The sequence below is a fragment of the Tetragenococcus halophilus subsp. halophilus DSM 20339 genome (assembly GCF_003841405.1).
In the GTDB taxonomy this organism is placed as follows: Bacteria; Bacillota; Bacilli; order Lactobacillales; family Enterococcaceae; genus Tetragenococcus; species Tetragenococcus halophilus.
This window is the reverse complement of sequence record NZ_PXYA01000001.1, coordinates 230,687-346,029: the sequence shown is the minus strand read 5'-3', so window position 1 is coordinate 346,029 and position 115,343 is coordinate 230,687. Positions and strand designations below refer to the sequence as shown.

The 115,343-nt window shown below is 35.4% G+C and carries 105 protein-coding genes, 1 tRNA gene and 2 pseudogenes (2 of these 108 running past the window's edge); 28 read left to right on the top strand and 80 right to left on the bottom strand.

Features of this window, described 5'->3' with window-relative positions; translation table 11 throughout:
* On the top strand, positions 1-2,082 hold the 3' portion of the coding sequence (locus C7K42_RS01665; RefSeq protein ID WP_103083934.1) for an amino acid ABC transporter substrate-binding protein/permease. 84 nt of this gene lie to the left of the window's left edge; 2,082 of the gene's 2,166 nt are visible here — the last part of the coding sequence; its start codon lies off the left edge, out of view; it ends in the stop codon at positions 2,080-2,082.
* A gap of 1 nt (position 2,083) precedes the next feature.
* A complete protein-coding gene (locus tag C7K42_RS01660) occupies positions 2,084-2,821 on the top strand; it encodes an amino acid ABC transporter ATP-binding protein (RefSeq protein ID WP_061841331.1) in 738 nt (245 codons plus the stop codon).
* A 527-nt stretch (positions 2,822-3,348) separates the two neighbouring features.
* On the opposite strand, the gene dnaJ is transcribed toward C7K42_RS01660, so the two are convergent.
* The 4 genes from dnaJ to hrcA form a co-directional block, all read right to left on the bottom strand.
* Positions 3,349-4,503 carry a molecular chaperone DnaJ gene (gene dnaJ / locus C7K42_RS01655; RefSeq protein WP_061841332.1) on the bottom strand — a complete coding sequence of 385 codons (1,155 nt, stop codon included), beginning with the start codon at positions 4,501-4,503 and terminating at the stop codon, positions 3,349-3,351.
* 183 nt (positions 4,504-4,686) lie between these two features.
* A complete protein-coding gene (gene dnaK, locus C7K42_RS01650) occupies positions 4,687-6,543 on the bottom strand; it encodes a molecular chaperone DnaK (RefSeq protein WP_094243588.1) in 1,857 nt (618 codons plus the stop codon).
* A 53-nt stretch (positions 6,544-6,596) separates the two neighbouring features.
* A complete protein-coding gene (gene grpE, locus C7K42_RS01645; RefSeq protein WP_014124679.1) occupies positions 6,597-7,172 on the bottom strand; it encodes a nucleotide exchange factor GrpE in 576 nt (191 codons plus the stop codon).
* A 45-nt stretch (positions 7,173-7,217) separates the two neighbouring features.
* Positions 7,218-8,258 (bottom strand): heat-inducible transcriptional repressor HrcA, encoded by a 1,041-nt coding sequence (gene hrcA, locus C7K42_RS01640; protein WP_103099713.1) that lies wholly within the window; start codon positions 8,256-8,258, stop codon positions 7,218-7,220.
* Positions 8,259-8,476: 218 nt separating this feature from the next.
* On the opposite strand from hrcA, the gene hemW reads away from it, so the two are divergent.
* A complete protein-coding gene (hemW, locus tag C7K42_RS01635; RefSeq protein WP_014124677.1) occupies positions 8,477-9,628 on the top strand; it encodes a radical SAM family heme chaperone HemW in 1,152 nt (383 codons plus the stop codon).
* A gap of 152 nt (positions 9,629-9,780) precedes the next feature.
* Here hemW and C7K42_RS01630 read toward each other — a convergent pair whose 3' ends face one another.
* Together C7K42_RS01630 and C7K42_RS01625 are read right to left on the bottom strand one after the other, a co-directional pair.
* On the bottom strand, positions 9,781-11,103 hold the full coding sequence (locus C7K42_RS01630) for a TPM domain-containing protein (RefSeq protein ID WP_103083935.1): 1,323 nt from the start codon (positions 11,101-11,103) through the stop codon (positions 9,781-9,783).
* Between the two features lie 15 nt (positions 11,104-11,118).
* Complete coding sequence (locus tag C7K42_RS01625) at positions 11,119-11,709, bottom strand: LemA family protein (protein WP_014124675.1); 591 nt, start codon at positions 11,707-11,709, stop codon at positions 11,119-11,121.
* Positions 11,710-11,860: 151 nt separating this feature from the next.
* Here C7K42_RS01625 and C7K42_RS01620 point away from each other — a divergent pair, with 151 nt between their 5' ends.
* Positions 11,861-12,100, top strand: a complete 240-nt coding sequence (locus tag C7K42_RS01620) for a hypothetical protein (RefSeq protein WP_041591811.1) — start codon at positions 11,861-11,863, stop codon at positions 12,098-12,100.
* Positions 12,101-12,181: 81 nt separating this feature from the next.
* Here the strand turns inward: C7K42_RS01620 and ribF are convergent, their stop codons facing one another.
* The 11 genes from ribF to C7K42_RS01560 form a co-directional block, all read right to left on the bottom strand.
* Entirely contained in the window at positions 12,182-13,138 is a 957-nt protein-coding gene (gene ribF, locus C7K42_RS01615; RefSeq protein WP_014124673.1) for a riboflavin biosynthesis protein RibF, read from the bottom strand.
* Positions 13,139-13,161: 23 nt separating this feature from the next.
* Complete coding sequence (gene truB / locus C7K42_RS01610) at positions 13,162-14,079, bottom strand: tRNA pseudouridine(55) synthase TruB (protein ID WP_014124672.1); 918 nt, start codon at positions 14,077-14,079, stop codon at positions 13,162-13,164.
* A gap of 457 nt (positions 14,080-14,536) precedes the next feature.
* Positions 14,537-14,893: a 30S ribosome-binding factor RbfA gene (gene rbfA, locus C7K42_RS01605; protein ID WP_014124671.1), complete on the bottom strand. Its 357-nt coding sequence runs from the start codon at positions 14,891-14,893 to the stop codon at positions 14,537-14,539.
* A gap of 39 nt (positions 14,894-14,932) precedes the next feature.
* Complete coding sequence (gene infB, locus C7K42_RS01600; RefSeq protein ID WP_103099702.1) at positions 14,933-17,485, bottom strand: translation initiation factor IF-2; 2,553 nt, start codon at positions 17,483-17,485, stop codon at positions 14,933-14,935.
* Between the two features lie 12 nt (positions 17,486-17,497).
* Positions 17,498-17,800 carry a YlxQ-related RNA-binding protein gene (locus C7K42_RS01595; protein ID WP_014124669.1) on the bottom strand — a complete coding sequence of 101 codons (303 nt, stop codon included), beginning with the start codon at positions 17,798-17,800 and terminating at the stop codon, positions 17,498-17,500.
* The gene (gene rnpM, locus C7K42_RS01590; protein ID WP_014124668.1) at positions 17,793-18,089 is read right to left on the bottom strand and encodes an RNase P modulator RnpM; all 297 of its coding nucleotides are present in this window, start codon (positions 18,087-18,089) and stop codon (positions 17,793-17,795) included. The genes C7K42_RS01595 and rnpM overlap by 8 nt, the downstream gene beginning before the upstream one ends.
* A gap of 12 nt (positions 18,090-18,101) precedes the next feature.
* Complete coding sequence (gene nusA / locus C7K42_RS01585; RefSeq protein ID WP_014124667.1) at positions 18,102-19,286, bottom strand: transcription termination factor NusA; 1,185 nt, start codon at positions 19,284-19,286, stop codon at positions 18,102-18,104.
* A 20-nt stretch (positions 19,287-19,306) separates the two neighbouring features.
* Positions 19,307-19,780, bottom strand: a complete 474-nt coding sequence (rimP, locus tag C7K42_RS01580) for a ribosome maturation factor RimP (protein WP_014124666.1) — start codon at positions 19,778-19,780, stop codon at positions 19,307-19,309.
* Between the two features lie 254 nt (positions 19,781-20,034).
* On the bottom strand, positions 20,035-21,972 hold the full coding sequence (gene thrS, locus C7K42_RS01575) for a threonine--tRNA ligase (protein ID WP_014124665.1): 1,938 nt from the start codon (positions 21,970-21,972) through the stop codon (positions 20,035-20,037).
* A 363-nt stretch (positions 21,973-22,335) separates the two neighbouring features.
* Positions 22,336-22,749: a GNAT family N-acetyltransferase gene (locus tag C7K42_RS01565; RefSeq protein ID WP_014124663.1), complete on the bottom strand. Its 414-nt coding sequence runs from the start codon at positions 22,747-22,749 to the stop codon at positions 22,336-22,338.
* Entirely contained in the window at positions 22,749-23,117 is a 369-nt protein-coding gene (locus C7K42_RS01560; RefSeq protein ID WP_014124662.1) for a DUF488 domain-containing protein, read from the bottom strand. Before C7K42_RS01560 ends, C7K42_RS01565 begins: the two co-directional genes overlap by 1 nt.
* A gap of 361 nt (positions 23,118-23,478) precedes the next feature.
* Here C7K42_RS01560 and C7K42_RS01555 point away from each other — a divergent pair, with 361 nt between their 5' ends.
* Positions 23,479-24,087 carry an NUDIX hydrolase N-terminal domain-containing protein gene (locus C7K42_RS01555; protein WP_014124661.1) on the top strand — a complete coding sequence of 203 codons (609 nt, stop codon included), beginning with the start codon at positions 23,479-23,481 and terminating at the stop codon, positions 24,085-24,087.
* 19 nt (positions 24,088-24,106) lie between these two features.
* Positions 24,107-25,132, top strand: coding sequence for a GNAT family N-acetyltransferase (locus C7K42_RS01550; protein ID WP_014124660.1), 1,026 nt, complete (start codon positions 24,107-24,109; stop codon positions 25,130-25,132).
* A gap of 42 nt (positions 25,133-25,174) precedes the next feature.
* Here the strand turns inward: C7K42_RS01550 and C7K42_RS01545 are convergent, their stop codons facing one another.
* Together C7K42_RS01545 and C7K42_RS01540 are read right to left on the bottom strand one after the other, a co-directional pair.
* On the bottom strand, positions 25,175-25,894 hold the full coding sequence (locus C7K42_RS01545; RefSeq protein ID WP_014124659.1) for an aspartate/glutamate racemase family protein: 720 nt from the start codon (positions 25,892-25,894) through the stop codon (positions 25,175-25,177).
* 6 nt (positions 25,895-25,900) lie between these two features.
* Positions 25,901-27,172 carry a carboxylate--amine ligase gene (locus tag C7K42_RS01540; RefSeq protein ID WP_050989762.1) on the bottom strand — a complete coding sequence of 424 codons (1,272 nt, stop codon included), beginning with the start codon at positions 27,170-27,172 and terminating at the stop codon, positions 25,901-25,903.
* Between the two features lie 448 nt (positions 27,173-27,620).
* On the opposite strand from C7K42_RS01540, the gene helD reads away from it, so the two are divergent.
* Positions 27,621-29,909 (top strand): RNA polymerase recycling motor HelD, encoded by a 2,289-nt coding sequence (helD, locus tag C7K42_RS01535; RefSeq protein ID WP_014124656.1) that lies wholly within the window; start codon positions 27,621-27,623, stop codon positions 29,907-29,909.
* Between the two features lie 71 nt (positions 29,910-29,980).
* Here the strand turns inward: helD and C7K42_RS01530 are convergent, their stop codons facing one another.
* Entirely contained in the window at positions 29,981-30,622 is a 642-nt protein-coding gene (locus C7K42_RS01530) for a hypothetical protein (protein ID WP_014124655.1), read from the bottom strand.
* A gap of 210 nt (positions 30,623-30,832) precedes the next feature.
* The gene (locus C7K42_RS01525; RefSeq protein WP_014124654.1) at positions 30,833-32,692 is read right to left on the bottom strand and encodes a monovalent cation:proton antiporter family protein; all 1,860 of its coding nucleotides are present in this window, start codon (positions 32,690-32,692) and stop codon (positions 30,833-30,835) included.
* Positions 32,693-33,035: 343 nt separating this feature from the next.
* Here C7K42_RS01525 and C7K42_RS01520 point away from each other — a divergent pair, with 343 nt between their 5' ends.
* A complete protein-coding gene (locus tag C7K42_RS01520; protein WP_014124653.1) occupies positions 33,036-33,503 on the top strand; it encodes a hypothetical protein in 468 nt (155 codons plus the stop codon).
* A gap of 83 nt (positions 33,504-33,586) precedes the next feature.
* Here the strand turns inward: C7K42_RS01520 and C7K42_RS01515 are convergent, their stop codons facing one another.
* The 11 genes from C7K42_RS01515 to C7K42_RS01465 all read right to left on the bottom strand — a co-directional run bounded on the left by C7K42_RS01515 (position 33,587) and on the right by C7K42_RS01465 (position 41,130).
* On the bottom strand, positions 33,587-34,303 hold the full coding sequence (locus C7K42_RS01515; RefSeq protein WP_014124652.1) for a YebC/PmpR family DNA-binding transcriptional regulator: 717 nt from the start codon (positions 34,301-34,303) through the stop codon (positions 33,587-33,589).
* 60 nt (positions 34,304-34,363) lie between these two features.
* Entirely contained in the window at positions 34,364-35,521 is a 1,158-nt protein-coding gene (locus tag C7K42_RS01510) for a nucleotidyltransferase (RefSeq protein WP_014124651.1), read from the bottom strand.
* 74 nt (positions 35,522-35,595) lie between these two features.
* Positions 35,596-36,327, bottom strand: coding sequence for a class I SAM-dependent DNA methyltransferase (locus C7K42_RS01505; RefSeq protein WP_014124650.1), 732 nt, complete (start codon positions 36,325-36,327; stop codon positions 35,596-35,598).
* The gene (gene rsfS, locus C7K42_RS01500; RefSeq protein WP_050989760.1) at positions 36,327-36,668 is read right to left on the bottom strand and encodes a ribosome silencing factor; all 342 of its coding nucleotides are present in this window, start codon (positions 36,666-36,668) and stop codon (positions 36,327-36,329) included. The genes C7K42_RS01505 and rsfS overlap by 1 nt, the downstream gene beginning before the upstream one ends.
* 37 nt (positions 36,669-36,705) lie before the next feature.
* Complete coding sequence (gene yqeK / locus C7K42_RS01495; RefSeq protein ID WP_014124648.1) at positions 36,706-37,284, bottom strand: bis(5'-nucleosyl)-tetraphosphatase (symmetrical) YqeK; 579 nt, start codon at positions 37,282-37,284, stop codon at positions 36,706-36,708.
* Entirely contained in the window at positions 37,274-37,900 is a 627-nt protein-coding gene (locus C7K42_RS01490) for a nicotinate-nucleotide adenylyltransferase (RefSeq protein ID WP_103083390.1), read from the bottom strand. Before C7K42_RS01490 ends, yqeK begins: the two co-directional genes overlap by 11 nt.
* A 36-nt stretch (positions 37,901-37,936) precedes the next feature.
* Positions 37,937-38,248: a ribosome assembly RNA-binding protein YhbY gene (gene yhbY / locus C7K42_RS01485; RefSeq protein ID WP_014124646.1), complete on the bottom strand. Its 312-nt coding sequence runs from the start codon at positions 38,246-38,248 to the stop codon at positions 37,937-37,939.
* A 9-nt stretch (positions 38,249-38,257) separates the two neighbouring features.
* Positions 38,258-39,367: a ribosome biogenesis GTPase YqeH gene (gene yqeH, locus C7K42_RS01480; protein ID WP_014124645.1), complete on the bottom strand. Its 1,110-nt coding sequence runs from the start codon at positions 39,365-39,367 to the stop codon at positions 38,258-38,260.
* Complete coding sequence (locus tag C7K42_RS01475) at positions 39,364-39,891, bottom strand: YqeG family HAD IIIA-type phosphatase (RefSeq protein WP_014124644.1); 528 nt, start codon at positions 39,889-39,891, stop codon at positions 39,364-39,366. Before C7K42_RS01475 ends, yqeH begins: the two co-directional genes overlap by 4 nt.
* Before the next feature lie 239 nt (positions 39,892-40,130).
* A complete protein-coding gene (locus C7K42_RS01470) occupies positions 40,131-40,805 on the bottom strand; it encodes a DUF1129 family protein (protein ID WP_014124643.1) in 675 nt (224 codons plus the stop codon).
* Position 40,806: 1 nt separating this feature from the next.
* The gene (locus tag C7K42_RS01465; RefSeq protein ID WP_014124642.1) at positions 40,807-41,130 is read right to left on the bottom strand and encodes a PadR family transcriptional regulator; all 324 of its coding nucleotides are present in this window, start codon (positions 41,128-41,130) and stop codon (positions 40,807-40,809) included.
* 233 nt (positions 41,131-41,363) lie between these two features.
* Here C7K42_RS01465 and C7K42_RS01460 point away from each other — a divergent pair, with 233 nt between their 5' ends.
* Together C7K42_RS01460 and C7K42_RS01455 are read left to right on the top strand one after the other, a co-directional pair.
* On the top strand, positions 41,364-42,560 hold the full coding sequence (locus tag C7K42_RS01460; protein ID WP_014124641.1) for an ATP-grasp domain-containing protein: 1,197 nt from the start codon (positions 41,364-41,366) through the stop codon (positions 42,558-42,560).
* A 17-nt stretch (positions 42,561-42,577) separates the two neighbouring features.
* Positions 42,578-43,288 (top strand): esterase family protein, encoded by a 711-nt coding sequence (locus tag C7K42_RS01455; RefSeq protein ID WP_317915968.1) that lies wholly within the window; start codon positions 42,578-42,580, stop codon positions 43,286-43,288.
* Here the strand turns inward: C7K42_RS01455 and C7K42_RS01450 are convergent.
* On the bottom strand, positions 43,272-44,633 hold the full coding sequence (locus C7K42_RS01450) for an IS4-like element ISTeha4 family transposase (protein ID WP_124175381.1): 1,362 nt from the start codon (positions 44,631-44,633) through the stop codon (positions 43,272-43,274). The two genes, C7K42_RS01455 and C7K42_RS01450, sit on opposite strands and share 17 nt — an antisense overlap.
* A gap of 116 nt (positions 44,634-44,749) precedes the next feature.
* Here C7K42_RS01450 and C7K42_RS01445 point away from each other — a divergent pair, with 116 nt between their 5' ends.
* Entirely contained in the window at positions 44,750-44,899 is a 150-nt protein-coding gene (locus C7K42_RS01445) for a hypothetical protein (RefSeq protein ID WP_200811705.1), read from the top strand.
* Between the two features lie 63 nt (positions 44,900-44,962).
* On the opposite strand, the gene C7K42_RS01440 is transcribed toward C7K42_RS01445, so the two are convergent.
* A complete protein-coding gene (locus C7K42_RS01440) occupies positions 44,963-45,781 on the bottom strand; it encodes an alpha/beta hydrolase (protein ID WP_103083769.1) in 819 nt (272 codons plus the stop codon).
* 63 nt (positions 45,782-45,844) lie between these two features.
* Positions 45,845-47,302 carry an amidase gene (locus C7K42_RS01435; protein ID WP_178891506.1) on the bottom strand — a complete coding sequence of 486 codons (1,458 nt, stop codon included), beginning with the start codon at positions 47,300-47,302 and terminating at the stop codon, positions 45,845-45,847.
* 185 nt (positions 47,303-47,487) lie between these two features.
* Between C7K42_RS01435 and C7K42_RS01430 the strand changes: the two genes are divergently transcribed.
* Together C7K42_RS01430 and C7K42_RS01425 are read left to right on the top strand one after the other, a co-directional pair.
* Entirely contained in the window at positions 47,488-50,076 is a 2,589-nt protein-coding gene (locus C7K42_RS01430; protein WP_103083770.1) for a vitamin B12-dependent ribonucleotide reductase, read from the top strand.
* Between the two features lie 17 nt (positions 50,077-50,093).
* Complete coding sequence (locus C7K42_RS01425; RefSeq protein ID WP_014124635.1) at positions 50,094-50,723, top strand: cob(I)yrinic acid a,c-diamide adenosyltransferase; 630 nt, start codon at positions 50,094-50,096, stop codon at positions 50,721-50,723.
* A 249-nt stretch (positions 50,724-50,972) separates the two neighbouring features.
* Here the strand turns inward: C7K42_RS01425 and C7K42_RS01420 are convergent, their stop codons facing one another.
* Positions 50,973-51,662, bottom strand: a complete 690-nt coding sequence (locus C7K42_RS01420; RefSeq protein WP_014124634.1) for a fructose-6-phosphate aldolase — start codon at positions 51,660-51,662, stop codon at positions 50,973-50,975.
* A gap of 308 nt (positions 51,663-51,970) precedes the next feature.
* Here C7K42_RS01420 and C7K42_RS01415 point away from each other — a divergent pair, with 308 nt between their 5' ends.
* Together C7K42_RS01415 and argH are read left to right on the top strand one after the other, a co-directional pair.
* Positions 51,971-53,185 carry an argininosuccinate synthase gene (locus C7K42_RS01415; protein WP_014124633.1) on the top strand — a complete coding sequence of 405 codons (1,215 nt, stop codon included), beginning with the start codon at positions 51,971-51,973 and terminating at the stop codon, positions 53,183-53,185.
* Positions 53,182-54,558, top strand: coding sequence for an argininosuccinate lyase (argH, locus tag C7K42_RS01410; protein ID WP_103099752.1), 1,377 nt, complete (start codon positions 53,182-53,184; stop codon positions 54,556-54,558). Before C7K42_RS01415 ends, argH begins: the two co-directional genes overlap by 4 nt.
* A gap of 215 nt (positions 54,559-54,773) precedes the next feature.
* Here argH and C7K42_RS01405 read toward each other — a convergent pair whose 3' ends face one another.
* The 4 genes from C7K42_RS01405 to C7K42_RS01390 form a co-directional block, all read right to left on the bottom strand.
* Entirely contained in the window at positions 54,774-55,436 is a 663-nt protein-coding gene (locus C7K42_RS01405) for a Crp/Fnr family transcriptional regulator (protein ID WP_094243609.1), read from the bottom strand.
* Between the two features lie 13 nt (positions 55,437-55,449).
* Positions 55,450-55,911, bottom strand: coding sequence for a ferritin-like domain-containing protein (locus tag C7K42_RS01400; protein WP_180991178.1), 462 nt, complete (start codon positions 55,909-55,911; stop codon positions 55,450-55,452).
* 74 nt (positions 55,912-55,985) lie between these two features.
* Complete coding sequence (locus tag C7K42_RS01395) at positions 55,986-56,216, bottom strand: heavy-metal-associated domain-containing protein (protein ID WP_014124629.1); 231 nt, start codon at positions 56,214-56,216, stop codon at positions 55,986-55,988.
* Positions 56,217-56,286: 70 nt separating this feature from the next.
* Complete coding sequence (locus tag C7K42_RS01390) at positions 56,287-58,152, bottom strand: heavy metal translocating P-type ATPase (RefSeq protein WP_094243610.1); 1,866 nt, start codon at positions 58,150-58,152, stop codon at positions 56,287-56,289.
* A 177-nt stretch (positions 58,153-58,329) separates the two neighbouring features.
* Between C7K42_RS01390 and C7K42_RS01385 the strand changes: the two genes are divergently transcribed.
* Positions 58,330-58,414 (top strand) — tRNA-Leu (locus tag C7K42_RS01385).
* Between the two features lie 82 nt (positions 58,415-58,496).
* On the opposite strand, the gene C7K42_RS01380 is transcribed toward C7K42_RS01385, so the two are convergent.
* From C7K42_RS01380 to C7K42_RS01355, 6 genes are all read right to left on the bottom strand, one after another.
* Positions 58,497-59,258, bottom strand: coding sequence for a MurR/RpiR family transcriptional regulator (locus C7K42_RS01380; protein WP_103083771.1), 762 nt, complete (start codon positions 59,256-59,258; stop codon positions 58,497-58,499).
* A gap of 141 nt (positions 59,259-59,399) precedes the next feature.
* The gene (locus C7K42_RS01375) at positions 59,400-60,737 is read right to left on the bottom strand and encodes a 6-phospho-alpha-glucosidase (RefSeq protein WP_103083772.1); all 1,338 of its coding nucleotides are present in this window, start codon (positions 60,735-60,737) and stop codon (positions 59,400-59,402) included.
* Positions 60,738-60,741: 4 nt separating this feature from the next.
* Positions 60,742-62,349, bottom strand: coding sequence for an alpha-glucoside-specific PTS transporter subunit IIBC (locus C7K42_RS01370; RefSeq protein WP_103099751.1), 1,608 nt, complete (start codon positions 62,347-62,349; stop codon positions 60,742-60,744).
* A 271-nt stretch (positions 62,350-62,620) separates the two neighbouring features.
* Entirely contained in the window at positions 62,621-63,838 is a 1,218-nt protein-coding gene (locus tag C7K42_RS01365) for an ArgE/DapE family deacylase (RefSeq protein WP_103083773.1), read from the bottom strand.
* Between the two features lie 150 nt (positions 63,839-63,988).
* Positions 63,989-65,281 (bottom strand): PTS sugar transporter subunit IIC, encoded by a 1,293-nt coding sequence (locus C7K42_RS01360; protein WP_103099750.1) that lies wholly within the window; start codon positions 65,279-65,281, stop codon positions 63,989-63,991.
* Between the two features lie 11 nt (positions 65,282-65,292).
* Positions 65,293-66,669 carry a glycoside hydrolase family 1 protein gene (locus C7K42_RS01355; RefSeq protein WP_041591805.1) on the bottom strand — a complete coding sequence of 459 codons (1,377 nt, stop codon included), beginning with the start codon at positions 66,667-66,669 and terminating at the stop codon, positions 65,293-65,295.
* Positions 66,670-66,821: 152 nt separating this feature from the next.
* On the opposite strand from C7K42_RS01355, the gene C7K42_RS01350 reads away from it, so the two are divergent.
* From C7K42_RS01350 to C7K42_RS01340, 3 genes and pseudogenes are all read left to right on the top strand, one after another.
* Positions 66,822-67,604, top strand: coding sequence for a MurR/RpiR family transcriptional regulator (locus C7K42_RS01350; protein WP_103083775.1), 783 nt, complete (start codon positions 66,822-66,824; stop codon positions 67,602-67,604).
* Between the two features lie 307 nt (positions 67,605-67,911).
* Entirely contained in the window at positions 67,912-68,241 is a 330-nt protein-coding gene (locus C7K42_RS01345; RefSeq protein ID WP_014124619.1) for a cupin domain-containing protein, read from the top strand.
* Positions 68,238-69,868, top strand: a pseudogene (locus C7K42_RS01340) (peptide ABC transporter substrate-binding protein). Before C7K42_RS01345 ends, C7K42_RS01340 begins: the two are co-directional and overlap by 4 nt.
* A gap of 76 nt (positions 69,869-69,944) precedes the next feature.
* On the opposite strand, the pseudogene C7K42_RS01335 reads toward C7K42_RS01340, so the two are convergent.
* The 4 genes and pseudogenes from C7K42_RS01335 to C7K42_RS01320 all read right to left on the bottom strand — a co-directional run.
* Positions 69,945-70,124 (bottom strand): annotated as a pseudogene (locus C7K42_RS01335) (V-type ATP synthase subunit D); the annotation flags it as partial.
* A gap of 633 nt (positions 70,125-70,757) precedes the next feature.
* A complete protein-coding gene (locus tag C7K42_RS01330) occupies positions 70,758-71,189 on the bottom strand; it encodes a PTS sugar transporter subunit IIA (RefSeq protein WP_014124614.1) in 432 nt (143 codons plus the stop codon).
* A gap of 60 nt (positions 71,190-71,249) precedes the next feature.
* Positions 71,250-72,725, bottom strand: a complete 1,476-nt coding sequence (locus C7K42_RS01325) for a PTS transporter subunit EIIC (RefSeq protein WP_103099749.1) — start codon at positions 72,723-72,725, stop codon at positions 71,250-71,252.
* A 385-nt stretch (positions 72,726-73,110) separates the two neighbouring features.
* On the bottom strand, positions 73,111-73,215 hold the full coding sequence (locus C7K42_RS01320) for a putative holin-like toxin (protein WP_371873736.1): 105 nt from the start codon (positions 73,213-73,215) through the stop codon (positions 73,111-73,113).
* A gap of 374 nt (positions 73,216-73,589) precedes the next feature.
* On the opposite strand from C7K42_RS01320, the gene C7K42_RS01315 reads away from it, so the two are divergent.
* Positions 73,590-75,128 carry an IS1182 family transposase gene (locus C7K42_RS01315; protein WP_124175380.1) on the top strand — a complete coding sequence of 513 codons (1,539 nt, stop codon included), beginning with the start codon at positions 73,590-73,592 and terminating at the stop codon, positions 75,126-75,128.
* A gap of 108 nt (positions 75,129-75,236) precedes the next feature.
* Here the strand turns inward: C7K42_RS01315 and C7K42_RS01310 are convergent, their stop codons facing one another.
* The 5 genes from C7K42_RS01310 to C7K42_RS01290 all read right to left on the bottom strand — a co-directional run bounded on the left by C7K42_RS01310 (position 75,237) and on the right by C7K42_RS01290 (position 80,082).
* Positions 75,237-76,268 carry a Gfo/Idh/MocA family oxidoreductase gene (locus C7K42_RS01310; protein WP_103099676.1) on the bottom strand — a complete coding sequence of 344 codons (1,032 nt, stop codon included), beginning with the start codon at positions 76,266-76,268 and terminating at the stop codon, positions 75,237-75,239.
* A gap of 12 nt (positions 76,269-76,280) precedes the next feature.
* Positions 76,281-77,249, bottom strand: a complete 969-nt coding sequence (locus C7K42_RS01305; RefSeq protein WP_103099677.1) for a sugar phosphate isomerase/epimerase family protein — start codon at positions 77,247-77,249, stop codon at positions 76,281-76,283.
* Positions 77,246-77,956: a ThuA domain-containing protein gene (locus tag C7K42_RS01300; protein WP_103099678.1), complete on the bottom strand. Its 711-nt coding sequence runs from the start codon at positions 77,954-77,956 to the stop codon at positions 77,246-77,248. The genes C7K42_RS01305 and C7K42_RS01300 overlap by 4 nt, the downstream gene beginning before the upstream one ends.
* 14 nt (positions 77,957-77,970) lie before the next feature.
* Positions 77,971-79,044: a Gfo/Idh/MocA family protein gene (locus tag C7K42_RS01295; RefSeq protein WP_103099679.1), complete on the bottom strand. Its 1,074-nt coding sequence runs from the start codon at positions 79,042-79,044 to the stop codon at positions 77,971-77,973.
* Positions 79,045-79,206: 162 nt separating this feature from the next.
* Complete coding sequence (locus C7K42_RS01290) at positions 79,207-80,082, bottom strand: AraC family transcriptional regulator (RefSeq protein ID WP_014124605.1); 876 nt, start codon at positions 80,080-80,082, stop codon at positions 79,207-79,209.
* A 205-nt stretch (positions 80,083-80,287) separates the two neighbouring features.
* Between C7K42_RS01290 and C7K42_RS01285 the strand changes: the two genes are divergently transcribed.
* The gene (locus C7K42_RS01285) at positions 80,288-81,172 is read left to right on the top strand and encodes a DUF368 domain-containing protein (RefSeq protein WP_014124604.1); all 885 of its coding nucleotides are present in this window, start codon (positions 80,288-80,290) and stop codon (positions 81,170-81,172) included.
* A gap of 55 nt (positions 81,173-81,227) precedes the next feature.
* Here C7K42_RS01285 and C7K42_RS01280 read toward each other — a convergent pair whose 3' ends face one another.
* The 16 genes from C7K42_RS01280 to C7K42_RS01210 form a co-directional block, all read right to left on the bottom strand.
* Positions 81,228-82,181 carry a PTS sugar transporter subunit IIC gene (locus tag C7K42_RS01280; RefSeq protein ID WP_231834369.1) on the bottom strand — a complete coding sequence of 318 codons (954 nt, stop codon included), beginning with the start codon at positions 82,179-82,181 and terminating at the stop codon, positions 81,228-81,230.
* Between the two features lie 63 nt (positions 82,182-82,244).
* Positions 82,245-82,649 (bottom strand): PTS transporter subunit EIIB, encoded by a 405-nt coding sequence (locus tag C7K42_RS13010; RefSeq protein WP_014124602.1) that lies wholly within the window; start codon positions 82,647-82,649, stop codon positions 82,245-82,247.
* Positions 82,650-82,855: 206 nt separating this feature from the next.
* A complete protein-coding gene (locus C7K42_RS01275; protein WP_014124601.1) occupies positions 82,856-84,490 on the bottom strand; it encodes a glycoside hydrolase family 13 protein in 1,635 nt (544 codons plus the stop codon).
* 38 nt (positions 84,491-84,528) lie between these two features.
* The gene (locus tag C7K42_RS01270; protein ID WP_103099680.1) at positions 84,529-86,181 is read right to left on the bottom strand and encodes a glycoside hydrolase family 13 protein; all 1,653 of its coding nucleotides are present in this window, start codon (positions 86,179-86,181) and stop codon (positions 84,529-84,531) included.
* A gap of 70 nt (positions 86,182-86,251) precedes the next feature.
* Positions 86,252-87,250, bottom strand: a complete 999-nt coding sequence (locus C7K42_RS01265; RefSeq protein WP_103099681.1) for a LacI family DNA-binding transcriptional regulator — start codon at positions 87,248-87,250, stop codon at positions 86,252-86,254.
* 203 nt (positions 87,251-87,453) lie between these two features.
* Complete coding sequence (locus C7K42_RS01260) at positions 87,454-89,982, bottom strand: sigma 54-interacting transcriptional regulator (protein WP_103099682.1); 2,529 nt, start codon at positions 89,980-89,982, stop codon at positions 87,454-87,456.
* A gap of 112 nt (positions 89,983-90,094) precedes the next feature.
* Positions 90,095-90,805, bottom strand: a complete 711-nt coding sequence (locus C7K42_RS01255) for an HAD family hydrolase (RefSeq protein ID WP_061840443.1) — start codon at positions 90,803-90,805, stop codon at positions 90,095-90,097.
* Position 90,806: 1 nt separating this feature from the next.
* Positions 90,807-91,634: a PTS system mannose/fructose/sorbose family transporter subunit IID gene (locus C7K42_RS01250; protein WP_061840444.1), complete on the bottom strand. Its 828-nt coding sequence runs from the start codon at positions 91,632-91,634 to the stop codon at positions 90,807-90,809.
* Positions 91,631-92,446, bottom strand: coding sequence for a PTS mannose/fructose/sorbose/N-acetylgalactosamine transporter subunit IIC (locus tag C7K42_RS01245; protein ID WP_103083780.1), 816 nt, complete (start codon positions 92,444-92,446; stop codon positions 91,631-91,633). Before C7K42_RS01245 ends, C7K42_RS01250 begins: the two co-directional genes overlap by 4 nt.
* Positions 92,447-92,464: 18 nt before the next feature.
* Positions 92,465-92,962, bottom strand: coding sequence for a PTS sugar transporter subunit IIB (locus tag C7K42_RS01240; RefSeq protein ID WP_014124594.1), 498 nt, complete (start codon positions 92,960-92,962; stop codon positions 92,465-92,467).
* A gap of 12 nt (positions 92,963-92,974) precedes the next feature.
* The gene (locus C7K42_RS01235) at positions 92,975-93,394 is read right to left on the bottom strand and encodes a PTS sugar transporter subunit IIA (RefSeq protein ID WP_014124593.1); all 420 of its coding nucleotides are present in this window, start codon (positions 93,392-93,394) and stop codon (positions 92,975-92,977) included.
* Positions 93,395-93,602: 208 nt separating this feature from the next.
* A complete protein-coding gene (locus tag C7K42_RS01230) occupies positions 93,603-94,754 on the bottom strand; it encodes an ArgE/DapE family deacylase (RefSeq protein ID WP_103091675.1) in 1,152 nt (383 codons plus the stop codon).
* A 359-nt stretch (positions 94,755-95,113) separates the two neighbouring features.
* A complete protein-coding gene (locus C7K42_RS01225) occupies positions 95,114-96,406 on the bottom strand; it encodes a glycoside hydrolase family 125 protein (RefSeq protein WP_103083782.1) in 1,293 nt (430 codons plus the stop codon).
* Positions 96,407-96,420: 14 nt separating this feature from the next.
* On the bottom strand, positions 96,421-99,042 hold the full coding sequence (locus tag C7K42_RS01220) for a glycoside hydrolase family 38 N-terminal domain-containing protein (RefSeq protein ID WP_103083783.1): 2,622 nt from the start codon (positions 99,040-99,042) through the stop codon (positions 96,421-96,423).
* Positions 99,043-99,156: 114 nt separating this feature from the next.
* Complete coding sequence (locus C7K42_RS01215) at positions 99,157-101,130, bottom strand: glycoside hydrolase family 84 protein (RefSeq protein ID WP_103083784.1); 1,974 nt, start codon at positions 101,128-101,130, stop codon at positions 99,157-99,159.
* Positions 101,131-101,148: 18 nt separating this feature from the next.
* Positions 101,149-102,486 (bottom strand): PTS sugar transporter subunit IIC, encoded by a 1,338-nt coding sequence (locus C7K42_RS01210; protein ID WP_103083785.1) that lies wholly within the window; start codon positions 102,484-102,486, stop codon positions 101,149-101,151.
* Between the two features lie 159 nt (positions 102,487-102,645).
* Between C7K42_RS01210 and C7K42_RS01205 the strand changes: the two genes are divergently transcribed.
* The 3 genes from C7K42_RS01205 to C7K42_RS01195 all read left to right on the top strand — a co-directional run bounded on the left by C7K42_RS01205 (position 102,646) and on the right by C7K42_RS01195 (position 104,397).
* A complete protein-coding gene (locus tag C7K42_RS01205; protein WP_103083786.1) occupies positions 102,646-103,374 on the top strand; it encodes a GntR family transcriptional regulator in 729 nt (242 codons plus the stop codon).
* Positions 103,375-103,446: 72 nt separating this feature from the next.
* Positions 103,447-103,704 (top strand): hypothetical protein, encoded by a 258-nt coding sequence (locus C7K42_RS01200; protein WP_103083787.1) that lies wholly within the window; start codon positions 103,447-103,449, stop codon positions 103,702-103,704.
* A 462-nt stretch (positions 103,705-104,166) separates the two neighbouring features.
* The gene (locus C7K42_RS01195; RefSeq protein WP_014124589.1) at positions 104,167-104,397 is read left to right on the top strand and encodes a helix-turn-helix domain-containing protein; all 231 of its coding nucleotides are present in this window, start codon (positions 104,167-104,169) and stop codon (positions 104,395-104,397) included.
* Positions 104,398-104,404: 7 nt separating this feature from the next.
* Here the strand turns inward: C7K42_RS01195 and C7K42_RS01190 are convergent, their stop codons facing one another.
* Complete coding sequence (locus C7K42_RS01190) at positions 104,405-104,587, bottom strand: CAT RNA binding domain-containing protein (protein WP_014124588.1); 183 nt, start codon at positions 104,585-104,587, stop codon at positions 104,405-104,407.
* Between the two features lie 127 nt (positions 104,588-104,714).
* Here C7K42_RS01190 and C7K42_RS12825 point away from each other — a divergent pair, with 127 nt between their 5' ends.
* Positions 104,715-104,954 (top strand): helix-turn-helix domain-containing protein, encoded by a 240-nt coding sequence (locus C7K42_RS12825; protein WP_014124587.1) that lies wholly within the window; start codon positions 104,715-104,717, stop codon positions 104,952-104,954.
* A gap of 174 nt (positions 104,955-105,128) precedes the next feature.
* Here the strand turns inward: C7K42_RS12825 and C7K42_RS01180 are convergent, their stop codons facing one another.
* The 8 genes from C7K42_RS01180 to C7K42_RS01150 all read right to left on the bottom strand — a co-directional run bounded on the left by C7K42_RS01180 (position 105,129) and on the right by C7K42_RS01150 (position 112,074).
* Positions 105,129-105,485 (bottom strand): GH32 C-terminal domain-containing protein, encoded by a 357-nt coding sequence (locus C7K42_RS01180; protein WP_227869153.1) that lies wholly within the window; start codon positions 105,483-105,485, stop codon positions 105,129-105,131.
* Between the two features lie 60 nt (positions 105,486-105,545).
* Positions 105,546-106,583 (bottom strand): glycoside hydrolase family 32 protein, encoded by a 1,038-nt coding sequence (locus tag C7K42_RS01175; RefSeq protein WP_014124585.1) that lies wholly within the window; start codon positions 106,581-106,583, stop codon positions 105,546-105,548.
* Between the two features lie 64 nt (positions 106,584-106,647).
* Positions 106,648-108,084 (bottom strand): PTS transporter subunit EIIC, encoded by a 1,437-nt coding sequence (locus tag C7K42_RS01170; protein ID WP_307718627.1) that lies wholly within the window; start codon positions 108,082-108,084, stop codon positions 106,648-106,650.
* Positions 108,085-108,102: 18 nt separating this feature from the next.
* A complete protein-coding gene (locus C7K42_RS13340) occupies positions 108,103-108,234 on the bottom strand; it encodes a hypothetical protein (RefSeq protein WP_014124583.1) in 132 nt (43 codons plus the stop codon).
* 115 nt (positions 108,235-108,349) lie between these two features.
* Positions 108,350-109,192, bottom strand: a complete 843-nt coding sequence (locus tag C7K42_RS01165; protein ID WP_014124582.1) for an endonuclease/exonuclease/phosphatase family protein — start codon at positions 109,190-109,192, stop codon at positions 108,350-108,352.
* 47 nt (positions 109,193-109,239) lie between these two features.
* The gene (locus C7K42_RS01160) at positions 109,240-110,901 is read right to left on the bottom strand and encodes a glycoside hydrolase family 13 protein (RefSeq protein ID WP_014124581.1); all 1,662 of its coding nucleotides are present in this window, start codon (positions 110,899-110,901) and stop codon (positions 109,240-109,242) included.
* 193 nt (positions 110,902-111,094) lie between these two features.
* The gene (locus C7K42_RS01155) at positions 111,095-111,364 is read right to left on the bottom strand and encodes a substrate-binding domain-containing protein (RefSeq protein ID WP_256729363.1); all 270 of its coding nucleotides are present in this window, start codon (positions 111,362-111,364) and stop codon (positions 111,095-111,097) included.
* 38 nt (positions 111,365-111,402) lie between these two features.
* Complete coding sequence (locus C7K42_RS01150; RefSeq protein WP_014124579.1) at positions 111,403-112,074, bottom strand: LacI family DNA-binding transcriptional regulator; 672 nt, start codon at positions 112,072-112,074, stop codon at positions 111,403-111,405.
* Positions 112,075-112,407: 333 nt separating this feature from the next.
* On the opposite strand from C7K42_RS01150, the gene C7K42_RS01145 reads away from it, so the two are divergent.
* The 3 genes from C7K42_RS01145 to C7K42_RS01135 all read left to right on the top strand — a co-directional run.
* A complete protein-coding gene (locus C7K42_RS01145) occupies positions 112,408-113,457 on the top strand; it encodes a PTS sugar transporter subunit IIC (RefSeq protein ID WP_014124578.1) in 1,050 nt (349 codons plus the stop codon).
* A gap of 99 nt (positions 113,458-113,556) precedes the next feature.
* Positions 113,557-115,131, top strand: coding sequence for an Nramp family divalent metal transporter (locus C7K42_RS01140; protein ID WP_014124577.1), 1,575 nt, complete (start codon positions 113,557-113,559; stop codon positions 115,129-115,131).
* Positions 115,124-115,343: the 5' portion of a universal stress protein gene (locus C7K42_RS01135; RefSeq protein ID WP_014124576.1), read on the top strand. 212 nt of this gene lie beyond the right edge of the window; the window shows 220 of its 432 coding nt (coding positions 1-220); the start codon lies at positions 115,124-115,126; the stop codon falls past the right edge of the window. The genes C7K42_RS01140 and C7K42_RS01135 overlap by 8 nt, the downstream gene beginning before the upstream one ends.

Genomic DNA, 115,343 nt, shown 5'->3' with positions numbered 1-115,343 from the left:
GAAAAAACCTATGATATTGGAACAGATGTGACATTTGCTCCTTTCGAATTTCAAAATGATGATAACGAATACGAAGGTATCGATATTGATATATTAAATGCGATCGCCGAAGATCAAGGATTTAAAATAAATTTACGTCCTTTAGGATTCGATAGTTCGGTGCAAGGCGTACAATCTAATCAACTTGATGGCATGATCGCAGGAATGTCGATCACTGAAGAAAGGGAGCAAAGTTTTGACTTTTCCGACCCCTACTACGACAGCGGTATACAAATGGCAGTTGCCCAGGGGAATGATGAGATAAAATCTTACAAGGACTTAGAGGGTAAAACGGTAGGCGCTAAAGTGGGTACCGAAAGTGCAGATTTTTTAGAAGATAATAAAGATAAATATAACTTTGATGTTAAAAACTACGATGATGCGTCTGGACTTTATGGAGCTGTTGACAATAACACCGTCGAAGCTATTTTTGATGATTTTCCAGTCCTTGGTTATGCAATTAAACAAGGAGAAGAATTATCCTTAGTTGGTGAACCAGAGGCGGGAAATCCCTATGGTTTTGCAGTTAAAAAAGGGCAGAATGAAGAACTGCTAGAAAAATTCAATGCTGGATTAAAGAAATTGAAAGACTCTGGAGAATATGATGAAATCGTCGATAAATATGTAGAAACAGAGGGTAACAGCGAAGAATCTGGCGAGATGAAAAATGTAGAAGCCAAAAAAGACGAATATGTAATTGCTAGTGACACTGCTTTTGCGCCTTTTGAATTTCAAAACGATGAAAATGAATATATTGGTATCGATGTTGATTTAATGAAGCGTGCTGCCGAATTACAAGATTTCAACATTACTTTCAACCATATAGGCTTTTCCGGTGCAGTGCAAGCTGTTGAAGGCAATCAAGCAGATGGTATGATTGCTGGAATGTCTATCACAGATGAACGAGAAGAAAGTTTTGATTTTTCGGATTCTTATTTTGAAAGTGGTATTCAATTAGCCGTACAAGAAGGTAACGATGATGATATCAGCTCTTATGAAGATTTAGACGGAAAAACTGTGGGAGCTAAGGTTGGAACCGAAAGTGCTGACTTTTTAGATGAGCATGAGGACGAATACGGTTATAATGTAAAATTATATGACGATGCTGATCAGCTATATGAGGCTGTAAGCGTTGATGCAATCGATGCTTTAATGGATGATTACCCGGTTATAGGTTATTCCGTTGCTCAAGGACAGGCACTTGAGACACCTATTGAACGCGAATCTGGTGGTGAATACGGCTTTGCAGTTAAAAAGGGAGAAAATCCTGAACTATTAGAAATGTTCAATGAAGGTTTAAAAGAGATGCAACGAACTGGTGAATACGACCAAATTATTGCAAATTATATCGATGATAGCGGAGATGCTACGGCCAGCGAATCTTCTGCCGATGAATCTTCTCTTATCGGCTTAATTAAAAATAACTATAAAGTATTATTGAACGGTTTATGGAAAACGATGGCTTTAGCTTTGATTTCTTTTGCTTTAGCTTTGATCGTTGGTGTTATCATAGGTCTCTTTAGTGTAGCACCTATTAAAACATTACGAATGATCGCTTCAATTTATGTTGATGTGATTCGTGGTATACCGATGATGGTTTTGGCCTTCTTTATTTTCTTTGGTTTATCTGATGCAATTGGCATAACCATTCCTGACTTTACAGCAGGTGTTATCACATTGACATTAAACGCTAGTGCTTATATTGCAGAAATTGTCAGAGGTGGAATAAATGCCGTGCCAACAGGACAAATGGAGGCCTCGCGAAGTCTAGGATTAACCTATAACAAAACGATGCAAAAAATCATTTTACCACAAGCAATCAAAATTATGATTCCATCTTTTGTCAATCAATTCGTTATCTCTTTAAAAGATACCACAATCATTTCTGTTATCGGGGTTGTCGAATTATTACAAACAGGAAAAATCATTGTTGCACGAACAATGCAAAGTACTTATGTATATTTGATTATTGCAATTATGTACTTGATTGTAATTACTGCTTTAACAAAACTTGCAAAAGTACTTGAAAAGAAGGTGAAATAATATGAAGGAAAAAATTGCAATTGAAAATCTAGTGAAAAAATTCGGAGATAATACTGTATTAAACGACATTACAACAAGCATTAAAGAAGGTGAAGTTATCTGTGTTATCGGTCCTTCCGGCTCCGGTAAATCCACCTTTTTAAGATGTCTGAATCGTTTAGAAGAAGCTACTAGCGGACAAATTATCATTGATGGTGAGCATTTGACCGATAAAAAAACTGACATTAATCAAATACGTCAACATATTGGCATGGTTTTTCAACATTTTAATTTGTTCCCTCACTTATCTGTTTTAGAAAATATTACTTTAGCACCTCTAGATGTAAAAGGTAAAAACAAAAAAGAGACAGAAGAGCGAGCAGATGAATTATTACAAACAGTTGGACTATCAGATAAAAAGAATGTCTATCCTGAAAGTCTTTCTGGCGGACAAAAGCAACGTGTAGCCATCGCCCGTGCTTTAGCTATGAATCCAGATATCATGTTATTTGATGAGCCTACTTCTGCATTAGACCCCGAAATGGTCGGAGACGTTTTGAAAGTCATGAAAAAATTAGCAGATCAAGGAATGACAATGGTCATTGTTACCCATGAAATGGGATTTGCCAAAGAGGTTGCAAATCGTATAATGTTCATTGATGACGGTTATTTCTTAGAAGATGGCAAACCCGATGAAGTTTTCAATCATCCTAAAAACGAGCGAACGAAAGATTTCCTAGACAAAGTATTAAATATCTAAATAGTAAAAAGGAGTTCTCGTTTGTAGCGAGAACTTTTCTTTGTGCTATCTCTTCCCATACAACATAGCTTTCCTGTTTCTTTATGCTATCTCTTCCTCATACAACATAGCTTTCTTGTTTCTTTGTGCTATTTAACAGTATTTAATTTTATTTGAGAAAATTTACTCTTCATCTACAATCTCTGCTTCTTCTTCGACGGGTTATGACAAATCAATTCCGCATTTTTTAATTTTAATCTTTTTTTTATTTATTCAACAGCTGAATAAATAATTTTTTCAATTTACCCACCTTTTACTCGAATATAGTAATTAAAAATTACAACAATAGGATAAAGGACACTACGCCTCGCTTTCTCTCGCCCTAGTACTGTTCATCTCTTCGCTTACGCTTCGATCTCATCAAGGCCTAAGCCGACAAGTCGCTAAGGCTTTGAAGGATCTACTCTCAGCTCCCTATGGTCGCTGAATCGTAGTGATTCACAGCAAAAAAGTGGAGATCAACTATTATATGATCTCCACTTTCTCTTTTATTTTTTAAAAGCATCTTTCATCTTGTCGAAAAAACCTTCTGATTGTTGTTCTTCTGTACTTTGTCCCGTTAATTCAGCAAAATTCCGCAATGCTTCTCTTTGTTCTTCATTCAAGTTCTTCGGAGTGATAATCTTCACCGTTACTTGTTGATCTCCCGTACTATTTCCTCTTAAACGAGGTGCGCCTTTACCGCGCAGACGGAATTTCGTACTTGTTTGTGTACCAGCTGGAATCTTCAATTTTACATTTCCATGAACAGTTGGTACATCGACTTCATCACCTAAAGCTGCTTGTACAAAGTTGATTGGCAATTCGTAATAAATTTCCGATCCATCACGATCAAAAATATCACTTTCTGCTACATAAAAGACAACATATAGATCGCCATAAGGTCCACCGTTAGTGCCAGCTTCCCCTTGGTTAGCTAGCCTCATTTGTTGTCCATCTTCTACACCAGCTGGAACAGAAACATTAACACTATGTGTTTTCTTTTCATGTCCTGTACCATGACATGTTTCGCAAACTTCTTTGATTTCTTTACCAGTTCCGTGACAAACATCGCAAGTTTGTCTTGTCATTACTCGACCAAGTGGCGTTTGACGTTCAGCATTGATCGTCCCAGATCCCTTACATTTGTGACAAGTTTCTGGTTGCGTACCTGGTTTGGCTCCATTTCCACCGCAAGTATGACAAACTTCATTACGTTTATACGAAACTTCTGTATCTTTTCCAAATACCGCTTCTTCAAAAGTCAGATTGATTGAATATTGTAAATCATCACCTTGTCGTGGCGCATTTGGATCTGCAGAACGGCCACCACCGAAGAAAGATTCAAAAATATCTTCAAAGCCACCGAAACCACCAGCGTCTGAGAAGCCTCCACCGAAGCCGCCAAATCCACCAGCACCACCGCCGCCGAAATTGGCGTCTGCACCTGCATGACCATATTGATCATAAGCTGCACGTTTTTGTGGGTCGCTTAGTGTTTCATAGGCTTCTGAAATTTCTTTAAACTTCTCTTCTGCATCAGCTTCTTGGTTGACGTCTGGATGATATTTTTTGGAAAGCTTACGATATGCCTTTTTGATTTCATCATCTGAAGCCCCTTTGTCTACACCTAGGACTTCATAATAATCTCGTTTTGTTGCCATTGGCTTTCCCTCCATCTAATACTTTAACAGTCTTTCGTATTTTATCATAAATTATGCAGAAGAAACATTATTTTATAAAAATACTTAAATTAAAAAGAAAAGACCGATTCATCACTATAATAGACAATATTTCAAAAGAAAAAGCCAAAGTGGATGTCTTTGGCTTTTTCCCAAATAACGAAATTATTGATTATCGTTATCATCGTCATCTACTTCTTCAAAATCTGCATCCACTACATCATCGTCACCAGAAGCGTTAGAAGCATCATCTGAACCTTGGGCTGCTTGATCGCCTTGTTGTTCTTGTGACGCTTGTTCGTACATCTTAACACTCAAGTTTTGTACGATTTCATTCAATGCATCGCGTTTAGTTTTCATGTCTTCGATGTCGTCAGCTTCTACTGCAGCTTTTAATTCATCACGTGCATTTTCAGCTTTTTTGACTTCTTCTTCGTCCACTTTACCATCAAGGTCACTCAATGTCTTATCTACCGTAAATAACAGTGTATCTACTTCGTTACGTAGATCAACTTCTTCTTTACGTTTTTCATCGGCTTCAGCGTTTGCTTCAGCATCTTTAACCATTTTATCAATTTCGTCATCTGATAAACCGGAAGAAGATTGAATGGTAATTTTTTGTTCTTTTTGTGTACCCAAATCTTTAGCTGAAACATTTACAATACCGTTTTTGTCGATATCAAAGCTAACTTCAATTTGTGGTACACCACGTGGAGCTGCTGGGATATCTGTTAATTGGAAACGACCTAATGTCTTGTTATCAGCTGCCATTGGACGTTCACCTTGCAATACGTGAATATCTACGGCTGGTTGATTATCAGCTGCTGTAGAGAATACTTGAGATTTACTTGTTGGAATCGTAGTATTACGATCGATCAACTTCGTAAATACACCACCCATAGTTTCAATTCCTAGAGATAGAGGTGTTACATCAAGTAATACAACGTCTTTAACATCACCACTAATAACACCAGCTTGGATAGCAGCACCCATAGCAACTACTTCGTCCGGGTTCACTGATTTATTTGGTTCTTTACCTGTTTCTTTACGTACTGATTCAACAACAGATGGAATACGAGTCGAACCACCAACCAAGATGACTTGATCAATATCAGATTGAGATAAATCAGCATCTTTCAAAGCTTGGCGTACAGGTTCTTTTGTACGATCAACTAAACTACTTGTTAATTCATCGAATTTTGCACGAGTCATATTCATTTCTAGATGAAGAGGGCCATCTTCACCAGCTGTAATAAATGGTAAACTGATTTGTGTACTTGAAACGCCTGATAAGTCTTTCTTCGCTTTTTCAGCAGCGTCCTTTAGACGTTGTAAAGCCATTTTGTCTTTACTTAAATCAATGCCATTTTCTTTTTTGAATTCACTCACCATGTAATCAATGATTTTTTCGTCAAAGTCATCTCCACCTAGCTTGTTGTCACCGGCAGTAGATAACACATCAAATACACCGTCACCTAATTCTAAGATGGAAACGTCAAAAGTACCGCCACCAAGGTCAAATACTAAGATTTTTTCATCTTGTTCAGTTTTATCTAAACCGTAAGCTAAAGCAGCTGCAGTTGGTTCATTTACAATACGTTCAACTTCTAATCCAGCGATCTTACCAGCATCTTTAGTTGCTTGACGTTGTGAGTCATTGAAATAAGCAGGAACTGTAATAACAGCTTTTTCAACTTCTTCGCCTAGATAATCTTCTGAAAAGCTTTTAATGTGTTGCAAAATCATTGCTGAAATTTCTTGTGGTGTATAAGATTTATTGTTCGCTTCTACCTTATAACCATCTTCACCAATATGACGCTTAATAGAAGTAACAGTATCTGAGTTTGTAACTGCTTGTCTTTTTGCTACTTCACCTACTTGAATTTCGCCATTTTTAAATGCTACAGCAGAAGGTGTTGTACGATTTCCTTCTGGATTTGTAATAATTTGCGATTCGCCGCCTTCTAAAACTGAAACGGCTGAATTTGTTGTACCTAAGTCAATACCAATTATCTTACTCATACTATGATCTCCTTTGTCATTTTATCATTCATTTAATATTGAAATAAACTAATTTATTGTGCGACAACTACCATGCTGGCGCGAAGTACACGGTCATAAATTTTATAACCTTTTTGCAATACTTCAACGACTGTTTCTGCCGGATGGTCCTCTGTCGCAGGAACTGTTTGAACAGCTTGATGTAATGTAGGGTCAAACGTTTCACCTTGGGCAGAAATTTCTTCAATTCCTTCTTCCTGCATGGCAGAACGTAAGCTTTCTAAAGTCATCTCTACCCCTTTTTTCAAGCTTTCGTTTTGTTCTCCTTCAACTTCAATTGCTACAGCACGTTCTAAATTATCAATTGCAGGAAGTAATTTCTTTCCTAAATCTTGTGAACGATACCTTTGCAATGTTTGTCTTTCGTTACGAAAACGATTATTCATATTCGAAAGCTCAGCTGAAGCACGAAGATATTTGTCTTCCATTTCATCAAGTTGTGCTTTTAAGTCATCAACTTCTGAAATAGCTTGAACATCTTCATTCTCATTTTCTTCAACTGTTTCATTTTCTACAGTTGATTCATCTTCACTGGTTTTGTCAGAAAATGTTTCTTCAAACTCTTCTGCATTCTTTTTTTTATCAGACAATCATCTAACATCCTTTCTATATAAATAATTGACAATTCACGCAGATCAGCCGAATGAATCGATCGAACGATAATAATCATCCAGTGTTTCTGCTAGTTCTTGACGAAACACATCAAGTAAACTAAGCATTTTCGAATACGGCATACTAGCCGAACCTAATAATGCGATCGTACCATTGCCATGATCTTTAATCTCATAATTAGCTTGGATCAAACTCATGTCGCTTAGTAAGTCATTACCCAATTCTGACCCAATCCGAATTTGAATCGGTTGATCTTTAGTGCTCAACAATTCATTCAATTGCTTCGAGTTCTCCATAAACAAATACATGGATTTAAACTGATCAATGTTTTGGATTTGATCGGAATTCAGTAAATTCATCTGACCGCCAACAAAAATCTTTTCTTCAAAAGCTTCACTCAACATATTATTGAATAAATCAAGAATTCCTTCAGTTGTTTGAAAATACTTATGAAGAATCATCGGGATTTCAGTTCGCAAGCGTTGATAAACTATTAATAAAGGTTCACCAATTAGTTTATCATTGATGATTCGCACCATTTTTTCAAGATCTTCACTATCTACGCTTTTAGGAATTGAAAATACTTGATTTTCAACATTTCCCTTGTCAGTTACAATGATTGCGATCACTTGCCGATTATTAAGTGGCACCATTTTAAAACCTGTAAGTTTTCTATTACTTACATCAGGTCCAATCGATAGCGCCGTATAGCTAGTCAATTTAGAAAGAATTTTAGCTGATTGTTCAATGATATCATTGATCTCATGAAAATCTTTTCCTAAGGACTGCTGCATGACGTCTACTTCGCTCTTTTTTAACTTTTCTGGTTCTAGCAGATAATCGACATAGTAGCGATAACCCTTTAGCGAAGGGATACGACCTGAAGAAGAATGTGGTTTTACCAAAAGCCCATATTCCTCGAGAGTTTTCATCTCATTTCTAATCGTGGCTGAACTAGCTGCGATCCCTTCTTCCATCAGCGTTTTAGATCCAATTGGCTTTCCTAAATTTGTATAATTATGAATAATTTGATGCAAAATATTATCTTGTCTTTGCGTCAACAAATTTATCACCCTTTAATTAGCACTCCTTATATCTAAGTGCTAACACGATTATTAATATACCACAAATCACAAGAATGTCAAGAGGAAATGCTCAAAAAATTAGCACTCTTTATGTTAGAGTGCTAATTCTGGAGAAATAGCTAGAAATTCGTCTAAGTTTATAAATAACTATGGTAAACTAATGACAAAACATGCTTTGCTAAAGGAGCAATTAATTAATGGAAAAAGTTCTACAAAATACCTCTTCATATATTCATATTCCTTTTTGTGAACATATTTGCTTTTACTGTAATTTTAATAAAGTATTTTTAAAAGGGCAGCCTGTCGATGAGTATATCCAAGGGTTATTAAAAGAAATACAATTAACACTTGATCTTCATCCTACAGATGCCAGTCAAACGATTTATATCGGAGGAGGTACGCCCACTTGTCTATCTGCTAAGCAATTAGATGATTTACTCAGTGGCATCACTCAATTGCTGCCCGTTGAAACTACCAAAGAATTTACAATTGAAGCAAATCCTGGTGATTTGACGCAAGAAAAACTAAATGTCATTAAAAATTATGGAATTAATCGCCTTTCAATGGGGGTGCAAACATTCGATAATCGTCTTCTAAGAAGAATTGGCCGTAAACATACTGCTGAAGATGTATACCAAACATTAAAATTAATAGAAAAAAATCAGATAGACAACCTTTCAATCGATTTAATTTATGCTCTGCCTGCACAAAGCATTGCAGATTTTCTTATTACTTTAGAAAAAGCGATCGCTCTTGATTTACCTCACTATGCGATTTATTCCTTAATTTTAGAAAATAAAACAATGTTTATGAATTGGGTAAGAAGAGGAAAAATTGAATTGCCCGAACAAGAAGAAGAAGCAAAAATGTTCGAGCTAGCGATAAATGAGATGGAAAAAGCCGGATTTTCTCACTATGAAGTTAGTAATTTCGCTAAAAAAGGATGGGAATCAAAGCATAATCTAGTTTATTGGAATAATGAGCATTATTATGGTTTTGGCGCTGGTGCTAGCAGCTACCTAAACCAACAACGTTATAAAAATTTCGGTCCTATTCAACATTACTTAAACCTGTTACGTAATAATCAGTTACCTATCATTGAAACAGAAAACCTTTCTTTTAAGAACCAAATTGAAGAGGAATTATTTTTAGGATTAAGGAAAAAAGAAGGCGTATCCTTGCATCGTTTTAAAGAAAAATTCAACTTAGAACTTACCGATTTATACCAGGAAGTTCTTCCTGAACTATTCGATGCGCAATTATTAACTTTTAAAAACGATCATCTCAAGTTGACTCGTAAAGGTTTATTTCTAGGAAACGAAGTATTTGAAAAATTCTTGCTCTCATAAAAATTTTTAGATAAGCTATTTTTTCTATTAAAGCAAATGCAATTATTGATTTTTATTTTCTTTGTTATATCGATATAAAATAAGGTCTTTAAGCGAGAATACTCACTTAAAGACCTGATAAATCATTAATAATTCTTAACGACTCCTTCCCATTACCACCCCCCTGAAGCGCCTCCGCCTCCAGAGGATCCACCGCCAAATGAGCCCCCACCAAATCCACCGAACCCACCACCACGGCCTCGGCCTTTGGATGATCTTGGATTATAAGCAGAAGAAGCGTAATGAGCAGTTAAAATTAATCCACGGTAATCATATAAAGTATCGCCCACTAATACGCGACGTCCTATTTTACGACCAGATGGATATTTGTTCAACAGGCGTCCGATGTCTCTATTTTTTAATACATGACGATAAGTTTGCCAGTAAACCATACCATAAAAAATGAGTGCATATAAGTTTAATTTTTTAATTTGTTTAGCAGACTGTTCCGTTATTCTATTGTCATTGCCAACAATACCAGAAAATTCTTTGTAGTCTTTTCTTACCAACCTTCTAGTTCTCATTATTCCGATAAAATATAAAAGAACCACAATAAATAAGAGGGTCATAAAAACAATTGGAATAAGCAAAACAAAGCCTAGGCTATCTCGACGACTTTCATAAGTGTTTATTTGGCTATCTTCATAAGGTGTTTTAGAATTAATATAATTTGCAACTAAATCAGTCGTCGCACTCACACCTTCTGAATAATCTTCATCTTGATAGTTTTCTACTACTTCATCGTCGTCAAGGATCCCTTGACTATCAGCATCTGTCAGCACACCTTCTAGTCCATATCCTACTTCTAATCTAGTTTCCTGTTCAGAAACCGACATCAAATACAGTACGCCATTGTCTTCCTCATTATTTCCTATACCTAAGTTATTGAAGATATCTGTTGCATAAGACTCAATATCTTTTCCATTAGGTAATTGATTAAGCGTGACAACCATAAACTGAGCACCATTAGCATTCTCATCTAACTGTCGATTAAACTGATAAACTTTTTCCTTTACATCATCAGATAAAATTCCTGCATTATCTGAAACAAAAATATTATTACGATCAATTGCAATCGTGCTATTTCCTATATCCGCTTCGTAATAATCAGCTTGAGCTGTATATTCATTTGCGTATTGTACTTTTTGAGATTGTAAAGTTGTTTCAAACGAAGGAGTAATTTGCGCATCAATTTCTTCTTCTTTTTGCTCTTTTTGCGCTTGCAACTGGTTAATTTGTGTATTGTAATATTGTTCCATTACATTTTTTTGATGATTTAATAAGGGCACGCCGATAATAAAAAATAGTAATCCCAATAAAATAAAAAATCCACATATCCAAACATAAATAGTATTCAGACGTTTAAAACGTCGATAATAATTATGAATATTTTTTATTGTATTTTTACTTAAATGTGACTCGTTAACTTCTTTCATAGACAAAAGCCCCCTTTATTCACTCGTATCAATATCAAAATCGACCTCGGGAACTTCCTGCGCGCCTTCTTCAGCTTCAAAGTTATCCTTTCTATCAAAGTTGAATATATTAGCAACTAAATTATTAGGAAAACGTACTAGCAATTGATTATATTGATTAACCGATTGTATATAACGTCTACGCTCTGTTGAAATTCGATTTTCTGTTCCTTCTAGTTGAGACATTAATGTCCTAACATTATTATTTGAACTTAGTTCTGGGTAATCCTCTCTGATAACATTAACCATTGTTGAAAGCTGTCCAGACAATTCGTCATTTGCTTCAACTGTTTCTTCAGGTGTATTGGCTTCATTATAAGCTTGTCTGGCTTCGGCAATATTACCAAATATTTCTTGTTCTTGTTGCATACTTCCTTGGACCGATTCTACTAAATTAGGCACAAGATCAGCTCTTCTTTGCATCACATTTTCAACTTGTGACCAGCTTGCGTCCACATCATTTTCAGCAGAAGCTAAGCGGTTATAAGTAAAAATGGTAGGAGCAGCAATAACAAAAATCACTGCCGCAATAATTAATAATAAAAGGTTCCGATTTCTTTTATCCAATTTTAAATCACCTTCCTTGTGAGTATTTCACATTTTATTTTACCATAAAATAACATATACCACAAAAGTATACTAGCTATATCCTTTGACAAGTCAGTCTCTATGTCTTAAGCTGAAGTCAACATCAAAATAATAAAAAGGGATGATCATCATGGAAGAAACTATATTTTTTAACCGTGGAAATGCTTTAACATCTGATGTCGATCAAGAAGAATTGATGAAAAAAGTGCAAATCGAAAAAGATAAACGCGGGCTCAATAATAAATTAGTTGTCGTTCAAGATAATAGAGGCGAGTACCTACTATTTGACTTTTCTGATGCTGACTCTGAAAATGATCGATCCAGCGAATTTCAAGTGAAACAAATTATCGAAGATGACAAAGTAGAGTAGTTAAAAATATATATTCTCTAGTAAAGAAAAATCGCTAGAAAATGAACAAAAATTTCATTTTCTAGCGATTTAATTTTTATATTACTCACTAATTTTTTTCATTGCTGCAAAATAGCGTCGTGTATCTTCTTCATCATCTTTTAGCTGTTGAATTAACTCCTCTGCTCCATTAAAAGCTACTTGATCTCGTAAAAGATGATTCCAGCGCACTCTGACTTGTTCACCATAAATATCTTGGGTAAAATCTAAAATATATACTTCGATCGTTAACTGCCGACCTTTTTCAAAAGTATCATTATGACCGATCGACCCCATAGCTGGATACCACTTCTCACCTATCTTTATTTCAGAAGCATAAACGCCTTCTTTAGGTAGACGACTGGTGATTTCAGTCTTGATATTAGCTGTTGGAAAGCCTAAAGTACGTCCTCTAGCGTCGCCGTGGACCACGGTTCCGTCAATTTCATAAATATATCCCAATAGACTTGCCGCCAGCTCCATATTTCCTTGATCTAAGCTTTCTCTAATTCGTGTTGAACTAACTTTACTGTTATCTTGTGTTTTTTTAAGAACTGATACAACTTCAAAACGGCCTTGGGCATATTGCGGTAAATGATCCATATCTGCTATATTTTCAGGTCCGTAAGTATAATCAAAACCAGCAACTGCATACTTTGCATGTAAGTCAACAATATACTGGTCAACAAAATCCTGTGGACTCAAACTTGCAAATAAAGATGTAAATTCTACGATATATAAATAATCCACCCCTAAATCAGCCATTAACTGCTTCTTTTGTTCCGGATTGGTTAAATATTTCATTTCATCTGGTTTAACTTTTTGAAAAACAATGGAAGGATGTTGGTTAAAGGTCATCACTGCCAACTTCAGTCCTTTTTTATCTGCAATTTTTCTCCCCGTTTCGATCACCTTTTGATGTCCTTTATGTACACCATCAAAAAATCCCAGCACTAAAACAACATCCTCATCAGGAATAATATTTTTTGAATAGGGATGTCTAAACTCAATGACTTTCATAAAAAGCTAATCTCCTAACTAACTCAGTTCTTTAATACTTTTAAGGGCTTTAAGCCGTTCTTTTCGTTTTTATTGGCTTCATACAAACTAACAACCTGATTTTGGTAGAAAATCGCAACGGCTTCTTTTGGCATATCAACTAAACCAAAAGCCGAATAAGGTAAGCGTGCCCCATTTCTGACCTTCTGCCACAGTTGCTCAGAAATATCTACTCTTTGAAAAGCTTGAACGCCATACTCTATCGGCAGTAATATTTCACTCACTTGATCTTTTTCTGCTGCTGCTTGTACTTTTTCTAAAGTTATCGCTTGTCCTTTTGTAAAACCAGCGCTTTTAACGCGCGTTAAATCTGACATATGCGCACTCACGCCGAGTTCTTTACCAAGATCAACAGCTAAAGTTCTAACATAAACGCCTTTACCACAAACTACTTTGAAGCGCCAAGATTGTGTCTGTTGTTTTTCTTGGTGAACTGGCCTACTCGTACGCGTAAAGGATTCAATTTGTACTTTACGCTGTGGTCTTTCTACTGATTGTCCACTTCTTGCATACTCATAAAGACGCTTACCATTTACTTTCACAGCAGAATATAAAGGAGGAACTTGAGTCATCTCTCCGACAAATTTTTGCATCGCATCATCAATTTCCTTAACTGAAAAAGGCTCATTAATCGGATCTTGTTGAACAACTTCTCCACTAGCATCTTCAGTAGTTGTTGCATAACCGAGTGTAATTTCGCCTTCATACTCTTTTCCAGAATCGACTAAAAATTCGACTACTTTAGTTCCTTTTCCAATACAAATAGGTAGTACGCCATCGACATCAGGATCTAGTGTCCCGCTATGCCCGATTTTTTTAGTATGTAAGATTTTTCTTAATTTAGACACGCAATCATGACTTGTCATGCCACGATCTTTCCATAAAGGTAAAATACCGTCCATAAGTTTCTCCTGTTCTAGTTTTTAGCTTTAATAGTATAACATAGCCTGTTAAAAAAAGCATGAAACAGATTAATCACCACACACAAAAGTGAAAACTAGCTCTCTGTGTTTAAAAATAATAGATCAGCCCAACTATCAGTGTTATTGGTGGCAACTTTTCTGATCTACCTCCAATCGATGAGTTATTGGCGGCAACTCCTTCGATGTGCCCCCAATCCATGAATTATTGGCGGCAACTCCTTCGATGTGCCTCCAATAATTGTAAATAATGGTAGAATGTCTGAATGAAAGCAAATAATTTTCTAGTTAAGAAAACTATTACTGCTATTATAAAGTCTCAATAAACTTTACATTTAGTTTTTCAAAATAAAAAACAGGTATCCACCTGTAGCGACCTCTAAACGACAAAAGAAAAACTTGACTTCTAGAGGTCGGTTCATCAGATACCTGTTTATTTTTAATCTTCTTCATTTTCATGCAGCTCACGAATAACTTCATCGATTCTTTCACCGTATTCAACTGATTCGTCCAATTCAAAGAAGATCTCAGGCGTTTTATATATACTTAGTACATGACCTACTTCACGCCGGATAAGTCCTTTAGCTTTTTCTAAGCCCATTTGAGCTTCTTGTTTTGCTGAAGCGTCATCAGACAAAATACTATAAAAAACTGTCGCTTGTTGCAGGTCACCAGTGACACTTACATCTGTAATAGTTATATCTTGTACGCGTGGATCACGAATTTTTGTTTGCAATAAGTGAGTTACTTCTTTTAGTATTTCTTGAGCTACTCTACGATCACGATAATTAGCCATGATACGTCCTCCTATACCAACAAATTACTTGCCAAAAATTTAGTTTACTTTAACTTCTTGCATGACAAAACCTTCAATAATGTCGTCTACTTTAATATCATTATATTTTTCGATAGTAGCACCACATTCATAGCCATATTTTACTTCTTTAACATCATCTTTGAAACGTTTCAAGCTAGCAAGTTTTCCTTCAAAAACAACGATACCATCGCGAATAACACGCACACCACTATCTCTATGAATTGAACCTTCCATAACATAACAACCAGCGATTGTACCGACTTTAGAAACTTTATAAGTTTCACGTACTACCATTTGTCCTGTGATTTTTTCTTCGTATTCTGGATCAAGCATTCCTTTCATCGCTGTTTCGATTTCATCAATCGCTTGATAAATCACGCGATGCAAACGAATATCGACTTCTTCTGTCTCAGCTTGTCTTCTAGCTGGTACAGTAGGTCGTACATTAAAGCCAATAATAATCGCGTCACTAGCAGAAGCTAAAGTAATATCACTTTCATTGATCGCTCCAACCGCTGCATGGACGATATTGATTTTCACGCCTTCTACTTCAATTTTTTGTAAAGAGGCAGAAAGTGCTTCAGCTGAACCTTGAACATCAGCTTTAATGATAACATTTACTTCCTTGAGTTCGCCTTCTTTTAGGCTTTCAAATAAATTATCCAAAGTGACATTTGAACCAGTAGCTCGATGTTCCATCAAAGCTCTTTTTGCTCTTTCTTCTCCAGCCTGACGAGCTGTTTTTTCATCTTCAAAAACAGCAAAACGATCACCCGCTTGTGGTACATCGTTTAACCCGGTAATTTCAACCGGAGTCGCTGGCTTAGCTGATTTATCACGACGGCCTAAATCATTAGTCATTACACGTACGCGTCCATAAGTATTACCCACTACAATTGGATCGCCCACCTTTAGTGTTCCTTGTTGCACCAATAAAGTAGCTACTGGACCTTTTCCTTTATCTAAACGTGCTTCAACAACTGAACCGATTGCCCGTCTTGTAGGATCAGCTTGCAGGTCTTCAACTTCAGCCACTAATAAGATCATTTCCAAAAGTTCTTCAATATTTTGATTGAACTTCGCTGAGATTTCAACAAAAATTGTGTCGCCACCCCAAGCTTCTGGAATCAGTTCATATTCACTTAATTCTTGCATAACACGTTGTGTGTTAGCACCAGGCTTATCGACTTTATTAACAGCTACGATAATTGGAATTTCCGCTGCTTTAGCGTGGTTAATTGCCTCAACTGTTTGCGGCATTACTCCGTCATCAGCAGCTACAACTAAAATCGTAATATCGGTGATACTTGCCCCTCTTGCACGCATACTAGTAAAAGCCGCGTGTCCCGGAGTATCTAAAAAGGTAATTGGTTTTTCATCAATATCAAGTTGATACGCACCGATGTGTTGGGTGATACCGCCTGCTTCGCCACTTGTCACACGAGAATGACGCAAATTATCCAATAAAGTCGTTTTACCATGGTCAACGTGTCCCATAATCGTAACTACAGGTGGACGTGATTCTAGATTTTCTTCATTAATTTCTTCGTTATCAAAGAATTTATCAATATCAGCAATATCAACTTCCACTTTTTCTTCTGCTTTTATACCATAATCAGCAGCTAACAGTTCAATACTATCTTTATCTAAAGGTTGATTTTGGTTAACCATAATGCCAACCATAAATAATTTTTTGATAATTTCAGCTGGTTCACGACGAATCTTTTTGGCAATATCAGCCACATTCATTCCTTCTGTATATTCTAATACTTCAGGTAATTCATGGTACTTACGTTGGGTAGCTGGTTTCTTACTTTGTTGCTGTTGTTGTTTACCTTTTTTGCCCTTTTTATTGAATTTATTACGGTTTTTATTATTAAAGTTATTATTCTTATTATAGTTATCGTTGCGATTTTGCTTTTTACGCTGTTCGTTTGTGTTTCCTTGTTTTCTTTTATCTTCTTGCACTTTTTGTCCTTGCTTGTTTGTATTTTTTTGTGTCTGTTGTCTTTCCGCTTTTTGTGGTTGTTTCTTTTCAGCAAATTTATTCGCAGTGTCACCTTTTTGCGTACGGTTTTGTGAATTATTTTCACTTGCTTTACGCTGCTGTTGATTTACAGGGCGATTTTGCGATACATTTTGACGTTGTCTTTTATCTTTATCATTTGTTTGTGCCTTTTGTTTATTTGGCTGATTTGTTGCTTGTGCCTGGGACTTTGCTTGCTGCGGATTCCTATCTTGCGGGCCTTGTTTAGTCGCCGCTTGATTTTGTTGCGCCGGTTTTCCTGAACGCATTGTTTGTTTTTGTCGATTTTGAAATTTCGGATTATTTCGTTGTGATTGAAATTTCTTTTCTTTTGGTGCCTGTTTATTGTCCGCTGGTTTTTTATTTGATGATTGACTATTATCTGGCTGACCACTTAAATTTTGACGAAGCTTTTGTTGTTCTGACTCAGAAAGTGAGCTCATATGGTTATTAACAGCAAAACCTAATGATTGTGCCGTTTCAACAATTTCTTTACTCGATTTGTTTATTTCTTTTGCAAGTTCATATATTCTTTTTTTGCTCATGCAGTCACCTTCCTAACTTGAGATTAGTTCCCTTATTTTCTTTGCAAATCCGCTATCCAACACACCGACTACCAAACGTTGTCGGCCAATCGCTTGACTTAGTTCAGATGAATGAAAACAGTCTACAAAAGGAACTTGGTAAAAAGCACTTTTATCTTTTACCTTTTTTCGGGTATTCTTACCAGCATTTTCTGCTACTAAAGCTAATTTCACTTCTTGTGTGCGTATTTTTTGAACAGTCATTTCCTCACCTGTTACAAGTTTACCAGCACGCATTGCTAAGCCTAGCAGATTCAACGCTTTTTGTTTATTCATCGCCAAACAGCTCACGACGAGCTTTTTGATGCGAAACATAATCGTACAACTCTTGATAAAATTCGTCGCTTAATTTCGTTTCTAATACACGATCTAAAATATGTTTATCCCACGCCATTTGTGCCTCTTCAGGCTCTATGGCAATGTAAGCACCCCGACCAGGTTTCTTTCCAGTAGGATCGATTGAAACATCGCCTTCCTTAGAACGTGTGATGCGTAACAATTGTTTTTTAGGTATCATTTCGCCAGATACAACAGATTTTCGTAAAGGAATTTTTCTTTTTTTCATACAAAAGCCTCCTTAAGATTCTGTTTCAGATTCATCTGATTCATTAGAAACATTTTCTTCATCAAAAGCTTCATTATTATCTTCTAACACAGTATCTTCAACTTCTTCTGCGTCTATAATTTCTGAAGCATCCTCTTCTTCATCCAACTGAGCATAAAAATCTTCCATGTCCGATTCAGATTTAATGTCGATTTTATAAGCTGTCAATTTGGCAGCTAAACGAGCATTTTGTCCTCTTTTGCCAATAGCAAGTGACAGTTGATTATCAGGAACCACGACAGTACACACTTTAGGATTTTCCATATCGAAAATAACATCACTAACTTCTGAAGGATTCAAAGAATTTGCGATATAAATTGCAGGGTCTTCATTCCATTCAACAATGTCCATATTTTCACCCTTCAATTCGTTCACTAAAGCTTGTACTCGTTGACCTTGAGGTCCCACACAAGTACCGACTGGGTCGATATCTGGATCAATAGAACGTACTGCAATTTTAGCACGATCACCTGCTTCACGCGCAATGCTTAAAATTTCAACAGTACCATCATAAATCTCTGGCACTTCTTGTTCAAATAAACGGCGTAACAAATCTGGATGCGTACGGCTAACAAAAACTTGTGGGCCTTTTGAAGTATTTTCCACACGAGTAACATACACTTTGATCTTATCATGTGCTTGGTAATGTTCATTAGGCATTTGATCTTGTTTAGATAAAACAGCTTCGATTTTGCCTAAATTAACGTAAATATAACGCCGATCTTGACGTTCAACAACACCTTGCATAATATCATTTTCATAAGCAGAAAACTCATCATAAATTATAGAACGTTCTGCTTCACGCACACGTTGTAGAATGACTTGTTTAGCCGTTTGCGCTGCGATCCGACCAAAGTCTTTAGGTGTTACTTCAAACCGAATCCTGTCTCCAACTTCATAAGCTGGGTTGATCGCAATAGCATCTTTTAATGAGATTTCTAGTTGTGAATCCATTACTTCATCTGTTACTTCTTTTACTGCATAGACATTAATGTCACCTTCGTTTTCATCAAAATCCACTTCTACATTTTGTGATTGTCCATAGTGACGTTTATAAGCCGAAATCAAAGCAGCTTCTAGCGCTTCAATTACGATCGTTTTAGAAACTCCTTTTTCTGCTTCCAATGTGTCTAACGCGTTCAACATTTCTTTGCTCATTATCTTTGATTCCTCCGTATTTATATTTGAACAGCTAAACGGGCTTTCGCAATTTTTTTTCGATCAATCGTTATCTCTTTTTCGCGGGTTTTAATGCGAATCTTTAAAACAAGTTGTTCTTTGTCAAAGGATTGCAAGAAACCGTCGTATTGTTTTTGGTTATCAATAGGTTCATACAAGGAAACATGGATATACTCTCCAAGTGCTTTTTGATAGTCTTCTTCTTTTTTTAAAGGACGTTCAGCTCCAGGAGAAGAAACTTCTAAGAAATATGCTTGCGGAATTGGATCCGGATCTGCCTTATCCAATTTCTCACTTAAATATTCACTTACATAAGCACATTCTTCAATATCAATGCCGCCTTCTTTATCAATAAAGACACGAAGATACCAATTTTTTCCTTCTTTTACAAATTCTAGATCAACCAATTCGAAGTTATTTTCTTCGAGTACGGGCATCACCAAATCTTTTACAGTGTCAACGACTGCACTCAACAGTTATCCCCTCCTTTAGTAATTGAAAAATTCTTTCCATAAAAAGAGTGAGGGAATTTTCAGCCCTCACTCAACTCTAGTATCAATACTTTTATAATATAGCATAAAATTTGCATAAACTCAAGCTTCATGCATTTTTTGTATGTAAAGAAGAAGAATTTAAAAAGTAGTAAAATCCATTTGTTCTTATAATTCAATAAGACCTATCTTAAAAAAATGAGATTTCAGCAAATTTATCTGAAATCTCACCTTTTTTATACTCTACTATAATTATTCACATCAGCTACAATCGCATCGATAAACATATTAGCTGATTGAACTTCTGTTTCTTTACTACCATAACGACGTACATTAACTGTAGCTTCTGCCACTTCATTGTCGCCTACTACAATTTGATAAGGAATCTTTTGTGTTTGTGACGCACGGATCTTATAGCCCATCTTCTCATTACGATCGTCAACTTCTACTCGAATCCCTTTTTCTTGCAAACGACCTTTAATTTCATAAGCATAATCAGCATGTAAATCGACAGAAACTGGAATAATCGTTGCTTGAATTGGTGCTAACCAAGTTGGAAAAGCACCTTTATATACTTCCGTCAAGTGAGCAACGAAACGTTCCATAGTCGAAACGATCCCTCGATGAATAACAACCGGACGGTGCGTATTTTCTCCATCTTCCCCTACATAAGTTAAGTCAAAACGTTCTGGCATCAAAAAGTCTAACTGGATAGTAGACAGCGTTTCTTCCATCCCTAAAGCAGTTTTTACCTGAACATCTAATTTAGGACCGTAAAACGCTGCTTCGCCTTCAGCTTCATAGTATTGCACACCTAGTTCATCTAAAGCTTCTTTTAAAACAATTTGCGCATGTTCCCACATCTGGTCATCGTCAAAATATTTTTCTTTATCATTAGGATCACGATAACTTAAGCGGAAACGATAATCATTGATATTAAAATCCTTATATACAGCTGTCATCAATTCTAGTGTTCTTTTGAACTCATCCTTGATTTGATCAGGACGTACGAAAGTATGCCCATCGTTTAAGGTCATTTCACGCACTCGCTGTAAACCAGATAATGCGCCAGATTTTTCATAACGATGCATTTGTCCCAATTCTGCGATACGTATAGGCAATTCACGGTAAGAATGAACATCGTTTTTATAAACCATCATATGATGGGGACAATTCATCGGACGTAAAACCAGCATTTCGCCATCGCCCATGTCCATCGGTGGAAACATATCTTCATGGTAGTGGTCCCAGTGCCCCGATTGTTTATAAAAATCGACATTAGCCATGATCGGTGTATAAACATGTTGATAGCCTAAACTTACTTCTTTATCAACAATATAACGTTCGATAATGCGACGAATGGTCGCTCCCTTTGGCAACCAAAAAGGCAAACCAGAGCCTACTTCTGAAGATAACATAAACAAACCAAGTTCTTTACCCAATTTACGATGGTCACGTTCTTTGGCTTCTTCTCTTTGTTTAATATAAGCTTTCAAATCCTTTTTATCAAAGAAAGCAGTACCATAAACTCTTTGCATCATTTGATTATCTGAATTACCACGCCAATAAGCTCCCGCTACTGAAAGTAATTTAAACACTTGAATACGGCCTGTTGAAGGAACATGAGGTCCACGACATAAATCGATAAAATCTCCTTGTTCATAAGCTGTAATTTGTTCATCTTCTGGCATGTCATGAATCAGTTCTACTTTATAAGGATCATCTGCAAAAAGATCAAGCGCTTCTTCTTTAGATAACACCTTACGATTGATTGGATTATTTTCTTTTACAATTTTCATCATCTTTGCTTCAATTGCTGGTAAATCTTCTGAGGTTACAGGATTCTCACCATTATCAGTATCATAATAAAAACCTGATTCAATCGCAGGTCCTACACCAAAATGAATATTGGGATATAAACGACGCATTGCATTTGCCATTAAATGAGCTGTCGAATGACGTAAAATGCCCAAAGCATCTTCATGGTCGGGCGTAACAATTTCAATTGCCCCATCTTCATAAATAGGACGGTCTAAATCGATTAATTGTCCATTAAACTTAGCAGCTAAAGCTTTTTTAGCTAAGCTTTTACTAATATCTTCAGCAATCGCTTTAGGCGTGATTCCATCTTCCAATTCTTTTACAGAATTATCTGGAAAAGTGATTTTCAACATATTTATTTCCTCCTGATATTTATTTTAATTGATGAAAAAGCGCGTTTTACTGCAAATTCCTGTTTATTTTGCAATAAAAAAAGCCCTAGTATTATCCTAATACTAGGGCGACTAATTTCGCGGTTCCACCTATTTTTGGATACAAAACTTGTATCCCTCATTAGCTATAACGGCGCGGCCGCCTTTGTTTCAACAAAGGTTTCAAAAGTGGTCCTTGCTTGGGTTGCTTTTGGAAAAGTTTCAGCCTGGCTTTTCCTCTCTTATAAAAGTCGCACAAGTTTGGTTGGCTTTTTCATCAATCATTTATGGCTTTATTTAACCACTTCTGAAAATATTTTGCAAGTGCTAAGCGTTAATTTTTCTTTAATCAAATCGATAAAAAGCTACGCCTACACCTTTATCAGCTGAATAAAAACCACATTTTTCATAAAAGTAACGTACATCAGCAGCTTCTTCAGTCATTAATACTTTTTGGCGAACTTGCGGATAGCTGGCTAACAATTGCTTCATTAGTGTAAAAGCTATACCTTGATTTTGATACTCAGGTAAAACCAAAAGATCTTGAATATACAAAATGGTAAAATCATCGCCAACTGCACGAATTAAACCTAAAAGTTGTTCACCCGCCCAAGCAGTGATCACTTTTAATGAACATTCTACTCCTTTTTTAAGTTTTTCAGGTGCGCTAGTATAATTGTCCCAACCCACACTTTGATATAAGTGTAATAATTGTTCCAAAGCGATATCTTTAGTTTCTTTTAATTCGTATTCTTTCATTAACTAGCTACCTTTTCTTGCAGATAATTTTTTAAAACGACCGCTTGATTATACTTTTTGTCCTTTGCACCATAAATAAGTGTCACATTATCTGCTTGCAGCCAGTCTGCGATTTGTTCAACAAATTCTTGTGTTTTATCGTTATTATCCAATTCTTTTTTGTACTCTTTTTCAAACCAAGGAAATTTTTCTGGGTCATGACCAAATTCTTTTCGTAAATCATTTGTAGGAGCAATGCTTTTTTCCCATAAAGCTAACGCTAGTTTTTCCTTTTTGATCCCTCGTGGCCACATACGATCAACTAAAACTCGTTTGCCATCAGAAGGCTCTATATCTTCATAAGCACGCTTTATTTGTAAATTTCCCATAAAAAATCGGCTCCTTTTCTTATTTCCTTTATTATAACTTGATGCTACAATAAAAAACAAATATTTAGAAAGAATGGTATAAAGTCTTCAAGGGAAAATACTAAGCAATTCAAGGCTATTCGGGGCAAAGATAGAGAATAAAACGTTGAGAAACGACCGTTTTAGTAAAATAAAAGTTATATCCTTACTTTTCAGATAAAACTTTTCTATTTCTCTCTCCGTGATTGGCATTTCGGATAGGATTTTTCTAAACTGTTGTCCGTGATTTCGTTTTCAGATAATAGACTGTCGAACTTTTGTCCGTTATTCACTATTTATTTGTCCACTAGAAAACCTCAATAAATTTTACACTTAGGAAAGGATGACAGCAATGGACTATCTAGCAAGCTATAAAGAATTACTTTCTATCGCACAAGCTGGCTTACATTATGGCAACGATCAATTTGACCTTGTTCGTTATCAAGAACTAAACGATTTAGCCCTACAGTTAATTCAAAGCCTTGGTAATGAACCCCAAGAAGTGATTCATGATTTATTTTCTCATGAGTCTGGTTATCAGACGCCTAAAGTAGATGTTCGAGCATTCATTACTCAAGATAGTAAAGTATTGCTTGTACAAGATAGCAAAACACTCGAATGGTCTTTACCTGGCGGTTATGCAGATGTCGGTTTTTCTCCTAAGGAAAACACACGTAAAGAAGTCTACGAAGAAACCGGCCTTAATGTAGAAGTTAAACAATTAAAAGCCATTTTTGATACCAATTTACGTAAAGATATCCCCCAAGCTTTTCAATATTACAAATTAGTGTTTGACTGTGAAATCCTCTCCGGCTCTTTTATGGAAAATCTAGAAACTAACCAAATGCATTACTTTGCTCTGGATAATTTACCGGTACTTTCCAAAAAAAGGACGACTCAAGAACAACTAGTTCAATTAATGCAAGAAAATAATATTAGCTATTTCGAATAAGAAAAAAAGGAGGAAGAAAGTGGAAAATATCGGCACTATTCGATTAGAAACTAAGCGATTAAATTTACGGCTTCTAACACCTGAAGATGCACAACAAATGTTTGATCATTGGGCTAATGATGGTAAGGTGACAAAGTACCTTAACTGGAAGCCCTATCAAACAGTCAAAGATGTCAGGAATAATTTAAGTGAATATCAAAAAAATTATATCGATGTTGATTATTTTTTCTGGGGAATTGAAGAAAAAGTAAGTCAACAGCTTATCGGTACAATTTCAGCAAGTGTTGCTGATAAAACGGCCAAAGTTGCGGAAGTTGGTTATTGTATTGGACAAAATTGGTGGTGTAAAGGTTACACTAGTGAAGCATTAGAAGAAGTGATTGCTTATTTATTAGAAAAAAATGATTTTAAACGAATCGAAGCTATTCACGATACAGATAATACTCCTTCAGGAAAAGTCATGGAAAAAGCTGGTATGAGCTATGAAGGAACGCTCCGACAACGATTGGTCAATAATCGCGGTCTTGTTGATGGTGTATACTACGCCATATTAAAAAAAGACTACATCAGTCAAAAAGCTCAACATCAAATTTATAGTTTTTTGAATGAAGCCAATATTTCCTATCAATTGCTAGAACACAAAGCAGTTTATACTATAAACGAAATTGACTTTGATATACCAGGTATCAGCGTGAAAAATCTATTTTTACAAGGAAAAGACGACTTTTATCTATTGATCCTAACAGAAGATAAACGAGCTATTTTAAAAACAATCGCACAAGAAGTCGGTGAAAGACACTTGTCCTTTGCTTCTGAGCAAAAATTAAGTCAACTTTTACATACTACTCAAGGAGCTGTCTCACCTTTAGGTTTATTATTTGATAAAGAGCAAAAGGTACAATTGATCATAGACGAGCAGATCCCTGTAAGAGGAAAAATCAGCTTCCACCCAAATAGAAATGATAAAACATTGATTTTTGACTTTAAAGATTTTCTTACTTTTCTTACAAAAGTCAATCACCCACCTAAATATATCAATAATTAAAAACAGCAAGGATTATCGCATTCCTTGCTGTTTTTAAGCTGTTTATTTCCGATTTTTTAAAGCAAGCCGAAGCGTTTCATTGGCTAGTTCTGACTGTGCATCCACTACCGGATATTTTTCATTTTGCGTGGCTTCTTGTACCAATGACAACTCCGTACATCCTAAAACCATGACATCACAATCGTATTCTTCCGTCATTTTTTGCAATATTTGATAATACAATTCTTCATTACAAAAATGACTTTCCTTCACATCTCGATAAATCAGATTTGTAACCTCTTGTTGTAAGTTAGTATCAGGCAAAACAACGTCTAAATGATCGAATTTATTCAATTCGTTTTCATAAACTTTGGTCTTAATCGTTCCTTCAGTCGCTAACAAACCTACACGCGTTTTCCCTGTTTTTTTGCCAAATTTTTGACTCGTTACTTCTGCAGCCAGACGCGGCATATGCAAAATTGGAATATTGGTCACTTCTTGTAATTCATCAAAAAAATGGTGCGCGGTATTACATGTTAATACAAAAAAATCAGGTTGAAGTTTAGTATACTGTCTTAAATCTTTTTTTAGTTCACTGGAAGGATTTTCTGTCGATTTTCCCAAAATAAAATCTGTTCGATCAGGCACTGTTGCGTGATTTACTAAAAGGTAATTTAAATAATCTTGATCAGAACGGATAGGCGTTCGCTCATTGAGTACATGTACAAAGCTTTCAGTAGCTAGTGTTCCCATCCCACCTAAAATTGTAAAAAAGTTTTCCATTATTATCTATTTCTTTCTAAAGTATTTTTTATATCTATCATGATATAAATAAAAAATCCGTTTGACAAGCAAATAGCGTTTCAAATTCATGTCTTTTTTATAGTATAAAGTATTGCCGTATTTATTTTCTGCCAAATATTGCATCGCTTGCTCTTTATCGGGGCCTTCTGCAATGTATTGTTTTAAGATTTTTTCTGGCACACCTAACCAAAGTTTATCACCTTGAGCATAGGTCGTTTCTGTAAACGGTGTTTCTAATACATAGTCTTCTACTAAATATTTCGCTAAATTATAGCCGCCTAACGTTACACAGAAACTGCTTCTACCTTGCCGCAAATTAATTTCAAATAATTTATATTCGCCATCTCTTTCATCATATTTCATATCAAAATTGGCAAATCCAACATATTCTATTTTTTCTAAAAAGCTTTTCATTTGATCAAAAACTTTTTCATTATAATCAGGCATAATTGCCACATAATTTCCCACTGCTTCTGGTGTAGGGTCTTCTAATAGCGGATGACCTAAATACATCATTCTTACATTATGATTGTGATCCACATAAGCATTTAATACACGCATCCGTGAATCATCACCAGGTATAAAATTTTGACAAATCATTTCAGAAGTATAACCTGCTTGGTAAACTTTAGCCAAAATATCATCCACTTCTTCTTGTGAATACAAAATAAAGGCTTTTTTTCGTCCTTCGAAATCAACATCCAAGTACTCAACGCTATCTGAGGGTTTCAAAGCTACTGGGAAACCAAAAGGTAGTTCAACAGAGGAATTTTTTTCCACCATATCTTTTGTGATAATAAGAGTATCTGGATAAGGTAGACCGTATTTTTCACAAGTTTTATAAAATGCCGCTTTATCTTCTAATGTTTCTTGCGTTTTTGCATCTACAGTTGGACAAATAAAACGTTGACTCAATTCTTCTTTGTTATGTGTAATCAATTCGGTATATCCATCGCCGCAAGGAACTAAAATAATCTTACGAGGATCATCCTTGTATTGTGCCATCAATTCACGCATGACTTTCATAAAGCCTTCTGGTTCAGAAAAACCAGGATGAGAATGAACATTGACGATTTTGCTGTATTTTGTCGGAGAAAGTTGTCCAGCACCATGCGCTTCTGAAATTGTCCCATATGCTTCATGAAATGAACGCGCCATTCCATAAACATTTATATCACTACCTAATAGAAGAGGTAAAAATTGTTCATTTACTTTTGTATTCACAGCTAAAACCACTTTCTTTCTCAAAATTTTCATACATAATATTTAATTGAAAGTATACCATAAGTAAAAGAACAATTGCATCCATTAACTTATAAATCTTAAGATAGCTAAGATAGTTGAGAATTTTTTTAGGATATTTCTGTCCCATACTCAACCTGACTTAGGGCCAAAACTAGTATCATTGGTCTTTTCTATGCGAAACGTTAGACCAATCACTCTATTTACGGCCCATTCTCTGCCTAACTTAGGGCCAAAAATTGAATTTGCGGTCTTTACTTTGCTAGACTTTGGGCCAAAAGACAAAGCTTTGGCCCTTTCTTTGTCATACTTAGGTCCGGAAGTTGGTTTTGCTGATCCTGCTTCTTTTCAAATAAAGTTCAGTGCTAGCGTATTTTTTCGCGTATAAGCTTAAATTATGCTATAATTTCATGATGGAAATTTCTATATTAGATAGAAAAACTTATCAACTGGAGGTAAGTTCATGAGCGAACGTCAATATGAAGAAAAGCATTTAGCGCAAACGATTTCGTTGATTGAAAACGAAGAAGAGTTGTTGAAAAATCAGCAAAAAGAACTAGAAAAGTCTATGAACAATCAGTTAAAAGAAGTAAGTAAAAATACGATTAATACTGCTACTGAAGAATCCTTTTATGAATCTGTAGTTGAATATCGTCAGCACGAACATGAACTAGCTTTACGTTATCAAAGTGCTGAAGCAAAAGAAAAACGAATGAATACACTAGAAACGATGGCACAGTCTCCCTATTTTGCAAGAATCGATTTTAAAGAAGAAGCAGAGCCAAAAGAAACATTATATCTCGGGATTGCTTCGTTAAGAGATAAAAAAGATGACACGATCGTCATTGACTGGCGCGCGCCGATCGCCAATCTATATTATGAAGGAGAGCTTGGAAAAGCTTCCTATTCAGCAAATAAAGAAACTTTTTATGTTGATTTGTTGTTAAAACGTCAATTCAAAATTCAAAACGGGGAACTTCTTTCGATGGTTGATACTTCTGAAATGATCAATGACGAGTTCTTGTTGGATATCCTTGATGATACGTCTTCTCCACAAATGAAAAATATTGTTTCAACGATTCAAAAAGCGCAAAATCAAATTATTCGGGATACAAGCAGTAAGTATATGATCATTGAAGGGATCGCAGGTAGTGGGAAAACTTCTGCTTTATTACAACGCATTGCCTTTTTGTTATATCACCATAGAAACTGGTTAAAAGTTGATCAAGTATTATTATTTTCTCCGAACCATTTATTTTCCGATTATATTTCAATGGTATTGCCTTCTTTAGGCGAAAGTGAAGTACCTACTCAAACTTTTACCAACTTTTTACAAAAGCTTATTCCTAATTATACGATTCAAAATGTAGCACAAGAAGAAGAACAATTTTTAAATGGTGAAAATAATCCGATCCAAACAATCAAAAATGGCTTAAGCGTACTTGATGAAATTCAACCTTATGTGACGTCTATTACCAATTTTGGGCCTATTTTTCGCGACTTAAAAATCAATGGAGAAAGCTATATCAAAAAAGAACAAATGCGCCAGTGGTATAAAGAAACCAACACAAAGCTTCCGCTCTATCAAAGAATACAACTTTTACAAACTAAACTATTAAAGAAAGTGAGTGGCTTACAAAAAGATGAAGCGAAAAAAAATTGGGTAAAAGAACAGGGAGCTGAAAAACTCGAAGAAATTTACGAAAACAACCCTAATCTTGATGACTCTGAAGAAAAAGAAAAGCAGTTAAGGAAACAAATAAAACAAGAAATTGTTAAAAAGAAATTTCGTTCGATGACACAAAAAGTCAATAATTTTCGCTTTATCAACTTTGCCAAACAATATATCCACTTTTTAAAACAATTTCCTGAAAATATTTTACAAGAACATGGTATTTCTGCTAGAGCTTGGGGGGATAGTATTCAAGGGGTACGCCAACAAATGAAAAATAAAGAGATGTTACAAGAAGATGCGCTACTTTACTTTTCACTTTTAAGAAATATCTACCCAATGACTAATGAGCAGAAGGTTCGCTTTATCTTTATTGACGAAATGCAGGATTTTCCTCCTGCACAAGCAGCACTATTAAAAGACCTATTTCCAAAAGCCTCAATGACCCTATGTGGTGATTTAAATCAAAAAGTTTTTGGCAATGAAACAATTGTTAATTCAGTAGATAAACTATTTGAAAATGATGAAGTTACACGTTATCAACTAACAACAAGTTATCGCTCAACTGAGGAAATTACAGCCTTTGCTAATCAGTTTCTATCGCAAAAAGATCGCGTACAAACTACAGCAAGAAACGGTGCAAAACCATTAATTTTAAATGCCACAAATCAAATGCAAGCAATTAACTGGCTTGAAAATAACTTGTGCGATGAAACTGCGCAGAAAAAACAATGGCGTACTGCAATCATTGCCAAAACCACCCAAGAGTGTAAAGAACTACACAGTCAGCTTTCTGTATCTGCGCAAAAAAATATTCAATTAATTACTTCTGAAGATGAATTTATGAAGCGTTCAATAGTGATTATTCCTGCTTACTTAGCTAAAGGTTTAGAATTTGATCGAGTATATGCTTGGCATGTTGCCGAGAACTTCTCAGCTAGTGATCAACTCATTTTTTACACTATAGCTACTCGTGCCATGCATGAATTAAATATTATTAGCTTTGGACAAAACAGTCCTTTACTAGAAAATGTTAAAGCAGATAGTTACCAACAAAAAGACTTACTTCCAGGAGAATAAAAACTAAAAAAGCAGCAACTCCACCGGTCAATAATACTGAACTGACTGCTTGGTTGCTGCTTTTTAAACGCTCAAATAAAAAAAGTTGTTTCTGGATATTTTAATTGTACCACCTGTAAAATCATTTTTAACTCAGAAACATTGATAGGATTATCTTCATCAAAAATTCGACTATGACGACCAATTTGTCCATTTTCAATCAAATGGTAAATACGGTTCCATACAATAAATTCTTCCAAGTTTTCAAATCTGCTGATTGGAAACCCTCCTACATCAAGGATCTCAGACAAACGAAAAGCGACATAAGCACTATCTACATACATTTTTTCTGAATGAAATTCGTCAGGTGCCCTATAATTAATAATTGCCTTTTCTGGACGATTTTCTATCAACCAATCTAATAAAACGAAAAATCCTGGCATACGACTAGGCTCAGTAAACAATCGTTGTGATTCTTTCGCACCACGAAAAACCATCGGAATGAAAATATTTCTCTTATAAACAAGCATTGGTGCACTTTTAATAGAACATTCCAAGTAACGGTTTAAATAACTAGGGCCACTATAATCACCAATACGATAACCATCAACGCCAAATTGCTTATACTTATCAGCAAGCTCAGAGCAATCTTGGATCGTTAACGCTGTTTTGGATAATACTTCATACCCACTTAAAACACGACGAAAGGGCTTTAAAGTTATTTCTTCTTCCACCGTTCAACCCCCTATTCAAAACTTCTTCTTAAAAATAATAATAACATAAATTTCAAAGATTAGCTTATAACAAATGAAATATTATTTAGTTTCTAGCTAAAATATTTTAAAATCGCTTATATAATTTATTTATCATTTACTTATTATCTACAAAAAAATACTCCAAGAACCTGTTTGTTCAGATTCTTAGAGTAAATAAAAGGTTCGTTTTTATTCATTATTTGCTTCTAATAAGTTTCTTAGGTGTTCAACTGCCTCATTACTACCTGACATAATTAAATGATCACCTAATTCTAAACGAGTCGTTCCATGGGGAATGATTGGCTCATGATCCCGAAAAATGCGACTAATGATTACCTCTTTAACCTCTGGCAATTGCGAGATCATCTTTTCCTCATACTTAGCGTTTGTCACAGTAACTTCATTTAAGCGAAATTGTGTAGAAGTTAGTACGTTAAAGAAAGCAGGTGCTTCAATCGCACTACGCAACATCCCGACATTAACGTCAAACATACTGAAAAATTCTACCTTAGCTTGCTCTAAATCTTCCTCCATTCGCAGCCGCTCTTTTGGATCACGCACATCCAAACGTACAATGACGCGAGGAACGCCATATTTTTTAGCTTTCAATGCAAGATCAAAATTTATATTTGCCTCTTGGTGGGCCAAAACGAGAATATCAGTATCAAATACTTGATTAAATATTAAGTGTTGGCTATCTAAAGACTCAAGTAAAGACAATGCTGCTTTATTATGATAAGTATCATATTGGTATTGATCATTAGTATAGATAGCTTTACTATAATGGGTAGAAGACAATTCCTGCATTGCAGAGATTGCCATTAATCCAACCCCTATAAAATGCACCTCTATCTTCTTCTGCGCTTCTTCGTGAGGCTTATAAAAGTATTTAAATAAAAGAGGGCCTATTAAACAAGTCAAAATCCCCGATAAAAGGAAAGCACCTGATTGTTGTTGATCAATAACATTCAAATTTTCCGCTACATTAAGTGCTGGTAAAATAAGCGTGATAGTCGTTTGCGACAAAAATACCCCACTTAAAGCATTAGAAGTTGTAAATAGCCGACGAAAGATAAAATAAGCTGGTAGTTTAGCAAGCAGAAAAGCGATTAAGAATAAAGGAATCAATACTAGTGTTTCCGCCGAACTAAACATTGCCGGTAAATCTAATTTTACCCCTGTCAGAATAAAGAAAAACGGAATAAAATAACCATAACCAATAGCATCTAGTTTTTCCTCAGTCTCTTTTTCTGGTTCCAATAATTTAATGACAATTCCAGCCAGAAACGCACCTAGAACGTTTTCCGCTCCCACTGTTTCTGCTAAAACCACTAGCGTAATAATCACCACAAAAGCAAGACGAATATCTAGTTGGGTTGTTGGCTTTGTATATTTCTTAAAAACAGTAAAGAAATTACGAAAGCGCAAAAGTAATAATACAGCTACCAGAAAAATTAAGGAAGTCAGCCAAAGCGTACTACTGTCTCCACTTTTTAAGGAGGAATAAATCGTTAAACCAAGAAGTGGAACAACTTCTCCTAATACTGCAAAGAGCAAAAGGGTTTGTCCATAGGTCCGTCCTAATAGCTCATTTTCCTTTAACACCGAAATAACTATTCCTAAAGCGACCGTACTAAATAAAATACTAGCTAACTGTACATCTGAGAAAAAGCCAGAAACACGGAACAAAACAGCAAGTAGTACAGAACCAACTACTGTTAGCCCATAAGCTAAGCTAGCCACTTTGAGCGGTGTTTCTTGGCTAGTATTTTCAGCTTGTCTAGCAGCTAAGGGAGTAGAGGTATCAGGCTTTTTAAATAATGAAAAATCAATTTCCATCCCACTTAAAAAAAGCAATAAAACTACGCCTAAAGTCGAAATGGTGGACAATACAGCATTGGTTTCAACAATGTTAAATCCACTCTTACCTAATAAAATTCCCACAAAAATTTCCGCAACAGTCGTAGGAATAAATGATATACGAAACCTAGCTAACAGCATAGGCGTTAAAAACGCTGCAAAAGTTACAATTACGAGAGAAAAATTCATACACTTGCCTCCCTACTCAAATTCTTTAATATATTTGAAATAAGTTATAGGATAAATTCTTATTTTATTATTTTACAATAGCTTTTATCAATTTTTCCCCATTTAACCTATTCCAATTTTTTCCGAAAGCAATTCTAACAGCTTTCACTATATTTTGAAAATATTATAAACTATAAAAATAACGTTTCTGCAGTTCGGCTTTTGAATAATTAATCCATTAGTAAATAATAATGGACTCAAGTATGTTAAAATAAGTCTGGAAAAGCTTTTTTAGAAATTATATGTTAAAATTTAGTTAGCAACTACGAAAACGCTATTATTTTTAAGTTAGGAGGTGCAAATTATGAATAAAAAACAAGCGGCTCTGTTTTTATATCTTTTGGAAGATTTGGTTTTTGATAGACAGTTTCACTTACAACAAAGTGTAGTGTTTGAAGCTAAGGAAAATTTAATGACTGGACTTTTCTATCCTGGTGACGCCTTTTTTGCTCCTTTTACAAGCCCAGAAGATGCCTATACATTCAAAGAAACCTTTGTCAAAAGAACCATGAAGAGTGCTATTGCTGATTATAATAAGGCACAGATACAGCAAGATTTACAAAAAGATATGCCCGCAACTTTTGAAAAAATTGAATATTTTGTCTTACATTATGAAGAGTTCGAAGAAACAAAAGATGTGAAAACAATGATTACTAATGATACAGTTATTAAAAATGTAGATTTTATGAATATCCCAAACAAAATTTTCCCATTTTTTATTTTCCCTAAAGATGTCACATTTACCCCCGTGTCACTACTATTTGAAAGTTAGTAAATAATTACATGTTTAGAAAAAGCACTTAACTGGCATTACAGTTAAGTGCTTTTTCTACGTAATTCAATATAAAAATCATTCTATTCTAACGCTACGTTATGGTAAATGTTTTGCACATCCTCCAAATCATCTAATACATCAATAATTTTCTCAAAAATAGCTTTGTCTTCATCCTTTAATGTTACTTCACTTTGCGGAAGCATCTGCATTTCTGCAATGTCGTACTTTTCAACGCCATAACTATTTAATGCTTCTTGAATAAGATGGAAATCTTCTGGCTCACCGTAAACGACGATTTGACCCTCATCATTTTCAACATCTCGTATATCAATTTCTTTATCTAGCAAAAATTCAAAAATTTCATCAGCGTTATCTCCGGCAAAACTAAACAAAGCCGTATTATCAAACATATAAGACACCGCACCATTTACACCCATATTTCCACCATTTTTACTAAAAGCAGCACGTACTTCACCAGCTGTTCGATTTACATTATTTGTCAAAGCATCTACAATAAGCATCGAACCCGCAGGACCGAATCCTTCATAACGCAGTTCGGAGTAAATTTCGTCACTAGCGCCTTTTGCTTTTTCCAACGCACGATCAATTACATGCTTGGGTACATCATAAGTCTTTGCCCGGTCAATGACAAACTTTAACTTTTGATTTGTATGCGGATCAGGCTCTCCTGATTTTGCGGCAGCATAAATTTCTATCCCAAATTTTGCATAAACTTTGCTATTATTTTTATCCTTTGCAGTCTTTTTGGCGACGATATTTGCCCATTTGCGTCCCATCTCTTCACTTCTCTTTCAATTATTTTAAAGTTTATTTCTATATTTTAAAAATACTATACATTAAATACGAATCGGAAACTGGCCAAAGTTTTGTTCTTTTATCTTGGTATTTACCATCTGATAAATGTTATCACTTTGGATGCCCAGTGTCATCTTTTCTTCCTCAGTTTGACCAACCTTAGAAATAATAGGCCATGAGATTGTTTTTTTCTCCTGCTGTAAGTATTGTTGTCCTTTCTGTGTAAATCCTAAAATGTGTAAATAGTTATTATGCCAAGCTTTTTTTACATCTTTATCTTTTAAATTCAATAAACAATAGCAAAACAGTCGTTGAATCCTTGCACGTGTGTATCTTTTTGATTTAACAAGCTGTACATATTCCTCAAAATTACTTGCTTGTCTAATTTTACTTTTTAAACGATACTCTAAACCTTCAACCATTTGATAGATTTCACGTAATTCAGCTAAGGAACTCGCTAATATTTTATATCGTAAAAATGGCCAATAATCCTCCCAACTCACTTGATAATTAGTGAGATCTTTTGCTGTTTTTACCGGAACTACATTTTTCACACTATTTTTTTCAAAAACTGCTTGACGGATTGCCGTAGCGCTTGCGATTTTTCCTGTTAATTCGGCGGAATGATGGTTTACTTTTTTTCGTTCAATGGGATAAATGCCCATAGCTTGTTCAAAACGAGCATTTTCTTTAGCATAAGTCAATCCTAATACATGATTTGGTTGTTCTTTTAGTCGTGCAAAAGCAGGATCATCGTCAGCTAACACAGTCGCCATTTTTTGCGCGTAAGTTAAAGTAGGATCATCATATTTCTGGTAAGCTTCATCAATCGCTTTTTGGTGAGTTGTAGTAAAATGTCCAAAAAAAGAATAATCAAAATCTGCACTATGATCTGTACCAAATGAAAGGCTTTTGCAGTGCAGTGCATGTAAAAGTTGCACGCCACCTTTAGCAAAGTAATCCGCCGACTGTAAGGACCATTGAATAGGTAATTCAACGATCAAATCTGCACCTTGTGATAGTGCTTCTTCGGCTCTTTGCCATTTATCAATGATAGCCGGCTCTCCACGTTGTAAGAAATTGCCGCTCATTACAACCACCATCACATCTGCTTGAGTCCGTTCTCTCGCCTCTTGCAATTGATATCTATGACCATTATGAAATGGATTATATTCAGCAATGATTCCGCAAGTATTCATCCTTATCTCCTTATATGTAAAAACTCAATTCCTACTAAAATCCCACGAAATCAAAAGATTTCATGGGATTACATTTATTTATAACAAACAAAAAACCAACGTTCGCTATTGTTTGTTGGTTCACTATCCTTAAAATCAGCACATACTTTAATCTGCTCAAAACCCGCTTGTTTCAACAAATCTTTATAAGTTTCTATGGGATAAGTACGTTCCAAATGCAATTCATCTTCACGGTTAAAAGTTTCATCCTGATTTTTAATAAAAAACGTCAGAAAGTGTTCGATACTATGAGGAAATTCTCCGGGATAACTTTCCCATAAAAAGGCGAAATCTTCTGTTTGATAATGATAAGTATAATCAGGAAAAACTTCATCTATCTGATAAAGCGAGTGGACATCAAACAAAAAAACACCATCTTTTTTAAGCACTTGGTAAACCTGATTAAAAGCCGTTTGTACTTCTAGTTCATCAGCTAAATAACAAATAGAATCAGAATAGCAAGTGACTACTTCATAAGTTCCCATATCTTTTAAATCAAGCATGTCTGCTTGTACAAACTGTACATCTGCTTGTTCATATTCTGCTCGTTGATTGGCTACTGTTAACATCTCTTCTGACAAGTCTAAAGCTGTAACAGCATATCCTTTTTGAGCAAACTGAATGGCTAATTCACCCGTGCCACAAGCCAATTCTAAAAGTTGCTTTTCTTTCTGTAAATGACGCAAGGTAAAAGCTAACCAATCCTCATATAACTGTTCATCCATAACTTGATCATAAATAAAAGCAAAAGTTTCAAATGCACTCATTATTCTGTGACCCAAGCCGAAGTATCAACAAAAGGGGCATCCGCCCATAGTTTTTCCAATTGATAAAATTCACGTTCATCTTCATTAAACACATGGACAATCACGTCGCCTAAATCAATTAAGATCCATTTCGCGCTATCTCTTCCTTCGACACTTTTTACTTCAACTTGTGCTTTTTGCTCACTTTCAATAATATCGTTCACAATAGCTTGAATTTGGCGATTGTTTCTTCCAGAGCAGATCATAAAGTAATCAGCCAGTAAAGACACCTCACGAACATCTAGAACGACAATATCTTGCGCACTTTTTGCGTTTGCTGTTTGTACAGCTGTTTGTAAAATTTGTTGACTATCTATTTTCGTTCACCTCTTATTTATCTTAGTTCTTTTTTGCCACCCAGCGGTTATAAGTTTCAATCGTTTTAGGGTAAATCGGCGCATTAATATCTATTAAATGAGCCAGTGTATGTTTAGTTTCATAAGCTACTGCTTCATCCAAATCTTTTTTAGCAATAGCACGTGCTTTTTCTACACCAGGGATATCTCTTCCAGCTTCAATATAATCTGCTACATAAATGATTTTATCTAGCAAGCTCATTTGAGAAGCCCCAGTTGTATGTAAACGGATCGCTTGCAAAATGGACTCATCAGTAATTCCAAGTTCTTTTTCGACGAATTGTGCACCTACAAGACCATGCCAAATCGCATTATTCCAATTCAATAAATCTAAGTCGTAGTCATAGTCACGAATGACTTGTTTAAATTCACTGTCCGAACGTTCCTTGGCATAATCATGAGTCAATGCAGCAATACTTGCTTTTTCCTTAGACTCTCCATATCTTTCAGCCAAAGATAGGGCAGCTGCTTCTACTCCTAATACATGGTTAAAACGTTTTTCGCTCATCGCTGCTTTAATTTTTTCCAATAAGGTTGCTCGAGTATTCTCATTATATTTCATCAAGATACAACCCCTTTTCTTGAATATAGTGTAACACATTTTCTGGCAGGAGATAGTTCACCGAACAACCTTGTGCAATTTTTTTCCGTAAATCTGTAGAACTGATATTCATATCAGGTACATCAATCCAAATAATTGGATAAGAAGTTTCAGTTGGATAATTAGGTCGTTTAACTCCTACAAATTGAACCAATTGCATTAGCTCATCAACTTTATACCACTTGGGTAAATACTCCACCATATCTCCACCGAGAATAAAATAAAAATCAGTATCGGGATATTTCTCTGTTAAGATTTTCATGGTTTCATAAGTATAGCTTTTACCTTGACGATTGATTTCACTTTTTTCAATATCAAGTAAAGGATTATCAGCAATTGCTAACTCTAACATCTTTAATCGATCTGAAACATCAATTGTTTCTTTAGGGTCCACATGGGGCGGTTCATTAGACGGCATCAAATAAACCTTTTCTAAACCTAATGATCTGCCGACTTGATCTGCCATGATCAAATGCGCTATATGAACAGGATTAAAGTTTCCTCCTAAAATTCCTACTTGTTTTTTCTTTGAATTTCTTTGTTCTTTAACTTCTACAAATGTCTGTACATTGCTCATTACTTGCTGTTTCAACTTCTCATGCGCCTCCAATAACTACACTTTCTTTACAGCAGCAGAAATCTTTTGATTTTTTTCTTGATTTGAAATTTTAAAAATCACTAGCACACGACCGATGATTTGAACTACTTGGCAGTCCAATTTTTCTTCTAAAATCGACGCTACCTCACTAGCTTCTTCATCGGTATTTTGTAGTAAACTTACTTTAATCAATTCTCGTTTTTCTAAAGCTTCGCCGATTTGTACGATCAGTTGATCATTTAATCCACCTTTACCAATCTGAAAAATCGGTTGTAAATGGTGAGCTTGACTCTTCAAAAAACTTTTTTGCTTTCCTCTTAATTTCATTACGTCCTCCTAAACCAACGCTTGACGTGTAATAACATCGACGCCCTTGGGTGCCCAACCACTGACCACAACTGGATCTTTCACTGTAACCCAGCCTAAGCCAGCAAAAACAATATCCGTTTTTTCTTTAATGGAAAATTCAAAACGTTCCAATTCAGGAAAGTGTTCTTTTTCATCATTACGTGGTGGTTGTAATAGTTCACCTAAATGTTTTTCATAAAATTTATCCGCATTTTCTAATTTGGTTCGATGAATCATTAAATCATTTGAAACAAAAACAGTAAAAGAGCTTTTTTCTCCTTTAACAAAATCAAAACGCGCTAAGCCTCCTAAAAACAATGTTTGTCCAGCATTTAATTGATAGATCTTAGGCTTAATTTCTTTTTGGGGCGCGATAATCTTAAGATCTTTTTCCCCTAGAAAATGCGCCATTTGATGACGATGGATAATCCCTGGTGTATCTATTAAAAATTGACCATCTTCTAAAGGAATTTCAATTTTATCTAATGTTGTTCCCGGAAATTTTGAAGTAGTGATTAGCTCCTTAACATCCGCTGTCTTTTGAACAATCTGATTAATCAATGTAGATTTACCTACATTTGTTACACCTACAATATAAACATCACGACCTTCACGATACTTTTCTATCATATCAAGTAAAGCATCCAACTCGTCATTTCTTTTCGCACTAGTCAATAATACATCAACTGGACGTAAGCCTTTATCGTGGGCTTGTTCTTTCATCCATTGTTTCAATTTAGTCTTTTTCAAAGACTTAGGTAACACATCTACTTTATTACCTACTAATAATACAGGATTGTCTCCCACAAAGCGATGTAAGCCAGGTATTATTGAACCATTAAAATCAAAAATATCTACCACATTGACAATCAGTGCGTCCTTTTGCCCTATTTCATTTAATAGCCGTAAAAAATCATCGTCGGTCAACGAGACATCTTGAATCTCATTATAATGGCGCAGACGAAAACAACGTTGACAATAAACTTCGCCGGATTCCATTCCTTTTTCCAAAACTGATTTTGGTGTATAACCTATTTCATTTTTATCTTCTGTTTGAATAACAGCTCCACAACCAATACATTGAAGGGCTTCTGTCATTTTATTTCACCTTGCCATTTCATATCAGAATATTTTTTTTGCAAATACTTCATGATTTTACGTTCAAAAAAACGATTAAACCGCGTTTTCCAACCATCAGTGTTTACTACTGGTTGAACCAAAACGCTCCATACACCAGCACTATTTGCTGCTTTAATATCAGTCATAAGCTGGTCTCCTAGCATAACTACTTCCTCTTTATTCACATTTAGCCGTCTACATGCCCTATTGATCCCAACAGGAAGAGGTTTGAGTGCCCGTGCAACATAAGACAATCCTAGTTTATCTGTTACCCTACTAACGCGTTGTGCGCTGTTATTTGATACAACCACAACAGAAATGCCAGCGCCTTTCATTTCTTCCAACCATTTTCTTAACTCATCTGTACCATCTGGATGATCCCAGGCAATCAAAGTATTATCAAGATCAGTCAAAACAACCCTTATACCAACGTTTTTTAATTGCTCGGGTGTAATTTTATAAATTGACTCGATCATCCAACTTGGTTTATAACTTGAAAACATCAATCATTTTTCTCCTCAAATGAACAAGCTCATGCTAACGGTCATAAGCGTTCTTATCTAACTTTTAAAAATAAATTTCTTTTTTACTCTTCACAAATGTTGATTATACAATAAATTTTCGTAAAGGAAAAGTTTTGACCTTTTTGTTGTTTTTATCCAATCGCTTGGCAAATATTTTTTCTACACTATCCAAATGCTTTCCAATTTTTAGCGATTTTTATTAAAATAATCACTTGGCTTTAGATAGCCTTGCTTACTTTTCTTCCTATCAAATATAAAGCAGAGCCAAATAATATAATGATATAAAATGGTAATTCAACTTTTGGTCCTAGATCAGGTATAATCAAAGCGACCAAAACAAATAATCCTACTGCCAAAATACCAAAAAGACCAGATAAAAAAAGAAATCTTTTATTGTTGATCTCTTTGAAACAAGTCCAGCGAATATACTGAAGGGCTAAAAACATGATTAAAAACGCAAACGGAATATCTAGCAAAGCTTTAAGCACAAAAGTCCCCAAGTAATAAGTGTTACTCCATGAATCTACACTAAAAATATAAGGACCTAACCAGTTAAAAATACCAGAAGTTATGCTAGCTGCCGCCAAGAAGTAACATACAAGCATAACAAAATATTGTATATGTTTTTTAGTTACTCCTTTGGGAAGCTCTCCAAGGATTTCATTGGCATATTTCTTTGGTTGCTTTCCAAAAACATCTTTTGCTGTCTTCCCTTCCGCTTGTGCCTCTATTAAGTGATCGAGCAGCTCAACTAAAATTTCTTCCATTTCTTGATCAGATGTATTATAAGACGTTCGTATGTAAATCAACATATCCTCATAGTACTTTTTATTTTCTTGAGACAGCTGTTTGCGCTTTTCATTATTCAATTGCACTAACTCTTCTGCATCCATCTTATTCCTCCTTATCCAATAACCGGTCAACCGGTGACTTGATCGTTTCCCAATTTGCTTTAAAATCAACTAGCGCTTTTGCGCCCTCTTTTGTCAGATAATAGTATTTTCTATTCGGTCCTGCCGGTGATTTTTTCATCTCGCCTGTAATTAATTGTTCTTTTTGTAATCGCAATAAAATTGGATATATCGAACCTTCACTGACAAAAAGGCCGTAACTTTGAAGTTTCACTGATAATTCATATCCATATACAACTTGACGATCGAGTAGTGCAAGAATGCATCCTTCCAATATTCCCTTTAATAATTGACTTCGTATCGACAATTATCCCACCTACTTTGTATTTAAAGTTATGAATGATTTTTATTTATTTGGCTAAGACTAACTTGTATTACCATATAGTTTAGTAAAAATGTAACTATCTTGCAATACAACTTAGTTGATTTTTTATTTAATTATTGAAAGCGAAATAATCGTTAGAATAATCAGATTTTTCGGACAATTGCTCGCTTTACCTGCAAAGATATGTTAATATACTCAAAAAGGAAGTCGATCATATGAAACAGCCCAAAAATTTCATTATTATTTCGCCGCATTTTCCCGAGAATTTTTCCACATTTGCTGTTTGTTTACGAGAAAGAGGCTTTAATACCTTAGGAATTGCTGATATCGCTTATGATCAATTAAGCGATACTTTAAAAAACGCCCTAACTGAATACTACCGTGTAGATGATATGAATGATTACGATCAAATGTATCGTGCGGTGGCTTTTTTCGCCCATAAATATGGCAGAATCGATAGAATTGAATCCCATAATGAACATTGGTTGGAGTTAGACGCGCAATTGCGAACAGATTTCAATGTAGTTGGCTACAACCTTACAGATCTTGAACCAATCAAAAAGAAATCTAGTATGAAAAAACAATTCCGAATGTTAGATCTTCCTGTGGCGGAAGGTCGTGTATTTTCTGATGAAGAAGATGCTTTTTTTCTAGCAGAAGAACTAGGCTATCCAGTGATCGTAAAGCCTGATAGCGGAGTGGGTGCAGGCGATACTTACAAAATCAAGAGTCCAGATGAGTTAACTAAACTTTTTAATGAAAATGACATGACAAATGATTTTATTATGGAAGAGTTTATTCCTGGGGATGTCGTTACCTTTGATGGATTATGTGATCAAGAAGGTCAGATTGTCTTTTACTCTAGCTTAGATTATAACATCGCAGTTTTAGAGACAGTGGAAAATGATAGCGATATGTATTTTTACTTACCACGTGAAATTCCAGAAGACTTGATCGAGATGGGCTCAAAAATTGTGGAAGGATTTCAGGTAAAGGAACGTTTCTTTCATTTTGAATTTTTCCGTACCTATCCAAACAGTGAGTTATTGCCGCTTGAAGTGAATATGCGCCCGCCTGGCGGACCAACAATTGATATGTTTAATTACGTTAATGAGTTCAACATCTTTGCTGAATATGCCAATATCGTTAAAGAAAATCAATTTAAAGCGCCTATTAATCGTCTTTACAACTGTGCCTATATTTCTCGAAAAGCCAATAAAATTTTTAACTATACGCATGATAATGAAGCAATTCGCCAAAAATTAGGGGAATCACTCGTAGGTATTCAGTCGATACCTGATATTTTTTCAACAATTTTAGGAACAGAAGGCTATATTGTTCGTTGCCCGGAATTGGAGGAATTATTTGATCATATAAACTATATCAGTCAAAGACAAGAAGCAGTAAGCTAAAAAAAGGAGGAAGTTCAATGCATTTTGAACAACGCAGTTTTTACAGTAACCAACTAGAAAAAGAAATGCCTTTTAATGTTTATGGACACGCCGGTAAAGCTGTTCTTGTCTTTCCTTCATCTGGCGGAAGCCAAAATGAATACGCTGATTTTGGGATGATCGCTTCTTGTAGTTCATTTATTGAAAAAGGTCTTTTACGATTTTATACAGCTGCTTCTTATGATAATGAGTCTTGGTTGGCCAACAATAAATCGCCTCATGAAATGGCCGAAGCACATAGATGTTACGAAAATTACATTATACAAGAACTTATTCCCTTAATTACTTATGAAACAAATTCACCTCAGGTAATTGCAACTGGTTGTAGTATGGGCGGATTTCATACGTTGAATTTTGCTTTAAAACATCCAGATATTTTTACAACAGCTATTGCTTTAAGCGGTGTTTATGATATTCGTTTTTTTACTGGAGATTACTATAATGACTTAGCTGTTTATTTTAACTCCCCTATTGATTATCTGCCTAGTCTAAAAGACCCTTGGTTTATTGACCATTATCGGCAAAATACTTATATTACTTGTGTCGGCCAAGGAGATTGGGAACTTCCTCATCTTTTACAAACGAAAAATCTGCAAAAGATACTAAAACTTGAAACCTATTTTTCGATACGTATCCCTTGGTATACTAAGCATCTTATGCACAAAATTAACTTCAACCTGCTTGCTTGAGCTGTTTTTGTATAGAGGAAGGTAGTTTTTCAAGGAACTGTTCGATAATGTTATTTAATACGGCTTCATCCAAAACATATTCATCCGCAAAAGCTTCTTGGAATAAAACGAGTAATTGCAGAATGGCTTCCGATACAGAAAGCTCGGAAAGCTCATCAATGAGAAGATAAAATAACTCGCCAAGCGTTCGGTCGTCTTTACTTTCACGTTCTTGCACCGCTAGGATCATATAACCGATAGCTACCAGTGTCGTATGCGCAAAGATCCCGTCATAAGAAATCCCTTGGTACTTGGCTAATTTTAAGTATTGTTTGCACATCTTGAAGTAGACTTCCACCGACCAGCGTCTAGCATAGAGCTGAATGATCTCGTCTTCGGTCAGATCGATATCGGTCGAAGCTAAGACCAAATAGTCGTTTCGTTTATTGCGATTGCGAATATATACCAACTTAATGGGAAGGATTTTCCCTTCTACGACAGCTTCTACTTGGACACTCAAAAGATAGCGAGAACGACCGCGGCGTTTCTTGTTTCGTTTGAAGATTTCTTTGACATCCATCTTTTGGCCTTGATAACGGTAGTAGATCTTTTGACTACGTTTAACCATCGCTACGCAGTGGCATTTCAGGTCACGGATCTGTTGGAACATTTTGGGACTGGAAAACCAAGTATCGAATAAGACATAATCCGCATGGATCCCTTGGTTCAAAGCCGATCGAAGCAGTTCCAGTGTCACTTCCGTACCTTTACGAAGCGCTTGAGCTTTACGTTTCCCCCTATTCGTGCGTTGATCCCCGATATCAAGATCAGATTGGAGCTTTCTTTTCCCGGAGAGCAAGGAAAAAGCGACGGGGACAAAGCTGTTGCCATCACTCCAGCCTAATTGTAAATAACGAAATCCTTTGAAATATTTTTTCTTGGCATGGTCGTATTGTAAAGCGGCACACTCCACTTTTTTCGCATTCAAGCGAGAATACATGGAGTCATCCACGATAAACGTGGTCTTTCGGGCATCATCCGTCAATGGACGTAGGAAAGTAATGACGGATTTAGCCACTAAGATCAGTAATTTTTGCCAATGAATGTGCGGATCATTCAAAACGTTGCGAAATGTTTTATCTGAAAATGATAGCTGTTCCTTTTGCTTTTGGTAAAACCGATAGGTAGAACCGTTGGTAAAGATCGAGGCCAATAAAAAAGAAAAAATAACAGGAACCGAAAAACCCCTTTTATGGACTGCGTTTGATTTTTTCAACGCAGAAGCTACATGGAACCGATGAAAAAAATCAGACACAGAGGTAGAAATTTTTTCTGAGTTTGGCGTTGTTTGTGTTATAATTGACATGGCATGAACACTCCTTGGTTAGTGGTTTTTCGTTGATTCTATTATACCAGGATTTGAGTGGTTCATGCTATTTTTGTATAAAAAAACGTTTATTTATCAAGGGATGAACTGTATTTTTGAACTTTCAAGTTTTAGTACTTGAAGCAAAAGAGCTGCCTGCTTGGTTTGACTATTGGGGTGAAGACAGTGCTCATGACTGGCAGTGGTGGTCTAAACAGATCGCTTATTTTATGAATGAATTGAATAAACAAAAAACGCTAATTTAAAAGAAGAACCTTCCCAACAAGCTTTTGCCTGTTAGGAAGGTTTTTAAATGAACAACAAACAACTTAGTCTACATTAAAAGCAAAAGCTAAAAACTCACCAAAATGGTCTGCCCAATATTTTTCAAAATGGTATTCTCCAGAAAAAATCCGCAAGCTAAGATTATCAAGGTCATGGCCATTTCCTAGTAAAGTATTATAGTAACGAATAGAACTATCGATATAAGCTTGATCCGTATCTTTAGTTGTTAACATCTGATCTTCTTCATTTCCCTCATTTGTTCCTGATTGAATATAAACCTTGCTTTTAGAATTTATGGGATTTGTGGACAAATAATTGATAAAAGCTTCTTCACATAGCCAAGAAGCAAGAGAAAAAATACCTAAACCACCAAAAGTATCGGGATAAGCAGCGCTCGTATAAGCAGTGATCACTGCTCCTAGCGAACTGCCGGCTAAAATTGTATCTTTACGCTCTTTTTTTGTGCGGTAATGCTTATCAATAAATGGTTTAACGGTTTCAACCAGCCATTTTGCATAATCTTTTCCCATACCGCCAGCTGAAATTTTTTGCTCCTCATCTTCAACGCTTATTTCCCAAGGCATATATTCATCAAAACGTTTTTCTTCACTATTATCAATACCGACAATAATTACTGGAGGTAAATTTTCCGACTTTTTTAATAAAGGAATCAATTTCCAAGAATAGCCCGAATATGATTCTCGACTGAAAAAAATATTCTGACCATCATGCATGTATACCACAGGATAATGTGTCGTCTCTGACTCATAATTGCTGGGTAATAAAACACGTACCCTGCGTTTTTCTTGCATATAAGGAACTTCCAAAGAGTGCTCATGAAGCGCTAAATAATCTGAATTCATCTTTTACCCTTTCCTTGTTGGCTATGATAACTACAACAAAATTTTTAATGAAGCAATTAAAAGCTATTGATAATAAGCAGGTAAGTGAAATTGTTGATTGTTTTCAAATAGCTCTCCAACTTCAAAAAGTAAATCCTCACGACCTTTAGCTGCCATAAACTGAATCCCCAAAGGAAGGTCTTCATTGGTTAAATGAGTAGGTAAACTGATTGCAGGTTGTCCAGTTAAATTTGCTAATTGAGTGAATGGCGAAAATCGTAAGCTTTTATCAAACATTTCATAAACCAAATCTCCTGCTTGTTTTAAGGAATAATTTTGTATTTGTGCTAATTGTGCACGAATAGTATTACTTTGTAAATCATCAGTGATTTTAGGAGCTGAATAAGCTGTGGTAGGCGTTAACAACAAATCATAGTTTTCAAATAACTCTTCCATCTGCGCTGCTGCTTGATCCCAAGTATTAAGATTATGGATATAACTAGCTGCTGACTGTTTCAAACCATATTGGTACAGACCCCAAGACATCAATTCCATATCTTCTTTTTCGATCGGACGCGCTAAATTATAGGAAAGTTCTTCTATCATAGCGGCTGTTTCTGCGCCATTCATATGATAATAAGATTGCATTAGCTTTTTACCTTCGATCGGTAAAGAAATTTCTTCTATCCTATGCCCTTCTTTTGTTAGAAAAGAAACTGCATTTTTTACTGCCGTCATCGCCTCTTTTGATACTTCACTTTCCACTGGCGAAGTTGTAACAAAAGCAATTTTGAGTTCTTTTTTATTCGCACTTCTCGTATGCTCCCATTCAACTTTTGGCGCTTGATAAGGCGCTGCTTTTTCCGTACCTCTTATCGCATAAAAAAGCGTCTTTGTATCTCGCATTGAAACGTTTAAAGCAAAAGAAATTGAAGCTCCCTGCCAAGCACGAAATCCTGCAGGACCAACGGGCACCGTTCCGCGAGTAGGTTTTAATCCAATTAAACCACTAAAAGATGCCGGAATGCGAATTGAGCCACCACCATCACTGGCCGCAGCAAGTGGAAACATACCAGAAGCCACGCTAGCTGCTGCACCTCCGCTTGAACCCCCCGGAGAATAATCAAGATTCCAAGGATTACGTGTATTACCATAAAGTGTCGGGTCTGTAACATTTTTAAAACCGAATTCTGGAGCATTTGTTTGCCCTAAAGGAATCAATCCTGCTGTTTCCAAAGCCTGCACAAAATGATTACTGGCTGGTGCACGATTTGTTTTTAATAAGTGACTGCCAGCAGTAGATAGCCACCCCTTTTTATCCTGACCTAGCATTTTTAAAGGCAAGGGCAAACCAGCAAAAGGCGTTTTTTCTATATTTTTACTAGCTTCATACTGTTTTTTAGCATCTTCTTTAGCAAAAGTTAGCAATGCATTTATTTGTGGATTATCTTTTTCTACCCTATTTTCAATTAACGTCAATAATTCTTCAAAAGAAATTTTTTGTTTTTTTAGTTGCTCTGCCCAATACAAAGCATCATGTATCATCACACTCACCTCTTCTTTTATTTTACTATAGAAATTTAAAAGTGTCGCATGTAATTTTTTGTTTAGCTATTGCTAAAAATAGTTATGACCATTATACTAAGTTATACAATATATCGGATGGAAACACAACAAAAACACAATATATAGTATTTCCAAATGGTTGTCTTAAAGGAGTTTTTAAAATGAGCGTACAAATAAAAGAACCCGAACTTGATATTGAAAAGTTAAATCAAGATATTGAACAATTCCCACAAGTTTACCCTATTACAGATGATATGTATACAACAAGAAAAGGCGTTTCGCGTTTAGTTATGCTTGATCGTTACGCTTATAAAGATGTGGAGCAGCGTACACTTGCAGTAGGCGATTTAATTGTTTTAACAGTTAAAAGTGATCCCAATTACCCAGCACGTGGTGTAGGGATCGTTCAAAAAATCGATGATCAACAGCAAGAAGCAGATATTCTAGTAGAAGAAGCTTACCGCTTTTCAATTGAAGATCCCGATGAACAAGCTTTAGGTATCGTTACTCGTAATTTAAACGAAATCGATAAACCCCTAGAAGTTTTTTATGAACAAATCACAAAACGTGTTGCTCACGCCCTAGCAGATGTAGACCAAACTATTGGTAGCAAGACGATGATTGAAGAAGGATTTTATCAACAATTAAAAGAAATGAACTTTGTCCCTGCTGGCCGAGTTCTTTATGGTGCTGGATCCGGGGCTAATGTTACCTATTTTAATTGTTATGTTATGCCTTTTGTCCCAGATTCAAGAAGTGGAATTGCCGAACATCGCAAAAAAGTAATGGAAATTATGAGTCGCGGAGGCGGTGTTGGCAGTAATGGTTCTGCTTTACGTCCTAGAAATGCAATCGTACGAGGCGTTAATGGTAAATCTTCTGGTTCTGTTTCATGGCTAGATGATATCGCCAAACTAACCCATCTAGTTGAACAAGGCGGCAGTCGACGTGGCGCACAAATGATCATGTTAGCTGACTGGCATCCAGATATTATTGAGTTTATTGTATCAAAAATGCAAAATGCGCGTATTTTACGCTATTTACTGGAAAATACCAATGATAGCCAAATCAAACAAGCTGTTCATGAAAAGTTGAATTTCACGCCTCTTTTACAAAGCGAACGTGAAATGTATCAATTTATCGTTAATCAAGAAAACAAAACAGAAGCAGTTTCATCTGCGACAATTAAAGAAGCGCAAACAAAATTAAATGACGGTGGTACTTACAGTGTAAATAATCCTGAGTTTTTATCAGGCGCTAACATTTCTTTAACACTAACGGATGATTTCATGCAAGCTGTTAAAAATAATGAAGAATGGCCACTTCGTTTCCCTGACTTATTCAATTATAGTCAAGAAGAAATGGATGATTATGATAACAAATGGCCGGAAATTGGCGATGTGCGTCAGTGGGAAGACTTAGGCTATCAAGTGGCAACTTATCGAACAATTAAGGCGCGTGAATTATGGAAGTTGATTAATATCTGTGCAACTTATTCCGCAGAACCAGGCATCTTTTTTATCGATAATGCAAATAATAAGACAAACGCTATCGCTTACGGTCAAAAAGTTGTTGCAACCAATCCATGTGGAGAACAGCCTTTAGCTCCTAACTCAGTTTGTAATTTAGGTGCTATCAATTTAGCGAATATGGCAAATAAAGACACTGCCGAAGTGGACTATGATAAATTAATGGAAACAGTCAAGATTGCTGTACAAATGCAAGATGATGTCATTGACTCAACCCCTTATTTCTTAGAAGAAAATAAAAAACAAGCTTTAGGTGAACGTCGTGTCGGACTTGGCGTCATGGGACTTGCCGATTTACTTATTTATACCCATCATCGATATGGTTCTAAAGAAGGAAACCATGTTGTTGACAAGATTTTCGAAACAATCGCAACTACAGCTTATCGAGAGTCCATTCGTTTAGCAAAATTAAAGGGCAGCTTTCCATTTTTAATTGGAGGAACCGAAGAAGAAACACAAAAACTAAGACAACGTTTCATTCAAACTGGCTACATGAAGGATATGCCGCAAGATATTCGAGAAGATGTTTTAGCACACGGTATCCGTAATTCTCACCTATTAACTGTGGCTCCTACCGGCAGTACTGGTACTATGGTGGGTGTTGCTACTGGCTTAGAGCCTTATTTTGCCTTTAAATATTATCGTAGTGGACGCTTAGGTAAATTTATGGAAGTAAATGCTGAAATTGTACAAGAATACTTAAATGAACATCCAGAATCTGATACTAGTCACTTGCCTGAATTTTTCGTTTCTTCTATGGAATTAGCCCCTGAAGAACATGTTGATGTGCAAACAACCATTCAACGGTGGGTCGACAGTTCGATCTCTAAAACTGTAAATGCACCTAAAGGTTATACTGTTGAACAAGTAGCAACTATTTACGAACGTCTATATGATGGCAATGCTAAAGGTGGTACGGTTTATGTAGACGGCTCACGTGATTCTCAAGTATTAACACTACAATCAGAAAAAGAAACAGAAAAACAAACCTCCTTGTTTGAAACAGAAGATATCCGTATTGTAGATGATTCTGACGAATTAGAACAACTAGTAGAACAAGCAGAAAATGATCATATTCAACAAGAAGGACATACAGATGATGTGATCTATGGTTCTGACGTTGGTAATACTTGTCCAATTTGTCGACAAGGCATTGTTAAGGATATAGGTGGTTGTAACACTTGCACAAATTGTCAAGCACAATTACGCTGCGGTTTGTAAGCTAAGGAGGAAAAATAATGCAAATTTATACTCGTACTGGTGATCAAGGAACAACCAAACTTATCGGTGGCTTTGAAGTAGCAAAAGATGATCCTCGTATTCAAGCTTATGGAACGATCGATGAATTAAATAGTTTGGTTGGATATATTGCTAGTTTGCCCGAATTGGCAGCTAACTTCAAAGAAGAACTCGTTTACATCCAACATTATTTATTTGATTGTGGCAACGATCTTGCTACACCCACATTTAAAGAAATAGGAAAAATTTCACCTAGGACTAGAAATGCAAGTGACCCACTCTATCCATACGTGGTCAAAAAAGAAGACATAGAGTGGTTGGAAGCACGAATCGATTTTTATGCAGACATTCCAGCTGAAATTGATTATTTCATCCTCCCAGGGGGCACGCCGGAAAGCGCGCAACTGCATATGGCTCGTACCGTCGCACGACGAGCGGAACGAGAAATAGTTAGCTTCCAAAAACAAGGTCAGGTAAATCCCTTTGCTTTAAAATTTGTCAATCGGTTATCAGATTATTTCTTTGCTTTAGCCCGTGTCGTTAATAGCCAAGCTGGAAAAGAAGATATCCGTTATGAGCGTAGCAAAAAAGTTTTCCATACAGATCTCACAAAAGATGATATTCAATAAAAAAGCACGACAGGAGTCAGTAAGCGGCTCTTGTCGTACTTTTTTATTCATCTTTGCGATTTCAGAGAACATTTTAGTATTTCTTTATTCATCTTTCATTCTTGGAGAACGTTTGTATTATTCGTTATATGACCTTAATGTCTATTACCACCAGAATCAATAGATCTTGGAGGCACGTACTTTGATATAATGGCAATGAACTCCTAAGCTTGCGTTAAGTACCTTCCTCCTACTTTAAGCTAGGCGAAATCAAGACTCATTTAAGTCAGCAATTGTACTGTTTTCACCAAAAATACTCTCCCAATCTCCAGTGAAATCATCCACCGCTTGAGCAATTGACGGCATTGCTAAAGCTTGACCAATAATATCTGGTGCAACCGTTACCGCTTGGGCCCCTTGTTCTAAGGCAGTAGTCACTTGACCTACGTTTTTAAAACTAGCAGCTACGATTTTAGTTTGACTATTACTCGCTTGTATTTCATTTGCCATAGCTTTCAAAGCTTTTCTAGCATCGATATTTAAATTTTCCATACGGTTAAAATAAGGCGCAATATAATCTGCACCCGCTGCAATTGCTAAATAAGCCTGGAATTTAGTATAAATAGCTGTAGCCGTTACATTTAATCCTTCTTTTTTTAAGGCCTTAATTACTTTTAAACCTTCACTACTTACAGGAACTTTGAAATAAATCTCTCTTCCCAATTGCTCTGATATAGCTTCTACATCTTTTAACATCCCTACTTTATCCTTTGCCACCACTTGTATATGCAGCGAACGTTTTTCACCAATCACTTCCCTAATTGCTTTCATATGCGCAAAAAAATCAATTTTCCCTTCTTTTTTTATAATCGAAGGATTAGTTGTTACGCCTGCTAATGGAAGAATAGCCTCATACTTTTTGATTGTCTCAATATTTGCAGTATCTAATAAAATTTCCATTATAATTTGCTCCTTTGTTTAAAAATAAGTGAAACCGCTTGCTTTAAAATTTAAAAAGCCAACTTTCGTTCAAAATTTTTTTATTATCTTACGAAATAAACATAGCACAAGTATCAGAAAACCGTCAATAAGTATTGTACAAATCATCACAAATTTATTTTTAAGTCAACAGCTAAAGATTTATACACTATGATTGCATAAATACAACCTGTATTAAAAAATAATGAATATTTATTCGCTGATCTATTGATTAAATAAAAGTAATTTGCTAACATATAGTTTAAATTCAATTTAGGGGATGCATAATTATGAAAGAAAAAGTTGTTTTAGCTTATTCAGGAGGTTTAGATACTTCTGTTTCAGTTCGATGGTTGACCGATCAAGGATATGATGTTATTGCATGTTGCCTAGATATTGGTGAAGGAAAAGATATCCAAGCAATTCGAGATAAAGCATTAATGGTCGGAGCAAGCCAGTCTTATGCCATTGATGCAAAAGAAGAATTTTTACAAGACTTTGCTCTAATCGCTTTACAAGGAAATACTTTTTATGAAAATTCCTATCCGCTGGTTTCCGCACTGTCACGTCCACTTATTGCAAAAAAATTAGTTGAATTAGCACATAAAACTAACGCAACAACAATCGCTCATGGTTGTACCGGCAAAGGAAACGATCAAGTTCGCTTTGAAGTTGCTATTGCATCACTAGATCCTAGTTTAAAAGTGATTGCACCAGTGCGCCAGTGGCAGTGGTCACGTGAGGAAGAAATCGCTTATGCACAGGCTAACAATGTCCCTATTCCTGCTGATTTGGATAATCCTTATTCGATTGATCAAAACTTGTGGGGCCGAGCTTGTGAGTGCGGCGCCCTTGAAGATCCCTGGTCTACTCCACCAGAAGGCGCCTATGGAATAACAAATGAATTGTCTAATACACCTGATAAACCAGATAGCTTGGAATTAGCTTTTGAAAAAGGAGTCCCTATTGCTATCAATGATAAAAAAATGAGTCTGACCTCTATTACTTCTACACTTAATACTCTAGCAGGTAAACATGGTATCGGACGAATCGATCATGTAGAAAATCGTTTAGTAGGTATTAAATCTCGAGAAGTTTATGAATGCCCAGGTGCTTTAACTATGATGCATGCTCACAAAGAATTAGAAGATTTAGTTTTTGCCCGTGAACTGGCTCATACCAAACCGATGATCGAAAATCAATTAGCTCAAACCATTTACGACGGACTTTGGTTCAATCCACTTACAAAAGCGCTTGTCGCTTTTATTAAAAGTTCACAAGAAAACGTTAATGGCGTGGTTCGTTTGAAATTGTTTAAGGGAAACATCATTTGCGAAGGTAAAAAATCTAAGAATAGTTTATACAACGAAAATCTAGCAACTTATACTTCCGCTGACACTTTTGACCAAGAAGCCGCGGTTGGATTTATTAAACTATGGGGGTTACCTTCAAAAGTTCACGCTGAAGTACAAGCACAACAAGCAGCTGAGGAGGAAAGCAAATGAAAAAGCTCTGGGGCGGTCGTTTTACTGGTGAAAACAAAGACTGGGTAGATACATTTGGGGCCTCTATTTCTTTTGACTATCAACCGGCTAAAGAAGATATCTTGGGCAGCTTAGCTCATGTTAAAATGCTAGGCGCTTGCGCTATTATTACAAAAGACGAGATGCAACAAATTCAAACAGGGTTAGAAAACTTGCAAGAAAAATTAGCTAATGACGAATTAACTTTCACAATTCAAAACGAAGATATACATCTAAATATTGAATCCCTTTTGACTGAGGAAATTGGCCCAGTTGCTGGTAAACTTCATACAGCACGTAGTCGTAATGATCAAGTAGCAACGGATATGCATCTATACCTCAAAGAAACTGTGATCCTTGTCATCAAAAAATTGCACCAATTACGTAGTGTGTTGCTAGGTAAAGCCGAAGAAAATGTCGAAACCATTATGCCTGGTTACACGCATATGCAGCACGCTCAACCTATCTCTTTCGGTCATCATTTATTAGCTTATTATCAAATGCTGACACGCGATCAAGAACGTATGCAAGAAAGTTTATCACGTATCGATATCTCCCCCTTAGGCGCAGCAGCTTTAGCTGGCACTACTTTTCCTATTGATCGTCAAATGACAGCGGATGAATTAGGATTTTCTGATATTTATGATAACAGCTTGGATGCAGTTAGTGATCGAGATTTTATTTTAGAGTTTTTAAGTAATGCTTCCTTGTTGATGATGCATCTTTCTCGTTTTTGCGAAGAGCTTATTCTATGGTGTACTTACGAGTTTCAGTTTGTTGAACTAACAGATACTTTTTCTACCGGAAGTTCAATCATGCCTCAGAAGAAAAACCCGGACATGGCGGAACTAATCCGTGGTAAAACAGGACGTGTCTACGGGAATTTAACTCAGTTATTAACCGTTATGAAAGGTTTACCTCTAGCTTATAATAAAGACTTTCAAGAAGATAAAGAAGGCATGTTTGACGCTTCAGAAACGGTTATCACTAGTTTAGAAATTATGAGTGACATGATTAAGACAATGAAAGTAAATCCAACAAATATGCAGCAGGCAACGGAAAAGGATTTTTCTAATGCAACAGAATTAGCTGACTATTTAGCCAATAAAGGCATACCCTTTCGACAAGCACACGAAATTGTGGGTAAATTAGTTTTAGAATGTATTCAACAAGGAAGCTATCTGCAAGATATCCCCTTAAAAAAATACCAGGAAGTCTCTCCTGTTATTGAAGCAGACATTTACGATAAATTAAGTGCCGCAACTGCCGTGAAAAGTCGTAATTCAACAGGCGGCACTGGTTTTGATCAAGTAAAAGCCCAAATTGAAAAAGCTCGAAAAGAACTACAAAACTAGAGTTAGACTGATAAAGTAACCTTAGAATTTACTAAATCTAGAGCTAGTCTAGCAAACTAGCCCTAGATTTTTTTAAATTTAAAGTCGGACTAGCAAAGAAGCTCTAGAATTTTTAAATCTAGAGCTAACCTGACAAAGTAACCCTGGTTTTTTAAATCCAGGGTAATTCTGCTTATTTTTTCTAGTTTTGCGAAAAAAGTTTAGTATGCTTCTTTTTATATTTCTTCTAAACTTTCTGAATCGAGAATTTGAATCGTTTGTTTATCTCTTTTAATCAGTTGATCCTTTTCCAAAGATTTCAATTTACGCGACAATGTTTCTGGTGTCGTACCTAGAAAACCAGCTAGTTCTTTCATTTTCATAGGAATTTTTATTTGGGAACTTTCCGTAGCTTTTGCTAAATTTAACAAATAAGTTGACAATCGTTCTTCAATTCTCTCCATAGTTAGAAATTGCGTCTGTTCCTCAACTTTAGCGTTTTTTTCAGCATTAATTGTTAAAAGTTTTATACTTAATTGCGGATAGTCTTTTAAAAGTTTTTGAAAATCACTTTGTTTTAGTACACAGATCTCGATATTTTGTAAAGCTTCGCCAAACAAGTTGTTATTTTTTACACCAAACAACACATCTTCACCTTCATAGCCGCCAGGTTCCACCACGCGTAGTAATTGTTCTTTTCCATTTGGCGAAAGTTGATAAACTTTTAAAAGACCTTTTGCCAGAATGACCAATTGAGGGTCATCATAAGGAGAAAATACTGTTTCTCCTTTTTTATAAACGGTATGTCTAACTAATTGGTGAATTCTTTTTTGATCTTGCAAGTCCAAATGGTTAAATAAGGGAACTAACGTGACACATAAATGCTCTTTATGCTCCATAATCATCCTCTTTTTATTCTTCTTCGTCTTCTTCTAAACCTTCAGAAACTTCGTGTCCTAAATAACTTTGTATACTATAAATTTGATGTTTTATCCAAGCGTATAACTGTTTTAAAAATTTCGCAAGACCAAACTTACTTTCATCTTCTGACAACCTTACTCCTCGAGTAATAAACATTAATTGAGTACTAAAATCTTTAACAACCTCCATCAACAGATCGTTTCCTGTTTCGTACTTTAAACGTCCATTTTCTTCTAACATACTATATTGGGTAAATTCTTCTGTAGTTGTAGGAATAACCTCGTCTTCATCTAGCATCAAATAATTCAATTCATCAAATAAATGGCTTTCTTTAACAATCAATTCAGGAAACACTTCTTGAACAAAGCTTCGCTCTACTCCCTTTATATAACAAACAACTTGTCTTAATTTATTCTGGTGGATATACAAATTGGCCAGAACATGTCCAATCATTGCTCCAGCTGTCGGCGTATGATGGTCTTTTTCACTTTGAATTAATTCTTATTGGTATTTTTCTTCTGGGGTCATTAAGATAACTCCTTTGTCTTGGTATTTTCTACGGTATAGCCTAACTTTTTAATCGTTTGTTGGATGATTACCGCATCTGTCACACTCGAATCAAGTTCAACTTTTACTTTACTTGCATTAAATAATACTTTCACTTTAGCTACGCCATCTTCCTTTTTGATTGCTTGTTCGATTTTTTGCATACATGAAGGGCAAGTAAGCGTCCCTAATTGAATGATTACTTTTTCCATAATAAAATTCCTCCTCTTTTATTTTCATAGCTATCTTAAATTATTTTATAAAAGAAAAAATTGATACTTATCAAGTTTTGTGTTTTTTCTTATAACTTAGTAATAAACGCATGCCATTAAAGATGACAATTAAGATACTTAATTCATGGATAAACATACCACTAGCCATATAGATATAGCCAAAAACCAAACCTAATAACAACAGCAATATGGTTGTTAGTGCAATTAAGATATTTTCCTGCATATTCCGCAATGTTTTTTTCGTTAAACGATAAGCTTCTGCTAATTTTTCAAAATTTGATTTCATTAAAACAACATCTGACGTTTCAATAGCGACTTCTGTACCGCCTCCCATAGCAATTCCAATATCACTTAAAGTAAGAGATGGGCTATCGTTAACACCATCACCGACAAAAGCTGTTTGATGACCTTCATTTTGTAATTTGCGGATATAATCGGCTTTATTTTCTGGCATTAAATTTCCATAAACCTTAGTTATTCCAAGTTCTTCTGCAGTACTTTCTGCTGTTTCTTGATTGTCACCGGTTAGCATGATTAGCTCTTTTATACCCATTTCTTTTAGATAGGATAATGTCTCTTTTACTCCTGGACGAATCTGATCTTTAATACCAATCAATAAAGACAATTGCCCATCAATTGCCACCATCACTAAAGAATGTCCGCTAATTTGTAATTGATGAGTATCATCTTTTATTTTTTTCGTAAGTTTAATATTATTTGCGTTCATCAAGGATTTATTACCAACAAGTACCTTTTTATCATCCAATATTGCTTTAATTCCTTGACCTTTAACTACGTTTGTTTGAGTAACTGGCAGATAACTGGACATCTTTGCATAGTCTAAAATCGCTTGTCCCAATGGATGATCAGATTCTCTTTCAACACTAGCGACTACTTTTAAACTGTCGCTTAAATCCTCTGTGTAACTTTTGATATCAGCAACACTTGGCTTACCTAATGTCAAAGTGCCCGTTTTGTCAAATACAAAAGTGTCAACTTTACTAAAACTGTCAATAACCTCGCCACCTTTAATCAATATGCCATCTTTAGCACCACTTCCAATACCGGCAACATTTGAAACTGGGACACCAATAACCAAAGCTCCAGGACACCCTAGAACTAAAATAGTAATGGCTAAGCGAACATCTTGTGTCAAAATACCGACAATTAAAGATAAAATAAGGACGAGTGGTGTATAATACTTGGCAAACTTATCGATAAAACGCTCAGCACTAGACTTACTATCTTGTGCTTCTTCCACTAACTCAATAATTTTACCAAAAGTAGTATCTTCCCCAACTTTTTTAGTTTTTATTTTTAGCGTGCCATTATCTAAAAAAGTTCCCGCAAAGACGTCGTCACCTTTTCCCTTTTTTCTTTGTTTCGATTCACCAGTTACACTGGCTTCATCTAAGTAACCTTCTCCTTCATCAATCACTCCATCTACCGGTACTTGACCACCCGTTTTTACTAATAAACGATCATCTTTAGCAATAGCCTCAATTTCAACCGTTTCGCTTGTTCCATCATCTAATATTTTTAGAGCACTTTTAGGAGCCATTTTGGTCAAAGACTGAATAGCTGTACGTGTTTTTTCTAAGGTTTTTCGTTCTAAAAAACTACCAAATAAAAACAAAAAGGTAACAATCGCTGACTCATTATATTCTCCTATCAAAAAAGCACCAAAAACTGCGATAGTTACTAACAAATCAATACTGAGTACTCGTACTTTTAACGCTTGATATGCTTGTAAAAAAATTGGTAACACCCCAATGATCGAAGCAATAATTAGAAAACTTTGATAAAAAAGCCTCTCCATAAAGACAAACTGCGCGATCCCAGCAAAAATGATGAATATTCCAGTAATAAACGTTAACTGATTTTTATGTTGCATAATATACTGTTGTATTTTCATTTGTCTCCTCCTTTTCACAATTATAGTGTAGTGAAAAAACCAGAGAAAAAAATTGATTATCATCAAGAAATACAGTTTTCTGTTAACAAAGTAATAATGATAATAAAATGACAAAACAGCATTTTTGAAGCTTATTGACAAAGCTATAAACATTGATATAATAAACTTTGTTGTAAAGCGGATGTGTTGGAATTGGTAGACAAGCATGATTCAGGTTCATGTGAGCATAACGCTCGTGTGGGTTCGACTCCCACTATCCGCATGTAAAGCAAATAAGATGATATAACAAAAAAGAAGGAAAAGATGACTTGTATCAACATCTTTTCCTTCTTTTTATTAACACCTCATAACTGCTCTAAATCAATCTGCTTATAATCTACATAAGCGCGATAAAACAAATCCATAATTTGAAATAAGGGCATCATACTGAAAATCTCATCGCTGGATTGACCTATTTCCGTCGACTGATAGTATAAATTATAAGTTGCTTTGGAGGCTAAACGATTCCTGCTCATATTAGTGATCGATAATATAGGAATATTTTTTAATTTCATTCGATTTAAAATACTTTCTTGTGGTTTATTTTCTCCGCTTAATGATAAAATAATCATTAAATCTTTTTCAGTAATAGAACCGTTTAAAACAAGACTCAACTCTTTTTGTGATTGTAAATGTATAGGAAAACGTTGCAATGGAATAACGCTACGCATAAAGTTTTGTAAAACATCTCTTTGTCCCCAACCAGTGCCATAGCAATAAATTGATTTCGCTTGATCGAAAGTTTGCAAAGCGGGGGTAATATTTTGCTGATTAAAAAGTTTGGCTGTTTGTAAAAGGTCCTCTTGTTGCATAGCGACAAAGGAACTTTCTTCTTTACGATATGTATTTTGTTGCTTTAATGTATACTTGAATTCACTATAGCCTGAAAAGCCTAATTTTTGTGTAAAACGTAAAATTGAAGATTTTGAAGTCATTGTAGCTTCTGCTAGTTGAGTGATTGACAAACGTTTACATTCTTCTTCATGGTTTATAATATATTGAGAAATATATTGGTCGTTTTCATTTAAATGATCATAATGTTCATTAATTAAAGCTTCTATACTCAAAATAATTCATCCTCCATCTTTTTGTGTTTTAATTGTAACACAAGGTGGATATGCTGCTAAAAATTATTATTATCTTGTTTTTTTATCTTATTAAAGAAGGTCCCCAGACACTGTTTAAGCATCTGAGAACCATTTTTTCCATTATTTTAGTTCTGGCCAATATTCTTTGTTGGCTTCAATCAAATCATCCAAAATTTGTTTTGCTACACGTGCATTTGGCACAATACGTGATAATGTAAGAGCTTGCCATAGTTTTTGATAAGATTTAGTAATCCAGGCATCAACCACTAATTTTTCTACGGCCACTTGTTGTTCCATCAAACCTTTTTGGAAACGGGAGATTGATCCTTGAGTCATTGGTTCAGCGCCTTGTGATCCTACAATACAAGGAACCTCTACCATTCCTTCTGAGTCAAAGTTCTCCACTGCGCCATGATTAGGTACAATCAAAAGCATACGTTCTTTCGTGTTATAAGCAATCGCCCGAGCCAAATCAACAATATAACTCGCATGGTCATCTGCAACTAATTTTGCATCTTCTGCTGTTTTGATATTAGAAATTCGGTTACATTCACTAAATACGTGTTTTTCTCGATTATCCATCACTTCATTGGCACGAGTATAGTTGATATCGCTGTGTTCTGCTTCATCTTGCGGATAGAAGTAATACTTCAAATAGGTATTAGGTAAGGTATCTGGATCCAACCATTGTACTTCTTTCGCTTTACCAAAAGTGTATTCCCAACTTGGCTCTTCATCTGTACCCGCTTCTAATTCTTTCGGCGTAATATATCCGTGTTCTTTCACCCAATCAATAAGTTGTGGCATAAGGTCATTGCCCTTTTTATCGCGAATATCGGTCCACCAACCAAAGTGGTTCAAGCCATAATAACGTACTTCCATATCTTTACGGGAGGCTAGACCCAATACTTCAGCCATACGAATTTCAATTCCTACTGGCATATCACAAATATTGATAATCTTGCTATTAGGACGTAATCTTCTTGTTGCTTCAGCCACAATCGCTGCAGGATTGGAATAATTTAGCATCCATGCGTTCGGAGAATATTTTTCCATATAATCTAAAATTTCTAAGACGCCAGGAATAGAACGCATGCCATAAGCAATCCCACCAGGACCACAAGTTTCTTGTCCGATAACACCATATTTCATTGGAATCTTTTCATCTTTTTCCCGCATGGCGTATTTTCCGACACGGATATGTGCCATGACAAAATCAACATCTGTAAAAGCTTCTTCTGGGTCAGTCGTTGCTTTAAACTCAATTTCTGGTGCCCGTTCTTTTATAATCACTTCTGTGGCATCCGCAATTTGTTTTTGCCTTTCTTTATCATTATCATAAAATTTCAAAGAACGGATGGGAAACTTATCCAAGTTTTCTAATAACATCATCACAATTCCTGGTGTAAATGTACTGCCGCCGCCTGCTACTACAATTGATTGTTTTTTCAAAGTCATAAAACTATTCGTCTCCTTCATAATTTTTATTTTCGTCTTCTACAATTTCCTCAAAAAACTCTCTTACTTTTGGCACATCCAAACCAACAATGACTTGGAAAGCTTTTCCGTTTCTTACGACTCCGTGTGCACCGCCTCCTTTAAAGAAATCATCTTCTAGTACTTGTCCTTCATCTGCGACAGAAACCCGCAGTCTTGTCGCACAATTGGTCACATCGGTGATGTTTTGTGCACCCCCTAGACCTTCTATGAACTGTGCGGCCTTCTGTGCATTTGGATTATCACTTTCTCTCACGCTAGACATGGCTACACCGCCTGCCGCTTGTTTTTCTTTAAAATCTTTTTTGCTATACATTTTGACTTCGCCGCTATCTTCACGTCCAGGGGTTTTGATATTGAATCGAACAATTGCCCAGCGGAAAAGGAAATAATAAATCACCGAAAAGGCTAATCCAACACCTAAAAATATAAATATAGCATCTTTATGGTTGGCCCACATTGGTAAAATAAATTGCGAAAAGTTTGCAATAAAGCCGCCACCAATAGAAGCGGATACACCTAATGTATACATAATCATACTCATTGATGCAGCCAACAATGCATGAACAGCAAATAGCTGTGGCGCTAAAAACAAGAAAGTAAATTCAAATGGTTCTGTAATTCCTGATAAAATTGCAGTAAGTGCTGTTGGAATGACTAAAGCCATTGTCTTTTGCCGATTTTCTGGTTTAGAAGTCGCTATAAAGGCGCCGCCAATACCAATCGGCGCGAATACTTTGGAAACATTTTGAAGACCGAATCCTCCCCCCGGAAAAAGTTCTCTTAAAGATTCCGTGGAGTTGGCAAATTCAGATAAGTGTTCGAACCAATAGCTTATTGTTCCACCTTGAACGACTGCTGGACCTAAATCGAATGGTTGGTAAATAAAATGGTGTAACCCAGTTGGTATCAAAATTCGTTCTAAGAACACATAGATACCTACACCGATTGTTCCACTTGAAGCCATAAAACCTTGCAGTTGAGCAATCCCATCTTGAATAGGTGGCCAAACCCAAGCAGCTAAGAAAGCTAATGGCAAAGCTGCGATAAAACCTAAGATCACAACAAACGAAGAACCAGAAAAAACACCTAGCCATTCAGGTAGCGCTGTATCATAAAATCGATTATGTAAATAAATCGCTACCCCTGCTATTAAAATCGCTCCGATAATACTAGTATCAAGAGTTGTCACACCACCAATGGATTTAATTCCTATCGCTTCTGGATCACTTAAATCAACACCAAAATTCCAAGTCTCTAAAATAGCGTTCATAAAAGTATTCCATGTCATATAAATAACAAATGATTCCAATACTGCACGTCCGCTAGCTTTTTTAGCCAAGCTGATCGGAAGGCCAATAACAAAGAGTAACTCCATATTATTAAAAACAGTCCAACCGCCTTCTTCAATGACGCCCCAAATGTTACTCCAAAAGGTTCCTTCTGTAGCAATGGAACCAACAATATCTGGATTTTGAAAAACAGTGGATAAAGCTAAGATAATCCCATTAAATGCAAGCAATAATACAGGAACAATCATTGCTCCGCCAAAGCGTTGAATCTTTTGCATCATACTCCATTCACTTCCTCATAAATTTAATTTGCAATCGTTTTACTGATTTAAGTCTAGCAAATTCAAATCAAAATGATAGGGGTTTCAAAGTAAATGGGACTGTACTTCTAATTTCCATATTTTTCCTATATCGCGGGAAAATTCCCAGCTTCAAATACACTGAAATCTAAAACAGTGTGACTATGTATAATTAATAACAATAAAAAAAAGCAAGTAAATGACCTATTGCTAGGCTACATTCACTTGCTTTTTTCAGCAATACTTAAGCTACTTATTTTAAATATTGGCTAAATAGTTGTTTATACATTTCAATATAATCAAAATACATTGGTTTAGATAGACTTTCATTATCTTTATGCATCGTATCATTACCTGGACCAAACATCGTATAATCAAATCCGTTGGGTTGATTGATCAAGAATTTCGAACCGTCTGTTCCGCCAGAAACACCCATCGTTAAAATTTCATCGGCGGAAAATTTCATTCCCGTTAACTCCGCTGATTTTTTAGCTTGTTTGATTTCTTCTTCTGACATTCCTTGATTTTGCAGATACGGTGTTCCAATTTTTTGAATTAAACGAATCAAAGAAGAGTCTTTATTTCCAGTAATAGCTATCGTATTCATCGTTACTGTGTAATCAATTTGCGCATCGGTATCTTGATTATAATCAGCAATTGTTTCTTTAAAGATTGATTCTAGTTGATCATTAGTAAATTCAGGGATCGTTCGCATATTAATTTGAGCCTGAGCTGAAGCTGGGATTGCATTAATTTGATTTCCGCCATGAATGACATCAATATTAAATACCGTATCTCCTAGTACTTCATTTTCAATACCATCGGTTGCTTGTTTAACTTTATTTTCAATTGTATTTAATACATGTAGTAGATGTTCAACCGCATTTACGCCAGCTTTTGGCATGGAGCTGTGTGCTGCTTGTCCTTTAGAATCGATGGTGATATTTAATTCACCTTTATTTGCGTAAACACAACGATAGCCACTTGGTTCGGCAATTAATAAAGCATCAACATCTTTCATGTAGCCTTGCTCTGTCAGTTTTTCTGCACCTGGTTGACCCACTTCTTCGCCACCAGTTGCTAGTAACTTAATTGTTCCATTCAGTTGAGTACCTGCTTCTTTTAATTCTATCATAGCAATAACTAAAGCCGCTAAACCAGCTTTCATGTCCGTCACACCACGGCCGTAAAACATATCGTCCTTTTCGACCAATTCAAATGGATCAGTATCCCAATTCTCTTTATCAGCTTCAACCACATCCATATGGCCAGAAACAGCTAATACAGGATGACCATGACCAAGTGTTGCAACTAAGTTTGCTCGGTTATTGCCAAAAGGTAAAATTTCATTAGCAATCCCCGCGTCATCTAACTCTCTTTTTAAAATTTCAGCTACGTCTTTTTCGTCCCCATTGACTGACTTTACTTGAATCAGCTCAGAAAGTAAATCGATCTTTTTCTTCTTATCCATTAATAATCGCCTCTTTATAAATTGTAAACAATTAAATTATAACGCTTTTTATCAATAATTAACAAAAAATAAGTCCCCATTAAATAGATGAATAAATAAAACAGTAAGAATGACAAAAGTTTATCGTCGCATTCTTACTGTTTTATTTATTTAACTATTCATCTCAGCTTGACGTTTCAATACACGTTCACTAACTTTTAAAAATGGTAAATAAATCATTACACCTATCGCAATTAATAAAATTTGTAAAATAGGTGCACGCCAATCACCGGCAGTTGCTAGATAACCACTGATGACAGGCGGTGTGACCCAAGGAATAAAGACCACAGTCTTACTAACCAAACCTATTGCGGTCACAGCGTAAGCAACTAAGGCTTGTACAATAGGAACAATAACAAATGGAATAATCATCGGAATATTAAAAACTATAGGTAAACCAAAAATCATCGGCTCATTAATTTCAAATAAGCCTGGTGCTAAACTTAGCTTAGCGACCTCCCGATATGGCTTCATCCGTGAAGATATAAGAATTGCAATTAACAGGCAAAAGGTCGCACCGGTTCCTCCCATCTGTGCAAAAGACGTTTGGAAGCTAATCGTTAAAATATTGGGAGGTTCTGTTCCTTGAGAATAAGCAATCATATTTTCATTAATATTTTGCGTTAGAAAAGGCTCAGTAAAAGGACCATTAATCACAGATTGATGAATCCCAAAAGTAAACAATAGATTTCCAAAACTATATAAGAATAGCCAACCAATCAAACTTGTTCCCACGCTCCGTAATGGCTGTTGAATTAGCGTCACAATTAAAGTGATTAGATCCATATTAACTGTAATCTGTAAAAGTAAAGAAAGTGCCACAAATAGGGAAACAGTAATAATAGCGGGCAACATCGTACTAAAAGATTTTGAGACAGCTGGAGGAACTTGTTCACCTAAGTTAATTTGTAAAGCTTTACTTTTATTTAAGGATAGTAATAGTTCTGTTGCTAAAAGTCCTATAATAATGCCCACAAACATTGCTTCTGTACCCAAATTGGCATAAGTTAAAGCCCCAGTCGTTTCGATGGTATCTTCATTAAATGGCACCTCTACTGCTAAAGGCATAATAGTAATATAAGTTGCCAGTGAAACCACAGCCGCTGAAATCGGGTTAGCAAATCCTTTATTTGATGACAAAAAATAAGCAATGGTTGGACACAACAATAATCCAGCGATATTGAGTGTCCCATTATTAATACTATTGCCGAAATCCTGAGCTACCGCTAAAGTTTCTCCAGAAAAAATAAAAGGAAACAAAACATTATTAATTAACACAGCCAAACCTGCCAAAATAAACATAGGAATGATTGTGGCAAAGGCATCGCGTAAGGATCGCAAATGAACTTGATTCCCAATTTTCGAAGCCATTTCTACAAATTTATCCATAAATTTACTATTCATTTTTTATCTCCTCATTTCAAAAGATAGTCACCATTCGTTTGAATGACCTTTTTAAACCAATCGTAACTTTTCTTTGGCACACGTTTTAAATCTTTTAAATCGTGATTTTCTCGATTAACATAGACCACACCATAACGTTTGCGCATATCACCCTGTGAGCTTAAAATGTCAATTAAACCCCAGCCAAGATAGCCTAGCACCTCGACCCCGTCTTCATTAACTGCTCTTAATAAAGCGAGTAGGTGTTCTTTGTGATAATCAATACGGTAGTCATCTTCGATTGGATCCTTGCCATTCCACTCTTCTATCACACCAATACCATTTTCAATTGGAAAGACAGGTAAATTGTAGCGCTGGTATATTTTATTTAAAATATCACGAAAACCATTAGGATCGATCTGCCAATTCCATTCTGTGGTATCAATATAAGGATTATCCTTTTTACCAAATTGTATATATTCATTAGGAGCTGCACTTTGGGGAACCAGCTTATGATCAATTGTTGTACTAGAATAATAGCTAAAGGTTAAATAGTCACTTCTTAGCTTACTAATTTCAGCCAATTCATTTTCAGTAATAGCTAAATCAAATTGGCGATTTTTAATAAACTGCAAATAAGAGTCTGAACGTTTGCCATAAGTGTACATTTCCAAATAATGATGATTCATAAATTCATCAAGTTCACGTGCTAAACGGACATCTTCAGGATGACTAGTCGCAGGATAAACTTCTTGATACGCAAGCATCCCGCTGATCTGAGCATCTGTTATTTCGTGAATATAGTTAGCAATACTAGCATGACAAACCATAGTATTATGTTGAATTTGATATAATTTCTCCAAGGTTTTTTCGCCTGTCAAATAGCCCGAAACGATAAAGCTTTCCTCCGGCATGCTAAAAATATTTTGTTCATTAAACGTTAACCAGTGCTTCACTTTATGACCAAATCGATCGACCATCTCTTTGCCATAACGAACAAAAGCATCGACTACTTCCTTGCAAATAAAACCATTATAAGTCTCAGCCAGATGTAAAGGCATGTCAAAATGATACAGACAAATCATCGGTTCGATACCACGGCTGATTAGCTCATCAATAAATTGATCGTAAAAAGCGATCCCTTCTTCATTCCATTCTCCATTGCCCGTTGGGTCTACCCGGCTCCAAGAAATTTGAAAGCGATACATATTCATGCCTAAATCTTGCATATAATCAAAATCCTCTAGATAACGATGATAAGAATCAGTTGCTACTTTCCAATCAGAAGCATTCTCGCTAGCTTCTCTAGTATCGTAGACAGACTTCCCCTTTCCTCCTTCATTCCAAGCACCTTCTGTCTGCATACTGGATACAGAATTTCCCCAATAAAAATTTTCACGTAATTTCATTTGAATTCTCCCTTTCATCAGTTGTTAATTTAATCATAGCACGATAAATAGCGCTTTCATTTTCGGATTTGTTATTGCACTTTCATATATTAGTTCTAACTTTCAATTTGTGAAAATTAAAGATACAATTCAGACAAGGGGGTGTGCATATTATGAGTGGAGGATTAATTCTTTCTTTACAAGATATTTTAAATCATTATCAAACTAAAGATACAGAATATCTTATTGCCCAATATCTTTTGAAAAACCTTTATCAGAAGACCATTACTATTACTGATATTGCTAAATCCTGTCATCTTTCTGAAGCAAGTGTTACACGTTTTGCTAAAAAATTAGGTTATACAGGATTTACTGAGTTTAAAAAAGATTATTTTTTAATTCAACTTGAAGAAAACGAACTAGAACTTGACCTTTTAGCTAGAAATGAAAAACAAAGCACGAGTCAGTTATTATTAAATGAGTTACAAACAGTAGGACAAGAATTTCACGCTTTTATTGATAACTTTGACTCAAAACAAGTCGAAAAAGTAAGTAATAAAATACATGAATGCCGGCGAGTTTATCTATTCTCCACCTTGATACCCGGAAATATCACTATGGTTTTACAAACCATTCTTTTAAACTGTGGTAAAGAAGCCATATACCCGGTAGACAATAGGAAACAACATGAAATCATTCCGCAATTAGAAAAAAATGACCTAGCAATTGTTGTCTCTTTGGAGGGATCGCTAGTCATGCAAAAAGATTTAACATTATCGATCATTAATTCAAAGGCCTCAAATATTTTAATTACTCAAAATTCACATATGAAACTATCTTCTTTGTTCGATACAGTTGTGACCCTTGGTGATCATGACTTAGAACGGACAGGTAAATATAAATTGCTAGCTTTTGTAGAATTATTAGGGAATTATTATATACTAAAAAATAAATAAACATTTCAATTTATTTATTTCAAAAGGCCAAAATGTTTTTCAGTATGTGAAACATTTCGGGCCTTATAAAATAATCGTATTTACTCATCTTTCCAGTAAAAACTTATTATCGCAGATAAAAAAGAAAAATTAACAAAGAAGTTTTCCACAATTCTCCTTTTAGATGTTTTGTTAGTTTAACTATTTCTATCAAACTAAGATAAGTACATCATTATTTTTCAGAAAATTAAACCTATTCAGATTATTATGTTGACAATCGCCTAGTTTCCGGTATGATAGGCTTAAATATACTTTTTAGTAGGCTTTCATGCATTTAAAACCAACACTTAAAAGTAAGATGAATCACTTTTTCGATTCAACAAATCAGCCGAATCCAGATATCACAATGGGTTTGATTACATTACAACCAGGAGAAAAACATCCAAAACAAGGATACTCTTACCATAAGCAAGATGAATTCTCTTATATTATTTCGGGACTAGCACACACAGTTTTAGAAAACGGAGAAGACATTGTAGGAAAAGCTGGAGATGCCCAATTGATTGAAAAAAACGAAGGACATATAAATTATAATGACAGCAACGAGCCCGCTGTTGTTGTTTGGTTTTTATTGAAAGAAAGGAGGAAAAGTAAATGAAAAAAGCCATGTTAACTAAAAGTTGCCTATTTATAACGTTACTTATTCTTTCTGGCTGTTCAACTGGGAAAACGAATGAAGCAGAACAAGAAAATCAACCGATTCGTCTTATGTCTGAATCCGAACTAACAACGCTTGATACTTCGAATATGCTTGATTTTCCTGACGCTATTGTGCAAACTGCGGCTTTTGAAGGACTGTATGCACTCGATGAAGAAGATGAAGTGATTCCCGCAGTCGCAGAAGCAATGCCAGAGATTTCTGAAGACGGGAAAACATATACCATCCAATTAAGGGAAGATGCTAGCTGGTCAAATGATGACCCGGTCACTGCAGATGACTTTGAAGCTGCCTGGAAAAAAATGATTGATCCAGAAAATGCCTTGGAATACAGCTTCTTGTTAATAGATACGATGGAAAATGCCGAAGCGATTTCAGAAGGAGAAAAAGAAGTGGATGAACTTGGCGTTGAAGCACTTGACGATCACACACTGGAAATTCATTTGAATGAAGCAACGCCCTATTTTACTTCTTTATTAGCATTTCCTACTTTCTTTCCCCAAAACCAAAATGCTATTGAAGAGTTCGGAGAAGATTATGGCAGCAGTAGCGAAACCGTGGTTTACAATGGACCGTTTGTCGTAGAAAACTGGGACCAATCTCAAACGGATTGGGAACTAGCGAAAAATGATAAATATTGGGATCAAGAAAATGTGAAAGCTGATAAAATTCATTATGATGTAGTAAAAGAATCCTCAACGGCTTTAAATTTATATAACGACGGTCAATTAGATGTCGCAACACTGACTGGAGAAATGGCTAGACAGAATTTGAATCACGAGGACTTTGAAGATTACCCTACTGCTACAATGAATTATATTCGTTTAAACCAAGAGCGAGCGGGTAAAGATACACCACTAAAAAACGAAGATCTGCGTAAGGCATTAGCCCTGGGAGTTGATAAGGAAAACTTAGTAAATAATGTTATTGCCGATGGATCTGAACCCTTACATGGCGCAATAACAAAAGATTTTATCTCCCATCCAGAAACGGGCGAGGATTTCCGAGAAGATGCAGCGGATTTAATGAATTATGATAAAGATCAAGCCCTCTCCTATTGGGAAAAAGCACAAGAAGAACTAGGAGACGAAATAACATTAGAGCTGCTTGTAACTGATGAAGGAAACTATAAAAAATGGGAGAAAGCATTCAATATCAATGGCAGGACCTTTTTGACGGGCTAACAGTCAATGTGAAATCAATGCCCACTGAATCTGCGTTAAATTTAGCTCGCGATAGTGATTACGACATGTTTTTAATCTACTGGACACCTGATTATAAAGATCCAATTTCAACTTTAAATACCTTATATTCGGGTAATGATCGAAATTATTCCAACGAAACTTATGATCAACTTTTAGATGATGCATCTGGAAAATACGCCAACGATCCAGTAAAACGCTGGGAGACATTAATTGCGGCCGAAAAAGAAGTAATGGAAGATACAGCCGGTATGATTTCGATTAGTCAAAATCAGCAATCCGTCCTACAAAATAGTGATATCTCAGGAATGAATTACCATACCTTTGCTGCTCCTGTTACATTGAAAGATGTTCATAGAGAATAATTACGTTCTTCTTAAAAATTTAAAATAAAAAATTGCGGATAGACATTTTTCGTCGCTCCGCAATTTTTTATATTGTTTAATCATTTCGCATATTTTTTACCTTAATCATTCTTGTAACACCCGCACGTTCGTCTTCTTCTAACTTCATTCGAATGTAATAAATTGTTTCTTCCAACTCAGGAATTGTCATATATTCCAAAGCGTTCACACGTCTTCGTGTTTTTTCGATTTCGTCAGACAGAAGTTGACAAGATTTTCTTTGGCTTTTGCCCGCTGAATTTTAATCAGTAAAATTTTTTCATTTAGTTGCAAACAAAAAACTTGCTGTCGCAATTTACCAATTTGTTTGGTCATCTCTTTTTGTTTTTTTCCACAAACGGTACTGCTTATCTTTTGCATCTGTTAGCATCTTTTTAGGAGACTTTCATAAGGATTTTGTTCAAATAAAACGCCCAGTTCATTTAATTGTTTTCTTATCGCCGCTTCTTCTGTTTTAAAAATAGCCCACTAAAAAACAGCTCGTTCTTGCGCGTATCATTTATTTCATACTAGATCTTGGAGGTTTTCAAATAAGATTGAATGTCTTCCCATTGCTCAGCTGTCTGTTTCCACCCACTGCTTCTGTAAAGCTTTGATATCAGATAAAAATTGATGCAACTTTGCGTTATCGTAGGAATTTTCTAAACTTGAAATATCCATCTCTTTTCTTTTTAGTATTCGTATCCTCTGCTTAGCAGCGCTATGATTTCTGATAAAACTAATTGCTTCTTTTACTTGCGTTAAGATTCACTACTATATAAAAAACTACGGACAATCGCTAAAAAAACGAATTAATCCATAGTTTTTTTGCAGACTTCATTGCTCGAGATGCGGGAAAACTAACTACTATTTATTTCACCGCCGTCAACAAATAATCTCCTGGTGTAACTTGTGTTTCTTCGGTTACGTCGATCGTTTGAAACTCAGCAGAATTTGTAATTACGACGGGTGTAATAGTGTCATAGTTTTCACTTTCTACACCCTCTTTATCAAATTTGATTAATAAATCCCCTGCTTTTACTTGTTGACCTTGTTCTGCACTAATTTCATAGTATTTTCCTTCTAATTCAACAGTGTCTAAGCCAATATGAATGAGAATTTCTGTCCCTTCATCAGTTGTCATACCAACCGCATGGCCAGTCGGAAATAGCGTTGAGATAATACCATTAGCTGGTGCTCTTACCTCACCAATTTCAGGTTTAATTGCAACGCCTTTTCCTAGAGCTTCACTTGAAAAGACTTCATCACTCACTTCGCTCATTGGAACAAGTTGTCCTTGCATGGGACTCGCAATGATATCTTCTTTGGCGCTTTCTTGTAACTCTTCTTTGCTTGCTAGACCTTATTCATCGCTTTTGATATTTTCACTTTGTCCTTCATCGCCATTGCCGTCTATAGATGGTACTGGGAACATCATTTGAAGTACAAAACCAACGACAGTACACAAAGTAAAACCGATAATGACATTCCAAAAATTCATATCTAAGCTACCACTAGGGTTAATTGTATTAAAGATTGAAAATACACCTAAACCGCCTGTCCGATAACCTACTACACTCATAGCCCCGATATAAGCACCACCAACTGCATTACCAATTAATGCGTACAAGAAAGAACGTTTCATTGGTAACATTAAGCCATAAATTGTAGGTTCTGATACACCAAATACCAGTGAAATCGCACCTGGTAAAGCAATATCTCGAACTTTTTTAGCTTTAGATTTGATAAGCAGAGCAATTACAACACCTAATACACCAAATGTTGATGAAACCATGGCAGGGCCAATCGATTCATAACCTTGTTCAGCTAGTAAGATAAACATAATCGGTACAATACCCCAATGCAGGCCAAAGATAACCAATAATTGCCAAGCAACAGCTAGTAAAGCACCAAATAGCAATGGACTGAATCCTTGAACAACAAGGAAGAATTGTCCGACTAATGCTGAGGCCCAATTAGCAATGGGTCCAATCACGATCAAGGAAATCACAAAAACGATCATCACTGTGAAAAATGGCGTTAAGAAAGAACGAACAACACCTGGGATAATATTTTTTATCCCCTTTTCTACCACAGAACCTAACCATACAGAAACTAATATAGGGATAATTGCGGAATAATAACCGTTAGGCGGCATAATAATCGGAATTCCTAAGAAAGTGGAGTAAATTGGCGACTCAAATGCTGTACCGGAAAACAAGGTATACATGACATCTCCAGTCATCAAATTATTGATTTCTGGGTGTAAAAAAGCCACCGCAATTGCTAAAGCTGTAAATTCATTCATATTTAATTTACGAGCTGCAGTTATCGCCACCATCACTGGCAAGAATTGGAAAAATCCATCGCCGGCGAAATTTAGCACTTGATATACGCCACTTTCTGGATCAACACCTACTGTACCTAATAACGCTACAAGACCTTTGATCATCCCAGTTGCAGCTAAAGCCATCAAAAATGGTTGAAAGACACCTGAAATAAAATCAATAAACTTATCTAGTACATTACGATTATCATTTTCATTGCCACCATCACTGGTTTCACTAGCAGAAGTGTCGCCACCTATGCTTGTTTGGTTTACGATTGCTTCATAAACCTCTGCTACCTGTTCTCCGATAACAACTTGGTATTGCCCAGCACTTTTCATGACCGTTACAACACCATCTCTATTTTTCAAATAATCTGTATCCGCTTTATTTTCGTCTTTTAAATTAAAGCGCAAACGGGTAACACAGTGACGCAATCCAGCTACATTTTCTTCGCCGCCAACATGGTCGACGATATCACGAGCTAGTTCATCATAATTATCTTTACTCATAATCGAACCTTCTCCCTTATTTTTTTAACAAAATAAAAAACCTAAATAAACACACAATACAAAAATAGCGTAAACTTTTTTGTCTTATGTTAATTTATTTAGGTTATGCCTGGTCCATCCCAGTAACAGTCCTTTAAATGTCTATTAACAAATTATCATGAACCGCTTTCTATTGCAAGTATTATTTTTAGTATTTATTCAAAAAAATCGTCGATATAGTCAATACTAAAAAAGTTATAGAGTAACTCAATTGAGTTGAGTTTTTTGAGATCCTTTGTTACACTATAAGTGAAAAGAGGACGTAGTAATTACGCCCTCCAACAGCACCGTTTAAGCCGGTGGCAAAGGTTTATTAAAATAACCGTCCCTTCGCTAAAGTTGACGGTTATTTTTTATTGCCATTTTTCACTATGGATAGAATGCCAAAGATCACAGTTGCGATTAACAAACCGAAACTGATCATTAGCTCTATCGCTTCAGCGACAGACAACGGGCATCTCCTTTCTATAGATTTCAGTGCTATTTTCATAAGCACCATCACCTTTCAAAAAGATAGCCACCGCCATAAACTTTACTGTTACAAATATAATAACATATAAAATGTTTTGATCCTACTAAAATTTGAGCATACCATTTTAAAAAAATTTTTCTCAAACTGTTTCAGCGCTACATTTAAAAACTATATAGGTCACTTTATAATAAAATGAGGCTGGGACAAAAATCATCCCTTCTTAAATAGAAAGTTCCGAGAAGTAACGATAAAGATTACTTTTCGGAACTTTTCTTCTATCATATGTACACAAAAGAAACGCCTTTTCTGCTATACTAAAGTCACCATAACCAAAAACAGAAAGGACGTTTCTTATGTATACCCACTATACCATGAACCAAACCGTCTTGCCATTAGAAATATCAAGTTTCTTGCCAGAAAATCACCTAGTTTATTCCATTCATCAAGTTGTGGAAGACTTGGATACACGATCTTATGAGTTGATCAAAAATGACTTGGGTCGACCTGCTTTTCATCCTAAGATCCTTCTTAAAGCGTTACTTTTTGCGTACAGTGAAGGCATTTTTTCCGGACGTAAAATTGAAAAAATGATGCAAGAAAACTTAGCTATGCAATGGCTTACGGCACAAACGATCGTTTCTTATCGCACGCTTAATCGATTTAGAGTTTCGGAAGAAACGAAAAAAGTGCTTCAAGATTTATACTGTACGTTTTCGACTCGTTTAAAGCAAGAGAAACTCATTGAAGGGCAGGCCGTATACATCGACGGAACAAAAGTGGAAGCGAACGCGAATAAGTATACTTTTGTTTGGAAGAAAGCGGTCGATCGCTTCTATCCTAAATTAAAAGAAAAAGAAATGAAAATTTATGAGGAAGAAATCGCGCCTTTGATCGAACAGGAAATGATACGAGAAAATAACGACGCATTTACAAAAGAAGAAATTTTCACGTTAAATGATCTTTTACAAGAAGAAATTGAAAAAGTAAACGAAGAATTACAAACGATTACAAAGAAAGAACAAAGCAGCTCTTTAAAGAAAAAACGTCGTCAGTTAAAAAAGTACCGAAACCAATGTCATAATGATTTTATTCCCAGAGAGCAGAAATACGAAAGGTATTATAAAACGTTTAAAGGACGAAATAGTTTTTCTAAAACCGATCCCGACGCAACTTTTATGCGTATGAAAGATGACGCTATGATGAATGGGCAATTGAAAGCTGGTTATAATGTGCAAATTGCGACAGAAAACCAGTTCGTTTTGCATACCCAAATTTATCCCAATCCAACGGATACCCAAACATTGATTCCTTTTATGAATACTTTTCCAGAGAGCGTAAAACCTTCGACCTATGTGGTCGCAGATGCTGGCTATGGCAGCCAAGAGAATCTTGAATTCCTAGAAAGTTCACCTTGGACGGGAATCGTAAAATATGGCATGTATGAAAAAGAGCAAAAATGGAAATATCTTCAATCAGAAAAAAATTTAGCCAACTGGACCTACATACAAGAAGAAAATGCTTATGTCCATCCCGATGGGACGTATTACGCCTTTAATTATATTCGACGGCAGAAAACGAACACCGGATATGTAAGGTTTTCTCATGTTTATCGCTCAACGGACCCTTTTTATCAAAACGGGAAAAAGTCTTTATGGATAAACTACGACTATGAAGCCCACAAATTAAAAATCAAAGAAAAGCTTTCATCAAAAGAAGGCGCGAAACGTTACGGACAGCGTAAAATCGATGTGGAACCCGCCTTTGGACAAGTGAAGGCGAATTTAGGTTTCACTCGATTTTCTGTCCGTGGGCAATCTAAGGTGGAAAATGAAACCCAACTGATCTTTATGGCGAATAATCTACGAAAATACCATAAAAGAAAAGAGAAATAAGGAAAGAAAAAGGAAAAATCCGGGGAAGTTTGTTAGTTCATACAAACTTTCCCGGATTTTTTTGTGATTCAAAGTTAGGTTAGGCTTTTTGTCCCAGCCTCATTTATTTTATTCTTCTTGTTCAAACATCTGTTCAATCAACTGTAATACATTACGCACTTCTGTATTTTTTACAATAGGTGTAGCATCATCACGGATGACATGATAAACATTGCTGTAAAAGCTATCATACTCAGCGGATGCTTTGGGTAAGCTTAATGTTTCTGTTGCATCTTCTGAAGGTGGCGCCATAGTTTTTGTTAAACCGACGCCCGCTTGAATTGGTTGTGGCATTATTTCATTTGAAGTTTGTACAGCACGAACCATCTCTCCGGAAAGATCCCAATCATCGATTCGAGCGGTACCTTCTGTTGCTTTAACATACCATCGCGGCAACTTCACATAATTTGTGGTTCCGACTTCAACAATTGCTTTTATACCGTTTTCGAAAGTAATAAAACTAATAAAGCCATCGTCGACTTCATCTCCTAAAACATAACTAAAATCTACTTGGACATCTTTAATCGGTGAATCAACCAGCCAAAGCATCTGATCTAATAAGTGAATCCCCCAATCCAAAAGCATGCCACCGCCGTGTTTTTTTAGATGACGCCAATCGCCTGGAATACCGTTAGCGCCATTTACACGTGATTCGATTTGAAATACTGAACCAATCGGCTGACTTTGATACAGGTCCCTTACAATTAAAAAGTCCGGGTCCCATCGTCGATTTTGGTGAACAATAAAACGATTGCCAGTGTCTGCTGCAACGGCAAGAATTTCATCAAATTCCTCCGTATTTAAAGTTGCTGGTTTTTCGCAAACCACATGTTTTCCTGCTTTTAATGCAGCGATACTCATACTTTTATGCAGATCGTTAGGAACAGCAATCAACACCGCTTCTATTCTTTCATCAGCTAGAACTTCTTCAAAACTTTCATAGGTGGATAAACCTTTTGCACGAGCCACTTCTTGTCTTTCTTCTAAGATGTCGTAAACGCCTACTAAGTTGATCTTTTCTTTTTCGGAAAACATTAAGTTCTTTTCATGATAACTACCCATGCCACCGTAACCTATAATTGCAAAATTTACTGCTGCCATTTACACGTCTCCTTATGCCCACCACATTTCAGATGGTTCTTCTTTAATCATTACACCTTTTAAATTCTTAATCGCTTTGGTCAATCCTTCATCAATCGACATAATGGGATCTTCGTGTTCAATACTTAAAACATGATCATAACCATAAATACGTAATGCAGAAATCATATCTGACCAGACTTTCATGTCATGACCATAACCAACTGTTCGAAAAGTCCAGGCGCGTGATTCAACCTTGTTGTATGATTGCATATCCGTTAGTCCATGCATATTGATGTTGTCTTGATCCAAGAAAGTATCTTTAGCATGGAAATGGTGGATCGCTTGTTCTTTGCCTAGAATTTTCACTGCTGCAACAGGATCAATCCCTTGCCACCACATATGACTTGGATCTAGATTACATCCGATGGCTTTACCGGTTTCTTCACGTAAACGTAACATAGTATAAGGTGTGTGTAATAAGAAACCACCATGCAGTTCAATGCCGATTTTTATTCCTGCCGCTTCAGCTTCTTCATTGATTTTTTTCCAGTAAGGAATCAATTTTTCTTCCCATTGATACTTATAAATATCTGAATAAGCACTTGGCCAAGGAATAACCGGCCAATTATTAGCTGTATCGGTCGGATTGCCTCCGGATACGCCAGAAAAACCATTAACGACAGGAACATTCATTAAATTAGCTAATTTAATTGTTTTACGTAATAATTCATCGCCTTCTTGCGCAACTTCTTTTTTAGCTGAAATTGGGTTATGATGCGCACTTAAAGCCGAAATTTCTAGGCCTTTATCTTGTAATTTATGCAAATATTCTTTACGTGCATCGCTACTTGCTAATAATTTATCAATATCTAAATGAGCATTGCCTGGAGAACCTCCAGTACCGATTTCAACTGCTTCCAAACCTTTATGTGCAGCTTCTTCTATCATCTCATCAAATGTTAAATTATTAAATAATGGTGTAAATACGCCTAATTTCATTTTCTATCTTCTCCTTTGTAATGACCGTAATAGGGACGACTGTTTTCAGTAGGTGCACAAAACTCTACAGCATTGTTTATCACTCTTTGTACTTTTTCATTGTAATAGCTGTCGTAAGTTTCATGTCCAGGCTGAAAATAAAAAATCTTACCGTTACCGCGACGAAAAACACAACCACTCCGAAAAACTTCACTTCCTGGATAAGCACTAATAAAAATAAGTTCATCAGGTGCTGGAATATCGAAGTGCTCTCCATACATCTCTTCTTGTTTGAGATCGATAAATTCACCCACACCCGCCACAATCGGATGGCTAGGATTTACATTCCAAAGACAGGCAGACTGACCATCTTCTCGCCATTTTAAATCACATGTTGTGCCCATCAGTTTTTTAAATATTTTTGAGAAATGTCCTGAATGCAGAATAATTAAGCCCATACCTTCTAAAACACGCTCGTGTACTCTATTTACAATCGCGTCATCAACCTCGTCATGAGCAATATGCCCCCACCATAATAAAACGTCCGTTTCTGCTAATACCTTTTCCGTCAAACCATGTTCTGGCTCATCTAGCGTAGCTGTTTTTACAAAATAATTTTGACCAAAAATTGTCGCTAACTGTTTATGGATGCCTTCCGGATACACTTTCTGAACGGCTTCATCGGTTTTTTCATGACGAAATTCATTCCAAATCGTTACTCTAATCAACACTTTCACCTCTTTTACAAATAAACAGGTTCTCCAGTCTTAGATGATTGATAAATTGCTTCTAATATCTCTGTTACAGTTAAAGCTTCTTCTGGTTTAACAACTACCTCCGTATCATTTATGACTGCATCAATCCAGGCTTGAGCTTCCAATAAAGCAGGATCCTCTCCTTCTTCGTCGTAAAAGTCAACACCACCAGTTTCTAATTGAATTTTTTTATCATAAAGTAAGCCGTGGTCTTCGCCATTGATGGTCAAACCATCATTCATATCCGCACCAGCTTTGGTGCCCATTAAGGTCGTTTTTGCTTCTTTAACATCTAAACTATTTAAGGCCCAGCTGGCTTCTAGAAAAATGGTCGCGCCATTTTCCATAGCAACAAACCCAAAAGCTGAATCCTCTACATTAAATTCATCTGGATCCCAAGGACCCCAAGCATTGGCGGCATTTTTTGTCTCAGATAATTTATGATAAGCATTACCTACTACATACTTAGGTTTATAGTTATCCATCATCCACAAGGTTAGATCTAGCGCATGGGTACCAATATCGATCAAAGGTCCTCCACCTTGTGCTTGTTCGTCCAAAAAAACGCCCCAAGTAGGAACTGCCCGCCGTCTAATCGCATGGGCTTTTGCTGTATAAATTTCGCCTAATTCACCTTCTTGGCAAACTTCATGTAAATATTGCGCGTCTTTTCTGAAACGATTTTGATAGCCGATCGTTAACTTCTTACCAGTTTTTTTGGAAGCTTCGATCATTTTTTGTGCTTCTTCTGCTGTTTTTGCCATGGGTTTTTCACACATTACTTGTTTTCCTGCTTGCATTGCGGCAATCGAGATCTCTGCGTGCGCGTTATTAGGTGTTAGTACATGTACAACATCCAATTCAACCGAGTTAAGCATTTTATTATAATCCTCGAATACTTTTGCATTTACGCTACCATATTCTTTATTGGCTTTTTCTGCTTTTTTTACTTTAATATCACAAAAAGCGACAAGTTCTACCTCTTCAATTTGCGATAACGCCGGTAAATGTTTCCCTTCAGCAATTCCACCACAACCAATAATACCAACTTTTACAGACATAGCTTCCCTCCTGAAATCGTTTTTATATTTCATATATTTATTATAACGAAGAGCTATTCGTGATTCTTCCTGCTTTTATAAGGAAAAATTCCTGAATATTGCTTTTTTATTCTTTTGGGTATTAAAAAAGCCTGGAGCAGTCGGCCCAGACTAAAAAAATTTTCAAGATGACAAATAACTCATCATTTTTTGATATTGTAAAGGTGAATGGCCCACAGCCCCTTTAAAGACATGATGAAAAGTCTTAACACTAGCAAAACCAGCTTTTTCCGCTACTTCTGCCATAGGTAATTTTTCATTTCCCAAAATAAACTGTGCTTGATTTACTCGATATTCTGTCAAAAATTGCATAAAAGTTTGCCCTGTATTGGCTTTAAAAAAACGTGTGAAATAATAAGGGCTAAACCCAACATAACGGGCCACATCATCAATAGTAATAACTTCTTGATAGTAATTCTCGATATAATCAAATACTTTATTCAAACGTTGTAGTGTTTCTTTTTGCTGGATAGCATTAGGGACCTTTTTGTTTTTTACTATTTTTTGTTTTGGCAAAAAGCGGTAGCACTCTCCAATTAAACGATGTAATAACGCCAAAATGAAGTAGTTTTTCCCCGGAGACTCATTATTTTCTAGTTCAAATAATTCTAATAATAGTCCTCGCATTGTTTCCGCAAATTCTTCAGACCAATAGCGACTATGACGTTGTCCTTCTTCAAATAAAGAAAACAAAGAATTCTTTTCATTCTTTCGTAAAACAGACTCGTCGAATAATTTCAAATCAAATTGATAAACATAGCGCACACTTTCCGGAGAAGCTAAAAAATAGTGGGGTTGACCACTGGCAAAATAAATCATTTCTCCCTCTTCTAAGGTGATCACTTTTCCATCAAGACCGATATTCACTCTACCTGATTTGGCATAAATTATTTCTATTTCTTTATGCCAATGCGGATAAACGATGGTCATTCCATCATTTACTAACATCCGGTAAGGGAAATGCTGGTCTAGTTGTGGAATTTCTAAATATACACTCATAAACAACCTCTTTTACATAAATTTAGCTAAAAAATTCATGTATGCCTTTTCTTTTATTTTAATGAATATTAGGATAAAAAACTAGCATTTTATAGAAATTCTTTAAGTGATTACGCTTACTTCAAAAAATAGAATAACAAGCATCCCGATAAATATAAAATTATGCTAAAATAAATAAAAATTATATAATTAGGAGATTATTTGGATGAAAAATATATGGCTAATCATAAAAGGAATCTTTATGGGAGTAGCAAACATCGTCCCCGGTCTTTCTGGAGGGACAATTGCTGTTTCTTTAGGAATCTATGACGATATCATTCGTTCCATCGCTACTATAAAATCTGAAATGAAAAAAAGTCTCCGCTTTTTTATTCCTCTTCTTATAGGATTATTACTCGGTGTTGCGCTTTTTTCAAGGATGATCACTTATCTTTTTGATTTCTATCCTTTAGTCACTGCTGCAACTTTTACCGGTTTAATTTTAGGTGGCTTTCCGATCTTGTGGAAGGAATTTCGTTCCTCACTATATCTACAAAAAAATAAAATCAATTATTCTCATTGGATTATTTTTCTAGCAATGTTTGTTTTAGTTGCTTGGATGGGTGTTGCTGAAGTATCGGGGACTTCAACACACGAACTATCACTTGAATTCCCTACATTATTCGGTCTGTTTTTTATCGGAATTATCGCTTCTGCTTCAATGGTGATTCCTGGAATTAGTGGTTCCTTAGTCATGTTGATTTTGGGATGGTATCAAGCTTTCCTTGCCATGATCAACGGTTTTATCGATGCCCTACGAGCTGTTGACATCAATGAGATTCTAACTTTTGGTATTTATTGTTCTTTTTTTGGGATAGGAATGTTATTTGGAATAGCCATTATTAGCAAACTTATCGATCAGATGTTTAGACATTTTCCAAGTTACACTTACGCTGGTATTTTCGGTCTTGTACTGGCCTCTCCTATTGCTATTTTTTCTAGTTTAACTTTGGAGGCTTCCTCCTTTAGTATTTTTACAGTAGTAATGTCTGTACTGCTTGCTATTGTTGGGTTCGGGCTCACTTATCTTTTAGGAAATAAAAGTAGTTAGCACGTAAAAAATAAGCTTTACCGACTAAATAAAACGGTAAAGCTTATTTTTTTGTTTATTCTGTATCTGGAACCAATAATTCTTTAGGAACGGCAAAAAGATAAGTGATGATAAAAGTCAAAATAAAGGTCAAAACGCCTACTGCAATATAAGTAATTAATTGATATGGATCATAAATATACATTAATGGAGATAAAATAACTGCTAGACCATAAGAATTCGCTTGAATCCCTAACATAGATAGCACAGCGCCACCAATTGCAGAACCTGCTAACATAGCAGCTAAAGGTCTTGTACCATAGCGTAGTGTAATCCCGAATAAACCGGGTTCACTAACCCCGAGTAATTGCGTAACACCAGCACTTGTACCAATAACTTTTACATGACTTTTTTTAGCTCTTGTACTAATCGCAAAACAAACTGCCGCATTGGCAAATCCATACATTGCACATATCGTAATCAATGGATTAAATCCAGTTGAGCCCAAAAGTGCCGTTTCAATTGTAATAAATAAGTGATGCATACCGGTCATAACAGCTAATGGATAAATAAAACCGATGACTAAACCACCAATACCAAAAGGTACATGGATAAATGCTTCAACTACATAAACGAGACCGTTTTCTACAAGATGTAGTATAGGGCCTAGGATTAATAAAGCAGTAATTAGCATTACAGCAATCACGACAAATGGGGAAAACATCATATCTAGAGCTTGTGGCATCACCTTTCTTGTAGCAATCTCTAGTTTCGAGCCCAAGTAACCGATAACTAGAGCAGTCAATACACTTCCTTGATAACCAGTGATCGGGATAAAGCCAAAAGCCATCACAGCTTCAACATTACTACTTGCATCTGCCACCTCATAAGCATTAGGTAGTAAAGGCGAAACCAGCATTAAACCGATCACAAAACCGACGATAGGTGTTCCGCCAAATTTTTTAAACGCCGACCAACAAATTAGCGCTGGTAAGAAAGAAAACACTGTATCTGTTAAAACATCCAACAAAAGCATGACGGCATCAGGAATAGCATCTTGAGTCGTACCAAAAAAGCTTAAAACATTTTCATTTCATAAAACACCTTGTAGACCTAAAAATAAACCTGTAGCGGCAATCCCTGGAATAATTGTCACAAACACATCCGCTAATGTACGAACGCCTTTTTTAATCGGATTATGTTCTTCTTTTACCTTATCTACTTCTGCTTCTTTTTCTTCCATCGTATGATCTTCTTCTACTATCGCTTTATAAACTTTGTCAACAATTCCTGTGCCTAAAATCACCTGATATTGTCCTGCGTTAAAAAAGACACCTTTAACTTCGTCTATTTTTTCTATTTCATCGTCATCAATACGTTGTCTATCGTATACTTCTACTCGTAAGCGTGTTGCACAATGAGTAATTGATTGAATGTTATCTTTTCCAATTTTGTCAATAATTTCTTGACCGATTTTTTTATAATCTTGACCCGCCATACAATGGTCCCCCTACTTAATAAGCCCTGTGGCTATTAAAAATTTTTAGTAAATATAGAAAGCAGTTTCATAGCTGCTTTAAAAAATAAAACCTCACATGGTATCGATATCACAAAGAACATCAGAAATTAAGCTGTTATAAAACTTTTCAAATGTTGATAGCTTATCTGATACTCTTTGTTTTTATATTATTCTATGCTAGCTTTTTACCAATTATTTCCCGATACTTTTACAGCAAATGCTTCATAAGCTTGTAGTTCCTTAGAACCGCCTATTCCAGTATTATAATTATGAATTAAACACTTTGAATGGTTTAAATTTGTCTGTAAACTATACTGTTGTGATTGTTTTGAAAAGTTTACTACAACAATAATTTGTTCATTATCGTTATATCTAATATATGCAAGAACATCTGGATTTCCAGTATTTAAAGTTTGATATTCTCCATTAATAATGTCATAGTTATTTTTTCTTAATTCAATTAATTCTTTATAAGTGAAAAATAGTGAGTCTTGATTAGCTAAGGAAGTTTCTACATTTATACTTTTGTAGTTAGGATGTACAGCAAGCCATGGAGTAGCTGTTGTAAAACCTGCGTTTTTAGAAAGATCCCATTGCATCGGATGCCTAGCGTTATCACGACCTTTGGTATTGATTGACTGTAGAACCTCTTCTTTTGGATAACCTTTATCTAAACGATCATAATACATTTGCCTACTTTCGATATCGTTGACTTCTGAAATATCACTTATTTCATAATTTGTCATCCCAATTTCTTCTCCTTGATAGATGTAGGGCGTTCCAGACATAAAATAAAGATATATAGCTAACATTTTTCCGCTAAGTTCTCGGTATTGTTTCGAATCATCTCCCCAGCGAGAAATAATTCTTGGTAAATCATGATTATTCCAAAATAATGAATTCCAACCATCACCTTGCAATTCGGTTTGCCATTTCGAAAATACTTGATGTAACTCTTGAGGATCAAGTTCTTTTAAATCCCATTTTCTTTTTCCAGCTTGTTTATCTAAATTGATATGTTCAAATTGAAAAACCATAGATAACTCGTTTCTTTCTGGCTTACTATATAATTTAGCTATTTCAGGTGTTGCTCCCCAAGTTTCTCCAACGGTAACAACATTATAATTTCCAAAGGTTTGTTGATTGAGTTCATGAATTAACGGATGCAGTTCAGGTCCATTCTTCGTTATCAACTCATCTGGTTCTTTCCCTATTAAATCAATAACATCTAGACGGAAACCACCAATTCCTTTTTCTAACCAGTAATTGATCATTTCCCAAATTGCTTGTTTCATTTCTGGGTTTTTCCAATTAAGGTCCGGTTGTTCTTTTGAATGTAAATGAAGATAATATTCATCTAATTCAGAGACATATTCCCATGCGCTTCCTGAATCAGCTTTTAATGAATTAGGAGGTTCAGAGTTATTACTTGTACGCCAAATATAGTACTCATGATAAGGATTATCTTTACCTTTTAATGCTTCTTGAAACCAAAAATGTTGGCTTGAAGTATGATTAATCACCAAATCCATAATAATTTTGATCGAACGCTTATTCGCTTCATCAATCAGACGATCCATATCTTCCATCGTGCCATATTCAGGATCTATAGTTTGATAGTCACTTATATCATAACCATTATCAACATTAGGCGATTGATACACAGGGCTTAGCCAAATCGCATCTATTCCTAAATATTGTAAATAATCTAATTTTTGTATAATTCCGTTTAAATCACCTATACCGTCCCCATTTGAATCTTGAAAACTGCGCGGATAAATCTGATAAATCACCGCATTTTTCCACCAATTTTTTTCCATTTTTAAGTTTATCCCTTCTGCGTTGTCTAGCTTTTTTGTTATTTAAACAATATACTTTGATAGGGTGAAAGTATATTACCTATGTCTTGGTTTTTATTGTTATGTGTATTGACAAAAATCTGTTCAATATCTTTTGGCCAAATCACTTCTTCTTCATCTGTACCAAGATTGGTGAAAGAATAAACACGTTCACCGTTATATTCACGAACATAAGCAATCACATTTTCCGCTACATTTGATAAAAACTCGATTGTACCATGAATTAAAATCTGACTAATTTCAGAAGTTTGCCTTAAAGCAATCATTTTCTGGTAAAACGCTATAACTTCACTACCTTGTGTGTTAGTTGTAGGATATTCCTCTGTCATTTCTAACCATGGTTGTACTTGGGAAAATCCACCATACTTTTCATTATTCCATGGCATAGGGCTACGAGTATTGTCACGGCTACGTAAATTAACAAAATGCAAGGCTTCCTCTTTGGAATAGCCTTCTTCCATTCCTCGATAATAATTATCGATACTAGAAATATCATCAAACTCTTCAATGTTTCTTCTTTCGGCGTTTATCATACCTAATTCTTGACCTTGGTAAACAAATGGGGTCCCTCTTAAGAAGAAGTAGAGTGCTCCAATGCCACAAGCCGATCGTGCGTTTTGAAAGTCTGGATGAACAAGTTTTGACAATGCTCTAGGTTGGTCATGATTTTCAATAAAGTTGGCTGCCCAGCCTGCTTGTTGGATCGTTTCTTGCGATTGCGCTAATAATTCTTTAAAATCCCTTACTTGCCAATGGGAACGTTTAAACCAATCTGTTCCTGACTCAACATCAATATCTGCATAATGAAAATCAAAAATCATCGAAAAATAGCCATCTTTACCGATAAATTCTTCATAATCCTTATAGTCAACACCTGATGCTTCACCTACGGTTACACAATTATATTTTTCAAACGTCTCTCTTTTTAATTCATTCAAAAATTCTCCTATCCCCGGTCGGTTACGTGTCTTACTCTTACAAGAGACAAGCCCATCCACACCGTCAGCTGGTAAAGAGGCAAAGTCTTGGTCTTTTTTGATAAAAGTAATAGAATCAATGCGAAAACCAGCAATTCCTTTTTCTAGCCAGCGGTTAATCATGTCATAGATTTCTTGTCTTAGCTCAGGATTTTCCCAGTTCAAATCTGGCTGTTCTTTACCAAAAAGATGTAAATAATAAGCATCCTCTCCAGGAACTTTTTCCCAAGCAGAACCGCCAAATTGTGAGCGCCAATTATTCGGACGTTCTTTACCTTCTTTAAAGATATAATAAGCACGGTACTTACTGTTCTTATCTGCTAATGCTTTTTGAAACCACTCATGTTCATCAGAAGTATGGTTTACCACAAGATCTAACATAATTTTTATATCTATTTTGTTGGCGTCATTTAGTAATAAATCAAAATCATCCATAGTGCCAAATTGAGGATCAATATCTTCATAATCTGCGATATCATACCCATTATCGTGCATAGGAGACTTAAAGATGGGACAAATCCATATCATTGTCACCCCTAAATCCTTTAGATAAGGCAACTTTTGACGTATACCTTCTAAATCACCAATCCCATCTTCATTTGAGTCATTAAAACTTTTTGGATAGATTTGATAAATAACCTCTTTTTTCCACCAGTCTTTTTTTAATTCTTGCATTAATAATACTCCTTTTATTATGGTATCGATACCACATTGACGAATAAAACAAGAAAATCTTACTTATTTTCTAAGCAGATTTTCTTTTAATTAATGATAATTTTAGCTTACTTTGATCAACTTCATAGCTGCTATCTTCAATCTTAGCTAATAGTAAATTTGTTGCCTCAGTCCCTAAAGCAGCCACTGGTTGAGCAATCGTGGTTAAAGGAACAGTTAACATCGAAGTAGCTGGTTGATTATCAAAACCTATAATAGCCAAATCTTGCGGGATTTTATAGCCTCTTTGCAACATACTTTCCATCACACCAATAGCGACTTCATCACTATTGGTAAAAATAGCTTCCGGCCGTTTACCTTTGGGCAGATTAAAAATTTTGTCAGCAACATCATTGCCATCTTGGCTTGTATGAACTTGTCGAAAAATCCAATCTCTTTTAAAAGGTAATTGTTTTTCCAGTAAAGCTTGCTCGAAACCTTCTGTACGTGAACGACCATGTCCTTCATTAGTCAATGTCCCGCCAGTACAGTAAGCAATCTGTTGATATCCCTTATCAGCTAAATAAATCATAGCATCATAAACGGCGCTTTTTTGATCTGTAACAACCGTCGGTACCAAACTTCCGCGCATCGTTTCATTACACAAAACAATTGGCCCAAATTCTTGGTAGCTTTGAATTGTAGCAGGATCTCCTTCTACAGAACACATAATTAACCCAGAAACCACCTGTTGTTTCAGTAATTCTAACATGTTCATTTCTGATTTTTTATCATCATATGTTTGCATAATCAGCACGTTATAGTGACTTTTTTTCGCTTCTTTTTCAATGGCATCAACTAAATAGGAAAAAAACGGGTTCGTTATCCTTGAAACAAGAATACCTATCGTATTTCCTTTTTTAGAGCGCAATTGCGTTGCAATCGAACTAGGCATATAATCGAGCTCTTTCATGGCAGCTTTAATCCTTTGTTTCTTATCATCTGAAATATAAGGATGATGGTTTAAATATCTAGAAACTGTGGAAACAGACAAGTTAGCCTTACTAGCTACATCCTTTATAGTCGCCATAAAAAGAACTCCTTTGTGGTATCGATTTCAGATATACTATATACTCTCCCACTATTTTTGTCAATATGTTATTTTATTTTTTCAAAGTCAAATAAATTTTTGCTTTGAATCACTATACTAATTTAAAGATGCTAAAATTAGAAGACGAAGATACACTTGCTATTTCATCTCCTAATCTTAATGTAGTTTAACCTTTAAAAATACTATGAATTAAGTAACTCGTAAATAACGTAAAGTTCCCAATCAGAAATCTGAATTTTATAAAACTGTTCCAAGGAATAAAAAACATTTTTTACGTTTTGATAAAATAATTTGCCATTAATCTTAAGCTCCTCAATATTTTCTGGAACAGAGTAATCTTCCACGCCTAATATTGTTCTTTCAATTAAAATTGCAGAATGCATTAATAAATTAAAACGCATTTTCGCGGATAGCTTTAGATCAAAACGTCGTTCAAGTTTTTCCACAACATCTTCTACTTGCCGGATAATAACATCCGGGTTTAAAAATCCTAATTTTTCGGATAACCCTTCTTTGGAGAAAAATTGAATAAATTCATTTAAAATGTTCGAAATATCATTAGGGTGAGCTAAAGTATTAAATGAATTCTCTAATTGTTTTTCAGCATCCTCATCTACAACATCTAACATATTCATTGTAGGTATATGCGTTCTATTGCTAAGATAAGAAGTACTTAAAATTAAGATCGTCGATTTTAAGTAATCCTGTTGATCATTCGCAAGATCCAAAGTGTTCAACAACTCGTTAAATTCCAATACGATAATCTTAATATCAGGATCTATATATTTTTTACAAATAGACTGTATTTTTTTAGCAACATCTTTGCCCGAAATGCTCGATATAATAATATTTTTATCGACTTCAAACCCTTCAAAATATTGCACCTCTGTTTTAAAATTCTTTTCAGCAGATTCTGCAATATCATAAAATAGTTTTCCATTGAGTAATTGTTGTCCGATATCTAAGGCATAAGAAGTCGTCAAATTATTAATCACCAACAATTCTCCCAAAATTTGTGGTTTCAAACTCTTATACAATTGCGTTAATGATCCCATGTCCACCAACATAATGACCCCTTGCGAAGTATCTCTTTCAGAAAGCCAGATTTTTACTTGCGAAACAATATCATGAATAGAAGAGGTCAAAGGCATATTAATCGCATCAAAAATGTAATCATTACATATTCTATTGGCTACTGCTTGAATACTAGAGGCAGTTGTATTTCCGTGGGCAACCAATAGCGCATGATAACGAATATCTTCTGAAACCGTACCAATTAACAAAATCCCCAGTATTATTTCAACAGACTCTTTAATCTCTTGGTTGATATCTTTGGTCAAATTACTTGCTAATAAGACCGTTCTTGGATATTCCCTTTGTAATCTCTGCTTGGTTTTAATAAGCTTTGCTTTAAGTTCATTACTTTCATTAAGCTTTATAATATTATATAAACAATCAATAGCATCTTCTGTTAATCGTTCATTATCTAATATTTTCTTATTTTTACTTTGAATACTATTTTTTATATGATAAAAAAGAAAATCGTTATCATTTGAAAAAAGCGTGGTTAAATAGTTTTGATAAAATTGATAAATGTTTTCTTTTAATTCAACTAAACGATCGTTTTTATCAAATAGATTAAAAAATGTACGCTTTAGTCTTTCTTCTACTACCTTATTTTCGTCTGTTAGTGTATCTGAACGTGAAAGATAAATCCAATCATTTTCTTGTGAATCTCCAATTTGTATCACTTCTTCTTCGCTATTTTTTCTTAACCGATCAGCACATAACATGCGTACTTCATTTCTTAAACTACCTACATTTCCTGATAATCTTTCTTCTGTCATTTTAAAAAAGAGCGTTCGACCTATTTTTAAATCCTTTTGAATTCGCCTAGCTTCATTGAAAAATAAATATTTAACTAACCCTATTCTTTCAAGGAGCGGTCGCTGATGAAAAGTAGGTAAATGAATCGTAACCGAGATACGTCTGTAAAAGGTTGGTAACAGTACTTTTTCTGGGTTTTCTGTGGTGGCAAATAATAAACGAACATTTGAAGTGACTGTTTTTGCCTCTTCTCCCATCGGACGAAAACGTCCTGTATCCATAAATTGAAACAATTTTTCTTGATTCTCATTTGATAGCCGATGCACTTCATCAAGAAACAAAACGCCTTGATCTGCTTGCACCAACAATCCCTTTTTATCAGTATCCGCACCGGTAAAAGCACCTTTTGTATGACCGAAAAGAATTGAAGAAATAAGTTCTGGATTATTAGCATAATCAGCACAATTAAAAACCAAGAATTTTTCTGTTCCTTTAGCTTCTTTAGCTTTTAAATAGTCAAAAATCAACTCCGCTAAATAACTTTTGCCCACACCACTGTCACCATGAATTAAGAGGGGTAACCCTAGAGGTGGATAGAGTACAGCAGACTTACATTTATTGATCGCTTCTTTCACGCTTCCTTCACTACCAATAAAATTTTGAAAAACATTTTCTTCATTTTTATCCTGGTTAAAAATAGCTAATTTCCAGTAAATTGGTTTTCTTCCTTTTTTTATAACTTCACCATTTGTTAAAAGTTCATTTAAATAAAGGCTAGTAACTGAACGACTTAATTCCACAATTTTAGCAATCTCAGTTGTGGTTAAACCATTTTTTGCTTCTTTTAAAGTAGACACAAGCTTTTGTCGTGTTTCTGATTTCATAGTTTATACCTCCATCTTATTAAGATACCTAAAATAAACTTAAAAATCATTCTAAATTAAAAATCGACGTGAACATTCACCAAAAGAAGACTGTTCACGTCAATAATAGATTTTAAAAATTTTCACTATGAATTAATTTTCGCAGAGTCATTACAGCTTCTTCTTTTTCTTTTACCTCAATATACCTATCTTGCATTACTTTCTCGTTAAATCGATTTAACCAAACTGGAAGCCAACGACTGTTTAATAACGGTTCGATGTCGTTTGTAAAACTATCACCTACATAGATCCATGAATCAATGATTTTAGGTAATGCTTGTTCTACTTTTTCAAAACAGCTAAAATTAGGCTTTGCATCATTTAAACTTTCTGAAATAAAAATTCGTTCTGGAGTCATATAATTCAATAAATTTAACTGTTTAATTTTATTAGTCTGCGTTTTTTCTAAACCATTTGTTAGTACGCCGAAATAAACCTCATTTTTTTCTAAAAAAGAAAATAGATCAATATAACCTTTCGAAAGCTTTTGTTTCTGTTGGTTCTTATGATACAAATCATCTAGTTCTTCTAAAAACAAAGGATCACTTGCCATATTTAAGTCTTTTGTGACCCATTGCCAACGAGCATTTATATTATTGATAAAGCGAGTTTCATAATATTGCTTATAAATAAGCTCACTATAAAATCGAAAATTTTTATAAAGTTTTTGCATTTGTTCTTCTGATAAAGACTCTAAAGAAGAAAGAGCAAACAATGTTTCCTTAAATGCGGCATAGTTATCCAGTAATGTATCATCTACATCAAAAAATACAGCTACTGTCATATTAAGCAATTCCTAACAAGCCTAGTAGTATCCCTAAGCACATAATGCCTAACATCACCCAGTTTACATTTACCTTTTTACGCAATAACCAAAAAGCCCCCAGTGTAACAGCTAAAGGTACAATACCTACAAAAAGTTGATCTAAGTATTCTTGAATTTGCATTGTTTCTTCACTGCCTGCGACATTTACCTCTAGAATCGTTTCAAAGTTAACATTTGAAGCTGTCATACTGCCCATCATCATTAAACCAAGCATACTAGAAGCTTTGGTTAAAATTTGCATACCACCAGATTCATATAACTTTTGAATAAAACTAGTTCCAACCGAATAGCCACCATATAAAGCAAAATAATGAATCAGAAAAGCTGGAATATTGTACAAAAGTAAAAAGACAATAGCACCCAATGGCGTCCCAGTACTTGCTAAAGAAATGCCTATACCTGCGGCGACAACTCTTAAAATTCCCCAGAAGAAAGAATCTCCAATACCGGAAATAGGGCCCATCAACGAAGCTTTTACCGCTGTAATTGAATTCGCATCGAAATTTTCATCTTCACTATTTTGTTTTTCCATTGAAGAAACTAAGCCCATAATAAAGTTATTTAGATGCATCGTTGCATTAAACCAAGTGGTATGGCGTACCAATGCATCTTTTCGTTCTTCTTCTGTTTTGTAAAAACGATTAATTACCGGAAGTAATGTATAAATAACACCAACGGCGTGATATTGCGTTGCTCCTGTTCGGCTAGCATTCATTGTCCAAGAACGCCAAAATACAGAGCGCATCATTTTTCTTTCTTCTTTACTTAAATTCTCTTGTAATTTCATGCGAAAAAGTCATCCTCCTCTTCTTCTTTGGTCATAGTTCCTGTGGCGTTGTTGTTATTATTTCCATTGGTAGAAATATCTCGCATCTGTAAATCTCGTTGTGCGCTAACTACACAAATAACAACACCGATAACCGCAACGGCAACAGCCGGTAAGTCTAAATAGGCAGTAAGTACAAAACCTAAAATATAAAAAACGGCTAATTTATTATCCCATAGAAGTTTCATTAACATCGCAAACCCGACAGCTGGTAATAAACCTCCTGCAGCACTTAATCCGTTCATCAATCTTTCTGGAATATTTTCTACAAATGTGTTGACTGGTCCACTTCCTGCTAAAATTCCAATGAAAGCTATTGAAGCGATAATTAAATAATAAATAACCCAAGTACCCCAATGAAGCGTAATAATCATTCTTTCGTTTGCTTCCCGAGCAGCTTTGTCTAAAATAGGCGCAAATAAGTTCATAAAAACATTTTTCAAAAACATTACTACAAAAGCTGCTAACATCCCAATAGGAACAGCTAAGGTCATTGCCGCATTTTGTTCTATATTTGAAATAATTGCAAATGTAGTAGCAAGTGTTGTGGCAGTTACTGGTTCAGCCGCAATTACTCCACCTATATTTACATTTCCTAAGAAAATTGCTTCTAAAGAAGCACCCATTAAAACGCCAGTTCTCATGTCTCCCATTACAAGACCCGTTACAAGACCAACAACTAACGGACGTTCCAACATACTTTGGCCTGTTAGATAATTTCCGGCAAAACAGACAAATACGACAAACGCGGCTAATATTGCCTCTATCAACATAGTTTATAATTCCTCCTTCTATAGCTTACTTAAAGCATCATTTAAATTGTATCTGGAATTTGTAGGTAAAACTTGATTATAACTATCTACTTGTTCAATTTTAGATAATTCTCTTGCAGCTTCAAGCTCGTCTGGATTCAATTGCACACTTGGAAATAACATTGTTTTTGATTTTGGATCTGTCTTATCAAAACGCCCAGTATTGGCTACATTTACCGATTCAATAGATTCAACATTTTGAGCGATTTTAGTGGCATCACTGACGCTATTGACGATGACAAAAATTCGACGATCTTTACCTCGAGGGTCGTTGAAAACATCTATTGCTTCATCCACTGAACGAATCAATAGCTTTATACCATTAGGCACCGCCATTTTTAACGTCATTTGTGTAACCTCATTTTTCGCAGCTTCATCATTAGCAACCACTAGTAATGGCGCGTTTAACTCTTTTGTCCAAACCATTGCTACTTGTCCGTGAATCAATCGGTCATCTACTCTTACTTGTGTTATCATTAGCTTTTCCTCCTAAAAAAATGTGTCTTTTTCTACTGTTTGGCTTGTAGGAACTAACTTTACTTGACTTTCTTCTATAGCTTCTTGTATAAGTTCAGCGTTTATTTTTTCTTCCTCACTTCCTACAATCAGTGTCAATAAAACAGCTAAGTTAGTATTTGAAATAATAAAAATATTTTCTTTTTTCTGTGTAAGTACCTCCGCTACTACCTTTTGGTTTACACTTCCACCGAATAAATCTGTAAAAATAATTGCTTGCTCATCTTGTTGAATTCCTTGCACAAATTCAGTAATTTTAGGAGTGTAATCCTCATCAGTTACATAAGCATTAATGACTTCAATACTCTTTCCTTTATCTGCTAAAATATTCAAAGAGCTTTGAAATCCATCAGCTAGCTTTCCATGTGTCGCCACTAAATATCTTTTTTTCATTAACATCACCTCACCCTTATATTAGCAATAAGTATGCCAAAAAATAAAAAGCTTATAACCCTATTATTTCAGAGTTACAAGCTTTAATTCTTCTGTTTAAACAGTTTGATTTATTTTTAAACAAGTATCAGTCATGTTTAATTCTATAATAAATTATTTATTGAATAGTAAACGAATAGTCTAGAGACCGAATACCATTGTAGCTGGCTTATTCAAAAAAAGCCTCTACAAATCTCTTATAAAATGCAATAGATTTACTAAAAACGTCAATGTCTATGTTCTCATTACTTTGATGCTCGCTATTATTCCCTGGTCCAATTTGCACTATACTAAAATCACCTTTGGCATGTGAAAATTCTGAAGCATCACTAGCACTTGTTTGGCCGACTACTTTTATTGGATCAGGATACATATTTTTATGTACATTTTTAATCAACCTCACTAGACTTGCATTGCTATCACCAGACATTGCTTCTTCTGGAAAAATATATTCAATACTTAAGTTATAGTCTGGTTCCTGATTTAAATTATCAATTAAATGGTTCAATGCAGAGAAAACCAATTGATTAGGGTAAGCAGGGATCGTTCGTATATTTCCTTTCATGATCGCTTTTACAGGGACGCTATTAATTTGTTCCCCACCATGAAAGACACTTTGAACATGGGTTAACTTCCCTAAAATAGGATCAGTTTTATCAAAATTTTCCATTAGTGGTTTTACTTCATTAGCAAAATCAATTAAATGATCAATAGCATTTATGCCATCCTCTGGTTTAGAACTATGAGCTCCCTTACCTATGGATGTTACGACGTAATCAATAACACCTTTAGAGGATATCCCCATCTCTTTCATTTCATTGGTAGGCTCTGCGATAATTAAACCAGCCAAACCATCAACATAACCTGCTTTCGTTAACTGCGCTGCTCCATATTCTCCAGTTTCTTCACCAACTGTCGCAAGCAGTCTAATCTTTCCAGGAATTGAATCTTCTGCAAGAAAATCAAGCATGGTGATTACTAAAGCAGCTAAACCACCCTTCATGTCTGTGACACCGCGTCCGAATAATTTATTATTTTTTATTTCAGCTTTAAAGGGGTAACTGTTCCAAGCTGACAAATCCCCTTGAGATACAACATCTTCATGACCAGAAAATCCTAAAATCTTTTCACCTGTACCAATCGTAACAACTAAATTATCTCTAGTCGGTGCATAAGTTACTCGCTGGATGTCTACATTTTCACGATCCTTATAAGGTTCAAATAAAGAAGCGATATAGTCAGCAACTTTCGCCTCATTATCATCCACCGAATCTATAGCAATCAAATTTGCTAAGATTTCAATTTGTTTTTCTCTGTCCATCTTATTCACTTCCTAAAGTATTAGTATTAAGCAAACTTTATAATCTTAATAATATTGGTGGTACATCGCGTGAGTTACCACCAATCCATATAATATTGGTGGTACATCACAAGAGTTGCCTCCAATCCATAAATTATTGGAGGCACATCACAAGAGTTGCCTCCAATCCATAAATTATTGGAGGCACATCACAAGAGTTGCCTCCAATCCATAAATTATTGGAGGCACATCGCATGAGTTGCCTCCAATCCATGAAATATTGGTGGCACATCAGAGAAGTTACCTCCAATAATGCGAATTGAGTATAACGTTCGACATTTCTTCAGACTTTTCTTTACTCTTTTTCCATCAGTTTTTCTTCATAAATTTCCCTCATCTTCTTCACGACAAAATGACAAGTAATGAAATACCAACTGACAAAAGGTCATGTTCGACCAAGAAAACCATTCTCTTGTATACTGATTAGGGTCACCTACAAATACGCCTTCATGACACTGATTTGTATTAGCGTCTGTTGCACAAATCAAATCAATTTTAGCTTTTATTTTTTCAATATTTTGTGTCGTTAATCCTTCCATAGCAAGTGCTATGGGCCATACGTGATCTTCTGGCGTATGAGGGCTACCAACACCTGCCAAATATTTTCCTGCATAATAAAAGGGATTATTTCTACTTAATACTTGATGTCGAGTAGATAAATACAACGGATCATCTACAGCACAAAAACGTAAAAATGGTAGAGATAGCAAACTTGGAACATTGGCATCATCCATAAATAATTGATTGCCAAAACCGTCTACTTCATAAGCATAGACAGTTTCACCTGCTACTGTCATTTGACCAAACTCCTGTATCCCCTTTTTGATTTCAGTAAGTAAAGTAGTCATCTTTTCCTGCACTGCAGTGAAACTTTCTGGTATAATTGTTAGTAATTTTTGTAAAACTGAAACAATAAATAGGTTTCCAGGAATAAAATAGCCATAAACACAGGCGTCATCACTCGGGCGAAATCCGCTCCAGACCATACCTGTATATTGAACCGGAGAAGCTCGTCCATCATTTTTTAAAGTGTCTGAAGGGGGACAATCGGTTCTTTTAAAATAATAATCTGATTCTTCATGATGTTGTTCAGTAATAAAAACATCTAAAATTTGATCTACAGTTTTCCAAAATTCCTCTGTTAAATGCTCTTTATATCCTGTCTTTTCATATAAGAGAAAAGACAGGTATAAAGGTGCACATAAAGAATCAATTTCAAATTTACGTTCCCAGACCCAATCAGAAATGGGGATGTTTGATTGGTCTTGGCTATAGTGCGCACCATTTGCACTTTTATTAAATGCGTTAGCATAGGGATCATGTTGGATAAAGCTAAGTTGTTGCTTAATCACACCATGCAATAACGCCTTGATCTCGGGTATTTTATTTGTTAACTGAAGATAAGGCAATACTTGAAAAGTTGAATCACGCAACCACATCGCCGGGATATCGCCAGTTGCCACAAAAATATTTCCATCATCTTGCACTGAAACAGTATTACTGATTGTATCAATCAACGCATGGCGAAATAACTTTGTCGCTTTTTCTGAATATAAATTTACTGTGTCAGCGTAATTAGTTATTTTATCAATCAAATGTTTTTGATCAATCATTTCATCCCTCTCTTCTAATCATTTTGCGGATAAATACCGTAAGTCCGTATTTCGCCTGGTCCAAAAGCTTCCATATGGTAATGATCGACTTGCATCGCCAACTGTTGTAATTGTTGCCCTCTTAGATTCAACTGAGAAATACTACTTGTCTTTTGGCAAATAATATTGCCAGGGACTAAAACTTCTTGATCTGTCAGATTATATAAACGTAGTTCATAACCTGTTTGATCTTTAGTTATCTGCATACTACTAAAAACGACTTGCAAGTTTTCAAGTTCAAATAAGCGATCATGTGCAATCGAATGTTTACTTTGATTAATCGCAAAATATTCTATAGGTGTAGTGAACTGATTTAAATTTTGTCTTTGATAGTAAAGTCCTTCTTGTGTTAAATGTACATAATGATTTTCCAGTGCAGTTGCGTCATAGTTTTCCTCAATAACTAAACGGCCTTTAAAAGAAAACTCTCCTTGTAGTTGACTGTCTGGTGTTGGAACAACCGTCGTTTGTAAGCCCGAAGCATCTCCGGGACGTCTAAATAGATCGGGTCTACCTAAATAACCTACCCCTCTTAAAACCGTCACTGCTAACTGTTTGTAATCTTCACCAATTAATTGGAAATCTTTTGCCCCTTTGCTGATAAATGACCAGCTTGATTCATCATTATGCGTATTGGCAAAGTGGATCATAGGACGCATACTGCTTGGTTCTTCCTTATAGCCAATCGCTTGCCAATCTTTTAAATGAGGATCTTCGACCGGACGTTTGATAACGCCAAAAGGAGTATCTGCATAGGAATAATCAGCTTGAACATCTGTATTAAACACTAAACGTAGTCGATGATCTAAGATTTGATTGTCTATTTGTAAAGAGATATCAATTGCTTTTTCTTCTTTGTTTAGTGTCAAAGATAATTCATAAGCAACTTCACCATTTAAGCTGTGTTCTTTTCTAGCCGTTAAATCATAAGGAAGCAGCCATTCTCCATTCAATGCTAAAGTACTCACAAAATTACCTTGTTTCGCTTTTGTTTCTGCCTGACTAAAGTCTAATGCAAGTATCCAATCCGCAAAAGCTGGTGAATAATCATAATTATCCCCCTCATCTCCACCATCTTCAAAAGCTAGAAAATCAGCATAATTTTTCTTATTACTCTTGTCATATAAATCCAAACCATGACCATTAAAACTTAAAATATAATATTCATTTTCAATAGTATTATCAGCGCTGGACAATTGAGATGCTGTCGTTTTTCCTTCTTCAATATGAAATTGGTAAAAATCTGTCGCGGGAACAGTTACAAAAAAAGCAATTTCGCTTAGATAATAGAAATCATTTGCCATTTCTTCAGGATTACGACGCAAAACAGCGGCATTTTCCCTTTCCTGACTAATGATATCAAATTGTACCGGATCTCCATTTTGATCGAAAAGAGAAAAATCAGCTGCTTTAGTAGAAATACTAAATTGACGTATTTGTTTACTTTCAACCGGCAAAGGATTCCAAATAAATAAATCGTTTAATTTATTATCTGCAACAGAAATACTCATTTTTCGCAGTAAGTAATCTCGTAAAGATTCTGCCATTTGTAAAGCATTAAGACCTCTTTGTTTGATATCTTGATTGGTCTTATCGCTGTTACAAGCACCAGAACTATCGTGGGCCTGTCCTCTAGCAATCGTTTTCCATATATCGTCTACTAGGCCTTGTTTAAGTTCAAGTCCTTTTTGACTAGCCATTGCCGATAAAGGTTCTACCTGATAAATCATTGTTCGTTCTAAACGATCATACAATTGCTTTAAATCCGCTCTTGAGGAATAAATACCACGATGAATTTTTGAAAGGGAAGGATCAATAAACTCCCCAGAAATTGTTTTTAATTCTTCTTTTTCAAGTTGATCAAAAAACGCAGGATAGTTACTTTCGACAAATTCAACGCCATCATCAGTTGTAGTATTAGCTTTAGTAATCCGTTCTTTTAAGTTAAAATCAACCGGGCGCTGATCACCACCAACAAGTAATAAAGCTGGTTCATCATTTGTCTCTGATGTTATGTTTTGTATTAGTATTTTGAATTGATCCGTTTCAATTAAATCAACACCTGCAAAATAGCCGTTTTTTATATTGGCCGTAAGAATTTGTGATCCGTCATTACTACGCCAGTAAAAATAACGTGTATCTACTTCTTTAGGTGTCCCGCGCCAAAAGAGCGCATGATTAATCCCTAATCCATGATAAATCTTAGGCATATCTTGTGACTGCCCAAAAGAATCTGGCAGATAACCGACCGGCATTGCTGCACCTAATTCATCTGCACTATCCATTCCTAAACGCAAATTACGTATAATAGATTCACCACTAGTTACCATTTCATCAATTTGCGTATACCATGGCCCCACAAAGAGACGACCTGCAGTAACATAATTTTGAACAACGGGTCTTTTCTCCGGGAAATCTGCTAAATAATCATCTAAAATTGACATTTGACCATCTAAAACATAATAATCCAGTTGGTTATTTTCTAAAGCAGTAAAGACCTCATCCATATGAAAAGCAAACTGTACTTTTGCTTCTTGTCGAGTAAAATACCACTCAAAATCCCAGTGTGTATGTGCAACAACATGTACTTTCGTCAAAAACGACACTCCTTCATCTCATATTTAAAACTATTTTATATTAAGCTACTTTGTAAACAAATACCTGACTTATGAACAATCCACCCATAAATCAGGTAAATTTCAGAAATCAATCTATTCATTTAAATTATTCTTTACTGCATCTTCTAGTTCATTGCTAAAAGGTTGCAGTCTTTTTCCAGCAGGTTTTGCTTTTGTCGGATCTTCTCCTTCTAGCATAGGTCGATCATAATCTAAACTTTTTTCCCTTAACTCTTGACCTTTGTCAAAATATTGTTGCGCCTGATCGCTATCGCCGTCATCAAGTGCTTCTTGTGCTTTTATAAATTCAACATCAGCTAATACCATGTCATGTAATGCACGTACAAAGGGTTCTAATTCGTCTTTTAGCTTCTCATTGCTCGCTTGATCTAAATAGATCTCTCCAGCATTTGCAATATATTCTAATTCCTTAATTAAATTCGGGGCTGTTTCTTGAATCGATTCCCCATTTTGAACATTTTCAAGCGTATTATCAAGTAAATCTTTAATATTTTCGCTTTCTTCTGCTTCTAGCCCTACCTCAGGATCGGAGTGTGTCATATGTTGGGCAAGAGTAGCAAAAGCTGTAGTAGCGTTGGGTTCAATATATTGCATACTATCTTGCCAACTTTTTTGATCATTAAAATCTTCATTGTTCCAAGCATAATCAGCAATCGCAAAGATAGCGACTTTAGAGGCTTCAGCTTCTTGCATCGGATTCGTAACTACACCTGCTAGATTATCTACGCCCGTTTCAAGCATATCGCCTTTTCCTAAGAAAACACGCTCCATATCCACGTCGTTTACCGGCCAGTTAAGCCAAAACAAAGGATCTCTTCTCTCGTTACCCTCATTATCAAGATTTTTAAAATCATCAACAGTATCTTGGGTGACTGGCGATACGGTATTAGCTCCTGTCCAAAGAATATGAACATTGTCATCAAAATTTTCTTCTAAGGTATTTAACTCTTCACCATCATCCCAGGCCCAATCAGAATTATAGGCAGCTGGCGTATAAATCGTATCTTTGACGTCTCCTTTTTCCTCTGCCCATTCAGAAACAGCATTGACTTGTGCAACCACATAATCAAGAGGAAGTGCGCCAACATCATCACCTAAAATGCCAAATTCTCTCACACCTGCATCATACAACTGATCGAATTTAGCTAACAGTTTTTCATTATTTTCATCTAACAGATCCATTGCTGCTTCTTCGCCTTCATCTTGTGCGATCTCAGCGACTTCTCCTAGCGGTGATATTGACCAAACAAAATCTGTTTTATTTTGTTCTCCGACCTCAGCCATATCGCCAATTTCTTCTAATTCTTCTTCTGGATAAAGATCATCCCACTTTTCTCTATGATAAGGATCATCTTTAGGTGCGAAAATGTATGACGTCGTCTTGAATTGCCCGCCAAACTTCATCAATGACTTGCGGTCTTCATTGGACCAAGGAATACCATAATAGCCTTCAATAAATCCTCGAATTTTAGTATCTGCATAATCTGCTATTTGAACTTGCTGAATCACATCATCTTTTGTTTGCTTTAAGATAGTTTCTAGTGTTGTCAGTCCATAAAAAGCAGCGTCCGTATTTTTTCCTACAATCGCAATAGAATCTCCATCAACAGCTAATTGATAAGCGTCATTATAGTCAAAAATTTGATCGTTATTGGCTACAATTTCATCTGCTTGCTGCTCAGCCGGGCCATCTGAATCTTTTGTGCCTATATAAATATTTAATAGCCCCTCTGAAGCTTCATCAGCGACTGTGGGTTCAGGTAGATTTTGTCCTTTAAAAATACTACTTACTTTATCCTTAGTAACATCATCGATGGTATCATCATATATCACTTGCGCTGCTTGATTAATCGCTAATTCTTCTTCTCCGTATTTAATAGTATGAGGGTTAGGATAAATATTATATTCTTTTTTTGTCATCGCTGAATCTTGGCTAGCACTTTGCGTAGAATTTTCAGTAGACTGGTTAAATAAATATATCGCTCCTATTATGATTAAAACAGTTACTAAAACGACAGATAGTAACGTTACAAATTTTTTAGACATCCTTTCAACCCTTTCACTTTATGACTCAGCCATCTCCGCGTTTTGTCTACGAGTACTTCTTTGATTGATAATCACAAATGGCGCGTAAAGGAAAATATCTAATACAACTAAAACAGCGGTCAAAATAACGGGACTCAAACGGAAAGCACCCAAGATCCATGTACTTACAAAGAGCGGCTCATTTCCTGAATTTAAAACAACCAATGGTACAACCCAACCAAGGCTGGTCGCGATATAAGCGATAATTGCATTCATCATCGGAACCAATACCCACGGAATAAACATAATCGGATTTAAAACAATCGGCAAACCAAAAATGACAGGCTCATTGATCCCAAAAAGTCCTGGAATAAGTGACAACTTGGCGACTTCACGCTCTTTTTCACCTTTTTTAGCAAACATCCACATAGCAATAATTAAACCAAACGTTGAGCCTGAACCACCAATCATCGCATAAACGTTGGTCATGGTATTGGGCGCAATTTCAATACCCGCAAAACTTTGAGTTTCAGCAAATTGTGCGATAATTTCTAGATAAATCGGTAACCAAAAAGCAGAAATAACGCCCCAAACAATGTTGAAACCATGAAGTCCTAAGAACCATAAAATTTGTTGTAGTAAAATAACGATTAAAATTGCTGGCAAACCAGTACCTACTGTTAATAAAGGTGCAATAAGTACTTCTGATATCATTTGTAACAAGGAAGCAAAGCCTAAAGACTGAATAATAATTCGAATAACACCAAAAATCAGCAATACTTCACTAATTGGAATTAAAGAAAAGAATGAATCGAAAACATTCGGTGGCACACTGCCAGGCATTTTAATCGTAAATTTACTACGGGTAAATTTGGCAAATAACGCTACGGATAACATTCCTACAATAAGTCCGGTAAACATTCCTTCATAACTAAAAAATGAGTTCGCAAATCCTTCAATAACTTCGGCACTGGGATCTTCAAAGTTAACATTATTAGGTACCATTACAAAATAAGAAGCAAAAGCTAAAAGTGTAGCAATTATTGGATTTAAATTTTTATTTTTTTCTTTCCTTTTTAATTCTGTGGCATAAGAGTAGGACGAGGAAAATACAACAATTAACGCCACAATTCCTAAGGTCGCATTACCCAAATAACCAAAAAGTTCGCTAATTCCAGTAACAATTGGATTAGTAATATTTTGATTATCTATTAATGCATCCAGTTGCATTTGAATCAAATTCGAAAAAGATCCAACGACTGTAAAGGGAATAATTCGAACAAATGCATTTTTAATCGCTTGCAAAATCGTGTTACTTTCAACCCAAGAAGATACCTTTAGTAAAGGCTCTTGTAATTTTTCAACATTAAACTTCATTTCTTTTCTCCTTTAAATAAATTTTAGAAAGCGCCTTCCTTGTAAACTATTATATATAAATTTTTTTATTTGTAAATATCTAATTTAATATTAAGCTTTACAAATTATATTTTTTGTTTATAATAAGTATATACAAATTATATTTTAGAGGTGGACAAATTGTATAAATACCATGATATTTATTCTGATATTAAACGTGATATTTTAACAAATCACTATCGTGCCGGCACTTTATTGCCCACGCAAGATTTTTTTGCAAAAAAATATGATGTTTCAAGAATTACATTGAAAAAAGCCCTTCACCTATTGGAAAATGAAGGACTTATTTTTAGTAAACAAGGTTCTGGTACTTATGTGCGCAAGCGAATTAACACTGATACTAGCGATCTTTTACCCTTAGACTTACCTATCGGAACAACTTATTCTCACCGCGATCAAAAAATCACGAGTAAGATTTTACACTTTGATGCCCGTCTAGCTGAAAAAAACGAGCAGGAAAATTTAGGAATTGAAGCAAGTAGTCCTGTCTATGAATTTAAACGTGTTCGTAGTATTAATGATCAATTGTATAGTTACGAACACACAATAATGCCAGTATATATCGCGCCCCTTGATAAAAAAATATTGCAAGATTCTATCTACCATTATTTAGGTACAGAAGCAAAACTACAGTTAACAGACGCTCATCGTACAATTTATGCTGAAGAAGCTAGTGAGGAAGCAAGCAAAGCCTTAGAGATAGCAAAAGCTAGCCCAGTTCTGGTCATTGAACAGGTTGCTTACGATCAAAAAGGACGCGCTTTTGAATTTTCCAAATCTGTTTTCAAAAGCAGCCAAAGCAAATTTATCTTAGATGTTCATATGAATAGTGATCGCATTTCCCTATGAAATTAAAAATGCTCGCACCTTTTGCAGCAATCCAAGAGAAGATAAAAAAAAGCGCTAGAAACAGATCATGACATGAACAAGTATGTAATGTTTTTAGCGGTCATGAAAGTCATGCTAGAATACACTAGCAAAGATGACTGGGGTGAAATGTCCCTATCGCTTATTCAAAATCATTATTTCGAATTTGAAAAAGTGAAAGGTATCAAACATCGCTTAGACTTTTATCACCCTTACAAACTTTATTGCGAATTAATGCGCGTTTATTATCCACTAGCAGACAGTAAGAAAAATATCATTCAAACTTGGTCTGATACTTTTATACTAAAGTGAAAAGTTTTTTACTGATATGTTTTATTATGCGAAAATTTTAACCTCATTAGTCCCAATTTCATTGCTCATCTAACATAAGCAGGTGGGAAGAATATTTTGTTAGATTAATATCAAAATAATTAATAAAAAAACTGTTTATCCAATTAAAAAGATAAATCGAGTAAAGAGCTTACCTCTTTGCTTGACTTATTTTTTATACATTTTAAATATTAACACCTCATGATACCTCTATTCTCGTCTTCTTTAGCAAACGACTCTTTAACTGAATAACCGATTTTTAGCCTTTACTACACCAGAAAAAAGCTCAAATTTTTTTCACATAATAGTGATGTGAAGAAAATTTGAGCTAATTTTACACTAGCAATAGTTTTTCAACTTGATAAAATACTTTTTGTTACCCAAACAAGCAACGCTAATTTTTTATTCTTAGCTTATGATATTTGTATATAACAGTATGAAAGGATGAGTTTTTTGCAAAGCGAAAAAAGATTAGTGATTCACATCCATGACCTGACACAAAAATATAATATGTCTTTACGAGAACTTTCTCGCCAATCTGGTATTGATATCGCTCGTTTAAGTGAGTTAGCTAGTGGCAAACGCAAGCGGGTCAATATTGACTTTGTTATAAAAATTGCTGAAGCATTAAATATTACTGACATTCGTGAAATTTTTACCATTGAAGATAAATAAATCAATTTTACTGAGTTTCCCCTAACTGCTGCTTCTTGCTTTCGACATAAACCTCGGAGGCAGCGCTTTCATTTATACGATCACCTTTCTTTTTGTTAAATCCAATCCCCTTTCCAACAAGAACCATTGATTCATCATTATCACTTTTAGCAACTAGAGCATTATGGCTAAATACTTGCAAAATTTTCACTGCAACCTTTCCTCCTTTAAAAAATAGTTGGTTATTCTCATTCGTTGCCCTTAAGGACAACGTTTTCAAACTTATTATAACCTATGATACTTATATAAGCAACAAGCTTTTGAAAGGATCTGGTTATTTGTATACAGAAAGAAAATTGGTCGTACATATTCATGAACTACTAGAAAAAGAAGGCTGGTCCTTATCAAAACTTGCGCTTGAAGCTGATATTGATAAATCAAAATTAAGTCGTCTGGCTAGCGGACAACGTGAGTATTTATATATTGATTACTTAGTAAGAATCGCTGAAACATTAGACATTGACGATTTAAATGAAATTGTTTCCCTTGAAAGAGTAGAAGATAAAAGCAAAAAATAAAAGCGGCTAATTTTTTAGTCGCTTTTTAGTTTTCTGAACAAACCAGTTTTATTATTCATTCGTCTTCTGAGTGAACAATTTTTTCTATTCTACTATCTGTTGCTTGACTTTACGCCATCAAAATTACATCAAAAAAACAGCTGACATCTTATCGATGCAGCCATTTAAGTAATATTATTCTATGTTTCCCAGTGCTAAATCTTCCAATAAATGTTCTGTTTGAGAGTTTAATTGCAGTAAAGAAAATGATTTTTGAACATAAAAAGTACTTGTGATTGTCTCATTTTCATTTATAAATATTTCAATAGAAGACCGATCAAGAAAAATTTGCACAGACAAAGCTTTTTTTGTATCTATAGCTAGCACATCAGATTCCTCCATAGAACTATCACCTTCCCCGCTTATTTGGTAAGCAGTATTTTTACGAGAGAAAAACAAGCCCTGTTTTTCTGAAGAATAGCTGAACTGTAAAGATTCTCCCTCTTCATTTGTAAAAAACAAATCAAAAGGCGTTACATTATTTGCTGCTATTTTAAAAGCAATATAATTTCTATCTTCTATTGAAATCTCATTATTTTCTAATTTTGTTTCTTATATTTTTATTAAATCAAAAATTTTTAAAGGGACTTTTTGCTGTAATTCCCCATCTTTAGCAGTAATCATTCTTGGCAATGTCATTTGTCCAAACCAGTTATGACCTAGTTCGTAAGTTGGCCGGTTTGCTTGCCAGTTCTGCATCCATGCAATAGCTAAATAGCGTTCCTCTGCTAATTTTACTGTTTGTGGAGCATAAAAGTCCATTCCATTATCCATCTCTTTTATAGATGTTTGTTGAAATTCAAAGTTTTCCCAGTCCATCTCACCTTCAATTAACCAAGAAATATGAGAGTGTACTTTTCCTTTTTCATCAACATAGTCCATAGCGCTTAAAATAAAAACAGCTTTATCTTTAAACAACAATAAATCTGGACATTCTACCATCGTACCTAAATAAGGGTTATACGGAAAAATAACTGAAACATACTCCCAATTCAATAGGTCCTCTGAGTGGTATAATATGACCTGCCCTTTGTTATCCAATGTTTTAGAACCGATCACAGAATAATATATGCCATCTTTTTCGAAAATTTTTGGATCGCGAAAATCAACGACCGAAGTACCTGCAGGAATATCATCTTCCGTTAGCACAGGGTTTCCCTCATATTTTTTAAAATTCACACCATCTTCTGAAATAGCTATATTTTGATTTTGACGCGTTTTCGTTTCATCTGTTTCATCTGGCAAGTGTCCTGTATACATCACATATAATTTTCCATCTTTTTCAATAGCACTCCCGGAAAAAACACCGCCCTTATCATAATCTTGATCGGGAGCAAGTGCTACTGGCAAATCTTGCCAGTGTAAACCCTCCTTACTTTTTGCATGCCCCCAATGCATAGCTCCATGCTCTGCTTTATAAGGATAATGTTGATAAAATAAATGAAGTTCATTATTAAATATAACTACACCATTTGGATCATTTGTCCATCCAATTGGAGGAGCAAAGTGATAGTCTGGATAAAATTTCTTCCCAGTAGTTTCCTTGTTCCCTCTAATAAATTCATTAGCTTTTTCAATTGTATAAAGCATAAATAACTTTTCTCCTGTTCCTAAATAAACTAAACTTTTGTTAAACCAAACCTTAAATTAAACATTAACTAACATTGTCGTTTACTATCCTTTCGAACTCTTCTCGTACTTTTGGAACCTCCATTCCAACAATAACCTGGATAGCTTTCCCATTTCGAACTACGCCATAAGCACCATAATTTTTGAAAAAAGCATCATTTTCCAACTGATCTGGATCTTTTACCGAAATTCGCAAACGAGTCGTACAGTTATTAATATCAGCAATATTATCAGTCCCACCCAAAGCATTTAAAAAACCTAACGCTTTTTTACCTACATCGCTTAATCCTTCATCACTAGAAGCAGCGCCTTTTTCTTCTGCTTTTTTAGCTTTATATTCTTTCTTACTATACATGTGTACTTCTTCGTCCTCTTCACGTCCAGGCGTTTTTAAATTGAATTTTAAAATTACCCAACGGAAAGCAAAATAGTAAATGAAAGTGAGTACAATACCACTAGCAAAGTAAATAAAAATAGCATCTAAATGATTTTCAGCCATTGGTAAGAGAACGCCCGTAATACCTCCAATATTTGCCGCGAATCCTCCAGCTAAACCAAACGCATATATGGTCATTGCAAAGATAGATGTTAATGCTGCATGAACAGCAAATAATTGGGGTGCTAAAAATAAGAAGGTAAATTCAAAAGGTTCTGTAATCCCTGCAATCATTGCTGTAGCAGCTGTTGGTATAACTAAAGCCATTGTCTTTTTCCATTTTTCAGGTTTTGAAGTAGCAACAAAAGCTGCTCCAATACCTATTGGAAAGAAAAACATAGATGCATTTTGTAACATAAAACCGCCTTGAGGAAATATCTCTCTTATTGAGCCATCAAAAGCAGCAATTTCCGAAAGATTTTCAAACCAATAATTAAGTAGCCCACCTTCAACGGCTGCTGGACCAAATTCAAAAGGTTGATTAATAAAATGATGCAAACCTGTTGGAATTAAAAGTCTTTGTAAGAAAACATAAATTCCAACACCAGCTGTTCCACTAGAAGCCATAAACCCTTGCAGTTGAGAAATAACGTCTTGAATCGATGGCCAAATCCATGCAGTTAAAAATGCAAGAGGAATAGCCATAAAGAAACCAAGCATAACCACAAATGATGAACCAGAGAAAATCCCTAACCATTCTGGTAAAGGTGTATCGAAAAATCGGTTATGTAAGTATACAGCTAACCCAGAAATCAATAATGCCCCAATTAAATTAGTATCCAATGTCGCAACGCCACCAATTTCTTTAATACCGATAGCATCTTCCACATTACTCATATCTACGCCAAAGTTCCATGTGTTTAAAATGTAATTAATATTTGTATTCCAAATCATATAAATAACAAAAGATTCCATAACTGCTCGCGCCTGAGCTTTTTTCGCTAGCCCGATAGGCAAACCGATTACAAACAGTAATTCCATATGATCAAATACTGTCCATCCGCCAGATTCAATCATTCCCCAAATATCGCTCCAAAAGGAACCTTAAGCGGCGAGTCCTCCTACTATTGATTCATTTTGAAACGCAATAGATAAAGCTAATATTATCCCGTTAAAAGCAAATAGCATAACTGGCGTAAGCATTGCTCCACCAAAACGTTGTATTTTTTGCATCATTTTATTTAGCTCCTTTAATGCCTTTTTTATTTTATCCAGATATTTTTGACAGCGATTTCTAAAAGGGACAATTTATAAAGCTTTACTATGAATAAAGCTTTATAAATATATTTTTTTACTCTAATATTATGACTTCAACACCAAAATGATCACTCACAATAGATTCATTATCTTGATTGAAAATGACATGGTTTTTTTGAACAGTTAATTTATCACTAACAAAAATATAATCAATTCGTTTACTATCAGAAGTTGTTTTCCAACCATCGATTTTTCCCTTCATGGTTGCATACCCGTAATTTTCTTGTGCGATTGTATAAGAATCATTTAAAAAGGGCGCTGTTTTTAAAACATAATCATATCCTTTATTGTAAGTGCTAGCTTCATTGTTAAAATCACCCATAAAAATAATGTTTTCTTTCATGTTTTCATTAAGGGCAATTTGGGCTCTATCCCACTCATGTTTGAAAATTTGATTATCTTCTGGATCTTCCCACCAAGAAAAATGACCATTAAAAATTAACCATTTTTTATCAAAAATTGATATTTCACTTTTTAAAATATTTCTAGTGCCTACGTTATCGTATTCTGTAGACTGAGAAATATTTATTACCTGGGAATTTTGTGGTGTTTTCGATAAAATGGCTAGTCCTTCATCATATTTATCATATCCTATATGATTAGCGCTCCAAGTCCAAAAATAGTACTTTCCAAATTTCTCTAGTTCTTTGACCAAAACTCCTGCATAATTGCCTTTTTTTAATGGAACGAGATTAACTTCCTGACTGGGTTTTATAAAGCGCTTATGCTCAGTCATTCCTTCTTTCATAGGCTGATTAACTTCTTGAAGAGCGATCACATCATAATCTTTAGTCGCTATCACTTGCGCTAGTTGTTTTATTTTTTTACTAGCAAATTTTTCCATCCATCCATGTACATTTAATGTTAAAACTTTCATCTTCCAATCCCTTAATTTTAAAAAATTCAAATTCAAAATATTTTTTCCTATTTTGAAATTTTATACATACGTGCTTCATAAGGACGTAATAAGATACTATTATTTAAACGATCATTAACTTCATAATTAGCTAGTACAAGTTCTTTTAGATTATATTTAGAAAAGTCCATTTTTTCACGACCATCAAACATATTTACCATAATAAGAAAATCTTCTTGCTCACCGTGTCTGAGATAGGCATAAACTGATGGGTGCTTTTCTTCAATTAATTCATAGGTTCCATAAATAAGGGTTTCTGAACGACGTCTGATATCAATCATTTTTTTATAGAAATTATAAACAGAATTAGGGTCTTCATAAGACTCAGCTACGTTGATATCTGCGTAATTGTCATTTACTTTTAACCATGGCGTGCCCGTTGTAAATCCTGCTTGCTCTGTAGAATTCCACTGCATTGGCGTTCTTGAATTATCACGAGAACTTTCCCAAATATATTCCATTGCTTCTTCTTGCTTACTACCTTCTTTAATCATAGTTTTAGCTTTATTGACTGACTGTATATCATCATATTCATCTAAAGAATCAAAATGAACATTTGTCATACCAATTTCTTGCCCTTGATAAATAAAGGGAGTCCCCTGCATAAAGAAATACATCGTTGCTAGCGCTTTAGCAGATGTTTTACGCATATCTGTATCATTTCCCATTGACGAAACCGCACGCACTAAGTCATGGTTTTCAAGAAACAAAGCATTCCAACCAACACCTTCTAACCCTTTTTGCCACTTGGTTAACACTTTTTTAAATTCTGTGAGATCAAAAGTAGCTTTATCTCCCCAAAGATTTATATGTTCAAATTGAAAAATCATATCAAAATAACCGTTTTCTTCACCAACCCACTGTTCTGCATCCTCTACTTCAACACCATTTGCTTCTCCTACTGTCATAATATCGTAGTTATTGAAGGTTTCTTCAGCTAATTCTGTGAGATGTTTATCAATACCCGGTTGATTCATATGCGCATCAAAAGATGGCACAACATCTTTTTTCAATGGATTAGGCAAATCTGGAAAACCAGGCTTTTTCTTGATATGTGTAATTGCATCAATCCTAAAACCGTCGATTCCTTTATCTAACCACCAATTAACAGTATCATACAGCGATTGCCGCACTTCTGGATTCTCCCAATTTAAGTCAGGTTGTTTTTTAGAAAATATATGCATATAATATTCTTTTGTTTTGTCATCCCACTCCCAAGCTGGACCATTGAAAATAGATTCCCAATTATTAGGGCGGCTTCCATCTTTTTTACCTGGATGCCAAATGTAATAATCACGATATAGATTATCTTTAGAAGACCGTGATTCAATAAACCATTCATGTTCATCCGAAGTATGATTAATGACAAGATCCATAATTAATTTCATACCACGTTTGTGTATTTTTTCCATCAATTCATCAAGATCTTTCATTGTCCCGAATTCACTCATAATAGCTTTATAATCGCTAATATCATAACCATTGTCATCGTTAGGTGATTGATAAACTGGGCTCAGCCAAACTACATCAACCCCTAAATCTTTTAAATAGTCTAATTTTTCTATAATACCTCGTATATCACCAATTCCGTCTCCATTTGTATCATAAAAACTACGAGGATAAATTTGGTAAGCAACTGCTTCTTTCCACCATTTTTTTGTTTGTTTCATTGAACATCCTCACCTTTCCTAAAAGTTGCTCTACGCCATAATAGAATTAATTATTTTTTATTATTTCCGATTTTGAAATCGTTTTACGAAATATAATAATATAATATGTCAATCGTTACCATATATCAACCCTTTAACATATTTTATCAAAAAACACTCCCAACCTTTTTTAGTTAGGAGTGAATGGACATAATCACTGGCTAGAAGTTGAAGATAAGAGATTTACTGGTAACTTGGTTACTTGTTCAACTTTTTCTTCATTTAATAACGCCAATAGCACTTCGACTGATTTTTGTGCCAGTTTTTCGATTGGCTGAACAATGGTAGTCAATTCTGGATTCAGTTGCCGAACAATCTTTGTTCCATCAAAACCGATGATTTTTAATTCTGCAGGAACTGAAACCCCATGTTCTTTAGCGCTGTTCATACACATCGTAGCAATGATGTCATCCCCAGCAAAAATACCGTCATATCCCGTTTCTCCGGTAAAAAGCTGATCAATCAGTTCACGTTTTTTTGGTCGGTGAATTGAAAAGGAACTTCCTTGAAACTATAAACAAGGTTATTTTCTTTCATCACATCTTTATACGCAGCCGCACGATCATTTGCTGGAGTCGTAACCTGTTGATCTCCTCGAATGCATACAATTTTTTGGCAACCCTTATCAATTAATTCTTGTGTAGCAAGCTTTCCCCCCAGATAGTTATCACTTTGAATGATAGGAATATGGGCTGTTAATTCTCTTTCGATACTTACGATCTTATTCTCAAAGTATTGATATTCACTGATATTAATATTATGCGATCCTACAATAACCCCATCGACCCGTTTTTCTTGAAGTAAGCGTAAGTATTTTTTTTCATTATCAACATCATTTAAGCTGTTACAAATAAATAGATTATACCCTTTTTTAGCCAGCTCTTTTTCAAGATGAAACGTTAATTCACCGAAAAAAGGGTTTTCAGTTGTTGGAACAATTAGTGCAATAAAGCGCGTCTTATTGGTTAAAAAAGAACGTGCCATTTCATTAGGCGTATAATTTAATTCGTCCATTGTGGTCATGACTTTTTTCCGCGTCTTATCACTAATATACCCACGATTGTTTAACACGCGCGATACGGTTGTAACGGAAACGCCAGCCTTTTCAGCAACATCTTTGATGGTCAATGACATATTGAACCTCCTTATCATAAAGAAAGAATCGTTGCAATAAGTATAAATTTTTTTTACTAAGAAAGCAACGAGCAGGAAGTCGATCTAATTTTTAATTCGCTTCTTCATATTTCAGTGATTTTCCTTTTTTGATTTGTGTATTTGTTGATAGCTGAAAAAGTCTTTTTCAGTCATCTTTGTATTTCAGATGCAGTTCTGTTAACTTGCCCACTTAAGTGGTTTCTATAAATTGCAAATCCTACTTTTATATGGAATGTTTAAATATTGGAAAAATTCAGAAAAAGTGCTATTCTTTTACTTATAAAAATTTGTATTTCAGAAAGGGACAATCTTATGACTCAACAAGTAACTCCAAGAGAATTTATTATGAATATTTTAAACGGCTTAGCCATTGGTACAGTCATCGTTTTAATTCCAAGCGCCTTATTATCTGAACTTTGTAAAGCACTCTTACCTACTTTCCCGTTTTTGATCAACGTCTTAAATGCAGTAAATCTTTCTAATTCTATGATGGGAATTGTTATTGGGACTTTGATCGGTATCAACTTTAAATTTCCACCGATACAGTCGGCTGCGGTAGGACTTGCTTCTATCTTTGCTTCTGGAGCCGTTAACTTTACACCAGATGGAATGCTTTTAGAAGGTACAGGCGACATTATTAACATAGGACTAACTGCCGCTATGGCTTGTGGCATGCTTTTGTTCTTAGGAAATAAGTTAAAGTCTTATACCATTTTAGTTATTCCCGCGCTTTCTTTGATTATTCCAGGCATTATTGGACGCTTGATTTTGCCTTATATTTTAAAAATTACGGAATGGATCGGACAAGGGATCGCCCAACTACTTGATTTACAACCTCTTGTTATGAGTATTTTATTAGCTGTTATTTTTTCTGTTTTGATTGTTTCTCCGATTACAACCGTTGGTATTGCTTTAGCGATCTCGTTAAGCGGCATAGGTTCAGGCGCGGCCAATATTGGTATTTGTGCAACCGGATTTGGTTTTGCAATCATGGGCTGGCATGTGAATACCAAAGGAACAAGTTTTGCTCACTTTATCGGATCACCGAAAATGTCGATGGCTAACGCCTTGAAAAAACCACTGATTTTGTTACCTATCATTTGTACTGCTGCATGTTGCGGTGTTTTAGCTGCTTTATGGGATATTCAAGGTTCACCTATGTCAGCAGGCTTTGGTTTTAGTGGCTTAATTGGTCCGATTAATTACATGAATTTGGCCGAAGATGGCTGGACATTTGTTACTTTGTTAAAATCTATTATCGCTTTTGCCGTTGCTCCAATTGCTTTTAGTTTTCTTTTTAAATATCTCTTTACCAAGGTGACGCCCATTCTAAAAGAAGAAGATTACTATTTGAATATTTAATTTGTTAAATAATTTTTTTAGGTTTGCCATAAAAATTCTTTTAAGATTTCGGATTTTGATGTATGATAAAAACGAAATTAAAGGAAAGCAGGTATTTTTATGAGCGATGAACCAAAAAAACACTCCATTATTGAGCAAACCAATGGAGCATCCTTGCAAGAAATCAATAGTACCGTCCAAGTACCCAAAGGAAAAGGATTTTGGCGAACTTTACTGGCCTACTCTGGACCGGGTGCCTTAGTCGCTGTCGGCTACATGGATCCTGGGAATTGGTCTACCTCTATTACAGGTGGTCAAAATTTTCAATATTTATTAATGTCCATTATTCTAATTTCCAGTTTAATTGCGATGCTTTTACAGTATATGTCTTCAAAACTAGGAATCGTTAGCCAAATGGATTTGGCTCAAGCCATTCGTGCGCGTACAAGTAAATCTTTAAGTATCGTTTTATGGGTACTGACAGAATTAGCCATTATGGCAACGGATATTGCTGAAGTGATCGGAGCTGCGATTGCGCTTTACTTGTTATTCAATATTCCACTTGTATATGCTGTTTTCATCACTGTCTTAGATGTATTGCTCTTGTTACTGCTAACCAAAATCGGTTTTCGTAAAATTGAAGCTATTGTCGTTTGTTTAATTTTTGTCATTTTATTTGTCTTTGTCTACCAAGTCGCTCTATCAAAGCCTGATTTAGGAGCCATGTTTGCAGGTTTTATCCCAACAATGGATACCTTTTCGCAAACGCCGCATATTGGAGGTCAAACACCACTAACAGGTTCATTAGGAATTATTGGTGCCACGGTCATGCCGCATAATCTGTATTTGCATTCAGCGGTTTCACAGACACGCAAACTCGATCACGATAACAAAGAAGAAGTCGCACAAGCTGTTCGTTTTTCTACTTGGGATTCCAATATTCAACTTTCTTTAGCTTTTCTTGTCAATGCCTTGTTATTGGTTATGGGCGTAGCTGTATTTAAAGATGGCGCAGTACAAGATCCGTCCTTTTTTGGGCTCTACGAAGCTTTATCTGACCCTAATACCTTAAGTAATGGCGTATTATCTCAAGTAGCCAGTTCGGGACTGTTATCCACATTATTTGCCGTTGCCTTATTAGCATCTGGACAAAATTCAACCATTACTGGTACGCTCACAGGACAAGTAATCATGGAAGGTTTTATTCATATGCGAATGCCCATTTGGTTACGTCGTTTAGTGACTCGCTTGTTATCAGTTGTTCCCGTCTTAATTTGTGTTCTTATCACGAGTGGTAAAAGCACCGTAGAAGAGCATACCGCCTTAAACAATTTAATGAATAACTCACAAGTTTTTCTAGCTTTTGCTCTACCGTTTTCAATCATCCCACTGCTTATGATGACAAACAGTCAAGCTGAAATGGGCAAACGTTTCCGCAATAGTACCATCGTAAAGTTTTTAGGTTGGATTTCTGTTATTGCGTTAACTTATTTGAACTTAATCGGCTTACCCGACCAAATTGAAGGCTTTTTTGGAGCGCAAGCTACTAGACAAGAACTTTTATGGGCAGATGGAATTGCTTATGTTTTAATTCTTGTTGTTCTAGCCTTATTAGCATGGACAATTATTGAGTTATATAAGGGAAATAAAAAGTTTGAACAACTACAAAAAGAAGGAATGAATAATGATGGGTAATGGATTTCACAGCATCTTAGTTGGAGTCGATGAATCTGCCAATGCGCAAAAAGCTTTTCAATATGCCGTAAAAAAAGCTGCTCACGAAAATATTGAATTGGTTATTGCTTCTATATTAGAATCGGATGAAATAAACGTGTATCAGGCTTTGGATGATGATTACTTGCGATTAGCACGTAAAAAAACAGAAGAAAATCTACGAAAGTATCAGC

Bases quoted from the DNA above. Each gene is read 5' to 3' on its own strand.
- C7K42_RS01505 (WP_014124650.1), bottom strand. From the start codon at position 36,327: ATGAGTGCATTTGAAACTTTTGCTTTTATTTATGATCAAGTTATGGAT.
- C7K42_RS01210 (WP_103083785.1), bottom strand. From the start codon at position 102,486: ATGAAGTTTAATGTTGAAAAATTACAAGAGCCTTTACTAAAGGTATCT.
- C7K42_RS01460 (WP_014124641.1), top strand. From the start codon at position 41,364: ATGAAACAGCCCAAAAATTTCATTATTATTTCGCCGCATTTTCCCGAG.
- C7K42_RS01620 (WP_041591811.1), top strand. From the start codon at position 11,861: ATGGAAGAAACTATATTTTTTAACCGTGGAAATGCTTTAACATCTGAT.
- C7K42_RS01370 (WP_103099751.1), bottom strand. From the start codon at position 62,349: ATGATGCAAAAGATTCAACGCTTTGGCGGAGCAATGATTGTTCCTGTA.
- C7K42_RS01630 (WP_103083935.1), bottom strand. From the start codon at position 11,103: ATGAAAGAAGTTAACGAGTCACATTTAAGTAAAAATACAATAAAAAAT.
- C7K42_RS01360 (WP_103099750.1), bottom strand. From the start codon at position 65,281: ATGAATAGTAAATTTATGGATAAATTTGTAGAAATGGCTTCGAAAATT.
- nusA (WP_014124667.1), bottom strand. From the start codon at position 19,286: ATGAGCAAAGAAATGTTGAACGCGTTAGACACATTGGAAGCAGAAAAA.
- C7K42_RS01140 (WP_014124577.1), top strand. From the start codon at position 113,557: ATGAGCGATGAACCAAAAAAACACTCCATTATTGAGCAAACCAATGGA.
- C7K42_RS01255 (WP_061840443.1), bottom strand. From the start codon at position 90,805: ATGACAGTAGCTGTATTTTTTGATGTAGATGATACATTACTGGATAAC.
- C7K42_RS01290 (WP_014124605.1), bottom strand. From the start codon at position 80,082: ATGAGTGTATATTTAGAAATTCCACAACTAGACCAGCATTTCCCTTAC.
- C7K42_RS01375 (WP_103083772.1), bottom strand. From the start codon at position 60,737: ATGACTTTGAAAAAACAATCAATTGTAGTAGCAGGCGGCGGCAGTACA.
- C7K42_RS01295 (WP_103099679.1), bottom strand. From the start codon at position 79,044: ATGTCTGTAAAAGTTGGTATTATTGGTTGTGGTGGAATTGCTGAAGGG.
- argH (WP_103099752.1), top strand. From the start codon at position 53,182: ATGAAAAAGCTCTGGGGCGGTCGTTTTACTGGTGAAAACAAAGACTGG.
- C7K42_RS01440 (WP_103083769.1), bottom strand. From the start codon at position 45,781: ATGAATTCAGATTATTTAGCGCTTCATGAGCACTCTTTGGAAGTTCCT.
- C7K42_RS01225 (WP_103083782.1), bottom strand. From the start codon at position 96,406: ATGATTGATCAAAAACATTTGATTGATAAAATAACTAATTACGCTGAC.
- ribF (WP_014124673.1), bottom strand. From the start codon at position 13,138: ATGAAAGTCATTGAGTTTAGACATCCCTATTCAAAAAATATTATTCCT.
- C7K42_RS01560 (WP_014124662.1), bottom strand. From the start codon at position 23,117: ATGGGAAATTTACAAATAAAGCGTGCTTATGAAGATATAGAGCCTTCT.
- C7K42_RS01450 (WP_124175381.1), bottom strand. From the start codon at position 44,633: ATGTCAATTATAACACAAACAACGCCAAACTCAGAAAAAATTTCTACC.
- thrS (WP_014124665.1), bottom strand. From the start codon at position 21,972: ATGTTGAAAATCACTTTTCCAGATAATTCTGTAAAAGAATTGGAAGAT.
- helD (WP_014124656.1), top strand. From the start codon at position 27,621: ATGAGCGAACGTCAATATGAAGAAAAGCATTTAGCGCAAACGATTTCG.
- C7K42_RS01310 (WP_103099676.1), bottom strand. From the start codon at position 76,268: ATGGCAGCAGTAAATTTTGCAATTATAGGTTACGGTGGCATGGGTAGT.
- C7K42_RS01520 (WP_014124653.1), top strand. From the start codon at position 33,036: ATGAATAAAAAACAAGCGGCTCTGTTTTTATATCTTTTGGAAGATTTG.
- C7K42_RS01470 (WP_014124643.1), bottom strand. From the start codon at position 40,805: ATGGATGCAGAAGAGTTAGTGCAATTGAATAATGAAAAGCGCAAACAG.
- rbfA (WP_014124671.1), bottom strand. From the start codon at position 14,893: ATGGCTAATTATCGTGATCGTAGAGTAGCTCAAGAAATACTAAAAGAA.
- C7K42_RS01660 (WP_061841331.1), top strand. From the start codon at position 2,084: ATGAAGGAAAAAATTGCAATTGAAAATCTAGTGAAAAAATTCGGAGAT.
- C7K42_RS01195 (WP_014124589.1), top strand. From the start codon at position 104,167: ATGAGTTTTTTGCAAAGCGAAAAAAGATTAGTGATTCACATCCATGAC.
- C7K42_RS01250 (WP_061840444.1), bottom strand. From the start codon at position 91,634: ATGAAATTACAAGAGAATTTAAGTAAAGAAGAAAGAAAAATGATGCGC.
- rnpM (WP_014124668.1), bottom strand. From the start codon at position 18,089: ATGAAAAAAAGAAAAATTCCTTTACGAAAATCTGTTGTATCTGGCGAA.
- C7K42_RS01390 (WP_094243610.1), bottom strand. From the start codon at position 58,152: ATGAAAATACAACAGTATATTATGCAACATAAAAATCAGTTAACGTTT.
- C7K42_RS01405 (WP_094243609.1), bottom strand. From the start codon at position 55,436: ATGGAGCATAAAGAGCATTTATGTGTCACGTTAGTTCCCTTATTTAAC.
- C7K42_RS01215 (WP_103083784.1), bottom strand. From the start codon at position 101,130: ATGTCTAAAAAATTTGTAACGTTACTATCTGTCGTTTTAGTAACTGTT.
- C7K42_RS01350 (WP_103083775.1), top strand. From the start codon at position 66,822: ATGAGTGGAGGATTAATTCTTTCTTTACAAGATATTTTAAATCATTAT.
- C7K42_RS01365 (WP_103083773.1), bottom strand. From the start codon at position 63,838: ATGGATAAGAAGAAAAAGATCGATTTACTTTCTGAGCTGATTCAAGTA.
- C7K42_RS01430 (WP_103083770.1), top strand. From the start codon at position 47,488: ATGAGCGTACAAATAAAAGAACCCGAACTTGATATTGAAAAGTTAAAT.
- C7K42_RS01160 (WP_014124581.1), bottom strand. From the start codon at position 110,901: ATGAAACAAACAAAAAAATGGTGGAAAGAAGCAGTTGCTTACCAAATT.
- yhbY (WP_014124646.1), bottom strand. From the start codon at position 38,248: ATGAAATTAAGAGGAAAGCAAAAAAGTTTTTTGAAGAGTCAAGCTCAC.
- C7K42_RS01355 (WP_041591805.1), bottom strand. From the start codon at position 66,669: ATGAAATTACGTGAAAATTTTTATTGGGGAAATTCTGTATCCAGTATG.
- C7K42_RS01525 (WP_014124654.1), bottom strand. From the start codon at position 32,692: ATGAATTTTTCTCTCGTAATTGTAACTTTTGCAGCGTTTTTAACGCCT.
- C7K42_RS01545 (WP_014124659.1), bottom strand. From the start codon at position 25,894: ATGGAAAACTTTTTTACAATTTTAGGTGGGATGGGAACACTAGCTACT.
- C7K42_RS01315 (WP_124175380.1), top strand. From the start codon at position 73,590: ATGTATACCCACTATACCATGAACCAAACCGTCTTGCCATTAGAAATA.
- yqeK (WP_014124648.1), bottom strand. From the start codon at position 37,284: ATGAAATATAATGAGAATACTCGAGCAACCTTATTGGAAAAAATTAAA.
- C7K42_RS01490 (WP_103083390.1), bottom strand. From the start codon at position 37,900: ATGAGCAATGTACAGACATTTGTAGAAGTTAAAGAACAAAGAAATTCA.
- C7K42_RS01555 (WP_014124661.1), top strand. From the start codon at position 23,479: ATGACAGCAATGGACTATCTAGCAAGCTATAAAGAATTACTTTCTATC.
- yqeH (WP_014124645.1), bottom strand. From the start codon at position 39,367: ATGACAGAAGCCCTTCAATGTATTGGTTGTGGAGCTGTTATTCAAACA.
- dnaJ (WP_061841332.1), bottom strand. From the start codon at position 4,503: ATGGCAACAAAACGAGATTATTATGAAGTCCTAGGTGTAGACAAAGGG.
- C7K42_RS01240 (WP_014124594.1), bottom strand. From the start codon at position 92,962: ATGATAACACAAGTAAGAGTAGATGACCGATTGATTCACGGACAAGTA.
- C7K42_RS01245 (WP_103083780.1), bottom strand. From the start codon at position 92,446: ATGTTGATAGAGGCAATATTAGCCGCGTTTGTCGTATTTGTCTGTTTT.
- C7K42_RS01175 (WP_014124585.1), bottom strand. From the start codon at position 106,583: ATGCTTTATACAATTGAAAAAGCTAATGAATTTATTAGAGGGAACAAG.
- hemW (WP_014124677.1), top strand. From the start codon at position 8,477: ATGGAAAAAGTTCTACAAAATACCTCTTCATATATTCATATTCCTTTT.
- C7K42_RS01455 (WP_317915968.1), top strand. From the start codon at position 42,578: ATGCATTTTGAACAACGCAGTTTTTACAGTAACCAACTAGAAAAAGAA.
- C7K42_RS01270 (WP_103099680.1), bottom strand. From the start codon at position 86,181: ATGCAAGAATTAAAAAAAGACTGGTGGAAAAAAGAGGTTATTTATCAA.
- C7K42_RS01425 (WP_014124635.1), top strand. From the start codon at position 50,094: ATGCAAATTTATACTCGTACTGGTGATCAAGGAACAACCAAACTTATC.
- C7K42_RS01200 (WP_103083787.1), top strand. From the start codon at position 103,447: ATGAACAAGTATGTAATGTTTTTAGCGGTCATGAAAGTCATGCTAGAA.
- C7K42_RS01230 (WP_103091675.1), bottom strand. From the start codon at position 94,754: ATGGACAGAGAAAAACAAATTGAAATCTTAGCAAATTTGATTGCTATA.
- C7K42_RS01275 (WP_014124601.1), bottom strand. From the start codon at position 84,490: ATGGAAAAAAATTGGTGGAAAAATGCGGTGATTTATCAGATTTATCCG.
- C7K42_RS01235 (WP_014124593.1), bottom strand. From the start codon at position 93,394: ATGAAAAAAAGATATTTAGTGGCGACACATGGAAAGCTAGCTGATGGA.
- C7K42_RS01595 (WP_014124669.1), bottom strand. From the start codon at position 17,800: ATGAATAAACAAAAAGCGTTGAATCTGCTAGGCTTAGCAATGCGTGCT.
- C7K42_RS01515 (WP_014124652.1), bottom strand. From the start codon at position 34,303: ATGGGACGCAAATGGGCAAATATCGTCGCCAAAAAGACTGCAAAGGAT.
- C7K42_RS01395 (WP_014124629.1), bottom strand. From the start codon at position 56,216: ATGGAAAAAGTAATCATTCAATTAGGGACGCTTACTTGCCCTTCATGT.
- C7K42_RS01305 (WP_103099677.1), bottom strand. From the start codon at position 77,249: ATGAAATTAGGCGTATTTACACCATTATTTAATAATTTAACATTTGAT.
- dnaK (WP_094243588.1), bottom strand. From the start codon at position 6,543: ATGAGTAAGATAATTGGTATTGACTTAGGTACAACAAATTCAGCCGTT.
- C7K42_RS01400 (WP_180991178.1), bottom strand. From the start codon at position 55,911: ATGATTGGACATGTTCTGGCCAATTTGTATATCCACCAGAATAAATTA.
- C7K42_RS01510 (WP_014124651.1), bottom strand. From the start codon at position 35,521: ATGAATACTTGCGGAATCATTGCTGAATATAATCCATTTCATAATGGT.
- C7K42_RS01420 (WP_014124634.1), bottom strand. From the start codon at position 51,662: ATGGAAATTTTATTAGATACTGCAAATATTGAGACAATCAAAAAGTAT.
- C7K42_RS01565 (WP_014124663.1), bottom strand. From the start codon at position 22,749: ATGAAAGAATACGAATTAAAAGAAACTAAAGATATCGCTTTGGAACAA.
- C7K42_RS01165 (WP_014124582.1), bottom strand. From the start codon at position 109,192: ATGAAAGTTTTAACATTAAATGTACATGGATGGATGGAAAAATTTGCT.
- C7K42_RS01145 (WP_014124578.1), top strand. From the start codon at position 112,408: ATGACTCAACAAGTAACTCCAAGAGAATTTATTATGAATATTTTAAAC.
- C7K42_RS13010 (WP_014124602.1), bottom strand. From the start codon at position 82,649: ATGGCGGGTCAAGATTATAAAAAAATCGGTCAAGAAATTATTGACAAA.
- C7K42_RS01540 (WP_050989762.1), bottom strand. From the start codon at position 27,172: ATGAAAATTTTGAGAAAGAAAGTGGTTTTAGCTGTGAATACAAAAGTA.
- C7K42_RS13340 (WP_014124583.1), bottom strand. From the start codon at position 108,234: ATGATGCAAAAAATACAACGTTTTGGTGGAGCAATGCTTACGCCAGTT.
- C7K42_RS01415 (WP_014124633.1), top strand. From the start codon at position 51,971: ATGAAAGAAAAAGTTGTTTTAGCTTATTCAGGAGGTTTAGATACTTCT.
- C7K42_RS01475 (WP_014124644.1), bottom strand. From the start codon at position 39,891: ATGTTTTCAAGTTATAAACCAAGTTGGATGATCGAGTCAATTTATAAA.
- C7K42_RS01330 (WP_014124614.1), bottom strand. From the start codon at position 71,189: ATGCAAGGACAACTTGTTCCAATGAGCGAAGTGAGTGATGAAGTCTTT.
- C7K42_RS01325 (WP_103099749.1), bottom strand. From the start codon at position 72,725: ATGAGTAAAGATAATTATGATGAACTAGCTCGTGATATCGTCGACCAT.
- C7K42_RS01285 (WP_014124604.1), top strand. From the start codon at position 80,288: ATGAAAAATATATGGCTAATCATAAAAGGAATCTTTATGGGAGTAGCA.
- C7K42_RS01260 (WP_103099682.1), bottom strand. From the start codon at position 89,982: ATGAAATCAGAAACACGACAAAAGCTTGTGTCTACTTTAAAAGAAGCA.
- C7K42_RS01265 (WP_103099681.1), bottom strand. From the start codon at position 87,250: ATGGCGACTATAAAGGATGTAGCTAGTAAGGCTAACTTGTCTGTTTCC.
- C7K42_RS01345 (WP_014124619.1), top strand. From the start codon at position 67,912: ATGCATTTAAAACCAACACTTAAAAGTAAGATGAATCACTTTTTCGAT.
- infB (WP_103099702.1), bottom strand. From the start codon at position 17,485: ATGAGCAAAAAAAGAATATATGAACTTGCAAAAGAAATAAACAAATCG.
- C7K42_RS01150 (WP_014124579.1), bottom strand. From the start codon at position 112,074: ATGTCATTGACCATCAAAGATGTTGCTGAAAAGGCTGGCGTTTCCGTT.
- truB (WP_014124672.1), bottom strand. From the start codon at position 14,079: ATGGACGGTATTTTACCTTTATGGAAAGATCGTGGCATGACAAGTCAT.